The 115343-nt window shown below is 66.5% G+C and carries 108 protein-coding genes and 3 tRNA genes (2 of these 111 running past the window's edge); 47 read left to right on the top strand and 64 right to left on the bottom strand.

Annotated features, from left to right (window positions below):
* The 3 genes from FBY28_RS13450 to fadD5 form a co-directional block, all read right to left on the bottom strand.
* A protein-coding gene (locus FBY28_RS13450) for an ABC transporter permease (protein ID WP_019514186.1) crosses the window boundary here: on the bottom strand, nt 1-93 show its 5' portion. The gene continues 777 nt to the left of window position 1, outside the view; 93 of the gene's 870 nt are visible here — the first part of the coding sequence; it begins with the start codon at nt 91-93; its stop codon lies beyond the left edge, outside the window.
* Nucleotides 94-100: 7 nt separating this feature from the next.
* Nucleotides 101-898: an MlaE family ABC transporter permease gene (locus FBY28_RS13455; RefSeq protein ID WP_030133966.1), complete on the bottom strand. Its 798-nt coding sequence runs from the start codon at nt 896-898 to the stop codon at nt 101-103.
* A 278-nt stretch (nt 899-1176) separates the two neighbouring features.
* On the bottom strand, nt 1177-2751 hold the full coding sequence (gene fadD5, locus FBY28_RS13460; protein ID WP_141867510.1) for a fatty-acid--CoA ligase FadD5: 1575 nt from the start codon (nt 2749-2751) through the stop codon (nt 1177-1179).
* A 214-nt stretch (nt 2752-2965) separates the two neighbouring features.
* Between fadD5 and FBY28_RS13465 the strand changes: the two genes are divergently transcribed.
* A complete protein-coding gene (locus FBY28_RS13465) occupies nt 2966-3646 on the top strand; it encodes a GntR family transcriptional regulator (RefSeq protein ID WP_174241622.1) in 681 nt (226 codons plus the stop codon).
* A 27-nt stretch (nt 3647-3673) separates the two neighbouring features.
* Here the strand turns inward: FBY28_RS13465 and FBY28_RS13470 are convergent, their stop codons facing one another.
* Together FBY28_RS13470 and FBY28_RS13475 are read right to left on the bottom strand one after the other, a co-directional pair.
* Nucleotides 3674-4111, bottom strand: coding sequence for an SRPBCC family protein (locus FBY28_RS13470; RefSeq protein WP_141867514.1), 438 nt, complete (start codon nt 4109-4111; stop codon nt 3674-3676).
* A 74-nt stretch (nt 4112-4185) separates the two neighbouring features.
* Nucleotides 4186-4647, bottom strand: coding sequence for an acyl-CoA thioesterase (locus FBY28_RS13475; RefSeq protein ID WP_141867516.1), 462 nt, complete (start codon nt 4645-4647; stop codon nt 4186-4188).
* A gap of 25 nt (nt 4648-4672) precedes the next feature.
* Here FBY28_RS13475 and FBY28_RS13480 point away from each other — a divergent pair, with 25 nt between their 5' ends.
* Entirely contained in the window at nt 4673-5767 is a 1095-nt protein-coding gene (locus FBY28_RS13480; protein WP_141867517.1) for an alcohol dehydrogenase catalytic domain-containing protein, read from the top strand.
* Between the two features lie 2 nt (nt 5768-5769).
* Here the strand turns inward: FBY28_RS13480 and FBY28_RS13485 are convergent, their stop codons facing one another.
* The 12 genes from FBY28_RS13485 to FBY28_RS13545 form a co-directional block, all read right to left on the bottom strand.
* On the bottom strand, nt 5770-7287 hold the full coding sequence (locus FBY28_RS13485) for a phospholipase D-like domain-containing protein (protein WP_141867519.1): 1518 nt from the start codon (nt 7285-7287) through the stop codon (nt 5770-5772).
* Nucleotides 7288-7374: 87 nt separating this feature from the next.
* Nucleotides 7375-8370: a tripartite tricarboxylate transporter substrate binding protein gene (locus FBY28_RS13490; RefSeq protein ID WP_141867521.1), complete on the bottom strand. Its 996-nt coding sequence runs from the start codon at nt 8368-8370 to the stop codon at nt 7375-7377.
* A gap of 102 nt (nt 8371-8472) precedes the next feature.
* Nucleotides 8473-10185: an acyl-CoA dehydrogenase gene (locus FBY28_RS13495; RefSeq protein ID WP_141867523.1), complete on the bottom strand. Its 1713-nt coding sequence runs from the start codon at nt 10183-10185 to the stop codon at nt 8473-8475.
* 20 nt (nt 10186-10205) lie between these two features.
* Nucleotides 10206-11444, bottom strand: a complete 1239-nt coding sequence (locus tag FBY28_RS13500; protein WP_141867525.1) for a fatty acid desaturase family protein — start codon at nt 11442-11444, stop codon at nt 10206-10208.
* A gap of 10 nt (nt 11445-11454) precedes the next feature.
* On the bottom strand, nt 11455-12600 hold the full coding sequence (locus tag FBY28_RS13505) for a ferredoxin reductase (protein ID WP_174241623.1): 1146 nt from the start codon (nt 12598-12600) through the stop codon (nt 11455-11457).
* 52 nt (nt 12601-12652) lie between these two features.
* A complete protein-coding gene (locus FBY28_RS13510) occupies nt 12653-13429 on the bottom strand; it encodes an SDR family oxidoreductase (RefSeq protein WP_019514173.1) in 777 nt (258 codons plus the stop codon).
* Between the two features lie 15 nt (nt 13430-13444).
* Nucleotides 13445-14083, bottom strand: coding sequence for a TetR/AcrR family transcriptional regulator (locus tag FBY28_RS13515; RefSeq protein WP_141867529.1), 639 nt, complete (start codon nt 14081-14083; stop codon nt 13445-13447).
* 317 nt (nt 14084-14400) lie between these two features.
* Entirely contained in the window at nt 14401-15189 is a 789-nt protein-coding gene (locus FBY28_RS13525) for an ABC transporter ATP-binding protein (protein WP_141867531.1), read from the bottom strand.
* Entirely contained in the window at nt 15170-16216 is a 1047-nt protein-coding gene (locus tag FBY28_RS13530) for a taurine ABC transporter substrate-binding protein (RefSeq protein WP_141867533.1), read from the bottom strand. The genes FBY28_RS13525 and FBY28_RS13530 overlap by 20 nt, the downstream gene beginning before the upstream one ends.
* Nucleotides 16217-16221: 5 nt before the next feature.
* On the bottom strand, nt 16222-17085 hold the full coding sequence (locus tag FBY28_RS13535; protein WP_141867535.1) for an ABC transporter permease: 864 nt from the start codon (nt 17083-17085) through the stop codon (nt 16222-16224).
* A gap of 144 nt (nt 17086-17229) precedes the next feature.
* Nucleotides 17230-17601 (bottom strand): hypothetical protein, encoded by a 372-nt coding sequence (locus tag FBY28_RS13540; RefSeq protein WP_141867537.1) that lies wholly within the window; start codon nt 17599-17601, stop codon nt 17230-17232.
* Between the two features lie 89 nt (nt 17602-17690).
* Nucleotides 17691-18113, bottom strand: coding sequence for a hypothetical protein (locus FBY28_RS13545; protein WP_141867538.1), 423 nt, complete (start codon nt 18111-18113; stop codon nt 17691-17693).
* A 294-nt stretch (nt 18114-18407) separates the two neighbouring features.
* Between FBY28_RS13545 and FBY28_RS13550 the strand changes: the two genes are divergently transcribed.
* From FBY28_RS13550 to pntB, 3 genes are all read left to right on the top strand, one after another.
* On the top strand, nt 18408-19430 hold the full coding sequence (locus FBY28_RS13550; protein ID WP_141867540.1) for a magnesium transporter CorA family protein: 1023 nt from the start codon (nt 18408-18410) through the stop codon (nt 19428-19430).
* 131 nt (nt 19431-19561) lie between these two features.
* Complete coding sequence (locus FBY28_RS13555; protein WP_141867542.1) at nt 19562-21097, top strand: Re/Si-specific NAD(P)(+) transhydrogenase subunit alpha; 1536 nt, start codon at nt 19562-19564, stop codon at nt 21095-21097.
* Between the two features lie 46 nt (nt 21098-21143).
* Entirely contained in the window at nt 21144-22565 is a 1422-nt protein-coding gene (gene pntB / locus FBY28_RS13560; RefSeq protein ID WP_141867544.1) for a Re/Si-specific NAD(P)(+) transhydrogenase subunit beta, read from the top strand.
* Between the two features lie 87 nt (nt 22566-22652).
* On the opposite strand, the gene FBY28_RS13565 is transcribed toward pntB, so the two are convergent.
* Complete coding sequence (locus FBY28_RS13565; protein WP_141867546.1) at nt 22653-23237, bottom strand: TetR/AcrR family transcriptional regulator; 585 nt, start codon at nt 23235-23237, stop codon at nt 22653-22655.
* An 86-nt stretch (nt 23238-23323) separates the two neighbouring features.
* On the opposite strand from FBY28_RS13565, the gene FBY28_RS13570 reads away from it, so the two are divergent.
* Nucleotides 23324-24463 (top strand): acyl-CoA dehydrogenase family protein, encoded by a 1140-nt coding sequence (locus FBY28_RS13570; protein ID WP_141867548.1) that lies wholly within the window; start codon nt 23324-23326, stop codon nt 24461-24463.
* A gap of 78 nt (nt 24464-24541) precedes the next feature.
* Here the strand turns inward: FBY28_RS13570 and FBY28_RS13575 are convergent, their stop codons facing one another.
* Complete coding sequence (locus FBY28_RS13575) at nt 24542-25864, bottom strand: HNH endonuclease signature motif containing protein (RefSeq protein ID WP_141867550.1); 1323 nt, start codon at nt 25862-25864, stop codon at nt 24542-24544.
* A 250-nt stretch (nt 25865-26114) separates the two neighbouring features.
* Here FBY28_RS13575 and FBY28_RS13580 point away from each other — a divergent pair, with 250 nt between their 5' ends.
* From FBY28_RS13580 to FBY28_RS13595, 4 genes are all read left to right on the top strand, one after another.
* Complete coding sequence (locus FBY28_RS13580) at nt 26115-27032, top strand: LysR family transcriptional regulator (protein ID WP_141867552.1); 918 nt, start codon at nt 26115-26117, stop codon at nt 27030-27032.
* A gap of 10 nt (nt 27033-27042) precedes the next feature.
* The gene (locus FBY28_RS13585; RefSeq protein WP_141867554.1) at nt 27043-28293 is read left to right on the top strand and encodes an MFS transporter; all 1251 of its coding nucleotides are present in this window, start codon (nt 27043-27045) and stop codon (nt 28291-28293) included.
* A gap of 97 nt (nt 28294-28390) precedes the next feature.
* Nucleotides 28391-29632 (top strand): acyl-CoA dehydrogenase family protein, encoded by a 1242-nt coding sequence (locus tag FBY28_RS13590; protein WP_141867556.1) that lies wholly within the window; start codon nt 28391-28393, stop codon nt 29630-29632.
* A gap of 13 nt (nt 29633-29645) precedes the next feature.
* A complete protein-coding gene (locus tag FBY28_RS13595) occupies nt 29646-30431 on the top strand; it encodes a tyrosine-protein phosphatase (protein ID WP_141867559.1) in 786 nt (261 codons plus the stop codon).
* On the opposite strand, the gene FBY28_RS13600 is transcribed toward FBY28_RS13595, so the two are convergent.
* The 8 genes from FBY28_RS13600 to FBY28_RS13635 form a co-directional block, all read right to left on the bottom strand.
* Entirely contained in the window at nt 30424-30906 is a 483-nt protein-coding gene (locus FBY28_RS13600) for a DUF456 domain-containing protein (protein ID WP_141867561.1), read from the bottom strand. The genes FBY28_RS13595 and FBY28_RS13600 overlap by 8 nt on opposite strands.
* A 2-nt stretch (nt 30907-30908) precedes the next feature.
* Entirely contained in the window at nt 30909-31607 is a 699-nt protein-coding gene (locus FBY28_RS13605) for a haloacid dehalogenase type II (RefSeq protein ID WP_141867563.1), read from the bottom strand.
* Entirely contained in the window at nt 31607-32572 is a 966-nt protein-coding gene (locus FBY28_RS13610) for an NADPH:quinone oxidoreductase family protein (RefSeq protein WP_141867565.1), read from the bottom strand. The genes FBY28_RS13605 and FBY28_RS13610 overlap by 1 nt, the downstream gene beginning before the upstream one ends.
* Nucleotides 32569-33432, bottom strand: coding sequence for an SDR family oxidoreductase (locus FBY28_RS13615; protein ID WP_036462540.1), 864 nt, complete (start codon nt 33430-33432; stop codon nt 32569-32571). Before FBY28_RS13615 ends, FBY28_RS13610 begins: the two co-directional genes overlap by 4 nt.
* A gap of 99 nt (nt 33433-33531) precedes the next feature.
* Nucleotides 33532-34935 carry an aldehyde dehydrogenase family protein gene (locus FBY28_RS13620; protein WP_141867567.1) on the bottom strand — a complete coding sequence of 468 codons (1404 nt, stop codon included), beginning with the start codon at nt 34933-34935 and terminating at the stop codon, nt 33532-33534.
* A gap of 88 nt (nt 34936-35023) precedes the next feature.
* Nucleotides 35024-35956, bottom strand: coding sequence for a class I SAM-dependent methyltransferase (locus FBY28_RS13625; protein ID WP_141867572.1), 933 nt, complete (start codon nt 35954-35956; stop codon nt 35024-35026).
* Between the two features lie 60 nt (nt 35957-36016).
* Nucleotides 36017-36652 carry a TetR/AcrR family transcriptional regulator gene (locus FBY28_RS13630; protein WP_141867574.1) on the bottom strand — a complete coding sequence of 212 codons (636 nt, stop codon included), beginning with the start codon at nt 36650-36652 and terminating at the stop codon, nt 36017-36019.
* Between the two features lie 82 nt (nt 36653-36734).
* The gene (locus FBY28_RS13635) at nt 36735-37706 is read right to left on the bottom strand and encodes a pirin family protein (protein ID WP_141867576.1); all 972 of its coding nucleotides are present in this window, start codon (nt 37704-37706) and stop codon (nt 36735-36737) included.
* A 113-nt stretch (nt 37707-37819) separates the two neighbouring features.
* On the opposite strand from FBY28_RS13635, the gene FBY28_RS13640 reads away from it, so the two are divergent.
* The gene (locus FBY28_RS13640) at nt 37820-37987 is read left to right on the top strand and encodes a DUF6131 family protein (RefSeq protein ID WP_019510572.1); all 168 of its coding nucleotides are present in this window, start codon (nt 37820-37822) and stop codon (nt 37985-37987) included.
* A gap of 63 nt (nt 37988-38050) precedes the next feature.
* Here the strand turns inward: FBY28_RS13640 and FBY28_RS13645 are convergent, their stop codons facing one another.
* Nucleotides 38051-39733, bottom strand: coding sequence for a phosphoenolpyruvate--protein phosphotransferase (locus FBY28_RS13645; protein ID WP_216847674.1), 1683 nt, complete (start codon nt 39731-39733; stop codon nt 38051-38053).
* A 102-nt stretch (nt 39734-39835) separates the two neighbouring features.
* Here FBY28_RS13645 and FBY28_RS13650 point away from each other — a divergent pair, with 102 nt between their 5' ends.
* The 8 genes from FBY28_RS13650 (at nt 39836) to FBY28_RS13685 (ending at nt 48727) form a co-directional block, all read left to right on the top strand.
* Nucleotides 39836-40615, top strand: a complete 780-nt coding sequence (locus FBY28_RS13650; RefSeq protein WP_141867580.1) for a DeoR/GlpR family DNA-binding transcription regulator — start codon at nt 39836-39838, stop codon at nt 40613-40615.
* The gene (gene pfkB, locus FBY28_RS13655; RefSeq protein ID WP_141867582.1) at nt 40612-41589 is read left to right on the top strand and encodes a 1-phosphofructokinase; all 978 of its coding nucleotides are present in this window, start codon (nt 40612-40614) and stop codon (nt 41587-41589) included. Before FBY28_RS13650 ends, pfkB begins: the two co-directional genes overlap by 4 nt.
* Nucleotides 41590-41609: 20 nt before the next feature.
* Nucleotides 41610-43583: a PTS fructose transporter subunit IIABC gene (locus FBY28_RS13660; protein WP_174241624.1), complete on the top strand. Its 1974-nt coding sequence runs from the start codon at nt 41610-41612 to the stop codon at nt 43581-43583.
* 40 nt (nt 43584-43623) lie between these two features.
* Entirely contained in the window at nt 43624-43881 is a 258-nt protein-coding gene (locus FBY28_RS13665) for an HPr family phosphocarrier protein (RefSeq protein ID WP_141867586.1), read from the top strand.
* Between the two features lie 173 nt (nt 43882-44054).
* Nucleotides 44055-45428: a type VII secretion-associated serine protease mycosin gene (gene mycP, locus FBY28_RS13670; protein ID WP_141867588.1), complete on the top strand. Its 1374-nt coding sequence runs from the start codon at nt 44055-44057 to the stop codon at nt 45426-45428.
* Entirely contained in the window at nt 45425-46825 is a 1401-nt protein-coding gene (gene eccE / locus FBY28_RS13675) for a type VII secretion protein EccE (protein ID WP_141867590.1), read from the top strand. The genes mycP and eccE overlap by 4 nt, the downstream gene beginning before the upstream one ends.
* A 19-nt stretch (nt 46826-46844) precedes the next feature.
* Nucleotides 46845-48407, top strand: coding sequence for a PPE domain-containing protein (locus FBY28_RS13680; RefSeq protein WP_141867592.1), 1563 nt, complete (start codon nt 46845-46847; stop codon nt 48405-48407).
* Entirely contained in the window at nt 48404-48727 is a 324-nt protein-coding gene (locus FBY28_RS13685) for a YbaB/EbfC family nucleoid-associated protein (protein WP_141867594.1), read from the top strand. The genes FBY28_RS13680 and FBY28_RS13685 overlap by 4 nt, the downstream gene beginning before the upstream one ends.
* Here the strand turns inward: FBY28_RS13685 and eccD are convergent.
* The 12 genes from eccD to FBY28_RS13745 all read right to left on the bottom strand — a co-directional run bounded on the left by eccD (nt 48724) and on the right by FBY28_RS13745 (nt 62974).
* Nucleotides 48724-50262 (bottom strand): type VII secretion integral membrane protein EccD, encoded by a 1539-nt coding sequence (eccD, locus tag FBY28_RS13690; protein ID WP_141867596.1) that lies wholly within the window; start codon nt 50260-50262, stop codon nt 48724-48726. The two genes, FBY28_RS13685 and eccD, sit on opposite strands and share 4 nt — an antisense overlap.
* On the bottom strand, nt 50259-51671 hold the full coding sequence (locus FBY28_RS13695) for a MinD/ParA family ATP-binding protein (protein WP_141867598.1): 1413 nt from the start codon (nt 51669-51671) through the stop codon (nt 50259-50261). Before FBY28_RS13695 ends, eccD begins: the two co-directional genes overlap by 4 nt.
* Nucleotides 51672-51784: 113 nt before the next feature.
* Entirely contained in the window at nt 51785-52072 is a 288-nt protein-coding gene (locus FBY28_RS13700) for a WXG100 family type VII secretion target (protein WP_019512278.1), read from the bottom strand.
* Between the two features lie 29 nt (nt 52073-52101).
* Nucleotides 52102-52404, bottom strand: a complete 303-nt coding sequence (locus tag FBY28_RS13705; RefSeq protein ID WP_019512279.1) for a WXG100 family type VII secretion target — start codon at nt 52402-52404, stop codon at nt 52102-52104.
* A 91-nt stretch (nt 52405-52495) separates the two neighbouring features.
* A complete protein-coding gene (locus FBY28_RS13710; protein ID WP_216847676.1) occupies nt 52496-53812 on the bottom strand; it encodes a PPE family protein in 1317 nt (438 codons plus the stop codon).
* Nucleotides 53813-53876: 64 nt separating this feature from the next.
* Complete coding sequence (locus tag FBY28_RS13715) at nt 53877-54173, bottom strand: PE domain-containing protein (RefSeq protein ID WP_141867600.1); 297 nt, start codon at nt 54171-54173, stop codon at nt 53877-53879.
* Nucleotides 54174-54321: 148 nt separating this feature from the next.
* Nucleotides 54322-56103 carry a type VII secretion protein EccCb gene (eccCb, locus tag FBY28_RS13720; protein ID WP_141867602.1) on the bottom strand — a complete coding sequence of 594 codons (1782 nt, stop codon included), beginning with the start codon at nt 56101-56103 and terminating at the stop codon, nt 54322-54324.
* Complete coding sequence (gene eccCa / locus FBY28_RS13725; RefSeq protein ID WP_141867604.1) at nt 56100-58337, bottom strand: type VII secretion protein EccCa; 2238 nt, start codon at nt 58335-58337, stop codon at nt 56100-56102. Before eccCa ends, eccCb begins: the two co-directional genes overlap by 4 nt.
* Nucleotides 58334-59884: a type VII secretion protein EccB gene (gene eccB / locus FBY28_RS13730; RefSeq protein ID WP_141867606.1), complete on the bottom strand. Its 1551-nt coding sequence runs from the start codon at nt 59882-59884 to the stop codon at nt 58334-58336. Before eccB ends, eccCa begins: the two co-directional genes overlap by 4 nt.
* Before the next feature lie 3 nt (nt 59885-59887).
* Nucleotides 59888-61606: a type VII secretion AAA-ATPase EccA gene (gene eccA, locus FBY28_RS13735; RefSeq protein WP_141867608.1), complete on the bottom strand. Its 1719-nt coding sequence runs from the start codon at nt 61604-61606 to the stop codon at nt 59888-59890.
* Nucleotides 61599-62111, bottom strand: a complete 513-nt coding sequence (locus FBY28_RS13740) for a hypothetical protein (RefSeq protein ID WP_141867610.1) — start codon at nt 62109-62111, stop codon at nt 61599-61601. The genes eccA and FBY28_RS13740 overlap by 8 nt, the downstream gene beginning before the upstream one ends.
* An 8-nt stretch (nt 62112-62119) precedes the next feature.
* Nucleotides 62120-62974 (bottom strand): ESX secretion-associated protein EspG, encoded by an 855-nt coding sequence (locus FBY28_RS13745; protein WP_019512287.1) that lies wholly within the window; start codon nt 62972-62974, stop codon nt 62120-62122.
* Between the two features lie 139 nt (nt 62975-63113).
* On the opposite strand from FBY28_RS13745, the gene FBY28_RS13750 reads away from it, so the two are divergent.
* The gene (locus FBY28_RS13750) at nt 63114-64373 is read left to right on the top strand and encodes a MinD/ParA family ATP-binding protein (RefSeq protein WP_141867613.1); all 1260 of its coding nucleotides are present in this window, start codon (nt 63114-63116) and stop codon (nt 64371-64373) included.
* Nucleotides 64374-64386: 13 nt separating this feature from the next.
* Here the strand turns inward: FBY28_RS13750 and FBY28_RS13755 are convergent, their stop codons facing one another.
* Complete coding sequence (locus FBY28_RS13755) at nt 64387-65109, bottom strand: hypothetical protein (protein ID WP_216847677.1); 723 nt, start codon at nt 65107-65109, stop codon at nt 64387-64389.
* Between the two features lie 312 nt (nt 65110-65421).
* Between FBY28_RS13755 and FBY28_RS13760 the strand changes: the two genes are divergently transcribed.
* The 4 genes from FBY28_RS13760 (at nt 65422) to FBY28_RS13775 (ending at nt 67944) form a co-directional block, all read left to right on the top strand.
* Nucleotides 65422-65712 carry a WhiB family transcriptional regulator gene (locus FBY28_RS13760; RefSeq protein ID WP_141867614.1) on the top strand — a complete coding sequence of 97 codons (291 nt, stop codon included), beginning with the start codon at nt 65422-65424 and terminating at the stop codon, nt 65710-65712.
* Nucleotides 65713-65928: 216 nt separating this feature from the next.
* On the top strand, nt 65929-66885 hold the full coding sequence (locus tag FBY28_RS13765) for a pirin family protein (RefSeq protein WP_141867616.1): 957 nt from the start codon (nt 65929-65931) through the stop codon (nt 66883-66885).
* Complete coding sequence (locus tag FBY28_RS13770; protein WP_141867618.1) at nt 66875-67141, top strand: GNAT family N-acetyltransferase; 267 nt, start codon at nt 66875-66877, stop codon at nt 67139-67141. The genes FBY28_RS13765 and FBY28_RS13770 overlap by 11 nt, the downstream gene beginning before the upstream one ends.
* Nucleotides 67142-67146: 5 nt before the next feature.
* Entirely contained in the window at nt 67147-67944 is a 798-nt protein-coding gene (locus FBY28_RS13775) for an acyl-CoA thioesterase domain-containing protein (RefSeq protein ID WP_141867619.1), read from the top strand.
* Here FBY28_RS13775 and FBY28_RS13780 read toward each other — a convergent pair.
* Nucleotides 67941-68441 carry a pyridoxamine 5'-phosphate oxidase family protein gene (locus tag FBY28_RS13780; RefSeq protein WP_141867621.1) on the bottom strand — a complete coding sequence of 167 codons (501 nt, stop codon included), beginning with the start codon at nt 68439-68441 and terminating at the stop codon, nt 67941-67943. The genes FBY28_RS13775 and FBY28_RS13780 overlap by 4 nt on opposite strands.
* 101 nt (nt 68442-68542) lie before the next feature.
* Here FBY28_RS13780 and FBY28_RS13785 point away from each other — a divergent pair, with 101 nt between their 5' ends.
* On the top strand, nt 68543-69487 hold the full coding sequence (locus tag FBY28_RS13785; RefSeq protein ID WP_141867623.1) for a DUF808 domain-containing protein: 945 nt from the start codon (nt 68543-68545) through the stop codon (nt 69485-69487).
* 166 nt (nt 69488-69653) lie between these two features.
* Here FBY28_RS13785 and katG read toward each other — a convergent pair whose 3' ends face one another.
* The 3 genes from katG to FBY28_RS13800 form a co-directional block, all read right to left on the bottom strand.
* Nucleotides 69654-71840, bottom strand: a complete 2187-nt coding sequence (katG, locus tag FBY28_RS13790) for a catalase/peroxidase HPI (protein WP_174241626.1) — start codon at nt 71838-71840, stop codon at nt 69654-69656.
* 42 nt (nt 71841-71882) lie between these two features.
* Nucleotides 71883-72302: a Fur family transcriptional regulator gene (locus FBY28_RS13795; RefSeq protein WP_216848091.1), complete on the bottom strand. Its 420-nt coding sequence runs from the start codon at nt 72300-72302 to the stop codon at nt 71883-71885.
* Between the two features lie 84 nt (nt 72303-72386).
* Nucleotides 72387-73568 carry a transporter substrate-binding domain-containing protein gene (locus tag FBY28_RS13800; protein ID WP_216847678.1) on the bottom strand — a complete coding sequence of 394 codons (1182 nt, stop codon included), beginning with the start codon at nt 73566-73568 and terminating at the stop codon, nt 72387-72389.
* Between the two features lie 165 nt (nt 73569-73733).
* Between FBY28_RS13800 and FBY28_RS13805 the strand changes: the two genes are divergently transcribed.
* Nucleotides 73734-74918, top strand: a complete 1185-nt coding sequence (locus FBY28_RS13805; RefSeq protein WP_141867629.1) for an alpha/beta hydrolase family protein — start codon at nt 73734-73736, stop codon at nt 74916-74918.
* Nucleotides 74919-74924: 6 nt separating this feature from the next.
* Here FBY28_RS13805 and FBY28_RS13810 read toward each other — a convergent pair whose 3' ends face one another.
* Nucleotides 74925-75710, bottom strand: coding sequence for a TetR/AcrR family transcriptional regulator (locus FBY28_RS13810; RefSeq protein WP_141867631.1), 786 nt, complete (start codon nt 75708-75710; stop codon nt 74925-74927).
* 93 nt (nt 75711-75803) lie between these two features.
* Between FBY28_RS13810 and FBY28_RS13815 the strand changes: the two genes are divergently transcribed.
* The 3 genes from FBY28_RS13815 to FBY28_RS25770 all read left to right on the top strand — a co-directional run bounded on the left by FBY28_RS13815 (nt 75804) and on the right by FBY28_RS25770 (nt 77561).
* A complete protein-coding gene (locus FBY28_RS13815; protein ID WP_141867633.1) occupies nt 75804-76223 on the top strand; it encodes a nuclear transport factor 2 family protein in 420 nt (139 codons plus the stop codon).
* Between the two features lie 142 nt (nt 76224-76365).
* The gene (locus FBY28_RS13820; RefSeq protein ID WP_216847680.1) at nt 76366-77319 is read left to right on the top strand and encodes a GGDEF domain-containing protein; all 954 of its coding nucleotides are present in this window, start codon (nt 76366-76368) and stop codon (nt 77317-77319) included.
* Nucleotides 77320-77405: 86 nt separating this feature from the next.
* Nucleotides 77406-77561 (top strand): hypothetical protein, encoded by a 156-nt coding sequence (locus FBY28_RS25770; RefSeq protein ID WP_160145482.1) that lies wholly within the window; start codon nt 77406-77408, stop codon nt 77559-77561.
* Nucleotides 77562-77565: 4 nt separating this feature from the next.
* On the opposite strand, the gene FBY28_RS13825 is transcribed toward FBY28_RS25770, so the two are convergent.
* The 3 genes from FBY28_RS13825 to FBY28_RS13835 form a co-directional block, all read right to left on the bottom strand.
* Complete coding sequence (locus FBY28_RS13825) at nt 77566-78249, bottom strand: GAP family protein (protein WP_141867635.1); 684 nt, start codon at nt 78247-78249, stop codon at nt 77566-77568.
* Between the two features lie 50 nt (nt 78250-78299).
* Complete coding sequence (locus FBY28_RS13830) at nt 78300-78590, bottom strand: type VII secretion target (protein ID WP_160145483.1); 291 nt, start codon at nt 78588-78590, stop codon at nt 78300-78302.
* A gap of 76 nt (nt 78591-78666) precedes the next feature.
* A complete protein-coding gene (locus tag FBY28_RS13835) occupies nt 78667-79209 on the bottom strand; it encodes a GNAT family N-acetyltransferase (RefSeq protein ID WP_141867640.1) in 543 nt (180 codons plus the stop codon).
* A 42-nt stretch (nt 79210-79251) separates the two neighbouring features.
* Between FBY28_RS13835 and FBY28_RS13840 the strand changes: the two genes are divergently transcribed.
* Nucleotides 79252-80115, top strand: coding sequence for a CPBP family intramembrane glutamic endopeptidase (locus tag FBY28_RS13840; protein WP_141867642.1), 864 nt, complete (start codon nt 79252-79254; stop codon nt 80113-80115).
* A 908-nt stretch (nt 80116-81023) separates the two neighbouring features.
* Here the strand turns inward: FBY28_RS13840 and FBY28_RS13845 are convergent.
* Together FBY28_RS13845 and FBY28_RS26040 are read right to left on the bottom strand one after the other, a co-directional pair.
* On the bottom strand, nt 81024-81263 hold the full coding sequence (locus tag FBY28_RS13845; RefSeq protein WP_141867644.1) for a hypothetical protein: 240 nt from the start codon (nt 81261-81263) through the stop codon (nt 81024-81026).
* A gap of 586 nt (nt 81264-81849) precedes the next feature.
* Nucleotides 81850-82011, bottom strand: coding sequence for a hypothetical protein (locus FBY28_RS26040; protein WP_216847681.1), 162 nt, complete (start codon nt 82009-82011; stop codon nt 81850-81852).
* A gap of 595 nt (nt 82012-82606) precedes the next feature.
* On the opposite strand from FBY28_RS26040, the gene FBY28_RS13855 reads away from it, so the two are divergent.
* From FBY28_RS13855 to FBY28_RS13875, 3 genes are all read left to right on the top strand, one after another.
* Nucleotides 82607-84736 carry a helix-turn-helix domain-containing protein gene (locus FBY28_RS13855; RefSeq protein WP_160145484.1) on the top strand — a complete coding sequence of 710 codons (2130 nt, stop codon included), beginning with the start codon at nt 82607-82609 and terminating at the stop codon, nt 84734-84736.
* A gap of 1252 nt (nt 84737-85988) precedes the next feature.
* A complete protein-coding gene (locus tag FBY28_RS13870; protein ID WP_141867655.1) occupies nt 85989-87017 on the top strand; it encodes a hypothetical protein in 1029 nt (342 codons plus the stop codon).
* Nucleotides 87004-88458, top strand: a complete 1455-nt coding sequence (locus tag FBY28_RS13875; protein ID WP_141867657.1) for an ApeA N-terminal domain 1-containing protein — start codon at nt 87004-87006, stop codon at nt 88456-88458. The genes FBY28_RS13870 and FBY28_RS13875 overlap by 14 nt, the downstream gene beginning before the upstream one ends.
* Nucleotides 88459-88573: 115 nt before the next feature.
* Here the strand turns inward: FBY28_RS13875 and FBY28_RS26410 are convergent, their stop codons facing one another.
* Nucleotides 88574-88813, bottom strand: coding sequence for a helix-turn-helix domain-containing protein (locus FBY28_RS26410; RefSeq protein ID WP_141867659.1), 240 nt, complete (start codon nt 88811-88813; stop codon nt 88574-88576).
* Between the two features lie 285 nt (nt 88814-89098).
* Between FBY28_RS26410 and FBY28_RS13885 the strand changes: the two genes are divergently transcribed.
* Genes FBY28_RS13885 through FBY28_RS13895 form a run of 3 tightly spaced genes read left to right on the top strand, consistent with a single transcriptional unit; the run spans nt 89099 to nt 91034 of the window.
* Nucleotides 89099-90190 carry a nucleotidyltransferase domain-containing protein gene (locus tag FBY28_RS13885; protein ID WP_141867661.1) on the top strand — a complete coding sequence of 364 codons (1092 nt, stop codon included), beginning with the start codon at nt 89099-89101 and terminating at the stop codon, nt 90188-90190.
* A gap of 30 nt (nt 90191-90220) precedes the next feature.
* Nucleotides 90221-90466 (top strand): hypothetical protein, encoded by a 246-nt coding sequence (locus FBY28_RS13890; RefSeq protein WP_141867663.1) that lies wholly within the window; start codon nt 90221-90223, stop codon nt 90464-90466.
* 4 nt (nt 90467-90470) lie between these two features.
* Entirely contained in the window at nt 90471-91034 is a 564-nt protein-coding gene (locus FBY28_RS13895; protein ID WP_141867664.1) for a hypothetical protein, read from the top strand.
* An 11-nt stretch (nt 91035-91045) separates the two neighbouring features.
* Here the strand turns inward: FBY28_RS13895 and FBY28_RS13900 are convergent, their stop codons facing one another.
* From FBY28_RS13900 to FBY28_RS13915, 4 genes are all read right to left on the bottom strand, one after another.
* Nucleotides 91046-94459 (bottom strand): DEAD/DEAH box helicase family protein, encoded by a 3414-nt coding sequence (locus FBY28_RS13900; RefSeq protein ID WP_141867666.1) that lies wholly within the window; start codon nt 94457-94459, stop codon nt 91046-91048.
* Between the two features lie 7 nt (nt 94460-94466).
* Nucleotides 94467-95627 (bottom strand): restriction endonuclease subunit S, encoded by a 1161-nt coding sequence (locus tag FBY28_RS13905; RefSeq protein WP_141867668.1) that lies wholly within the window; start codon nt 95625-95627, stop codon nt 94467-94469.
* Nucleotides 95624-97078, bottom strand: coding sequence for a type I restriction-modification system subunit M (locus FBY28_RS13910; RefSeq protein ID WP_141867670.1), 1455 nt, complete (start codon nt 97076-97078; stop codon nt 95624-95626). Before FBY28_RS13910 ends, FBY28_RS13905 begins: the two co-directional genes overlap by 4 nt.
* Nucleotides 97079-97341: 263 nt before the next feature.
* Nucleotides 97342-97424: transfer RNA gene (locus tag FBY28_RS13915), tRNA-Leu, on the bottom strand.
* A gap of 272 nt (nt 97425-97696) precedes the next feature.
* Between FBY28_RS13915 and FBY28_RS13920 the strand changes: the two genes are divergently transcribed.
* From FBY28_RS13920 to pknB, 7 genes are all read left to right on the top strand, one after another.
* Nucleotides 97697-99127: an FhaA domain-containing protein gene (locus FBY28_RS13920; protein WP_141867672.1), complete on the top strand. Its 1431-nt coding sequence runs from the start codon at nt 97697-97699 to the stop codon at nt 99125-99127.
* A gap of 142 nt (nt 99128-99269) precedes the next feature.
* The gene (locus FBY28_RS13925) at nt 99270-99737 is read left to right on the top strand and encodes an FHA domain-containing protein FhaB/FipA (RefSeq protein WP_019512310.1); all 468 of its coding nucleotides are present in this window, start codon (nt 99270-99272) and stop codon (nt 99735-99737) included.
* On the top strand, nt 99734-101338 hold the full coding sequence (locus FBY28_RS13930) for a PP2C family protein-serine/threonine phosphatase (RefSeq protein WP_141867674.1): 1605 nt from the start codon (nt 99734-99736) through the stop codon (nt 101336-101338). Before FBY28_RS13925 ends, FBY28_RS13930 begins: the two co-directional genes overlap by 4 nt.
* Nucleotides 101335-102750: a peptidoglycan glycosyltransferase RodA gene (gene rodA / locus FBY28_RS13935; RefSeq protein ID WP_141867676.1), complete on the top strand. Its 1416-nt coding sequence runs from the start codon at nt 101335-101337 to the stop codon at nt 102748-102750. The genes FBY28_RS13930 and rodA overlap by 4 nt, the downstream gene beginning before the upstream one ends.
* Complete coding sequence (pbpA, locus tag FBY28_RS13940) at nt 102747-104222, top strand: D,D-transpeptidase PbpA (RefSeq protein ID WP_141867678.1); 1476 nt, start codon at nt 102747-102749, stop codon at nt 104220-104222. Before rodA ends, pbpA begins: the two co-directional genes overlap by 4 nt.
* Nucleotides 104219-105412, top strand: coding sequence for a protein kinase domain-containing protein (locus FBY28_RS13945; protein WP_141867680.1), 1194 nt, complete (start codon nt 104219-104221; stop codon nt 105410-105412). Before pbpA ends, FBY28_RS13945 begins: the two co-directional genes overlap by 4 nt.
* Nucleotides 105409-107283, top strand: a complete 1875-nt coding sequence (gene pknB / locus FBY28_RS13950; protein ID WP_141867682.1) for a Stk1 family PASTA domain-containing Ser/Thr kinase — start codon at nt 105409-105411, stop codon at nt 107281-107283. Before FBY28_RS13945 ends, pknB begins: the two co-directional genes overlap by 4 nt.
* Nucleotides 107284-107314: 31 nt before the next feature.
* Here the strand turns inward: pknB and FBY28_RS13955 are convergent, their stop codons facing one another.
* On the bottom strand, nt 107315-107974 hold the full coding sequence (locus FBY28_RS13955; RefSeq protein WP_019512794.1) for an aminodeoxychorismate/anthranilate synthase component II: 660 nt from the start codon (nt 107972-107974) through the stop codon (nt 107315-107317).
* A gap of 31 nt (nt 107975-108005) precedes the next feature.
* Nucleotides 108006-108788, bottom strand: a complete 783-nt coding sequence (locus FBY28_RS13960) for a DUF881 domain-containing protein (RefSeq protein ID WP_141867684.1) — start codon at nt 108786-108788, stop codon at nt 108006-108008.
* Between the two features lie 18 nt (nt 108789-108806).
* Between FBY28_RS13960 and crgA the strand changes: the two genes are divergently transcribed.
* Nucleotides 108807-109088, top strand: a complete 282-nt coding sequence (crgA, locus tag FBY28_RS13965) for a cell division protein CrgA (protein ID WP_019512796.1) — start codon at nt 108807-108809, stop codon at nt 109086-109088.
* Nucleotides 109089-109325: 237 nt separating this feature from the next.
* Complete coding sequence (locus FBY28_RS13970; protein ID WP_216847682.1) at nt 109326-109658, top strand: PH domain-containing protein; 333 nt, start codon at nt 109326-109328, stop codon at nt 109656-109658.
* A gap of 115 nt (nt 109659-109773) precedes the next feature.
* On the opposite strand, the gene FBY28_RS13975 is transcribed toward FBY28_RS13970, so the two are convergent.
* On the bottom strand, nt 109774-110310 hold the full coding sequence (locus FBY28_RS13975; RefSeq protein ID WP_174241837.1) for a peptidylprolyl isomerase: 537 nt from the start codon (nt 110308-110310) through the stop codon (nt 109774-109776).
* Between the two features lie 88 nt (nt 110311-110398).
* Here FBY28_RS13975 and cwsA point away from each other — a divergent pair, with 88 nt between their 5' ends.
* Both cwsA and FBY28_RS13985 read left to right on the top strand, forming a co-directional pair.
* On the top strand, nt 110399-110719 hold the full coding sequence (gene cwsA / locus FBY28_RS13980; RefSeq protein ID WP_141867689.1) for a cell wall synthesis protein CwsA: 321 nt from the start codon (nt 110399-110401) through the stop codon (nt 110717-110719).
* 60 nt (nt 110720-110779) lie between these two features.
* Nucleotides 110780-113110 (top strand): arylsulfatase, encoded by a 2331-nt coding sequence (locus FBY28_RS13985; protein WP_141867691.1) that lies wholly within the window; start codon nt 110780-110782, stop codon nt 113108-113110.
* On the opposite strand, the gene FBY28_RS13990 is transcribed toward FBY28_RS13985, so the two are convergent.
* The 5 genes from FBY28_RS13990 to gyrA form a co-directional block, all read right to left on the bottom strand.
* On the bottom strand, nt 113107-113541 hold the full coding sequence (locus FBY28_RS13990; RefSeq protein ID WP_141867693.1) for a hypothetical protein: 435 nt from the start codon (nt 113539-113541) through the stop codon (nt 113107-113109). The two genes, FBY28_RS13985 and FBY28_RS13990, sit on opposite strands and share 4 nt — an antisense overlap.
* Before the next feature lie 72 nt (nt 113542-113613).
* Nucleotides 113614-113686: transfer RNA gene (locus FBY28_RS13995), tRNA-Ala, on the bottom strand.
* Between the two features lie 129 nt (nt 113687-113815).
* Nucleotides 113816-113889 (bottom strand) — tRNA-Ile (locus FBY28_RS14000).
* Nucleotides 113890-113992: 103 nt separating this feature from the next.
* A complete protein-coding gene (locus tag FBY28_RS14005) occupies nt 113993-114916 on the bottom strand; it encodes a DUF3566 domain-containing protein (protein WP_141867695.1) in 924 nt (307 codons plus the stop codon).
* Between the two features lie 41 nt (nt 114917-114957).
* Nucleotides 114958-115343: the 3' portion of a DNA gyrase subunit A gene (gene gyrA / locus FBY28_RS14010; RefSeq protein WP_019511950.1), read on the bottom strand. 2167 nt of this gene lie beyond the right edge of the window; the window shows 386 of its 2553 coding nt (coding positions 2168-2553); its start codon lies off the right edge, out of view; its stop codon occupies nt 114958-114960.

Below are 115343 nucleotides of genomic sequence, written 5' to 3' on the forward strand. Positions count from 1 at the left end.
GCTGTCGAGGAATCGGCCGGGCGCGCCGGCGTATCCGCGGGTGCGGTCGAACGCCCGGGGGAACCGGGACCGTAGAACTGCGGCTGTACTCATGCGCGGCCTAGCCTCCCGTCCCGAACCGGACACCGATCGTCGTCAGCACGACGTTCACCGCGAACAACGCGACGACGCACAGCACCAGCGTCTCGTTGACCGCGGTGCCGACACCCTTGGAACCGCCCGCCACGGTGAGCCCGCGGTAGCAGCCCACCAGCCCGGCGATCAGACCGAACAGGGTGGCCTTGATGACCGAGATCATGACCTCGGGGAAGCCGGTGAGCAGCGTCAGCGTCGCGACGTAGGCGCCGGCGTTGACGTTCTGGATGTAGACACCGAAGAAGTACCCGCCGACGAGGCCGATGGTGATCACCGCGCCGTTGAGCAGGAAGGCGACGAACGTGGCGGCAACCACGCGGGGGGCCACCAGTCGCTCGATGGGGTCGATCCCCAGCACCTCCATGGCGTCGATCTCTTCGCGGACGGTGCGCGCACCGAGGTCGGCGCAGATGGCGGTGGACCCGGCGCCGGCGACGACGAGCACCGTCACCAGCGGTCCCAGCTGGGTGACAGCGCCGAGGGCGGCGCCGGCACCGGAGACGTCGGCCGCGCCGAATTCGGCGAGCAGGATGTTCAGCGTGAAGATGATGAGCACGGTGAGCGGGATGGAGACCGCCAGCGTGGGCAGGAAGGCGACCCGGATCAGAAACCAGCTCTGAAGGATGAATTCCTTCCACTGGAAGGGCCTCGTGAGGAGCGCTTTGCCGGTCAGGACGCACATCTTGAAGAAGCCGCCGACCATGGTCAGCGGTTTGTCCAACTGGTCCTTGACGTAGTCGACCAGGCCGTTGCCCGCCGTCACAGCGTGACCACCGAGGCGAGTTCCAAGTGCGGCGGAACTAGCTGCACGCCCCCTCCTCTACTCTCGCGGAGCCCCGTCTCCATGACCTGTGACATCGCCCTACCTACCGGTCGGTAGTAACTCGGACCACAGGACTGTACCCGATCGGTGACCAGGCAGGTGACGCATCGGCTCTATTCATATCGCAACTGTTAGCAAATTCGATCTCGGCGGCGAGACACCGGGTTCTGTGGTAAACCCGTTGGCTCGACACGCCTTTCGCCCGCGTCAATCTTCGCTCAGCTGCCGAACATGGTTCGTAGTTCGGTCTTGAGCACTTTGCCCGACGGATTGCGGGGCAACGCCTCGACGATCTCCAGGGCCTTGGGGTGCTTGTATCGAGCCAACCTCTCGGTGAGGAAATCGTCGAGTTCGGCAAGCGTCAGAGCGCTCTCGGGCGGCTCGCCGGACCGCGCCGCCAGAGCAACCACGGCGACCGGAACCTCGCCCCACTTCTCGTGCGGCCGGCCGATCACGGCGACCTCGGCAATGGCCGGATGAGCAGCCAAGACGTTCTCGACCTCGGCGCAGTAGATGTTCTCGCCGCCGGAGATGATCATGTCCTTCTTACGGTCGACCACCCAGATGTAACCCTCGTCGTCCTGGCGCACAAGGTCCCCCGAGTGGAACCAGCCCCCGGCAAACGATTCTGCGGTGGCCTTCGGGTTGTTCCAGTAACCGGCCATCAGGGTGGGTGCCCGGTAGACGATCTCGCCGACCTCGCCGACCGGCACGTCGTTCATATCCTCGTCGACGATGCGCGCCGAGACCGTCGGGATGACCTTGCCCACCGAGCCGAGTTTGCGAATTGCGTCCTCGCCCAACAACATACACGTCACCGGCGACATCTCTGTCTGGCCGAAGGCGGCCAGGATGTTGGCGCCGGGGAAGGTCTGCGCCATATCCTTCAGCAACGTATCGGAGGCCGGCGCCGCGCCCCAGGACAACACCCGCAGCTTGAGGTTCCTCGGCTGCGCGCGTTGGGCGGCGCAGACCGCCTGCCACTGCGCGGGGACCAGGAAGATACCGGTGACCTCTTCGGCCTCCAGCACGTCCAGAAGCGCACCCGGATCGAACGCGCCGAGCGGATAGACCACCGTCGGCCTGCCCAGCAGCAGGCCCGGGATCATGTTCCCGATACCGGCGATATGGAACAGCGGCACACCGATGAAGCCGACATCGTGGTTGAGGTCGGCACCGTTGGTGAACAGGTGGGTCAGTGACTGCCCGCTGATGTTGGTGTGGGTCAGCACCGCACCCTTGGGTCGCCCGGTGGTGCCCGAGGTGTACATGATCAGCGCGGGCGAATCGTTCGGGACATCTACCGGCCCGGGCGGCGGGTTCTGCTCGGCCAGCAGATCGTCGTATCCGAGGACACCGTCCTCGGTGCCCGCCCCGGCGACGATGACGGTGCTCAGGGTCGAGTCCAGGTCGCGAACCGCGGTGGCCACCGGCGCGAGCACCGATTCGGTGACCACCACCCGTGCCGCGCAATCGCTGACCAGGAAGGCGATCTCGGGTGGGGTCATCCGGAAGTTCACCGGCACCGCGATCGCTCCGAGCCGGTTGGCCGCGAGGAAGGACTCGATGAACTCGGGTCGGTTGAGCATCAGGATGAGCACGCGGTCACCGGCGGTGATACCGCGCTCGTGCAATGCGGCGGCCAGCGCATCGACCCGCCGGTCCAGGTCGGCCCAGGTGGTGGTCTGACCGAGGAAACGCAGCGCGGTCTTGTCCGGCTGCATCAGCGCATGGCGGGAGAGCTGATTGGACCAGTTCTGCTGCCTGGCCAGATAGGGCTGTTCGGTAGGCATCACGGACTGAGTGGCGGGCTGAGTTGCGGACTGGACTGTCACTGCAGAGGCTCTTTCGGTCGGCGGCCGCGCAACACGCTTGCGCAATGTTGATATTTGATCAAACATTATGTCGTCGAGATCACACTATGACGCCGACCCGCTTCTGGACAAGCTTTTCACCGCCGCGATGAACCGGCGCCCGAGACCGTCGGAAAGGACCCAGCGCACCCGCATGAACGCACCCGCCAAACTGGGTCCCGCCCGCCGCCGCGAACAGCTCTCCGACGAGGTGGCCGGTTATCTGCGGGTCGCGATCATGTCGGGAACGCTGCGGCCGGGCACCTTCGTGCGGCTCGACGAGACCGCCGCCCAGCTCGGTGTCAGCATCACCCCGGTCCGCGAGGCACTGCGGACCCTGCGCGGCGAGGGCATGGTGCAGCTGGAACCGCACCGGGGGCACATGGTGTCACCGTTCACCCGCGATGACATCGCCGACATCTTCTGGCTGCAGGGCGCCATCGCCGCGGAGTTGGCCGCGACGGCCGCCCGGCGGGCCACCGATGCCGATATCGATGAGCTGGAGCGGCTCACCGAGGACTTGGACGCGGCCGTCCGCGGCGGAGAGGTGGAACCGATAGCCCGCGCGGAGTTCCACTTCCATCGCGCGTTCAACCGGACGACCAATCGGATGAAGCTGGCCTGGTTCCTGCTGCACGCCGCGCGCTACCTGCCACCGCACATCTACGCCTCCGACCCGACGTGGGGGCAGGACGCGGTGGTCAACCACCGACAACTGACCGCGGCCATGCGTCGCCGCGAGGTCGACGAGGTGGTGCGACTGACCCGCAGCCAATTCGACGACGGGGCGCGGCGGCTGACCACCCTGCTCGACAGCCTCGGGCTGTGGACCTGACCCGCGCCTTTCGAGCCGGAGTGAGCGTCAGGCCAGCTGCTCGGCGCGCTTTTTCAGGTTGTTCGCCAGGTGCTCCAGCGCATCGTTGACGACCTTCTTGATCATCATCGCCGGAACGCCCGGCATATCGACCTCGACGTCCATATCGACGGTCAACAGGCTGGCCGGGCCCATGTCGACGACGGCGAAGAGCTGCTCCTGCTTGGAGAACAGATTGCCCTGCTGCATCACGGTCTGGATCTGTCCGTCGGCGGGGTAGTAGACGGCCTGGATGTAGCTGCCCTCCATGCCCTGGATCTTGGTGTCCAGCCGCAGCTGGCTCGGCCGGCCGTCGTCATAGCGGGCCAGGATCCACGCGCCGGTGACCTCTTCGTTCCACTGCGGGTAAGCCTCGAAGTCGGCCACGATCGCCATGATGGTGGCGGCGGGTGCGGCGACCTCGACGGTCTTGCTGACGATCGGCATCGGGCGAGCATAGCGAGTCGGCGAATGGCTCAGCCGTATCAGCCGCCGAATCAGCCGCCCAATCAGCCGCCCTGTCAGTCGGGCGTCGCGTCATGAACAGCCGACTGCAGCAGGGCGCGTACGGCTTCCGGGATGGGTACCGGGCGTCGGGTCAGACGGTCGACGTAGACGTGTACCCAGGAGCCGACCGCGGCGGGCCGCGCATCCAGCACCGCGGCGGGCCGTGCATCCCCTGGCGCCCACAGTCCGGTGCGATAGGTGACGCTGCTGTTGCCCAACCGGGTTACCGCAAGACCGACCACCAGGTCGGCAGGGAACTGCAGTTCGGCGTAGTAGCGACAACTCGATTCGGCGACCACCGCCAGCCACGGTGCGGCCATCGCGTCGACACCGGCGCTGCGTCCGATCCAGGCGTTGATGGCGGTGTCGAAGAGTTGGTAGTACACGGCATTGTTGAGGTGTCCGAACATGTCGTTGTCGGTCCACCTGGTCTGCACCGGCCAGTGAACTCCGAAGTCCGCGCTCGTGTACTCCATGCGGCAAGCATGTCAGGCTGGCACCATGCACATTCGCGGCGCAGTCCTGGAGTCCATCGGCGCGGCCCGACCGTATTCCGCATCCCGCCCGATCGCCGTGACCGAGCTCGAACTCGCCGATCCTGGCGACGGTGAACTGCTGGTACGCATCGAGGCCGCGGGACTGTGCCACTCGGACCTGTCGGTGGTCGACGGCAACCGGATCCGCCCGATCCCCATGCTGCTCGGCCACGAGGCCGCCGGCATCGTCGAGAAGATCGGCGGCACATCGGATCTGGCGCCGGGCCAACGCGTGGTGATGACCTTCCTTCCGCGCTGTGGGCAGTGCCAGGCATGCGCGACCGACGGTCTGGCCCCGTGTATCCCCGGTAGCGCGGCCAACGGCGCGGGCACACTGCTCAGCGGCGCGGTCCGGCTGGCCCGCCCGGATACCGAGCAGGTGCTGCACCATCTCGGCGTATCCGGATTCGCCACCCATGCGGTGGTGGACCGGCGCTCGGTGGTCCCGGTGGACGATGATGTGCCCGCCGTGGTCGCATCACTGCTGGGCTGCGCGGTGCTCACCGGCGGCGGGGCGGTCCTCAACGCCGGGAAGCCCAAGCCTGGCCAGACCGTCGCGATCGTCGGTATGGGTGGTGTCGGGATGGCGGCCATGCTCACCGCGCTGGCGCATGATGACGTGCGGGTCGTCGCGGTGGACCGGCTGGCGGACAAGCTGGCGCTGGCCCGCGAGCTGGGCGCCCATGCGGTGTCCACACCCGAGGAGGCCGATTTCACCGCCGAGGTCGTCATCGAGGCCGTCGGCCATGCGGCCGCGCTGGAGACCGCCATCGGGCTGACCGCCCCCGGCGGGCGGACCATCACCGTCGGGCTGCCCGCGCCGGACGCCCGAATTTCGTTGTCTCCGTTGAGTTTGGTGGCCCAAGGGCGGACGTTGATCGGCAGCTACCTCGGTTCGGCGGTACCGGCCCGCGATATCCCGCGCTTCGTCGAATTGTGGCGGGCCGGAAGGCTTCCGGTGGAGAAACTGGTGTCGGCGACGCTGACCCTCGACGAGATCAACGCCGGAATGGACGCCCTCGCCGACGGCCTTGCGGTGCGCCAGATCATCGAGTTCTAGCCTCAGATCGGCAGGCCGACCCGCTTGCCGACAGAGCGCACCACCGACCACGCGCCCGGGGCGCCCTTGACCAGCGGCCAGGTGACCAGTGCGATGGCCACCGAGGCGACGCTGACTGCCAACGAGGTGGGCACCCGGACGGGATCCATCAGGTCGTTCTCGGCGAACGGGCCGGCATCGGCGGACACCATGTGCGGGGTGAACTTGCGCAGCGAACGTCCGCGCAACGTGTCGACGGCCTTCAGGATCGAACCGCGTGCGCGGATCTCGGCGCGGACGCTGTCCAACGGCAGCCGCAGATGCTCGGCGAGCAAACCGTCGCGCATATCGGCGATATGCGCGCGGATATCGTCGCGGTCCGGCGAATCCTCCAGCGCCAGATCGCATTCGCTGTCGAAGCCCAGCGATCTGTTGTTCAGGTTCGACGATCCGATGCGCAGGAACCGATCATCGATGACCACGACCTTGGAGTGCACGTAGAGCGACTGCCCGCCGGGCACGGCAGGCCAGTAGACCCCGAGCCGGTCGTGTTCGTCGGCCTCCCACAACAATCGGAGCATGCGTTCGCGCGCGCTGTCCATCGATTCGCGTTCCAGCGGGCTCTCCGAGGTACGCGGCAGCACGACGATCACCTCGGGTCCGTTGCGCTCGCGCAGGCGGTCGGCGAGGGCCTCGCAGATGCCGCGGGAGGCCAGGTACTGGTTCTCCAGGTAGATGATGTCGCGCGCCGCCGCGATGGCGGCCAGGTTCAGGGCCTCCACCTCGCGGACCTCCTCGCGCTCGGGCAACGAGGGCAACGTGCGGGCGATGCCCACTTCGACGTGTCGCAACGCCGGTTCGCAGTGCTTGGGCCAGACACTCGCGCCGGGTCCCAGCGGCGGCAGTTCCTCCCCGGTGGCCTGTCGCCAGCGGTCGCGGGCCAGTTCGCCGAACGCCTGGGCCGCTGGTCCGTCGACGACGGCGGCGACCTCGTGCCGCGGACCGTACGATTCACCGGCGCCGCGGCGCCCGGGGTTGTCCGCGTCGTGGTCGCGGGTGTCCCACCGGCCCAGCGTCAGATCGATGCCCCCGCAGAAGGCCACCGCGTCGTCGATCACCACGACCTTCTGATGATGCACCGCGCCGGTGGGGTGCGCGCCGTCCACGGCCAGGTGCATCCGTTCGGAGGTGATCCGGTTGAGCCACTCGACCGGGACGATGCTGTACCAGTAGCGCTCGAAAACCGACAGCAGCCTCAGGTTCGTCTTGAGCACGTACACCTTGAGGTGCGGGCGACGCCACAGCAGCCAGAACAGGAACGGTCCGAGCTGGTTGGGGCCCGGCAGTGTGCCGCGCCCCGGTTCGAATGTCGTCCGGGCATCGAAGTCCCAGCCCACCAGCAGGATCCGGTTCTCCGCACCCAGCATCGCCGACTTCACGTGGGCCAGATAATCCGCGCCGTCGATGATCGGCGCGAAGCGTTCCGCCTCCACCGTGCGCCAGCACGTGTCCCCTTCGACCAGCAGTCGCTGCTCGGCCATAGTCATCTCCTCCGCCTGCACTCACATACTGAGTCGGCGTACGGGCGGCCCTAGGCGCGCGAAAGAGATGCGAAACACATCAGCGGTTTACCCAATATCGTGCAAATCGATACCGTCCGTGACCAGCATCTCGGCGTAGCGGCGGGCATCGTCGGTGAGTCGGGTGAGGACCTGGTCACCGGGTATCTCCATCGGCGTCAGGCTGTTCTGCTCGTTGAAACGCTGGTAGGCCGCACTGGCGAAGGTCGACTTGAGACCGGCGACCAGCGGAGCGGTCACCTCGGCGGGGGTGCCCTTGGGCACGGTCATGAAGCGGTACTGCGAGACCACCACGTCATAGCCCAGCTCACGGGCGGTCGGGACATCGGGCAGCAAATCGATCCGCTCGGGGCTGAAGACGTTGAGCGCGACCAGCTTGCCCGAATCGATGTTCTCGATCGCCTCCCCCACGTGGATGACGGCGATATCGACGTCGTTGGCCAGCAGAGCCGCCAGGTTCGGGGCCCCGCTGTCGAACGGCACCGCCTGGGAGAGCACCCCGGCACCCTTCATCAGCAGCGCCCCCGACAGTTGCGCTCCGGTACCCACCCCGGTGGTGCCGTATCGCAGCGGCCGCTGGGCCGTCTGCAGATCGGTGATGGTGCGCAGGCCCGTCTGCGGGGTGGTCACCAGAACGTAGTTCTCGCTGGAAATGCCGTGTACCACGTCGACGTCATCGATATGGCGGACCTTGTCCGGGGCCACCGCCAGCGGTGTGATGGTGTACAGCGATGCGTTCTGGATGGACAGCATCGTGCCGTCGGCGGGCGCACCGGCGAGATCGGCCGCCGCGGCGGCGCCGTTATCGCCCTGGCGATTGGTGACGCGGAACGGCTGGTCGAGATCGGCGGCGAGTCCCTTGGCGACGGCACGGCTGATCAGATCGCTGGACCCGCCCGCGGCATAGCCGACCAGCATGTCCACCGCACCGGCGGGCCAGATGCCCTCGGCCGCACTCGAGGCATCGGCGGGCGCACCGTCACATGCGGTGACCACCAACGCGGCGGCCGCCGCCAGCGCGGCCAGTGAACGAGTGGCAGACATCCCCATGAGGGCCCTTCCGGAAGATCGTCGATCGCAGGTTTTGACGGTTACGTCAGGAAGCGTACGCGCCGAGTAGCTACCGTCCGACCATTCCGTGTCGAATCAGAACCAACTGCTCTGCATATCCAGCGTCGTACGGTCCATGCTGGCCAGCAAATCCAGTTGCGGATACACCTTGGGCAACTCATAGCGGTAGAAGAACCGTGCGGCCTGCCGCTTGCCTTCGTAGAAATCACCATCTTTGGCAAACGCGACCAGGTTTTGCTCCAGCCAGATCCACGCAATCACGATATGACCGAAGGCCTCGAGATAGACCGCACTGTTTGCCATCGTCACCGCGGGGTCGTCACCGGCGAACATCGCGGCGGTCACCTCGACCAGACGCTGCCACGACGCGGCCAGCTGCGCGGCCATCGGGTCATCGCCGGCCCGGGCCACCGTGTCGGCGATGCGGTCCGCCAGAGCCGTCATGGCCGCCCCGCCGTTCTGGGTGACCTTGCGACCCAACAGGTCCAGGCTCTGGATTCCGTGGGTGCCCTCGTGGATCGGGTTGAGCCGGTTGTCCCGATAGTGCTGCTCGACGTCGTACTCGCGGGTGTAGCCATAGCCGCCCAGCACCTGGATGGCCAGGCTGTTGGCCTCCAGGCACCACTGCGAGGGCCAGCTCTTGGCGATCGGGGTCAGGATGTCGAGCAGCTCGCGTTCACCGAGGTCGGTGAGCTTCGCGCAGTACAGGGCCAGCCCCAAGGCACCCTCGACATAGGACTTCTGCGCGAGCAGCATCCGTTTGACATCGGCATGGGCGATGATCGGGACCTGCGGGGTGGCCGGGTCCTTCACCAGGCGTCCCTGGGGCCGTTCGCGGGCGTAGTCCAGCGACTTGAGGTAGCCGGTGTAACCCAGTGCCACCGCGCCCATCCCGACCCCGAGCCGCGCCTCGTTCATCATGTGGAACATGTAGGCCAGCCCGCGATGCGGTTCACCGACCAGATACCCGACCGCGCCGTCGAAGTTCAGCACGGTGTTGGTGATGCCACGTTGCCCCATCTTGTGGTTGAGCCCGGAGATAGCCACCGCATTGCGCGCACCCACCGTGCCGTCGGCGTCGACGATGTACTTGGGCACGATCAGCAGCGAAATACCCTTGGTTCCCGCGGGGCCGCCGGGGATCTTCGCCAGCACCAGGTTGACGATGTTCTCGCTCATCTCGTGCTCGGCGCCCGAGATCCACATCTTGGTGCCGTACACCCGGTAGGTGCCGTCGTCCTGCGGCTCGGCACGCGTGGTGATATCGGCCAGCGAGGAACCGGCCTGGGTTTCCGAGAGCGCCATGGTGCCGGTGAATCGGCCTGCCAGCATCGGTTTGACGAATCTGTCGACCTGCTCGGGGGTGCCGAATTCCGCGAGCAGGTTGGCGTTGGCGATGGTCAGCATCAGGTAACCCGAGGTGCTGATGTTGGCCGCCGAGATCCAGGCGAACCCGGCCTGGGCGACGGCGGTCGGCAGCTGCGCGCCACCGAGTTCGGCGTCGAAGGACATCCCGACCAGATCGGCCTTGGCGAACGCCTCCAGCGCCACCTTCACCTCGGGGATGACGGTGACGGTGGTGCCGTCGAACGTGGGCTCGTTGGCGTCGCTGAGCTTGTTGTGCGGCGCGAAGTACCGTTCGGCCAGCTGTTCACACAGTTCCAGCACACCGTCGAACGTCTCCCGGGAATGGTCGGCGAAACGCGGCAGCGCGGTCAACTCCTCGACCCGCAGCCATTCGTAGAGCAGAAAATCCAGGTCGCGCCGGGACAGGATGGTGGACTTCATATCGCCAGGCTAACCCCCGCTCAGGCGGCCGCTATCTGCTCCGACCTGAGCTCGCGCAATGCGGTGCGCAGTCCCCGGCGCCGGCCGGTGGCCGGATCGATCCCGAAGGATTCCCGGACGCCGTCGCGGATCCGGAATTTCAGCTCGGAGTTGGTCTCCGGGGCGTCATCCGGGGTGGCCTTGAGGAATCTGTTCGGCAGGGCCAGTTTGGCGATCGTCCACCACGACTGGCTGTACTGACGCGCCAGCGAGCCCGTCGTGTAGGGCAGGTCGTACTTGTCGCACAGCGCCTGCACCTTCACCGCGATCTCGGAGTACCGGTTGCTCGGCAGATCCGGGAAGAGGTGGTGCTCGATCTGGTAGCAGAGGTTGCCACTCATGAAGGCCATCACCGGCCCGGCATGGAAGTTGGCCGATCCCAGCATCTGGCGCAGGTACCACTCACCACGTGTTTCCCGCTCGAACTCCTCGCGGGTGAATTTCTCTGCGCCGTCCGGGAAGTGGCCGCAGAAGATCACCACGTACGCCCAGTAGTTGCGGATCAGGTTGGCGACCGCGTTGGCGCCCAGGGTGTGCTTCCAGTTGGGTCCCGACAGCGCCGGGAAGATCACGTAGTCCTTGCCGACCTGCTTGGCGACCTTCTTGCCGATGATGCGCAGATCCTTGCGGATCTCCGCCATGGTCTTCTCGCCCTTGCGCCACTTCGTGGTTTCCACGCCGTGCAGTGCGACGCCCCATTCGAACAACGTGCCAAGCAGGAAGTTGTAGAGCGAGTTGCCGATCATCCAGCGCTCCCACGGCTCGTCGCGGGTGAGCCGCATGATGCCGTAGCCGATATCGTCGTCGAGGCCGATGACATTGGTGTACTTGTGGTGGATGTAGTTGTGCGACTTCTTCCAATGCACGGCCGGCGAGGTGGTGTCCCACTCCCATTCGGTCGAGTGGATCTCCGGGTCGTTCATCCAATCCCACTGGCCGTGGATGATGTTGTGTCCGAGCTCCATGTTCTCGATGATCTTGGCCGCGCCCAACATCGCGGTGCCCGCCGCCCAGCAGATCTTGTTGCGACTGTTGAACAATGCGATGCGTCCGCCGACGGCAAGCGCGCGTTGCAGCTGAATGGACCTGCGGATGTAGCGGGCGTCGCGCTCGCCGCGGGATTCCTCCACCTCGGCGCGGATCGCGTCGAGCTCACGTTCGAGTTGGTCGACATCGTCGGATGTGAGGTGGGCGTATGCCTTGATATCGGTGATGGCCATGCGATTCCTCCTAGACGTTGATGGTGCAGTCGCCGGACGCGGCCGAGACGCAGGTCTGGATCCGGTCACCCTCGCCGTGCTCGGCACCTGACCGGAAGTCGCGCACATGCCCGGATTCCAGTGGCAGCACGCAGGTTTGGCAGATTCCCATCCGGCACCCGAAGGGCATCTGAATGCCGAGGCGCTCGCCGGCCTCCAGCAGGGACGTGGCGCCGTCGACCTCGATCGTCTTGTCCGAGATCGCGAAGGTCACCGTCCCGCCCTCACCGCCCTTGTCGGTTCGGTCGATGACGAATCGCTCCATGTGCAACTGGTTTTCGGGTAAGCCGGCCGACGTCCAGACCCGCTCGATATCGTCCAGCATGGCCGGTGGCCCGCATGCCCAGGTGGGCCGCTCAGTCCAGTCCGGGACGATATCGGCCAGCCGGTCCAGATCGAGGTGCCCCATCCGGTCGGTCATCTGCAGGTGCAGCCGGTAGTCGGGCCTGCCGTCCTGCATCTCGATCAGCTCATCGTGAAAGATGACATCCTGCGGCGACGGCGCCGAGTGGATGTGAACGATATTGCTGGTCTGACCGCGCTGGGCGATGGACCTCAGCATGGCGATCACCGGGGTGATCCCGCTGCCCGCGGTGACCAGGAGCATCTTCACCGGCGGCGGATCGGGCAGGGCGAACTGCCCCTTGGGTGCCGCCAAGCGAACAATTGTTCCCGGTTTCACACCGTTGACGAGGTGGGTGGACAGGAAGCCCTCCGGGGTGGCCTTGACGGTGATCGAGATCAGCTTGCCGTCGCGTTCGGGCACCGAGGTCAGCGAGTAGGACCGCCAGTGCCACCGGCCACCGACCCGCAGGCCGATCCCGACGTACTGACCGGGCTGATAGTCGGCGGCGAAACCCCACCCCGGTTTGATGACGACCGTGGCCGAATCCTCGGTCTCCCTGCGGACATCGACGATCGCACCGCGCAGTTCGCGGGCGGTCCACAGGGGGTTGAGCATCTTCAGGTAGTCGTCGGGCAGCAGCGGAGTGGTGGCCCTGGCCGCCAGCCCGCGGATCATGTTGATCGTGGAGCCGCCCTCCGGCGACGCCGTCGCGATATCACGCGCGGGCTTCTGACTCCATTTCGTCAGTCCGCGAAGATCAAGTGAACACATGTACACCCAACTACCCAGGTGCGACGCAGTTCACACATCGACTTTCGCGCCGTCAGCGGATGGTGCTGACCCCACCGTCGACCGGGATCACGGTGCCGGTGACATAGCTGCTGGCACGGCTCGCCAGGAAGACCGCGATACCGGCCATATCGTCGGGCTGCCCGACGCGTCCCAGCGGCAGGGCCGCACCGACGGCCTCCTCGCCCGCCGACAACAGCACCTTGGTCATCCGCGACGGGAAGAGCCCCGGCGCGATGGCGTTCACCAGGATCTTGGGCGCCAGTTCGCCGGCCAGGTGCTGGGTGAGCGTGTGGACCGCGGCCTTGCTGGCGGCATACGAGAAGTTGTTGCGACCGCGTTCGGGCACGTGGAAACCGTCGACGCTGCCGGTGTTGATCACCCGGGCCGGGTCGTCGTCGGTGGCGGCGGCGGTCAGCAGCGGCACCAGCGCGCGGGTCAGCAGGAAGACACCCTTGACGTTGACGTCGAAGACCCGGTCGAACCCCGACTCGGGGAATGTCTCGAAGGGCTCGCCCCAGTTGGCGCCCGCGTTGTTGAACAGCGCGTGGACCGCGTCCTCCTTCGCGGCGACGGCATCGGCGAGGGCCTGGATGCCCGCCGCCGTACCGAGGTCGGCGGAGATGCCCTCGACCTCGCCGAGGGCCGACAGTTCGGCCACCGACGCGTCGAGTTCGGCCTGTTTGCGCGCGGCCAGGTACACCTTGGCCGCACCGGCCTGCAACAGACCGCGGGCCATCATCACGCCGATACCGCGGCCACCGCCGGTGACCACGGCGACCTTGCCGTCGAGGCGGAACAAATCGGTCATTGCAGGTCCCCTCATCTACTGGGCCCCGCCGAGCGGCTCGGCCGTGCGCACTGCCTCGTCGCGGATCAGTCCCCGCAACAGTGCGGTGCTGAACTCCACCGCGATCTCCTGGGCGGTGCGGCGGCCATGCGGGCGCAGCCACCGGTAGGCGCCCAGGGTCATGCCGATATAGCCCAGCGCCAAGACATGCGAGTCGGAGTCGAAGAACTCACCGCTGGCGATCCCCCGGTCGATGACATCACGCACGTGTTCGTACACGGTGGCCTCGGCGGTCCGGATGTAGGCGACCTGCTCTTCGGTGAACCACTCCGAGATGTACGGGCCCTCCTGGAAGTAGACGGCGGCCGCCTCCAGGTCGTTGGCGATGCCGGTGAGCAGCCGCCGGGTGAAGTGGTAGATGGTCTCACGCGCGGTGGCCGTCGGATCGTCGTGCAGGGCCCCGACGGTGAAGTCGGCGGTCCGCTTGTAGATGTCCCAGAGGATCAGCGATTTGCTTGCGTAGTAGTGGTACACCGTGGCCTTGTTCAGGCCCACGGCGTCGGCGACATCGTCCATCCGGGTGCCGTGGTAGCCGCGGGCGGCGAAGAGCTTGGCGGCGACCGCCAGCAGTTCGTCGCGCCGTGACGAACCGTTGGATGCGGCTTCGGTGGACATGGCAACTCGCTATCTGCAGACCCGGACGACCCGGGGTTGACCAATCAACTGGTTGGCCAGTGTAGGCAATGGGGCGGTTTGACTGTCCGGGGATCGCCCAGTGGGTTTAGACTTCTGCCAAACAGGGCTTGCTGCGGCGGAGGCGACTATGGATCCTAATCCCGATTACGACATCAGCGACGAGGGCGAGTTCTTCTTCAGCTGGCTGGCCTGGGGCCTGCGCGGGGTGTACCCCCCGCCGGCGTATCCCCCGGTCTAACGAGACGTCAAAAAGCACCCGCACGTGACAGCGTGCGGGTGCTTTTTTGGCTCGACGCTCAGGCCGCGGCCGCCTTCACGGCCTCGCCGACGGCATTCCTGAGCTCGAGGAACTCCGGGGACCGTCGCAGCTCGTCGGCGTCGACGCCGGTGCGGGGCAGCTCCGAGGGCAGGTCCAGGGCGATCTTGCCGGGCCGGCGGGTCAGCACCACGATGCGCGAGCCGAGGAACGCCGCCTCGTCGGCGCTGTGCGTGACGAACACCGTGGTGCGGCGCGACTCGGCACTGACCTGACGCACATCGTCCTGCAGCCGCTCGCGGGTCAGTGCATCGAGCGCGGCGAACGGCTCGTCGAGTAGGAACAGCGGTGTCTCGGCGGCCAGCGCGCGGGCGATCGCGACGCGCTGCTGTTGCCCGCCGCTGATCTCCCAGATCTTTCGGTCGGCGGTACCGTCCAGCCCCACGCGCTCGAGCAACTGCTCGCGGCGCTCGGCGCGCCGTTCGCGCGGCACCTTGGCGTACTTGAGTGCGAGGTCGACGTTCCCGCCGACGGTGCGCCACGGGAATAACCGGGGTTGCTGGAACACCACACCGGAGGTGACCCCGGGTGTCGGCGCCGAGCCGCCGACCTGCACCTCGCCCTCGCTGGGGGATTCGAACCCGGCGATCAGCCGCAACAGGGTGCTCTTCCCGCATCCGGAGGCACCGACAAGGACCAGGAACGCCCCCGGTTCCACGTCAAGGTCCACCGGACCCAGCGCTGTCACCTGGTTGGCACCGCTGCCGTAGCGGTGGGCCACGTTGGCGATGCGTAGCCCGCCCGCCGGCTCAGCCTCCCGTGATGACACCGGGAAGCCCCTTCACATAGATGGCGTCCTGGAAGGTCTTAAGGTCCGCGGCCGACGGAATCTGCTTCTGATCGGCAAGGAACTGCGAGGCGCTCTGCAGGTTGGTCGCGATATTGCCCGGCGCCCCTTCCGATCCCAGCCACTCGGGCGAGGCGACGGCGGCGGGGGTCAGGTACACACCCTGCTTGAGCTGGCCGGTCACCTCGGTGTCGGGCAGACCGATCTCGGCCGCGATCGCCTTGGCCGCCGCGGCCGGATCGCCGGATATGGTGTCCAGCGCGCGGGCCTGCTGCTGACGCCAGGTGTCGACCACTTCGGGATGTTCTCGGGCGAACGCATCGGCGACCACACCGAGATCGAGGGTCGGCTTACCGTCGGCGGCCAGCTGGCGGCTGGTGATCAGGTCCTTGCCGGTCTTGCGCAGCTGGTCCAGGGTCGGCAGCCAGGTGTATGCGGCGTCGATATCCCCGCGCTCCCAAGCCGCCAGGATGGCCTGCGGCTGCAGGTCGATGAGCTGTACATCGTTGGGCGACAGGCCATTCTGCGCCAGCGCTGCCAACAGGCTGTAATGCGCAGTCGAGGCGAACGGCGTGGCGATCCGCTTCCCGCGCAGATCGGGGATGCTGTTGACCCCCGCATCGTTACGCGCGATCAGCGCCTCGTTGTCACCGGCGACATCCAACACGAAGGCCACCTTGTAGGGGATGTTCAGCGGTGCCGACAGTCCCCTTGCCACCGGGCTGGAGCCCAGCGCCCCGAAATCGAGTTCCTTGGCGATGAACGCGGTGTTGACATCGGCACCCGAATCGAACTTGATCCACTTGATGTTGAAGTCGGGCAGCGCCTCTTCCAACCATTTGTTGTTCTTGACGATCAGGTCGCCGCTGGGGAAGGTCTGATAGCCGATGCGCAGCGTGGGCTTGGCCGGGTCGCTTCCGCCGCCGCCGGATCCGGAGTTGTCCACCGCGCAGCCGGCCAGCGCGATCACGCTCGCGGCGGCCACTGCCATCAGGGATGTGAACTTCATAGCTTTCAGACCTTTCCAATCCAGGGGACGGCACGCCGTTCCAGCGCCCGCAGCAATCCGTCGATGACCAGACCCGAGAACCCGATGGCGAAGATCCCGACCAGCACGACAGGGGTGTTGTTGTAATTACTTGCGTCCTTGACCAATCCGCCGATACCGGGGATTCCGTTGAACAGTTCCGCGGCGACCACCGACGAATAGGCCATGCCGACCGCCAGCCGGATACCGGTGAAGGTCTCCGGCAGCGCCGCGGGCACCACGACATCGCGGATCACCTGGGCCCTGGTCGCCCCCAGTGCACGGGCCGCCTCCTGTAACCCGACCGGCGCCGCGGCGACGGCGGCGGTGGTGGCCACCGCGGCAGGTGGCAGGGCCGCCAGGGCAAGCAGCGTGATCTTGGGCGCTTCGTCGATACCCAGCCAGATGACGAGCAGGAAGAAGTAGGCCAACGGCGGAAGCGCCCGCAGGAACGTCAGCCACGGCTCGAGCACACTGCGCAGCCAGCCCACCGATCCCATCGACAGACCCAGCAGCACGCCGATCACCACACCGATGACCACGCCGGCCAGCACCCGGCGCAGCGTCATGTAGAGGTGCTCGTAGAGCAGGTAACCGGCGTAGCCGCGCACGCCGTCATGCGTGGTGGAGACGTCGACGAACGCGCGCCATACCGTGCTCGGGTAGGGCACGAACGTCTGGTTCCAGATGCCGGCGCTCGCGACCACCTGCCAGACGGCGAAGAACACCAGCACCGACAGCAGCGGCAGCCCGGCCTTGGTGAGGACGGCGCGCAGTCGGTGACGGGGCACCGCGGGACGCGGCGAGTCGATGGCCGACGGGTCGGGCACGATATCGACGAAAACGGACACTGGCGGCCGACTTTCTGTTGCTGGAAACGGACTGAACGGACGAGTTCAGCAGCAACAGCAGGGGTCGGCGGACCGCGTCGTGTTCACCCGCGTATTGCTACCCGGGTGGGGACGGTGGAAGAAGGTCTGGAATCGAGCTGAGTTTTATCCGCGCTGGGCACGCGCCAGCGCGCCGGCCAGCCACGGCGGTACATCTCGGCGTCGCCAGGCCGCAGCGGTGGATGCCGCCGCGGCCGCGGACACCGCCGCCGAGCGTGCACGGGTACCCGCGGCGACAGCCCGCAGCCGCTCGCGCAACGGCACCGCCGGCAGCTGGGCGGGTTCGGGCAGCCACGGTTGCACGGCCGGGGCGTTCGACACGGCGGCCAGGCCCAGCTTTTCCCGATAGCGCTCACCGCAGGACTGGCAGTGCACCTCGTAACGCACCAGGCTGCGGTCGTTCTCGATGAATCGGTAATCGGCCACGGACACACAGAAGGGACAGCGGGCCTGCCCGCGTTCGATCACCATTTCCATGCCCAACATGGTGGGACGCGCGCCGGGCCCGCCGACATGGTTCGCCCCATGTCGATACGCGTTCGCCGCCCATCCGAGACCGAAACCGCTCAGCGCAGATTGTCGACCCGCCGCGGACCGTCACCGGCGGTCGTGTCGCCGACATCGGCGCCCTCGTCCCGCTTGCCGGTCTTGACGTCCGGATCCAGCTTGTCGATGCGCTTGCTGCGCTCCTCGAGCTCCTCCTGCTGCTCGGCCACCGTCTGCTGATGCGATGACGCCCGGTCGGCCAGCCTGCGCGCCTCGGCCGCCTTGGCCTCCGCCTCGGCGGCGGCCGCTCGCGCCCGCGCGTCGGTCTCGTCGGCCAGCGCCTGCCGCTTGGCCACCTGTTCGCGCTCGGCCTCGAGTTCGGTGCGCATCTTCTCGGCAGCGACCCGACGGCGCTTCTGCCGGGCGACCAGGGCCAATCCCACCACGATCGCGATGACCACCACCGCGGCAATGACGATCCACAACGTGTTCGTGTCAGACATCTTCGCTCCTTGCTGGGCTACGGGCGCCGCGCTTATCGACGCGTGCGCTAATTCCGGGTGCCCAGCCGACCGCGCGGCGAAACGCCGCGCGCCGAGCTAGCGACGGCCGTTACGGCCCCTGGACGTGCTGACGAGCAGCGTCACGACAACCGTCACGGCGACCAGCGCGGCGATGATGACGATCACTGTTTCGATATCGGACATATGAGTTCCTTCGTCAGGTGATGCCCCGGATTATCTTCCGTAAGCCTGTCCATTACCTGGATGCCCAGGAATCCGGTGAATGATGGCCGGGTGACGACAGTGACCGGTCGGTTGTGGCGGGGCGGGCAATCCCACGACGACGAATTCACCTTCGAGGCGATATCGGACTACCTGGCATCCGAGGACCGCCTGGTGTGGGCCGATATCTACAACCCCGACCACGATGCGCTCGCGGCGCTGGCCGCCGAACTGCACCTGGACATGTGGGCCGTCGAGGATGCCGTGGCGCCCAAGGAGCGGACCAAGGCCAGCGTGTACCGCACGCATACGTTCTTCACCGTCTACGCCGTGGACATCCTCGGCACCGGTGAAGACGAATCCATCACCTCCACGCTCGTCAAACACCGCATCTCGGCGTTCGTGCTGCCCCGTGGACTGATCACGGTGCGCCTGCCCGCGGTCAATCACCCCGAGGTGCCCTTCGACATCCGCGAAGTGTCCGAACGCTTCGACGAACTCGGCGGCCAGCAGTACGGGGTGGGCGCCCTGGTACACGCCCTGCTCGACGTCGTCGTCGACGGGCACTTCGACGCCGTGCAGTCCCTCGACGACGCCATCGAGGGACTGGAGGACGAGCTTTTCGACGAGAGCGGTCCACGGCGCGGATTGCAGCGCCGGACCTTCCGGCTGCGCAAGGAACTCGTCGAGCTGCGTCGTGCGGTGTTGCCGATGCGCGAAGTGGTCGGTGCGATCCAGCACCGGCGCCTCGACGGGGAATCACCGACGAGCGCACCGTCGCTGGACTCGCTCTACGCCGACCTGTACGACCACGTGCTGCGCGCATCGGAATGGACCGAGTCGCTGCGCGACATGGTGACCACCGTGTTCGAGACCAACCTCTCCCTGCAGGACGCCCGGCTCAACACGGTGATGAAGAAGCTGACCAGCTGGGCCGCGATCATCGCGGTGCCGACAGCCATCACCGGTTTCTACGGGCAGAACGTGCTCTACCCGGGCATCGAGACGGCGGCGGGGTTCATCACCAGCTCGGCGCTGATCGTGGTGCTGGTCGCCATTCTGTACGTGATGTTCCGCCGACGGGACTGGTTGTAGCCGACCGCTGTGAGCTGGCGCACGTCCGCGCGCCGTGTTTCGCGTGTTTGCCCACGCTGGGCGACGACAGCTGACCGTTCACCGCATGAGGGGCATACGCGCAATTCGCGGGCAAATGCGAGACTCTTCCGATGATCATCGGCATTCCGCGCGAAACTCACGCGGGCGAGACACGGGTCGCGGCGACGCCTGCGACCGTTGGGCAAATCATCAAACTGGGTTATGACGTCGTCGTAGAGTCCGGCGCGGGCGCGGCCTCGAGCTTCTCCGACGCCGCCTATGTAGAGGCGGGCGCCGACATCGGCACCACCCAGGAAGCACTGTGGGCCGACGTCGTACTGAAGGTCAATGCCCCCGACGACACCGAGATCGCGGCACTGAAGGACGGCGCGACGCTGGTCAGTCTGATCTCCCCGGCGCTGAAGCCCGAACTCGTCGAGAAGTTGTCGACGCGCCCCATCACGGTGCTGGCGATGGACGCGGTGCCCCGCATCTCCCGCGCGCAGTCGCTGGACGTGCTGTCCTCGATGGCCAATATCGCCGGCTACCGGGCCGTCGTCGAGGCCGCGCACAGCTTCGGACGGTTCTTCACCGGCCAGGTCACCGCCGCGGGCAAGGTGCCGCCGGCCAAGGTCCTGGTCGTCGGCGCCGGGGTGGCCGGTCTGGCCGCCATCGGCGCCGCGGGCAGCCTCGGCGCGATCGTGAAGGCCACCGACCCGCGGCCCGAGGTCGCCGACCAGGTGAAGTCCCTCGGCGGCGAGTACGTCTCCGTCGATCCGGCGGCCGCCGAGGTGTCGGCCACCGGTTACGCCAAGGAGATGGGCGAGGATTACAAGGCCCGCGAGGCGCAGCTGTATGCCGAGCTGGCCAGCGAGGTCGACATCATCATCACCACCGCCCTGATCCCGGGTCGGCCTGCGCCGCGGATCATCACCGCCGAGATGGTCGCCTCCATGCGCCCGGGCAGCGTGATCGTGGACATGGCCGCATCCAACGGCGGCAACGTCGAGGGCACCGTCAAGGATCAGGCGATCGTCACCGACAACGGCGTGACGATCATCGGCTACACCGACCTGGCCGGCCGCCTGCCCGCCACCGCGTCGCAGCTATACGGCACCAACCTGGTGAACCTGCTCAAGCTGGTGACCCCCGAGAAGGACGGCCGGCTCACCCTCGACTTCGAGGACGTCGTCCAGCGCTCGGTCACCGTGGTGCGTGACGGCGAGGTCACCTGGCCGCCCCCGCCGGTTCAGGTGTCCGCGGCACCGGCCGCCGCGGCTGCTGCCGCCCCGGTCGAGAAGCCCGCGCCCAAGGCACCGATGTCGGCCCAGCGCAGGCTCGGGCTGACGTTCGCCGGGGCGGCCGCGTTGTTCGCGTTGATCGCCATCTCGCCGGCCGCACTGCAGGTGCACCTGGTGGTGTTCGCGCTGGCGATCGTCATCGGTTACTACGTGATCAGCGGTGTGCACCACGCGCTGCACACCCCGCTGATGTCGGTGACCAATGCGATCTCGGGAATCATCGTCGTCGGCGCGCTGCTGCAGATCGGCACCGGTGATCTGGCGATCACCGTGTTGGCCACCATCGCGATCTTGCTGGCCAGCATCAACGTCTTCGGTGGTTTCGCGGTGACCCGCCGCATGCTCGCGATGTTCTCCCGCAGCTAGGGCTGCCCTCCCACTTCTCACCAGACTCTCTGTGAACGGATTCCCCATGCTCTCTCTGGAAACCGCGGCCACCGCGGCCTATGTGGTCGCGGCGCTGCTGTTCATCCTGGCCCTCGCGGGCCTGTCGAAACACGAAACGTCCAAGGCCGGCAACACCTTCGGCATCGCGGGCATGGCGGTGGCGCTGGTCGCCACGGTCGTGTTGGCCATCGGCCGCGATATCCAACCGCTGGGTCTCGGGCTGCTGGTGGGCGCCATGGCCATCGGCGCGGCGATCGGTCTGTGGCGGGCCAAGATCGTCGAGATGACCGGTATGCCCGAACTCATCGCGCTGCTGCACTCATTCGTCGGCCTGGCCGCCGTGCTGGTCGGCTGGAACGGTTACCTGCACGTGGAGGCCCATCCGGACGGTGCCGAGGCCGCGCATCTTGCCGGCCAGGGCATGCTGGGCATCCATTCTGCCGAGGTGTTCATCGGCGTGTTCATCGGCGCGGTGACGTTCACCGGGTCGATCGTGGCGAACCTCAAGCTGTCGGCCCGGATCAAATCCGCGCCATTGATGTTGCCGGGCAAGAACTTTCTGAACGTCGGCGCGCTGGTGGTGTTCATCGCACTGACGGTCTGGTTCGTCATCGAGCCCCAGCTGTGGCTGCTGGTCGTGGTGACCGTGCTGGCGCTGCTGCTGGGCTGGCATCTGGTCGCCTCCATCGGCGGTGGCGATATGCCGGTCGTCGTCTCGATGCTCAACAGCTACTCCGGCTGGGCCGCCGCGGCATCGGGCTTCCTGCTGGGCAACGACCTGTTGATCATCACCGGCGCGTTGGTCGGCTCCTCGGGTGCGTTCCTGTCCTACATCATGTGCAAGGCGATGAACCGCTCCTTCATCTCGGTCATCGCAGGCGGTTTCGGTATCGAGGCCGGCCCCGCCGAGGACAAGGATTACGGCGAACACCGCGAGATCACCGCCGAGGGCGCGGCCGAACTGCTGTCGAACGCATCCTCGGTGATCATCACACCGGGCTACGGCATGGCCGTCGCCCAAGCCCAGTACGGGGTCGCCGATCTGACCCGCAAGCTGCGCGAGCGCGGGATCGACGTGCGCTTCGGCATCCACCCGGTCGCGGGCCGGCTGCCCGGACACATGAACGTGCTGCTGGCCGAGGCCAAGGTGCCCTACGACATCGTGCTCGAAATGGACGAGATCAACGATGATTTCGACGGCACCTCGGTGGTGCTGGTGATCGGGGCCAATGACACCGTCAACCCGGCCGCCTCCGAGGATCCGGGGTCACCGATTGCCGGTATGCCGGTGCTCACCGTGTGGAATGCCGACAACGTCATCGTGTTCAAGCGCTCCATGGCGTCCGGTTACGCGGGTGTGCAGAATCCGCTGTTCTTCCGGGAGAACACCCAAATGCTCTTCGGTGACGCCAAGGACCGCGTCGACGCGATCAACGCCGCGCTGTAACCACTCGGCCCGGGGCACAGTTCACCGAAAGCCACGACATGGTCGCCAACCTCCGGGGATGGCGACCATGTCGCTCCTGCACCCGGGTCAGGCCCGCAGACCGTCGGTGAGGAGTGTCGCCAACTCGGTGTAGGCCTCAGCATCGCTGAGCCCGGTGGCCGCACCCACCTCGCGCTGCTGGATGCGCACCATCATGGTGGCGATGAGATCTCCGGCGAAGGCGGCGTTGACCGAGCGGAACGCTCCCGCGGCCACCCCCTCCTCGATGAGCCGGCGCACCCGTTCCGCGGCGGCCGCGGTGTTGGCTTCGTAGACCTCGCGCGCCGGAGCGAACGCGTTCATGTCCGCCATGAACGCCTCGGACGCCACGGCCAGCTCGGCGCCGACCGCAGTCAGATACGCCGCCACGCGATCGCGTGGGTTGCCCGTCCGCGCCAGGTTGGTTTCCACCGTGATCGTCGCCCGCTTGAAGAAGTGCACGGTGACCCGGCGCACCAACTCATCCTTGCTCGATGCCAAGGCGTAGAGCGTGGTCTTCGAGCAGCGCAACCGGGCGGCGATCTCGTCGAGCGTCAGGTGGCCGAATCCCTCGGCAAGCATCAACTCCAGCAATTCGTCGAACAGCCGGATCTGTCTGCGGGTGGCGAAACCACTCTCGACCAGCTCGGACATCCTGCGATAGTACTTCAGGAGTTCTTCCAGTACTCTTTTGACGATACTGCGAACCGCGCCACAGTACTGTTTCGAGAGGTGACCCCGTGCCCGTCGACCGCCTGCTCCCCTCCGAGGATGCCGCCGAACTGATCGCCCTCACCCGCGACATCGCGGACAAGGTGCTCGACCCGATCGTGGACGAGCACGAGCGCACCGAGACCTACCCCGACGGGGTCTTCCCACAACTCGGGGCTGCCGGGCTACTCAGCCTTCCTCAGCCCGAGCAATGGGGCGGCGGCGGACAGCCCTACGAGGTGTACCTCCAGGTGCTCGAGGAGATTGCGGCCCGTTGGGCCACGGTGGCGGTGGCCGTCAGCGTGCACAGCCTGTCCACCCATGCGCTGTTGTCCTTCGGCACCGAGGAGCAGAAGGGCCGCTGGTTGCCCGGCATGCTCTCGGGCGACCAGATCGGCGCCTACAGCCTGTCCGAACCGCAGGCCGGTTCCGATGCGGCCGCGCTGCGCTGCGCCGCGGCCAGGGACGGTAACCACTACGTGCTCAACGGATCCAAGGCGTGGATCACCCACGGCGGCAAGGCCGACTTCTACACCCTGTTCGCCAGGACCGGCGACGGTTCCAAGGGCATCTCCTGCTTCCTGGTGCCCGGCGATCTGGAGGGCCTGAGCTTCGGTAAGCCCGAGGAGAAGATGGGCCTCCACGCCGTGCCGACCACTGCGGCGTTCTACGACAACGCCCGACTCGATGCCGACCGGTTGATCGGCGCCGAGGGACAGGGCCTCTCGATCGCCTTCTCCGCACTCGACGCAGGCCGACTCGGCATCGCCGCGGTCGCCGTCGGAATCGCCCAGGCCGCACTCGATGAGGCCACCCGGTACGCCAACGAGCGAACCACGTTCGGCCGCAAGATCATCGACCATCAGGGACTCGGATTCGTACTCGCCGATATGGCCGCTGCGGTGGTGAGCGCGCGCGCCACCTATCTGGACGCCGCGCGGCGACGCGACCTCGGCCTGCCGTACTCGACCCAGGCGTCGGTGGCCAAACTGATCGCGACCGACGCCGCCATGAAGGTGACCACCGATGCCGTACAGGTTCTCGGCGGCGTCGGCTACACCCGCGACTTCCGGCCCGAACGGTACATGCGGGAAGCCAAGATCACCCAGATCTTCGAGGGCACCAACCAGATCCAGCGTCTGGTGATCGCCCGCGGGCTGACGGCCTAGCACTCGACCGCGCCCCGGTCGGACCCGTCTCACTGTGTAGTTGTCAAGGTGCGCTTGTTCTTTGGGGTGTCTTGGGGGTTATGCAGCTGCGGGTAGGTCGGCCATGGTGCGGCGGGTGTGGGAGCGCAGATGCTCCGGCTCGGGCCCGCCGGGTGTGCGGGGTGGGATGAACCAGGGGTGGCGGTCGCGGCCGAGATAGACCTGCCAGCCACCGTGATGGATCAGGCTGTGGTGCAACCGGCACAGCAGCACCCCGTTGCCTAAACTCGTTGCACCCCCGGCGCTCCAGGGTTGGATGTGGTGGGCATCGCACCACGACACCGGCCGCCCACACCCGGGATGGGCACACCCACCATCGCGGACGGCCAGCGCTTTACGGATCGCCGGAGTGAACAGCCTTTCCGCGCGCCCGACATCCAACGGCACCCCCGAGTGGTCGACGATCACCGACGTCAACGTCGCATCACAGCCGATCAACTCGGCGGTCACCCTGCTGACCGGCCCGCCGAACCCCAACCGATCCACCGATTCGTCATCGCTCACACCAGTGGCAACGGGCCGGATCAGGGTGACGTGCGGGAGCACCCCACCGGACATCGGACGCCTCGACTGCGACAAATAGGTGCGCAGCACCTGCCCCAACGCCTCGGCCCGCCGGGCATCAATGGACCGGGGGTCCGGGGACCCGTCGGGTAGCGGGACCGGTCGGCACAACGGATCCAACGCCGCACACAGCTCGTCCCCGGTCCCGACGTCCAGATCCAGGGTGGCCTCGAACCGGCCCTCAGCGTTCTGCACCAACGTCATCCCATTGAGCGCGGTGTCCTCGGCCACCGGCACCACCCGGTCGGCAGGGGCAAGACTCGCGACACGGTCGATGGCGATCGCCCGGGCCTTGGCCGCCACCTCGGCCGGGGAGGTCTGCACCATCAACGCACGCACCACCGCCGCCCGATCGTCCTCGGACAACGGTGCTCGCGACTCCACGTGCGCGACACCTTTGCCGACGGCGTCGGCGAACTCGATACCGATCCCACCCAACCGCTGCGCGATCGTCAGTGCAGGCAGCACAGCTGCCATCCGCCCCACCCGTACCGCCCGGGACGCCGCACCCGGCGACATCCCCAACAACCTCAACAGATCAGCCCCGGTGCGCAGGTGCCGCCGCCCCGGCACACCGGCCCGTTCGACCGCCGCCACCGCCGCGGCGATCACCAAGTCCAACAGATTCCGCGCCGACACCGCCGCAGCCAACACACCCAACAACGCCTCGTCATCGACCACCGGCCGCGGACAACCCACCAACCGCCCCAAAACCGGCCCCACATCACCCTCCGGCGGCACCGGAACAAGCTCATCGATCAGAGCGTCGACAAACGCATCAAGACAGCTGGCGTCCATAACGGATACCGACTTCCCCCACAGCACCCACCAAGGGGCACCACCCCACAAGCACAGCCCGCACGATCCCCCGGACAGGGACCGTCGAACCTCGCGGCGACCGGAGTCGCGGTCTGCGGCTCACCAGATGCGAGGGTCGGGAACCGCGGCGCATTCGAACTTATGTTCGAGTCTATGCCCAATGCCGAAGCTCCGCAAGGGGTCCGCACCACGGCATCGGCCACGGCGCAACCGCCTCTACACTCCAGCCATGGATCTCGACGAACTGCACTGGTTCGTGACGCTCGCCGAGACCGAGCATGTCACCGATGCCGCCGCCGAATTGGGCATCAGCCAACCGACCCTGTCCCGGGCGCTCGCTCGCCTGGAGGCGCGCATCGGAGCACCATTGTTCGACCGTGTGAACCGTCGCCTCCGGCTCAACGCCTACGGCGCCATCCTGCTCGATCACGCGCGCCGCAGCATTGCCGAAATCACCAGCGCCACAGAACGTATTGCCGCCCTGCGGGATCCCGACACCGGTACCGTCCGACTCGCCTTCCTACACTCACAAGCCGGCGGATTCGTCCCGGACCTCCTGCGCCGGTTCCGCGCCGAAGCCCCCAACGTGCAGTTCGAACTGTTCCAGGGTGCCACGCTCGACATCCTCGATCGGCTCGACAAGGGGCACGTCGACCTTGCCATCACCTCACCGCGGCCAGCGGGCTTTCCGTGGCGGGTGCTCTACGGCGAGCGCCTGTGCCTGGCCGTCCCCCGGGATCACCGGTTCGCCGGGCGCAGCCGTCTACGACTTGCCGACGCCGGCGGCGAACCCTTCGTTGCGCTACAGCCGGGATTCGGCCTGCGCCAGTTGACCGATGAGCTCTGCGTCGCAGCCGGGATCGCACCGACGATCGTCTTCGAAGCCATGGAGATCCCCACGGTCGAGGGCCTGGTGGCCGCGGGATTCGGCGTCGCGGTCGTCCCGCTTCCACACCCCGATCGCATGGACAGTGCAGCGGCCTACATCCCGCTGTCCGAACCCACCGCCAAACGTCAGCTGGGTCTGACCTGGCGACCCGATGGCGAACTACCGCCTGCGGCTACCAGGCTGGTCGAGTTCATCATGCACAATCTGCATGATCTGACAGCAGTTCATACATTAGACACATTGAGAAGACCCTCCTAGTCTCGCCTGGGTGACCACGACGCTGAGCCCCACCGACTGGCCGGGTCATCAGCGTGGTTCCAAGGAGTACCGACGACTGTTGGCCGCGTTGTTCTTCGGCGGTGTCGCGACATTCGCGCAGCTGTATTCACCACAGGCCGTGCTGCCCATGATCGCTGCCGACCTGGGCACCGGCGCCGCGCACGCTGCACTGCTCGTCTCGGCGGCCACGGTCGGACTCGCCGTCGGCGTCATCCCGTGGGCGGCGGTCGCCGACCGGTTCGGTCGGGTTCAGGCGATGACCGTTTCGATCACGGCGGCAACGCTTCTCGGTCTGCTCGTCCCGCTCGCTCCCACCTCGGACCTCCTGCTCACCGGCCGCTTCCTTGAGGGCCTCATGCTCGGCGGGGTACCGGCGATCGCCATCGCCTACCTGTCCGAGGAGATCGATCCCGGCCATGCCGCGCGGGCAGCGGGAAGTTACGTGGCCGGCAGCACCATCGGGGGCCTCAGCGGCCGGTTGGTCACCGGTCCCGTCGCCGAGTTCGCCGGCTGGCGCATCGGGGTCGTCACCGTTGCGGTGCTGTGCGCGCTGTCGGCAATGGCGTTCGTCAGGCTCGCCCCGCGGGCGCGCGGTTTCCGGCCGGCCCGCATCAAGGGGCTGGGTCGGCGGCTGGCCGAAAACCTGCGCTCACCGCAGCAACTCGTCCTCTACGGCCAGGGCTTCCTGCTGATGGGTGGATTCGTCGCGCTCTACAACTTCTTGGGCTTCCGGCTGGCAACCGCACCGTTCGACCTGCCCCAGACCGTCGTCAGCCTGGTCTTCCTGGCCTATCTGGCCGGCACCTGGGCGTCGGCGCGCGCGGGTGCCGAGGCAAGCCGGTTCGGGCGCAAACCGGTCCTGCTCGCCTCGATCGCCACCATGATCATCGGCACCGCGCTGACCATCAGCACCGAACTCGTCGTGGTGCTGGCCGGACTACTGATCGCCACGGCGGGCTTCTTCGGCGCGCACGCCATCGCCTCGGGGTGGGTGGGCGCCCGTGCCGGAACGGCCAAGGCGCAGGCATCGGCTCTCTACAACCTGTTCTACTACGCGGGATCCAGTGCGCTGGGCTGGTTGGGCGGTGTGGCATTCGACGCGGCCGGTTGGACCGCCGTGGCCGGATCGGTCATCGGCCTGGCACTGCTTGCCGGGGCACTCGCCCTCACCACGCTGGAAAATCCATGCCGCACTCGACGTCCGGGCGGGGACCGACAAGGCGCCGCTGCGCCGCTGTGATGGCGACGTCGTCGATGGTCGCCTCGCACCGTGACATCTGCCCGTCGATGGGGACCCGCACGTTCACTTATCTAACCAAGTGGCATATCGTAGCGGCATGGACTTCGCGATGTCGGCCAAAGCAGCTGATTACCACAAGCGCCTCTCCGACTTCATGGTCGAGAATGTCTTCCCCGCCGAGGAGTCCTACCACGCCTACCGCGAGGAGAAGGGTCCCAAGGACCACACCGTGCCCCCGGTGGTCGAAGAGCTCAAGACCAAGGCCAAGGCCGCGGGGCTGTGGAACCTGTTCCTGCCCTCGGAGTCCGGGCTGACCAATCTTGAGTACTCGCCGCTCGCCGAGCTCTCCGGCTGGAGCATGGAGATCGCCCCCGAGGTACTCAACTGCGCCGCACCGGACACCGGGAACATGGAGACCCTGCACCTGTTCGCCAACGAGGCGCAGCGCACGCAGTGGCTCGAGCCCCTGCTCAATGGCGAGATCCGGTCCGCGTTCGCGATGACCGAGCCTGCCGTCGCCTCCAGCGACGCCCGCAACATCGAGACCACCATCCTGCGCGACGGCGGCGATTACGTCATCAACGGCCGGAAGTGGTGGATCACCGGGGCGTCGGACCCGCGCTGCAAGCTGCTCATCACCATGGGTCGCACCAATCCCGATGCGGCCGCACACCAGCAGCAGTCGATGATCCTGGTGCCCATCGACACCCCCGGAATCACCATCCTGCGCTCGTTGCCGGTCTTCGGCTGGCAGGACCAGCACGGGCACTGCGAGATCGTGTTCGACAACGTCCGGGTTCCCGCCGAGAACCTGCTGCACGAGGAAGGCAGCGGGTTCGCCATCGCCCAGGCGCGGCTGGGCCCGGGCCGCATCCACCACTGCATGCGCGCCCTCGGCGCGGCCGAACGGGCACTGGCTCTGATGATCGACCGCGTGCAGACGCGGATCGCGTTCGGCAAGCCGCTCGCCGAGCAGGGTGTGGTGCGTGAGTCCATCGCCAAGTCCCGCAACGAGATCGACCAGGCCAGGCTGCTGTGCGAGAAGGCCGCCTGGACGATCGACAAGGAGGGGAACAAGGCCGCCCACGTCCTGGTGTCGCAGATCAAGTCGGTGGCACCGCAGGTCGCCTGCGATGTGCTCGACCGCGCCATCCAGGTGCACGGCGGCGCCGGGGTATCCGATGATTTCCCGCTGGCCCGCCTCTACGGCTGGCACCGCGCGATGCGACTTTTCGACGGCCCCGACGAGGTGCACATGCGCACGATCGCGCGCGCCGAACTCGGCAAGGAGAAGTCGGCGTTCGCGGCGGCGGCCTGCCGCCCCTCGAACTCGCTGTGACACAGTAGAGATCGTGGAACTGACTGGAGCCTGGAACTTTCGCGACGTAGCCGAGTCCGCCGGCATTCGGCCAGGACTGCTGTTCCGGTCCAGTGAGTTGAGCAGACTCACCGACGAGGGCCGATCCACCCTGCTGGCGCTCGGCATCAACGATGTCGCCGATCTGCGGTCACGCCGCGAGCTCGAGCGGCGCGGCGCCGGCCAGGTGCCCGCCGGCGTGGCGCTGCATCACCTGCCGTTCCACTTCGAGGATGACGCCGCCCAGGATGCCCCGCATGAGGCGACCTTCCAGCGGGTGATGTCCGAATCCCCCGAGGGGGAGGACGTCGCCGATGCGGCCAAGCGCTATATGACCGAGGTGTACGAGGAGTTTCCCGCCCTGACCGGTGCGCAGGTGGCGGTCCGGCAGGTCATCTCGATGCTGGCCGACGGTCGCCCCGTCATCGCGCACTGTTTCGCCGGTAAAGACCGCACCGGCTTCACGGTGGCCACGGTGCTGGAGGCAGTCGGGGTGCCGCGCGAGGCGATCATGACCGACTTCCTGCGCAGCAACGACGCGATCGATCCGTTGCGGGACAGCATCATGGAATCGGTGAAGGCCCGCGCCGGCGAGGACCCGGCGGCGCTGACCTTCATCGAGGCGCGGCTCACCGACGCGGTGCTCGGGGTGCGCGAGGAGTACCTCGAGGCCGCGCATCGAGCCCGCGACGAGCGCTACGGATCGGTATCGGGCTTCCTGCAGTCCGCCGGAATCACCGATGACGAGCTGACCCGGTTGCGGTCTCGGCTGACTAACTGACCAGCACTCCGACCACCCAGGCGACCGTCGCGAGCAGTGCTCCGGTGAGCTCCACACCCACCGAGAGCGCGACACCCTTTAGCGCGTGCACCGTCGAAGCCCAGGCACGGGTCGGGTCGCGGCGGGTCGCCAGCTCGGCGAGATACACCCCCAGCACGAATCCGATCAGCAGTCCGATCACCGGGATGACGAAGAAACCCACGATACCGGCGAGCCCTCCGACGACCAGCACCGAGGTACGCACCTGGGCCCGTCGCATGCGCTGCACCGGCCAGGTGTACTTGACGATCTCGGACACCACGAACAGTGTCGCGGCGACGCCGAAGGTCGCCCACGAGGTCGTCGTGCCCTCGACATAGGCCCATACGCCGATCGCACCGATGACCAGCAGCCCTCCCGGCAGGATCGGCACGATGATGCCGACCAGGCCGACGGCGATCACCAACGCGACGGCCACGATGCCGAGCGTGCCCATGTTCAGGCACCCAGCCGGTGGGCGAGGTCGATGAAATCGTGTGCGATGACGTCGAATTCGCCGTCGTCGACCTCGGGCAACGGGCGGCCGGGCCCCTGTTCGAGCGGTCGCCTGACGTAACCGGTGCGCAGGCCACTGTCGCGTGCCGCGCGCAGGTCACTGGGATGACAGGCCACCAGCATCAGCTCGTGCGGCGCCACATCGAGCAGCCGTGCACAGCCGAGATACGCCTCGGGATCGGGCTTGTAGTGGCCGAACAGCTCGGCGGAAATGACGCAATCCCATGGCAACCCGGCGCTCTTGGCCATGTTCGTCAGTAGCGATACGTTGCCATTCGACAGCGTGGTGATCACGAACCGCTGTTTGAGGCGCTGCAATCCCGCCACCGAGTCCGGCCACGGGACCAGCCGATGCCAGGCCCTGTTCAGCTCGTCGACATCGGCCTCGGCCACCGCGGCGTCACCGAGCAGATCGACAAGGATCGTGCGGTGCAGATCGTCGATGCGGGTCCACGGCAACTCGCCGCGACGCACTCGATCCATCGCCGGGGCATAGCCGGCCCGCCACGCATCGGCGAACGACGCCCAATCCCGTTGCAGCCCATTTCGGGCTCCGAAGGATTGCAGCTCGGCGATGATGCTGGAACGCCAGTCCACCACCGTGCCGAAGACGTCGAACGCCAGTGCGCGCAGGCCGTGCACTACGGTTCCAGGACCAGCTTGCCGTGAATCTTGCCGTCCGCCAACGCCTGTAGTGCCGCGGCCCCCTCCGACAGCGGGTACCGCACCGGCGCCGGCGGGCGCAACCCATTCTCGACCAGCTTGGAAAGGCCGGCCGCCATCTCCGCACCCGCCCCGGGTGTCACCCTGGCGAACTCGCCCCAGCCGACTCCGACGACGCTGATATTGCGCAGCAACAACCGGTTGACCTTGACGGTGGGGATGCCGCCCGCGGCGAATCCGATGACCAGCAGCCGGCCTTCGGGCGCCAGCACCCGCACCGCATCATCGAACGCGTCGCCGCCCACCGGGTCGACGACCATGTCGACACCGCGGCCGCCGGTGGCATCGAGCACGGCCTGGCGCCATCCGTCGGCCAGCGGGAGCACGACATCGGCGCCGAGTCCGGCAACGAAATCCATTGCGTCGGGACGGTGCACCATCGCAACAACCTTGGCCCCGAGTGCCTTGGCCAACTGGATGCTGGCCACGCCGATGCCGCCACCGGACCCGAGCACCAGCACCGTCTCCCCGGCCTGCAACGCGCCGCGACGGGTCAATGCGAAGAACATCGTGGTGTAGTTGCCGAGCAGGCAGACCGCGGTGGCATCGTCGATGCCATCGGGTACCGGCTGCAGCGAGTCCGGCGCCACCGCGACCTGTTCGGCGTACCCGCCGATCATGGTGAACCCCGAAACCCGCTGTCCCACGGTGAATCCGGAATCGGCCGGCGCGGACCGCACGGTGCCTGCCACCTCGAGGCCGGGGGTGAACGGCGCCTCCAACCGGAGCTGGTACTCACCGCGGGTCAACAACAGGTCCGGAAAGCACACGCCGGATGCCCCGACATCGACGATGACCACGTCACCGCCCGGCACCGGATCATCGACATCGGTGTAGACCAGCCCGGCCGGCCCTGTGAGCTCCTGTGCTACAAGCGCTTTCATCCGAGCTTGAAACTGGCCTGCTGGGCAGCCGACAGATCGGTGATCTCGCCCCACTTGGCGGCCACATCGTCGACCGAAGGAACCTCACCGAAAGTGATGCCCTCGTTCTGGAACAGTGCGGTGCGCTGCACCTTGCCGCCGCCGACGATGAAGATCGAATCGGTGTCGGGCAGTTCCTCGGTCATCAGGTAGGCCACCACGGGAGCGACGTACTCCGGCGTGAGTTTCTCGAAGACCTCCGGGGGCAGGATGTCTTGCGTCATCCGGGTTGCCGCGATCGGTGCGACGGCGTTGGTCTTGATGTTGTACTTGGCGCCTTCCTGAGCCAGCGTGTTGATCAGGCCGACCAGGCCGAGCTTGGCCGCGCCGTAGTTGGCCTGGCCGAAGTTGCCGAACAGGCCGCTGGTCGAGGTCGCCACCACGACCCGGCCGAAGCTCTGCTCACGGAAGTGCGGCCACGCGGCGCGGATGACGTTGTAGCCACCGTAGAGATGCACCTTGAGCACGGCGTCCCAGGCCTCGAACGTCATCTTGTGGAAGGTGCCGTCACGCAGGATGCCGGCATTGCTGACCACACCGTCGACCTTGCCGAACTCGTCGATGGCGGTCTTGATGATGTTCTCGGCACCCTCGGGCTCGGCGACGCTGTCGTAGTTGGCCACCGCACGGCCGCCGGCCGCCTTGATCTCCTCGACCACCTGGTCGGCCATGTTGTGGCCGGCCCCGGTTCCGTCGCGGGATCCGCCGAGGTCGTTGACCACCACGCTGGCACCCTCGCGGGCCAGCGTCAGGGCGTACTCACGACCGAGACCACCACCGGCTCCGGTGACGACGACAACACGATCCTGCACTCCGGGCATGGGATTCCTCTCTCAACACGCTTGACTGGCTCAGCTGTCCAGACGATCCATCTCTGTATACGGCGCGAGACCGGGCCGTCGGGACCCGGGGTCGCCGGTTCAGAAGAGCTTGCGGGCCAGCTTCCACGCCTTGTCGGTGTACGGCGGGTAGATGAGCTTGCCCAGATCCGGCCGAGTGGGCTTGGTGAGCACCGACTTTCGGTGGCTGAACTCCTCGAAGCCGTAGCGGCCGTGGTAGGCGCCGGTGCCGGACGGACCGACACCGCCGAAAGGCAGCTTGGTGGTGGCGAAGTGGAAGATCAGGTGGTTGACCACCATGCCACCGGAGGACACCTCGCGGATCACCCGCTCACGGACGGCCTTGGCCTTGGTGAACAGATAAGCGGCCAGCGGCTTCGGTCGCGCGTTGACGAATTGGATTGCCTCGTCCAGGTTCTGGACGGTGACGATAGGCAGCACCGGCCCGAAGATCTCGTCGGTCATCAACGGTTCGGTCAGCGACGGGTCGACGACGACGGTCGCATCGAGGGTGAGGGCGTCCGGATTCGAGCCACCGCCGATGACGACCTCGCCCTCGGTTGCGGCCACCGCGGCGGCCAGCCGGTCGAAGTGTCGTCGGTTGACGATGCGCTTCCCACCGGTCGCCTGCGCTTCGAAGGTCTGCACGGCGGCCTTGATCTTGGTAACCAGTTCGTCGCGGATGGAGGCATCGGCGAGCACATAGTCCGGTGCGATGCAGATCTGGCCGGAGTTGATCAGCTTGGTCCATGCGATGCGCTGGGCCGCGACGTCGATATCGGCGTCCGCGGCGACGATCACCGGGCTCTTACCGCCGAGTTCGAGGGTCACCGGGGTGAGGTGGGCCGCGGCCGCCTGGTAGACCTTGCGACCGATCTCGGTGCCCCCGGTGAAGCAGATCTTGTCGAAACCCTGGTCGATCAGCTCCTGACTGACCATGCCGTCACCCTCGATGACCGCCACCGCATCCGGATCGAGGTAGCGCGGCACCAGCTCGGCCATCAACGCCGAGGACGCCGGGGCCAACTCCGAGGGCTTGAGCACGACGGTGTTGCCGGCGGCCAGCGCACCGACGGCCGGGCCCAGGGTGAGCGCGAACGGGAAGTTCCACGCGCCGATGACCAGCACTACGCCGTAGGGCTCGTACTCGACCCATCCCATACCGGGCAGCTGGGACAGTTCCAGCAACCGGTAGCGGCGCTTGGCCCACTTCCCGACGTTCTTGGCCGCATCGGCGGCCTCGGCGGCGGTGCTGGCGACATCGGCCAACCATGCCTCGAAGGGCTGCCTCCCGAGGTCTGTCTTCAGCGCCGCGGCGATGGCCGGTTCGTTGTCGACGACCAGGCGCTCCAGCGCGCGCAGCTGCGTGCGCCGCCACTCCAGGTCGCGGGTGCGGCCGGTGGCATAGGTGGCACGCAGTCGTGCGACGACCGCCGGGATGTCGGTGGCGAGGCCTGTCGTGGGCGCATCGGCATGGGTGGTCATGGGACCGTCCTTCCTGACCGGGAAACTCGATCCTAACCAGTTGGTTGGGCCCTCCGTAAGGGTCGATTCGGTCCCATACCGATCCGCGTCAGCGCCTCGTCGCGGTGACGAACTGCGAAAACGCGTCGTCTTCGGGGATGTCGGGGCCTTGCGGGAGTGCCCACCGATTCAGCCTGCGCATCTCGTCGGCGGACTTCACCGCGGCGCTGTCCCAGCCGTGTCCGGCCAGCCACGGCGCCAGATCGGCCCGATCGGGGTCGTTGTACATCAGCTCGCCCACGTCGACGCTGTCGGAGAGTCCGAACTTCTCCTTGATGCGGTCGAATCGTTCCTTCATCTGGGCCCGACGTTCCTCGGCCTGCATCGGCGCCGTCTCGGCGGCGATCCTGCTGCCGGGCGCGCTGAGCGCGGTGATCTGCTCGAAGAGCCGGTCCTGCGCGTCACCGGGCAGATACATCAGCAGCCCCTCGGCCAGCCACGCCGTCGGCACGGTGTCGTCGAAACCGGCGGAACGCAGTGCGGCCGGCCAGTCCTGGCGCAGATCTATCGCGACCTCGACGCGGGTCGCCGTCGGCTGGACACCATGCTCGGCGAGCACCTGTCGCTTGTACTCGAGAACCTTGGGCTGGTCGATCTCGAAGACCGTGGTGCCCGCGGGCCAAGAGAGCCGGAACGCGCGAGAGTCGAGCCCGGAGGCCAGGATGACCACCTGCCGCAGACCGGCCTCGGCGAAATAATCATCGAAGAACCGGGTGCGCACGGCCTGGTAGTTGCCCATATGCGCGAAGAGGACCGCCGCCTCGGGATCGATCTCCTCGGCGCGGGCGGCGAAATCCTCGTCGAGCATCATGCTCCACGGTCCGCCGCCGGCACCGTCGACGAGGATGCGCGCGTACGGGTCGGAAATCAGCGGGTCGGCTGCCGCCGTCTCGGCGGCCCGGGCAGCCGCCACCATGACGGCCGTGGTGCCGACGCTGGTGTCGATATCCCAGGTGTCGTCATGGGAGCGCAGTGAACTCATCACCCCATGCTAGGCGAAGGTTAGGTTGCCTATTCGACGATGTGTTGCGGGCAAACCCAGTTACCCGACCGGACGGAACAACTTGTTTGCCAGCAGCAGTTCCAACTGGGCGATCACCGCCTCGGACCTGTCATGGGTACCGACATATCCGGAGTAGAAACCCATGCCCCACATCACCGCGACGAGCATCTCGACGACCGTGTCGATATCGACATCGGCGGTTAGCTCACCGCTGTCGACCGCCGCACCGACCGCCCATTTCACGAATTCCCGCGAGCTGGCCAATGGGTCGTGGCCGTCCTGGCTGAGCTCCGGGTGCCGCTGCGCCTCCAGCACCGAGGTCACCAGGAACGCCGCGGCCGAGCGATCCTTGCTGTCGGCCTGCACCGCGATCGCGAAGAACTTCGACAATCGGCCCAGCAGCGTGGTCTCAGAACGGGCCCGTTCGATTCCGGTCTGCACCACGACGGCGTTGGTGTGCTCGACCACCTCGCGGTAGAGCACACGCTTGCTCGGGAAGTAGTGATTGATGGCGGGCCGCGTCAGATCAGACCGGACCGCGATCGCCTGGAATGTCGCTGCGTCGTAACCGAGTTCGCTGAAGACTTCGCGCGCGGCCTGCAGGATTCGCTCGCGGGTCTCGGCGGCTTTGGCCGCCGGCGGACGACCCGGACCCCTGCTGGCTGTATGCGGCACAGTCAAATTCTGCCACAGCCCGCAGGCCCCGCCATGCGGCGTTCGTTGCGCGATGACGCGGTCGTCGACGCACAGCAAACACTCAGCCGACCCGGTGTGGCATCAGCGCATCGGGCGGCAGGGAGCCGAATCGACCTGCGTTGAAATCGTCGAGCGCCTGCAGGACCTCGGCGCGGGTGTTCATCACGAACGGTCCGTACTGGACCACCGGTTCACGGATCGGTTGCCCGCCGAGCACCAGCGCCTCCAGCGCCGGGCGGTGGGCGTCCTGCCCTTCGTCCGCGGCGATGACGACGCGGTCACCGGGACCGAGGACTGCGAGCTGTCCCTGCTGGATGGGGTGACCGACCGGACCGACGGTGCCGCGCCCGGACAGCACGTAGACCAGTGCGTTGTAACCGCGGTTCCAGGGCAGGCTCAGGCGCGCGCCGGGTTCGATGGTGCTGTGCGTCAGCGTGATCGGCGTGTGGGTGCTGCCCGGCCCCTGGTGTCCGTCGACCTCACCGGCGATCACCCGGACCAGTGCGCCGCCGTCCTCGGAGGACAGCAACCCGACCGTGCCACCCTCGATCGACTGATAGCGCGGGGCGGCGAACTTGTCCTTGCGCGGCAGGTTCACCCACAACTGCACACCATGGAACAGCCCACCACTTTCAACCAGCTCGGCGGGCGGTGTCTCGATGTGCAGTATCCCCGAGCCTGCCGTCATCCACTGGGTGGCGCCATCGGTGATGAGACCGCCTCCGCCGTGGGAATCCTGGTGGGCGAAACGGCCGTCCAGCATGTAGGTGACCGTTTCGAAACCACGGTGGGGATGCCAATCGGTACCCCGCGGCTCGCCGGGTTGGTACTCGACCTCACCCATCTGATCCATATGCACGAACGGATCCAGATCGGCGGCGCTGACGCCGGCGAACGCACGGACCACGGGGAGGCCTTCGCCCTCGAAGCCGCGCGGGCCGGTCGTCAGCGACCGGACCGGCCGGTCGGTCTCGACGGGAGTGGGCCCCGCAATGCGGGCAAGGCTCATGGTGTCGGCGCTGATGGCAGGCATGTATCAGATAACCGGACCGCAGTCCGATACATTCCCGGCGGCGCGCTCAAGAACGATCATGGTTTGAGTTTTTACGGATGGGGCAATTCACCGGTCCGACAACACTTCTACGGATGGGAATCATCATGATCATCCTCGGCGTAATTCTGCTGATCATCGGCTATTTCACGAGTCTGTCGATTTTGTACACGATCGGAGCGATCCTCGTGGTCGTCGGCGTCGTGCTGTGGATCCTCGGCGCTGTCGGACGCCCGGTCGGTGGCCGAAAAGCCTGGTTCTAGCGGTACTTTTCACCAGCTCGCCGCGAGCCGCGCACATCGTGCGCGCTCGCGGCGAGCTGCTTCTCAGCCGAGGATCTCGAATGCCGCGGCCCGCGCATCGGCCGCACTCGCCGTGGACAGGACCGCTTCAGCAGCGGCCCGGCACTGCTCCAAGGTGACCCCGGACAGCGCGGCACCGACGCCCGGGACCGCGGTCGCCGCCGCCGACAACGACGTTATTCCCATGCCCACCAACACACAGGCCAGGATCGGGTCGGCCGCCGCCTCCCCGCACACGCCGACCGGCTTACCCGCCGCCGCACCGGCCCTGGCCGTCATGTCCACCAGCGCCAGCACCCCCGGCTGCCACGGGTCGGTCAGCGTGGCCAGTTCAGCCGACATCCGATCCGCGGCCATCGTGTACTGGGCCAGATCGTTGGTACCGATGGACAGGAAATCGACATGCTCGAGGATTCGGCCGGCCAACAGCGCGGCTGCCGGGATCTCGATCATGACACCGGGTATCAATCCCAACGAACGCGCCTGATCGGCAAAGGTTTTCGCCTCATCGGCGGTGGCGATCATGGGGGCCATCACCCAGGGATCGGCACCCGTGGCGGCGGCCGCAGCCGCGATCGATTCGAGCTGACGCGTCATCAAGCCCGGGTTACCGAAGGAGATTCGCACACCGCGCACCCCGAGCGCCGGGTTGGCCTCGTCGGGATGACCGGCGAACTTCAGTGGCTTGTCCGAACCGGCGTCGAGAGTGCGGATGACGACCTTGCGACCCTCGAACGCGCTCAGCACCTCCCCGTATATCCGGGCCTGCTCGTCCACCGAGGGCTCGGTATCGCGGTTGAGAAAGCACAATTCGGTGCGGAACAGCCCGACACCTTCGGCCGGGGTCTGCCGCGCGGCCTGCGCCGCGGCACCGTCCTGGACATTGGCCAGTACCGCGACGGGATGCCCGTCGGCCGTCGCGCCGGGGCCCTTCCACTGGGCAACCCGATCCGCCTCGGCGCGGGAGGTCTCGACGGCCCGCGCGGCCTCGGCGGCGTCCGGCGCCACCGTCACGGTGCCAAGGGCGCCGTCGACCATGACCGGCGCACCGACCGGCACGTCGTCGAGTCCGTCCACGGCAACCACACACGGAATCCCCAACTGCCGCGCGATGATCGCGGTGTGGCTGGTCGGCCCGCCGAGGGTGGTCGCCAACGCCACGACCAGCCGTGGGTCCAACCCGGCGGTGTCGGCGGGGGCGAGATCCTCGGCGCAGAGCACCGACGGGTGGTCCGGGATCGGGACGCCGGGTTCGGGAAGACCGGCGAGCTGGGCCAGCACCCGGTCCCGGATATCGCGCAGGTCGGTGACGCGTTCGGCCATCAGATCGCCCGCCTTTGACAGCGCTTCGGCGATCTTGGCGATGGCCGCACCGACCGCTTGCGGGGCCGGACTGCCCGCGTTGATCCGCTTCTCGGCATCGCCGAGCCAGGCACGGTCCTGGGCCAGCGCGGCGGTGGTCGCCAGCACTTCCGATGCCACACCGGTGGCGTGACCGGCCCGATCACGCAGCCTGGTGGCGACGGTCGCGGCGGCCTCCTTGAGGCGGCCGACCTCCGCGGGCCGATCCGCCTCGGCCAGCTCGGCCGCCGGCTGTTCGGTGACCTGCGGCCGGGCGCCGGGACGGATCACCGGCGCATAGGCGACACCCGCAACCACCGGGACACCGCGAAGGACCTTCGTGTCGGTCACTGTAGGGGAACTCATGTGATTCAGATTACAAGAAAGCATTGACAAGTCAACAGAAGCAAGCGTAAAACCACACATATCAACATTTCAACAGATCGAGCAACCCACGGACGGAGCCCGATGTACGCCGAGGAACGCCAGCAGGCCATCGCCGCCCTGGTGCTCCAGCGCGGCCGCGCCTCGGTCACCGAACTCGCCACCACCTACGACGTCACCACCGAAACCGTGCGTCGCGACCTCGCCGTCCTGCACAAGGCAGGCCTGCTGCGACGTGTGCACGGCGGCGCCGTCCCGGCCCGGGCACTGCACCTCGTCGAGCAGGACGTCGACGAACGCGAGACCACCCGAGCGCCGTACAAGGACGCCATCGCCGCAGCGGCCACCGAGTTCTTCCCCGTCGGCGGCGGCAGCGTGCTGCTGGATGCCGGCACGACCACCAGCCGCATCGCCGCGGCCATCCCGACCGATCGTGACCTGGTGGTGGTGACCAACTCGATTCCGGTCGCCGACCGATTGTCCACCGTGCCATCGGTGTCCCTGCAGGTGCTCGGCGGGCGGGTCCGCGGCCTCACCCAGGCCTGCGTCGGCGAGCAGGCCCTGCAGACGCTTGAACAAATGCGGGTCGACATCGCGTTCATCGGCACCAACGGCATCACCGCGCGGCACGGTCTGTCCACCCCGGACGCCGAGGAGGCCGCCATCAAGCGGGCCATGGTCAATTGCGCGAATTACGTTGTGGTCGCCTCTGATTCGTCCAAGATGGGCCGCGAGGCGCTGCACAGCTTCGCAGAATTGTCCAGCGTCGACGTCATCATCACCGATACCGAGATCAGCCCCGACACCCACGCCGAACTCAGCGGCTGCGGTATCGACATCATCTGCGCAGGAGCCACCGCATGATCGTCACCGTCACCCCGAACCCCAGTATCGACCGCACGGTCACGCTGCCGGGCACCCTCACCCGCGGCGCGGTACACCGCATCAGCTCGGTCACCGACGAGCCCGGCGGCAAGGGTGTCAACGTCGCCCGTGCGCTCGGTCTCGCCGGCCTGGACGCGGTGGCCGTGTTGCCTGCCGCGACAGACGATCCGATCCTGACCGCGCTACGGGCGGCGGCCGTCCCGTTCCGCGCCGTGGCCGTCCCCGCGCCGGTACGCACGAACATCGCCGTCACCGAGAATGACGGCACCACAACCAAACTCAATGCTCCCGGCGCAGCGTTGGATTCCGCGGCGCTCGAGGCGCTCACCCGGACGGTCATCGACGCCGCCCGCTCCGCCAGCTGGGTGGTGCTCTCGGGCTCGCTGCCGCCGGGGGTGCCCACGAGCTGGTACGCCGACGTGGTCGCCGAACTGGCCGGATCGGACTGTCGGGTGGCCGTCGACACCTCCGACGCCCCGCTCACCGCACTTGCCGATGCATTCGGAGTCGCCGCGCCCGACCTGATCAAACCCAACGCCGATGAGCTGGGCGGGCTGACCGGTACCTCCGGCCAGGAGCTCGAAGAGGCTGCGGCGCAGGGTGATCCGGGTCCGGTGGTGGCCGCGGCCCGGCAATTGGTCGACCGTGGCGCCCGCAGCGTGCTGGTGACCCTCGGTGCCGCCGGTGCGGTACTGGTGGATCCGTCGGGCAGCTGGCTGGCCGGCTCGCCGCCGATCACCCCACGCAGCACCGTCGGGGCCGGGGATTCGTCACTGGCCGGTTATGTGCGCGCCGAACAGGCCGGCGCCGACCCCGCCGAGCGGCTGCGGATGGCGGTCGCCTACGGAAGCGCCGCGGCCGCGCTGCCCGGTTCCGCCCTGCCCTCGCCCGACCAGCTCCATCTCGATGCCGTCCCCGTGCGGGCCATCTCCCCCGCACACACCGAATCCTGACTCCCACAGAAAGTTTGGTCATGTCCACTTCCGCTCCGGTCATCACGACCGACCTGGTGCTCCTCGACACCGACGCCGGGACCGACAAGGAGGCCGTCATCGGCCGACTCGCCGGCCTGCTCGCCGGTGCCGGCCGCACGTCCGACACCGACGGCCTGATCGGGGCGGCGCTGGCCCGTGAGGCCCAGTCGGCCACCGGCCTGCCCGGCGGCATCGCCATCCCACACTGCCGGTCCCCGTATGTCGACACCCCCACCATCGGTTTCGCCAGACTGTCACCCGCCGTGGACTTCGGCGCTCCGGACGGTCCCGCCGACCTGGTATTCCTCATCGCCGCACCGGAATCCGGCGGCTCCGATCACCTCAAGCTGCTTTCCAGCCTCGCCCGAGCACTCGTGCGCAAGGACTTCGTCGAACAACTGCGTGCCGCCTCCACCGCCGGTGAGCTCGTCGCACTGGTCGACGGCGTGGTGAACCCGGCGCCGGCCGCGACCGCACCTGCGGCCGCCTCCGCACCACCCGCGGCTCCGGCCGGGAAGAAGAGCATCGTCGCGATCACCGCGTGTCCCACCGGGATCGCGCACACCTACATGGCCGCGGACGCGCTCAAACTGGCCGCCGAACGCGCCGATGTGGACCTGGTCGTGGAGACCCAGGGCTCGTCGGGGAGCACGCCACTGCCGGCGGCGACGATCGCCGCGGCCGATGCGGTCATCTTCGCCACCGATGTCGGCGTGAAGGACCGCGGCCGGTTCGCCGGTAAGCCCGTCATCGCCTCCGGCGTCAAACGCGCCATCAACGAACCCGACGCCATGATCTCCGAAGCCGTTGCCGCATCGGGCAACCCGAAGGCCGCCCGCGTGGAGGGCAGCGGTCCGGCCGACGAGGCCACCGAGGGTTCGTCAAATGTCGGCTGGGGCACCCGGACCCGGCAGATCCTGCTCACCGGCGTCAGCTACATGATCCCGTTCGTGGCTGCCGGCGGTCTGCTGATCGCGCTGGGATTCCTGTTCGGTGGTTACGAGATCGCCGATGTCGCCAATGACATCGCACTGAACAACTCCTTGACCAACCTCCCCGACGGCGGATTGGCGCAGTACTTCGGGGCCATCCTGTTCAGCCTCGGCGGTCTGGCATTCGGCTTCCTGGTGCCCGCCCTGGCCGGCTACATATCGTTCGCCATCGCCGACCGGCCGGGTATCGCTCCCGGCTTCACCGCGGGTGCGCTCGCCGTGTTCGTCGGCGGCGGATTCATCGGCGGCATCGTCGGCGGCGTGATCGCCGGCTTCACCGCGCTGTGGATCAGCCGCATCGACGTCCCGCGCTGGCTGCGCGGCCTGATGCCGGTCGTCATCATCCCGCTGGTCGCCTCGCTGGTCGTCGGTCTGATCATGTTCCTGCTCATCGGCCGCCCGCTGGCGTTGATCAACACCGGGCTTACCGACTGGCTCAACGGATTGACCGGTACCTCGGCCATCCTGCTGGGCGTGATCCTCGGCCTTATGATGTGCTTCGACCTGGGTGGGCCGGTCAACAAGGCCGCCTACGCGTTCGCCACCGCCGGTCTGGCCGCCGCCACCACCGCTTCCTTCGAGGTGATGGCGACCGTGATGGCCGCAGGCATGGTGCCCCCGCTTGCCATGGCGCTGGCCACCACGGTCCGCCCGAGCCTGTTCAGCGAGCCGGAGAAGGAGAACGGTCGGGCCGCCTGGCTGCTGGGCGCCGCCTTCATCTCCGAGGGCGCCATCCCATTCGCCGCCGCCGACCCACTGCGCGTCATCCCCTCGATGATGTTCGGCGGTGCCATCACCGGGGCGCTGTGCATGGCCTTCGACGTCACGCTGCGTGCACCGCACGGCGGCATCTTCGTGTTCTTCGCGATCGGCAACCTGATCTGGTTCCTCGTGTCGCTGGCCGTGGGAACCATCGCGGCCGCCGCCGCGGTCGTCGCCGCCAAACAGTTCGTCAAGCCGCGGCAAGCCGTCGCCGCCTGAGACCGCAACACCCAACATCGGAATACAAGGAGAGAAACACATGCCCGAGAAGACCGTCACCGTCGGATCCGCCATCGGTCTGCACGCCCGGCCGGCCGCCATCATCGCCGAGGCCGTCACCAACTCCGGTGCCGAGGTCACCCTGTCGCTGGACGGCGGGGAGCCGGTCGACGCGGGTTCGGCGCTGATGATCATGACCCTTGGCGCAGGTAACGGAGCCCAGGTGACCGTCAGCTCCGAGGATTCGGCCGCCCTGGCCGCGATCGCCGAGCTGGTGGCCAAAGATCTGGACGCCTGAGCAGCACGCGAGAAAGCGGAACGTACCCCGTCTACACCCCCGTAAACTTGCTCTGGCGAAGGCCGACCTAGGCTGACGTGACACGATGCGTCGCCGAACGGCGGCCTTCGCTTTGCTGCGGGATGTGCCAGCACATCCGGCATCCGGGGACTGCAAAGGGGAGTGAACAGACCGTGCGACGCATCGGTGTGCTGCTGGCCACCCTGGCACTGGTGTTGCTGACAGCGCCGCCGGCTCTGCTCATCGTGACGGCACCGCCCGCCGGTGCCGTCGAGCCGCCGGTGATCGACGCCGGCGCCGTGCCCCCTGACGAGACCGGGCCGGACCAGCCGACCGAACAACGGCGGCAATGCTCGGCGCCGATCGTCTTCCCGAATTCGAACTTCACCGACAAGCCGTGGGCCAGCGACTACCTGCGGCTCGCCGATGCCCAGAAGTTCGCCACCGGGGCCGGGGTGACCGTCGCGGTGATCGACACCGGCGTCAACGGGTCTCCGCGGGTGCCCGCCGAACCCGGCGGCGATTTCGTCGACAAGGCCGGCAACGGGATGTCGGACTGCGATTCCCACGGCACCCTGACCGCGGCCATCATCGCCGGCCGCGGGGCCCCGACGGATGCGTTCATCGGCGTGGCACCCGATGCCCGCATCCTGTCGCTGCGCCAGACCTCGGACAACTTCCAGCCGGTGGGCGCGCGCCAGGATCCGAACAACCCCAACACCACTCAGACCGCCGGTTCGCTGCGCAGCCTCGCCCGCTCGATCGTGCATGCCGCCAACCTGGGCGCACAGGTGATCAACATCAGTGAGGCCGCCTGTTACAAGGCGACCCGACCGATCGACGAGGCCACCGTCGGGGCGGCGATCAATTTCGCGGTGAACATCAAGGGTGCCGTCGTGGTCGTCGCCGCCGGAAACACCGGACAGGACTGCACGCAGAATCCGCCGCCGGAAGCCGACGAACCCGACGACCCGCGCGGGTGGCGCCAGGTTCAGACCATCGTCTCGCCGGCCTGGTACTCGCCGCTGGTGCTGACCGTGGGTGGGATCGGGCAGACCGGCCAGCCGAGCACCTTCTCGATGTCGGGACCATGGGTGGACGCCGCCGCACCCGCCGAGAACATCACCGCCCTGGGCTACGACGGCAATCCCGTCAACGCCCTCGCCGGGGCCGACGGCCCCATCCCGATCGCCGGCACATCGTTCGCCGCGGCCTACGTGTCGGGCTTGGCCGCGTTGCTCAAGCAGCGCTTCCCCGAACTCACCGCAGCGCAGATCATGCACCGGATCACCGCGACCGCGCGCCACCCCGGCGGTGGTGTGGACAACTATGTCGGCGCCGGGGTCATCGACCCGGTCGCCGCGCTGACCTGGGACGTGCCGGAGGGACCGAAGGTCGCCCCATACCGCGTCAAGCAGTTGCCGCCGCCGGTGGTCATCGAGCCGCCGGACCGCGGCCCCATCACGATGGTGGTGCTGACCGGGGTCGGGCTGGCGCTGGTGCTCGGCATCGGTGCCCTGGCGCGGCGGGCGATGAGGCGTCGATGAAAGAGTTCCTCGGCCAGTTCGGGTTTCGGTTCACGACCGGGCATCTGCTGTGGGCTGCCACCCTGATCCCCGCTCTGATCGCGGTGTTCACGACGCTGGACCTGTTGTGGCTGGGGATCACGCTGAGCGTCCTGCTCGCCATCGCGACCACCCTGACCGTGCGAGGTCGGCGATTCACCGGGTGGATCGCCGCGCTGTTCGCCTGGCGGCGCAGGCTTTCCGTCCCGCCCCCGCCGCCATCAGCACCCGCCGTCGGGGCCACCGTGATGCCCGGTGACCACGTCGCCGTGCGTTGGCAGGACGGCTATCTGGTGGCCCTCATCGAGCTGGTGCCCCGCCCGTTCACCCCGACCGTGCTCGTCGACGGTGAGGCCTTCACCGACGATGTGGTGGACACCCGCCTGGTGCAGGACCTGCTGGCCGCGCACTGCCCCGAACTGGAGGCCGATGTGGTGGCGGCCGGCTACCGGGTCGGCAAGACCGCGCCGGCCAATCTGGTCGCGCTCTACGACCAGGTGGTGGGTCCTTACCCGGCGCCGGCCAACAGGCGTACCTGGATCGTGCTGCGCGCGGATCCGGAGACGACCCGGCGCCCCGCTCTGCGCCGCGACACCGGTGTCTCCGGACTGGCCCGCTACCTCGTCTCCTCCGCGACCCGGATCGCAGATCAGCTGGCCGGCAACGGAATCGATGCTCGATGCGCCCGCAGTTTCGATGATTTCGACCGCGCCACCGAGATCAGTTTCGAGCGTGAATCGTGGTCGTCGATCAAGGGCCGCAGCAGTTTCACGGTCGCCTACATGGCTCCCGGCGGGCCCGATGTCTGGTGGTCGGCTCGCGCCGACCACACCATCACCCGCGTCCGCCTGCGACCGGGCCAGGCCCCGACCACGACGGTGCTGCTGACGACGCTCGCCAATCCCACGACGCCCCGCGGTTTTTCCTGTCTGTTCGGCGGTCAGCGCGCCGCGCTGCTCGGTGAGAGCCCGGTGACCGACCGGCATTACGAACTGCCCATCGGCTCGGCCGGAGTGCTCATCGGGGAGACCGCGGACCGCTATCCGGTGTACATGCCGTTCGATGACGTCGACTCCAGCATCAACCTCGGCGATGCCCGGTTGTTCACCCAGTTCGTCATTCGCTCCGCGGCGGCCGGCGGCGTGGTGACCCTGGGACCCCAGTTCGGCGAGTTCGCCGGCTTCGTCAACGGCCGAGTCGGGCAGGTGGCCAAGGTGGCGTGGCCGAACGCGACGACCTATCTGGGCACACACCCCGGGGTTGGCCGGGTTGTGCTGCGCAGCAACTACATCGACACTCCGCGCCACAGTCAGCTGCCGATCCGGCTGATCAACCCGCGCGAGGAGAGTCGCTACCAGATGGCTTTGGAGACCGTGTGATGATCGGGGGGCGATAGTCATGGGTGACGGCGTTCGGGTCATACCCGATTCGTTGGACATGTTGGCCAAACTGCGCGATGAGGCCGAGTGGTCCCCGGTCGAGGCCAATATCGCCCCACCCGACGGCCTGCCGAACTCGGCGACCGCCGTCGAGAACCTCAACAAGAACGCCGCCGCGTTGATCGAGTGCCAGAAGATCGCCGAAGAGCAGAACACCGTCCTCAACCAGATGCTGCGCGACACGGCAACGGCGTACCGGGAGGTGGACCGTGCATACGCCGATGCCATGGACAGTGACGCCCGCGCAGGCGCCGTCGACCGGATCACCGTCAAACAACCCTCGGGCTCCAATCCTCAGCTGCCCGAGCTGGGCGCCTTCGCCTTGGCCTCCCCGGGAGGTTACAAGGACGTCGAGGCTGCCGAGATGGCGCTGCAGCAGGGCGATCACGGCGTCTCGCTCAAAGCCGCCGCTGCGGAGTTCACCGCGGCCGCCAATGCCGCGCGGCGCAATGACACCGGTGGATTCGCGGGCGGGTGGGAAGGTGACGCGGCCGATGCCGCAATAGCCAAGATCAACGAGTATGCGCAATGGGTCACCGATCTCGCCGAGGCGTGGGACAAGTTGGCCAATGAGGCGCAGGTACTTCTTTCCGCTCATTCCGCGACGCGCGCGAACCACACCCCGATCTACACGCAGTACAAAGCGCTCGAGGCACAGCTCGCAAGCCTCGTGGGACAACCAGGCCAAGGCTCGGCCATGACGCAGATCCAGCAGGAGATGGCCGCTCTGCAGGAACGCTCGGACGATCTGCGCCAGGACTACGCCGCCGTCTCCAATCTGCCTCCCGTGCAAACTTCGCCGCCGCCCCGCATCCCCATCGCCGACCCGGGAGCAACCGGACCGCACGTACCCGGGAGCAACGGGACCGGGGGCACCGGTGGCGGTGGAGGAGCGCCCGGAGGCGGCCAGCCCGCGGTATCACCGGCCTCGATGTCGCCGCAGAACGGTCAACCCTCCGGCTCGCCGCAGGCGGGATCACCGTCCTCGGGCCAGGGTTCAGGCTCCGGCGGTGGCGCACCGTCCGGTGGCGGCGCCCCGTCCGGCGGTGGGAAGCCCGGCGGTGGTGGTGCACCGTCCGGCGGTCTTCCCGGTGGAGGTCTTCCCGATGGCGGCCTGCCCGATACGGGCATGCCCGATCTCGACGACCCCGGCGTATCGCCGGCCGGCCTCGGCGGCGGCGGTTCCGGAGGGGGATCCGGCGGTGGCGGTGGCGGTGTCCCGTCGATGCCGTTGCAGCCCAGCGTCGGCGCCGAGACGGTGGCCCCCGGGCCCGCCGCCGGCGGTGCCCGAGCAGGCGGCAGCGGTGGTGCGATACCGGCGTCGGCCATGGGCGGCGGCATGGGTATGGGCGGCGGTATGGGCGGTATGGGCCACGGCGGTGGCGGTCAGCAGGGGCAGCAGAAGCGTCGCGACTCGCGTTTCGCACCCGATGAGGAGCTCTACACCGAGGACCGGCCCTACACCGAACCGGTGATCGGTCAGCGGCGGCGTAAAGACGTGCAGGACAAGGAGTCCAAGTGAGCGAGCAGATGCATCCGGAGGTGGCGGCCGTACTGCGACAGGCCGGCCGGTTGCAGGAGCTGATGGACGCTCAATTGCACAAGATGGACAGCGAATCCTTCACCGCCACGGACGAATCCGAGACCGTGGAGGTCACGCTGAACGGCCACCACCGACTGGTCGACGTGTACCTGGCCGATGGACTGCTGCGGCTGGGTTCACACACGATCGAGGAACGTCTCAACGAGGCGCTACGCAACGCGACCGAGGTGGCCTCCGAGTCGGTCGCCGCCGATCGCGACCGGCTCAACGACGCCGTCGCAGAGATCACCGGGACCTAGAAGCGCAGGTTCCGCAGCAGGTCGTACACCCCGGCGATCCACAGCAGCAGCGGGATCACCGCCGCGATCGAGGCACCGTCGAGCAGTTCCAGGATCCGCTTGGTGACCGGCGAGAGCCGGTTGACGTTGTCGGTGGCGCCCACCATGATCAGCGCGACCATGGCCAGCAGCAGATAGATTCCCAGCACCAGCCAGGACTGGTCGGGGAACCACAGGCAGAGCCGGACCGTGACGCCGGTGGGCACGGCCACGGTGACGGCCATCAGCGCCCACGCGCACCAGCGCTCGGCATAGAGCCGTGACCGGAAGCCGCAGATGACCGTCACCAAGACGGCGACGATCAGACTGTGCAGGAAGAAATGTCCCTGCACGACAACGGCGATGGCGCCGGTGGCCAGCACCGTCGCGCCGGCGGTCAAGAACCCGATGAGCAACTGCTTGGACAGCTCGCTGCGCTCGGTCAGGCGGGCAGCCGAGTCGGGCACCGAGGCGATGATCGCCTGCCAGGTCGGCGTCTCCTCGTCCGCCCCATCGGGTCGCATCACCGGATCGAGCAGCTCGTCATTGGCCACCGCCTCGCCAGGAGCGGGAATGGGCGGCAGTGCGATCCGGGCAACGGCCACCGTCAGTTTGGCGGCATTGGTGACCACGATCAGGCCGAATGCGATGGCACCGGCGGGAACCCATTCCTGCCCGCCGTACCCGAATGCGATGGCGCCCGCGGTGATCGCCACCGAGAGCACCGCGACGAAGGCGGCGACGCTGGCGCGTCTGCGTGGACCGCCACGGGTGGCCAGTGTGTAGAGCAGGGCCACCGCGGCGGCACCGGCGACCTGGGGTGCGCCCAGCCCATCTGCCTCCCGAGGCAGCGGCACCGCCAGCGCCGCCGCTCCGGCGAGCACCGGAAGCGCGGCCACCACCAGGCTTTCGGACAGGTTCACGTTCTCGTATCGCGAGCGGGCGATCATGGCGCCGCCCACCAGCGCGAGGCCCAGCAGCGCCAGCGCGATGGACCACCACCAGTCCATGCCCGATTGCGTCCACGCCACCAGTGCGACCACTGTCGCGATCGTGGACACGACCGGAATGGCCAGTCCGACGAACCGGTTGAGTGCGGTGCGGTCGAACTCAGGGGACTCGTCGAGCACCGCGATGGCGTCGATCACGTCCTCGACCAGCGGGCGGTACCGTTCGGTGCGGCTCACCGACACCAGCGTCAGCAGTGCGCCGTCGACGACACCGGCCTCGTCGAGTGATTCCGAGGCCTTGATCGGCGGCGCACCGGGACGGGCGAACGCCCAGACGCCCTGGGCCTTGAAATCGAAGCCCGCCAGCACATCCGGCGGCGAATCGTCGAGCAGGTCGGCGAGCACCGACACCGTCTCGTCGATGTAGGTCTCGATGGGCGCCGAGGCGGGCAGGACCAGGTCGGTCATCCGCCGGCCGGTGAGGATGGTGACCCGGGTGGTGGCGGGTCTGCCCGGCGTGACCGATGCCGTCCCTGTCGCCCCCGACGGCGCCGCTGTCGCGGTCAACGCCGTTCGAGCCGGTCGAAGTCGTCGGACAGCCCCGCGGCCAACTCCAGGATTCGGCGCTGGAACGTCTTACCGAGCAAGTCCAGCTGGATCTCCGTGCCCGCGGCGATGTGCTTGTCCCACGGCAACACGACCACCCGGCCCGGCGCAACGTGCCGCTCGAACTGCTGAACCAGATCCTCGACGTCGATATTCGTCTTGCCCGGTGTCACGTGGTTGATCACGACGCAGGACCGACCGAGGAGATCCTGGTACCCGTTCTGGCGCAACCAGTCCATGGTCACCGCAGCCTGCCGTGCACCGTCGATCGAGGCACTGGCCACGATGACCATGCCCGAGACGGTGGCCAACACGCCACGCGAGGCCGGTTGGAACAACCCCGCGCCGCAGTCGGCCAACACCAGGTTGTAGTAGCGGGATACGACGCTGACGGCGCCCTTCCAGTCGTCTTCGTTGAACTCGCGCCGGGCCGCGCTGTACTCCTCGGAGGACAGCACCTCCAGATTGGCGCTGTTCATGCTGGTGTATGCCCGGATGTCGTTGTAGCGGGACAATTCCTTGTCCGACAACAGGTCTGCGATGGTTGCCGCGGACTGTCGACCGGCGCGATCGGCCAGGTTGCCGCAATCCGGGTCCGCGTCGATGGCCAGGATCCGGTCGCCGCGAACTCGGCTCAACGCCGAGCCGAGTGCCACGGTGACGGCCGTCTTGCCGACGCCGCCCTTGAGCCCGAACACCCCGATCTGATAGGAGTCCCTGGCATTTCGGCGCACCCGTGCCTGCAGCTCCATCTCGTAGAGCTCGTCAGGAGACGGGCCCATATTGATCCGCGTCAGCAAGTAGAGCCAGTGTCGCCAGCCGCGCTGCGACGGCATCTTGACCGCGGTGCGAACCCCGACGTGTGACAGCGCGTCGATGGCCCGATGATTGCCCATGCTGGCCGCCGATGTCGGGGCGGGCTGCCCGGTGGGCGCCGGTGCGCTGGACGGAGTCCAACCCGTCTCCATCGTGTCGTTGTAGTGCGTGCTCGGCGCGGGCGCCGGCGCTGGCGCCGAGCGCGGCGGTGGCGGCGCGAAGGTCTGCTGTTCGAATCGGGCGCCGGCGGGCTGGGCGGTCTGCGGGGTCCGCATCATGCCGTTCTGGACGTGCTGCGGCCCGGTGACCGGAATCTGACTGGTCACCTCTGAGGCACTGGGCGGCGGGGCCACCGAGGCCGGCGGCGCCGCGGCCGCCTGGGTGGGCGCGATCGGCATCGGCGGTGGAGTGTGCTCGCCGGCGTAACCCGCGCTGCCCGCCGCTGAGGCGTTCACCGGCATCGGGGACGCACCCTCACGGCGTGCCGCGGCATCCTCGTCGGCAGCGTCGGACGCGCCGGAAGAATGGAACAGCCGGTCATAGTCTGCCGACATAAGCACCTCTCAAAGTCGTGCCTCTGAAAACACGTTGGAAAACACGTTGAAAAAAACACACGGAGTGGGCGGATGCCCAAAGGCTAATCCGCCCACCCCTTGGTGCGCTTGGACTAGGCGAACATCCCGGTGACGCCATGCTCGATCTGCTGCATGTGCTGTCCCGACTCGCTGATCGTCTGCGCGAGATTCTGCAGCGCGGCGTTCAGTTCCGCGGAGGTGCTGTCCCACCGCATCTGCACGGCCTGGTAAGCCTCCGAACCCGAGCCACCCCACACCGAGGCGAGCGAGGCGAGCGAGGCCTTGCCCTCGTCGAGCAGACCCTGGGTGACGCCGACGGCGCCGTTGATCTCGCCGGCGGAACCTTCGATACCGCCGAACTGCCAAACCTGTTGCGACATGTGTTATCTCCTTTGGAAGTTGGTAGAGGTCAGAGGTTCATGGCCGACGACAGCGTGCCGGCCTGATCCTCGTCCGCGGTGGTGTACTGCATGCCCGAAGTCTGGATGTTCTGGGAGATGTCGTTCAGCTCCTGAACCTGTCGCGCGGCGGCCTCGTGGAAGCGCAGCAGCGCGGCCTGTGCCGCGGTGCCTGCCTGACCGACCATCTGGGCCGCGAGCGCACCACCGGTGGCCTCGACCTGCGAGATAACACCCTTGAGCTCGCCGGAGATGCTCTCGAAGTGGGCCGCCTCCTTGGCGAGGACAGCGGCATCTGTATTCATCTGTGCCATGCTCGGTACTCTTTCTGTTTTCCAGTGTCCTCACCACTGATGGCGAGTCTTCCAGCCCCCTCGGCCGGGAAGTCTTGTGTCGGTAGACGGTTCACCAGTCGTCGTCCTCGTCCTCGTCCTCACCCAGGTCATGAGCGAGGGCGGACGGCGCCGCCAGGCCTTGCCGATTCGTACCGCGTTTCGCTCCCTGCCCCATGCCCCCCATGGGTCCACCACCGGCGCCGTTGCCGACCGGGGCCAACCCCGAACCGGCGCCACCGGCTGCCGCACCGACCGGGGCCGCCGCCCCTGCCGGCTGTCCGAGCAGCCCGCTCATCAGCGGTGTACTGGCCAGCGTGCCGCCGGCGCCAGGCAACGACGCCGCGCGCACCAGTCCGGCGCCCGCTCCGGCCCCGGTCCCGCCTGCCAACGGATGATTGGAGAACGGGCTGGCACCCATCAGCCCGAACTGCGCACCCTTGTTCAGACCGCCACCGAGCTGGCCGAACATCGAACTGACCTGCTGCATCGGTGCGAGGATCTGCTGCATCGGCTGGGTGACCGTCTGCATCATCTGCTGCGGAGCCTGCGCAAGCATCGAGCCCACCTGCGAGGCGACCTGCATCCCCATCTGCGCACCCTGCTGTGCACCCTGCATCAACTGCTCGGGCTCGCCCTGGGCCTGCTGCGCGGTGTTCTCGCCCTTGCGCGCCTGGGTCTGCGCCGACACCATCGCCGCGTTGCTGTTCGCCGCGGCACGGCCGACATGCAGCGCCGCGGATTCGATACTGGCCTGCGCCGCCACCTGAGCGAACGCCAGCTCGCGCATCGCCGACCCCGGCAGGGTGGCGGCGATCTTTCCCGAGGCGAACCCCAGGGCTGCCTCACCGACACCGGGCATCACGATCGGCTTCAGCGGTGGGATCGGCTCGAACATGATGTTCGCGGCCGTCTCCGCCTGGTAACCATGCATCGCGACGGCCGCCTGCGTCCACATCCGCACGAAGTAGTCGAACTCGTTGACCCCGATCGGCACGGTGTTCACACCGAGGAAGTTGGTGGACTCCAGCACCGCATGCGTCACGTGGTTCGCCTCGATCTCGACCAACGGCGGAGTCACCGCCATGGCCAACAGATACGAGTTCGCCTGGGCGATCGCCTGCATGGCCCGTTTCTGGGCCTGCAGGGCAGCGGTGTGCAACCAGACGATCATGGGCGTGGTCGCCTGGATCGCCTGCTCACTGGCCCCGCCCTGCCAGGAACCCGCCAGCGAGGCGAGGCTGGCCGAGAGCTCCTCGGCCTGCGTCTCCAACGCAATCGCCAAGGCCTCCCAGGCGGCAGCAGCCTGATACATGGGCATCGCACCGGCACCGGCCATCAACCGGCCGGTGTTCACCTCCGGTGGCAGTGCCCCGTACACAAACGGCACAGGCGGAATTGAGGCAACCATTTGCTGGACTCAGTCTCGATAGCGGGTTATTCGCTCGTCCCGGTCAGGACAGCGTCGCGGCGGCCTCGGCGTCGGCGGTCGTATAGATACCGGTGGCCTCGAGGTACGCGGCTCCGGCACGCGCCAGCTCCTGCTGGGCGTACGCATTCAGCGCCGCCATCTGTGCGCCTTCACTGGCGAACGCCAGGACTGCCTGCACAGATACCTCTTCCGCACCGGCCGGCAACAGCGCCGACGCCTCCGCGGTGGCTGCGGTTCCCGTGGCCAAACCCCGGGATCCGTTCGCAATCACCTGGTTCCCGACACCGAGAACAGCGGGATTGTGTGCCATCGGTTGCATTTGCGTGCCTCCTCACATCGTCGGAAAAGCCTGGATGCAAAAACTGAGAAGGGAGACAGAAATAGTGCTCTGTTTCATAAGAATCGTTCCCCCGACCCCGTTTGCTGCCTAGCCACCGTCAATTTCGCTGAGTGGCTACCAATCCATATTAACCACCGTTCGGGGGTGCTCCGAACACTTCTTCTGCGGGGGGATCGATATAGGCGGCCTGAACGACCTCTTTGCCATCGGGAGAGATGAGAAGTGCCTGGCCAGGGGGCCTGCGCTTGAGTTTGAACTCGCTCGAGGGGAACTCGGTCTTCTCGCCGGAAAGAAACAGGGTCGGGGATCCGGCACCGAACGCCGCGCCGACGAACTTGTCCATCGTGGCCCGGTGCGCCTGGCTCATCTGGCAGGTCACCACGATGTGCAGTCCGATATCCGCCGCGGCGGGCAGCAACGGCGCGAGCGGTGTCATCGGCGGCACCATCCCGGACGCCGCCACGATCATGTGCCAGTCGTCGACCAGCAGCACCACGTCCGGGCCGGTCCACCACGACCGGGCCCGCAGCTGGGCGGTGGTCAGGTCCGGCGGCGGCAGCCGCTTCTTGAGGTTGACGGCCAGCGCCTTGATGGATTCCTCCAACGAGGCGCTGTTGCGGTTCACCGCCCCGGCATCGAGCAGATGGCTCTGCGGCACCGCATCCAGCAGGCCCGACCGGTAGTCGGCCAGCATGAACCGGACCTGCTCGGGACTGTTGCGGGAACAGATCGCCTGGGCGACCGCATGCGCGATCGTCGTCTTCCCCGATTTCGGCGCCCCGAAGATCAGCAGATGCGGCGTGATCTGCATGTTGTTGTAGGCCACCGACAGGTCGGACTCCCGGATGCCAACCGGGATGGTCCACCGCGTGCGGTAGTCGGCATCGGGGCCGGGCGGCGTGGGATCGAGTTCGCGCAGATGGATGCGTTCGGGCAGCACCCTGACCCGGGGTGCCTCGTCGGTGTGCAGGGAGGCGATGTGATCCACCGCCGCGGTGATGGCCGGGACGATATCGGCGGCGCTGTGCACGCCGTCCAGACGCGGCACACCGATCATCAGGTGGTGCTTCTCCCCCGAGATGGCCCGGCCCGGACGGTTGGCCGGGATATCGCGGGTCATCCGGTCGACCTGGGTCTCGTTGACATCACCGAGCCGGAACTCGACCTTCGTGCCCAGATAGTCGCGGACCCGCGATTTCAGTTCGGTCCAGCGCGGGGTGGAGATGATGGTGTGTACACCGAATGCCAGTCCCTGCCCGGCCAGGTCCTGCACCACCGGCTCCAGGTCCGGGAACTCGGCGACGAATGCCGGCCAGCCGTCGATCACCAGGAACACGTCACCGAACGGATCGTGGAACGCCGGGTGATTGGGATCCTCGCGCATCTGCCGGTACGACGCGATGGAGCCGACGCGGTACTGCTTGAACATCGCCTCGCGTTGTCGCAGAACGGCTTTCATCTCTGCGACGGCCCGGTTGACCCGGTCGGGCTCCGAGCGGGTGGCGACCCCGCCGACGTGCGGCAGGTCTTCGAGGTACATCAACCCGCCGCCACCGAGGTCGATGCAATAGAACTGCACCTGGCGCGGGGTGTGGGTGGCCGCCGCCGAGAGCACCAACGTCTGCAGAAACGTCGACTTGCCGGTCTGCGGTGCCCCACCGATGGCGATGTTGCCCGCCGCGGCCGACACGTCGATCCCCCACACCTCCTGGCGGTGCCGACGCGGCTCGTCCATGATGCCCAGCCCGAACCGCAACGGCCGGGACTGATCACGCTCGACGAGTTCGTTCACCGGTGTGGGATCGGTCAACGGGGGCAGCCACATCTTGTAGGCCCGCACCTCACCGGTGGTCAACTGTTCGAGCACCACTTCGCGCAAGACGCGCGGCTCGGATTCTGTGGACGTCATCGTTGTGTCACTCCCGAGGCATCCATCATGGGCGCGGCCGTGAAGGGCTGGATCCGTATCTGACTGGGCACCTGGATCCGGGGCGCGGAATCCCCGTTGGTGGTGATCGCCGCGGCCGGAACATAGTTGGTCCCGGTGTAGACGCTGCGGAACTTCACCGGGTCCTCCATACCGACCCGCAGGAAGCCGACGCCGCTTTCCTTGTTGGTGATGTATTGCGCCTCCGGGGTTCCGATCACCGCCTTGGACTCCGCGGAACTGGTGGTGCGCAACGCGATTCGATAGGTGAGGTTGGGTTCCAGCTTGTCGATGCGCACGCCGCCGGTATTGAGCGACTGGGTGGCCAGCAGCAGGTGCACACGCAGCGAGCGGCCGACGCGGCAGATCCGGTCGAACAGCGCGATGAAGTCCGGGTGGTTCTGCAGCAGTTCGGCGAACTCGTCGACGACGACGAACAGCGTCGGCAGCGGGGCCAGGTCGGCACCGCGCTCGCGGTGCTTCTCGTATTCGGCCACGCCGGAGAGCGCGCCGGCCGCGCCCACCTGGATACCGGCCTGGCGCAGGATGGACTGGCGGCGGTCGAGTTCACCGGAGAGCACCTCGCCCATGCGGCTGACCAGCTCCGCCTCTTCCTCCATGTTGGTGACCACCGCCGCGGTGTGCGGAAGCTTCTCCATGCCCAGGAATGTCGAGCCGCCCTTGAAGTCGGTGAGCAGCAGGTTCACCTGATCGGGGTGGTGGGTGGCGGCCAGCGAGAGGATCAGGGTCCGGAGGAACTCCGACTTGCCGGAACCCGTCGTACCGATCAGCATCCCGTGCGGGCCGGCACCGAACTCGGCGCCCTCCTTGATATCCAGGTGCATGATGTCGCCGGTCTTGAGCTCGTGGCCGAACGGGATCCGGAGCCGGTCGCGGTCGGTGTCGGCGAACATCCGCCACCGGGCGGGGGTCACCTCCTCGACCGACTGCGCGCCGACCAGCTGATGCCACTCGGTGGCGACCTTCTTGTGCACCCGGGTGTTCTTGTCGATGATCGTGCCGGTGATCGACCAGCCTGCCAGCTTGCGCGCCACCCGACCCGCCGCGGTGGGCGTCATCTGGTCGGCGGTGTTGGCGACCAGCCGGAAGGTCTGGTTGGGCAACCGGTCGTCGGCGGTGCCGTCGTCGGCCAGCCGGATCCGGTAGGCCGATCCGCGGTGATTGCCGAGCGTGATGACCGTGACGCCGGCCCGGCCGTCCACGGGGAACCCGGCCTTGCCCCCGGTCAGGTCGATCACGACCACGTAGGGCCCACTCGGCGCGGCATCGGCGGTGTGCGGGCCGCGGGCGGTCAGGTCGGCCAGCCCGTCGGGCCGGGTGAACACCAGCCGCGTCGCACCCGCGGAATCGGTGTCGGTCTGATGCTGCACATGCGGCAGCCATTTGAGCCACGCCCAATCCGGATCCTCCGGATTGTCGGTCAGCACCCTGATCTGCAGCAGGTCCGGCGGATGGAACACCGCGAGATGGCAGATCATGGCGCGCAGCAGTGCCGCCGCCCGGGCACCGTCGCCGCCGACGGCGATGGTCGGGAATGTTCTCAGCTGCACCAACTTCGGGCAGTCGTGGATGAGGCCGTGGGTACGCAGGAACTTGATCAGCCACATGTGGCTGACGGGCTCCAGATGCGGTTGCGGCGCGCCGGCCGGACCCGAGAGCTCACCGCCCACAGATGGTTTGAGCAAACGATCGACGGCGGGCTCGGATCCGACACCGATGCGGACAGCGGCATAGAAGTCGGCGTTGGTCTGTCGAGACCACTGCCGGTTGGTACCGATGATCGAGAGCAGATCCTCGGGATGCGGTGCGTGGTAGTTGAAGAAGGTGACCTGCGCGGCAGCCGAGGTGGTGACGCGGGTCCGCAGGCCCGCCAGGTAACGCAGATACTCCTTGCGGTCGGCGTTGATCTCGGGGACGCGCTTGCCACCCGGCCCGCCACCGGCCATGAAGCCGACCGTGGCCATGATCATCATCAGCGGCATCATCAGCATGTAGGGCGAAAGCTGCCGGATGCCGGTGAAGATCATGATCCCGATCATGCCCAGCATGCCGCCGCCCATGACCCACGGCAGCGCCTTCTGGATACCCGAGGGCGGAATGTCGATCCCGAGGTCATCCGGTGGGGTGATGGTGATTTCACCGGGTGTCAGCCGAGGGCCGCGCTTGATGATCGGGGTGAACTTCTTGGTGGTCATCCACCTGCTCCTTCCGGCGGCAGCGGCGATCCGGGAGCCTGGGCGGGTAGGTTGCCGCCCGGCGCGGGCGCGGGCACACCCGCGGCCGGAGCCGCAGCACCGGCCGGCGCGGCGAGTTCGCCGGTGACCTTTCGGGGGTTCGGGCTCGGCGGCAGGGTGTCATGCTCCAGCAGGGCGGCCTGCTTGGACAGCACCGGACCGTCGATGAGCCAGCTGACCACCTGCCACGGCGCCGTGAGCGGTCCGTGGAGCCCCAGCGACGCGGCGGTGTCCTCGTTGGGCAGCCCGTAGCGCACACCCTGCGGGTCGATGTAATACAGGCTTTCACCGTATCGCGGGTCCGGCGACTGCAACCTGATGTACTGGCCGCCGTCGATGTACACGGTGGCATTGCCCGAGATCTGGTCGATCCCACTGTTCATCCGGCTGGGGGGCACGGGCAGGTGTCGGCCGCTGATGACGGTTTGGCGCGGTCCCTGGTCGCCCGGATCGCGCTGCCACGACCAGCACAGCGTCGGCGCATCCGCGCGCAGCCGGATGTCCATCGGCTCGTCGGGCAGCGGGGAGACGAACACCTGCTCGGGGATGCTGGCGACATCGCTGGCCTCCACCGACGGCGGCGTGATCAGCCCGAAGGAGTTCGTCGCGCGCAACGCCGCCGACGTGGTCCCGTTGACCTTGGCGACACCGTCGGCCAGCACGACGTACCGCTGTTCGACATCGTTGTTCAGGGTCCGGAAGACCGACCCGATCACCAGATTGGGCGCCAGCCCGAGAGTGTTCGGCGCGCCCGCACCCGGCACGGCAGGCAGCTTCAACGGCCCGACATTGGGCAGGGCGTTGAACAGTGCCTCCGAGATCGGGGTGGCGCGCGCGGTGACCGGTATGCCGACGGCGGAGGTCACCGCCCGGTCGGCCATGTCGATGGCGTGCCTGCCATCGGCGGTCACCAACCAGGTCAGATTCTGATAGGTGACCAACACACCCTGGTTCGGGCGTAACGGCCCCACCGAGGCGTCGATGGCCAACGGCATCACCAACGCCGACGTCTGCACCTGGGGCGCGACGCTCTCGGGCTTGATCACGTTGTCGCACAACGACCATGTCGAGGTCGGCGCGCCCACCGGGGTGGCGTACGGGGCACCGGGAATGCCGATCGGCTGCCCCTTGGTCATCCGGTTGAGCTCCTCGGACTTGACCGCCGACGGTGTGGCGGCGTTACCGAGGACCAACCGCGCCGAGGTCAGGTTGTAGACCGGCCGGATGCTGTCGGATCCGGGCACCATGACGTAGAGCTGGTTGGTGGTGCGATCGACCAACAAGGTGTCCGAACCGCGTTTGCCCAGCGGTTTGAAGTACGCCAGCAGCGCGGCGCCGATGCAGATGACGACGGCGATGACGACACCGCACATGACCGCGCGGCTGTAGAACTGCAGCGGATCGTCGAACATCCGGGTGTCGCGGCGCACGATGGCGTGCTCGACACGACGCAAGAGAAAGCGCCAGCCGCTGACCTGGACCTTTGTGGTGAGCCGGAATCCTGCCATGGGTTATCCGATGTTCAGCCTGGCGTGCACGGCGTCGATCGCGGCGGCCATGTCCTCACCGCTGATCTCACTGAGCTGTTCCACACCGAGGGTCTCGAAGTCCAGCGACCGGGCCAGCCGCATGTCCCGGCTCTGCTCACCCGCCTCCACCAATTGTCGTGCGTACCGGCCGTTTCCGGCGATGTCGAGTGCGGGTTTTCCGCCCAGCGAACGGTCACCCAGCAGCGTCGCAGCATCCAGCACCCGCTTGGCCGCCTCCTCGCTGAGTCGCGAGTCGTTGGCTTCGGCGATCACCTTGGCGATGTCGACGATCTCGTCGGGTGCGTAGGAGTCGAACTCGATGCGGGTGGAGAACCGGGACCGCAGGCCGTCATTGGTCTCGAGCAACCGATCGATGTCATTGCTGTACCCGGCGATGATCACCACCAGCCGGTCGCGATCGTTCTCCATCCGCGCCAGCAGGGTGTCCAGCGCCTCGGTACCGAACGGGTCGGTGCGGCCGTCGCGTTCCTGGACCAGGGTGTATGCCTCGTCGATGAACAGCACGCCGCCGAGGGCGCGGTCGATGGTGCGCGAGGTCTTCACCGAGGACTGTCCCTCGTACTCGGCCACGAAATCCTTACGCGAGGTCTCCACCAGCTTGGGCTCGGGGATCACGCCGAGGCCGGCGAGGATGTTGGCGACCACCCTGGCGATGGTGGTCTTGCCGGTGCCCGGCGGTCCGGTGAAGATCATGTGCTTGGACTGCTGGGCCACCTTCATCCCGCGGGCCGCGCGGATCTTGGCCATCTGCGTTGCCGCACGGTACTTCTCGATCTGCTCCTTGACCCGGCTCAGCCCGATCTGGCGGTCCAGTTCGGCCTGCGCGTCGGCCAGCAGCTTCTCCCGCCCGGAGGTGTCGGCCACGACGCTGCCCGGATCCCACGGATCGGTGCGCTGGGCGATCTTCTCGGCGGTGGTGGTGACCAGGCGGTAGGACGGATCACGCAGTGCCGCGGTCACCTTCGGCGAGGGATGAGTGGCCTGCAGCCATTCCAGCAGCGCCATGGCGGCATCCTCGTTGCCCTGACTGCGGCGCGCCATCGCCAGGTACCAGGCGATGGCCTGGGCGCAGGCCTCACCCGCCGGGGACGAGTTGGACTCGGTGAGACGCCGTTCGGCCTCGGTGAACAGACCGAGATTGGTGGCCGCCACGCCGTGCGCCACACCGGCCGCGGCGGCCAGGAACTTGTCCGGCCAGCTCCCGGCGGAGCGCACCTCGTCGATGACATCCGTCCAGCGCTCGGCCGCTCCGTAGATGACCGCGCGGATCCATGACACCAGATACTCGCCGCCCATCGCCGGGGCGTCGTCGAGCGCCTCCATGGCGTCGGCGTGGTTGCCCTCGGCCGCCTCCCGCACGGCGAACGCCATCGTGATCGCCAGCGGTGAGTTGACCGGGTAGGTGATGTCGCCGAACATGCCGCCGATGGGGATGCGCGCCCCCACACTGTTCATCGATATCTCGGCAGCACCGGCCAGCTGCCCGAAGTTGTTCCGCGAGAACCAGGCTCGGAACAGCGTCGCCCGGTCGGAGTCACCGCACCGGATCCGGCCCACCCACGCGTCGCACGCCGTCTCGTCCGCCGCGGTGATCTCGGTGAACAGTTCCAGGGAGCGAGCAGGAGCGCTGGGCAGCATGCCGACCGCCGATCCGAACAGGGCTACCAGGTGATCACTCATGGTCACCTGCATACCTGGTCGCAAAGATCTGCGCCCGGGCGGCATCGGCCTGCTCCGGGGAGGGCAGACCGACGCTGCGGGTCAAAAACTCGCGCGTGTCCGCCGCGTCGTGGCCATGGTCCTGCATTCCTTCGAGCACGTAGGAGAACTGCGCGGAGCGGGCCTGCTGGTTGGCAAGGTCGGCGATGACGACGATCTCGGCGGCCAGTTGGGCCTCCGAATCGGCCTCGGTGGTCGCCTCCGGCGACAGTTCGATGCGGTGGATACGACCGTCGAGCAATGCCGAGACGGTGACGGTGCCAGGCGGGTTGGTCACCGTGAACAACGGCTCACCCACCGATTCCTCGGGTGCACCGAAGTCCACTCCGAAGGCGTCGAGTTCGGGGGCCGGGTGCGGTGCGGGGACCTCGAAGATGTCGTCGAACGCGGCGAGGCCGCCACCGATGTCCTCGCCGTCCTCGGTATCGACCTCGTCGTCATCGTCAAAGGGCTGGTTGCCCATCATGAAGCTGCTCAGTCTCCGTCGTCGTAGTAGGTCGGCTCGGCCTTCGCCTCGAACCAGGCCCCGGCGGGCAGAAAGGACATCAGGCCGTCCAGCGCGCGCTGGAGGTTGTCCTGGGTACCGGCCAGGAAGCTCCCGTAGAGCTCGCCGTTGACCTTGCGTGGGATCGACACGATGCGGCCCAGCGGCGAATCCAGCACGCCGGCAGCGACATCGGCCTGGGTGTACGTGCCCCCGGAGTGCCGCTCGGCGGCGGTGATCTCCACCCAGCTGTTCGGGTTGGCCGTCGCGTCGGCGTAGGTGCGCGCCGACGCCGGCGAGATCCCGAACTGGGACAGCTGATTGGGCGTGCGCGATTCGGCCAACCGGGCGGTGACCCCGGTCATCGGCTCGACATCCGCCGGCTCGGCGGGGCCGAGCACCGCGGTGACCATCCCGGCCAGCCCGACCTGCGGGGCCACCCGCTGCAGAACCAGCAAGTCACCGTCGCGCGCGGCGATGACATGACGATCACCCTTGCGGCACACCACGAACCGGACCATCTTGCCGCCGACATCGCGTCGCCACCATCGGCATTCCAGGGTCCGGTCGGGTCGCGACAGGGTGTCGGACATCGCCGCGACCTCGGGATGCGGTGCGCCGAACGCGTCGAGCACGCCCTGCTCGGTGAGATCGCGGGCGACCTGGTCCCACACCTTCTCCCGCAGATCGGGCTGGGGGATGTTGGGCCGGATACCCAATGCAGGCGGGAACTCCTCGAGCTGGAGCCGATCGGCGATGACGAGCATGCCGTCGATCGTGACCTCGACGGCGACCACGTCGTCATAGTGCGTGGGTTCACCGTGTCCGGCGAAAGAACTGGTCATCGGCTACATCCCCCTCCCCCTCGGAGAACCATCGTCGCGTCGTGACGGCCCGCGCGCACCGAATCCGGCGGATTTCGCGTGAAAACCGGCCCGGCGCGTGTTTGCCCACCCGACCCTAGCAGCGCCCGGAGTACCCCAGATGCACGAATTTGGGCAGGCCACACGCGGTGCCACGGGCGGCCGCCGCGGGTCGGATCACCTCGGCGATGCCGGGCAGTGGTCGATACTGGAGGAGACATCGAACGAGGAGATCGCCTTGACCGACCGCGATGACACACCGCGCGGACAGGCCGGTGACAGTGCGGAGACCGGCCCCATCCCCACGCAGCGTCAGGTTCCGCCGCCGTGGCCGCCGCAGGCACGCCCGGCTCCGCCGGCGGGCAATTCCCACCGGCCGCCCTACCCGCCGCAATCGTGGCCCGCGCAGCACGCTCCGCCGCCCGCCCCACCGAGTTCCTACGCCGAACGGATTACGGTGGCGGAACTGGTGCCGACCAGCAAGCCGGCGCCGGGGCGCGGCTGGCGGCGCCTGGTCTTGCGCGCGTCGTTCGGACTGATCAACCTCGGGCCGTCACCGGCGGAGGTCCGCGAGGCCGAACTGGAGGCGAGGATCCGCGGTGTGTTGCGCGGGCACTACAAGATCGGCGTGCTGGGCAAGGGCGGCGTCGGTAAGACGACGGTGTCGGCCAGCGTGGGCTCGGTGTTGGCCGAACTGCGCCAGGACGACCGGGTGGTGGCCATCGACGCGGACACGGCGTTCGGCAAGCTCGGCAGCCGGGTGGATCCCCGGGCCGTCGGGTCCTACTGGGAGCTTGCCGCCGACGAACATCTGGAGACCTTCGCCGATATCCGCGGCCGTGTGGGCCACAATGCCGCCGGTCTCTTCGTCCTGGCCGGCGAGGCGACACCGGCACGGCGACGGGTTCTCGATCCGGCGATCTATCGGGAGGCCACGTCCCGGCTGGACCGGCACTTCTCCATCTCGATCATCGACTGCAGTTCCACCATGGACAGTCCGGTGACCCAGGAGGCGCTGCGCGACCTGGACGCCCTGATCGTGGTGTCCTCACCGTGGGTCGACGGCGCCGCGGCGGCGGGCCAGACGATGGATTGGCTGGCCGCGCGGGGGCTGACCGGACTGTTGCAGCGCACGGTGGTGGTGCTCAACGATTCCGACGGTCATGCCGACAAACGCACGCGCACCATCTTGGCCCAACAGTTCGCCGGGCAGGGCCAGGCGGTGGTGGAGGTCCCCTTCGACCATCAGCTACGTCCCGGGGGCGTCATCGCGGGCACCGCCACGATGTCCGCGCCGACCCGGCGCAAGTTCGTCGAGATCGCCGCCGCACTGGCGGCACACTTTCCCACCAGCGACGATCGCCACCGCGAGCGTTTCTGAAAGCGGGCTCGGCTCAGTCGATCTGGGCCATCAGCGCTTCGATGGCCGCGACCTCGGCCTCGGTCGGCGGCCGTTCCGCCTCGGTCCCCACGATGGCGTCGTCGGAAACACCGGCGGCCATCGCGGTCTCACCGACGGTCAGGTTGGCCCGGCGCCGTGCGGCGTACAGCCGCTGGCCCAGCGTCGCCGACGGGGCCTCGGCGGCCCGCAAGGTCAGTTCGTCGATCCGGCTGCGCACCCCGCTCAACGCCCTGATGAGCTCGGGCGTCAACTGGATGCGCGCCGCCCGCGCCGCGACCGCTTCGAGCTGACGCAGGTCGGCCAGGATCGCGGTGGCCCGTCCGGTGAACCCGGGGTCGGTGACCGGCGGTAGCGCCTCGATGCTGCCGGCGAAGGTGTTCGCGGCCGCGACGACGGCCTGTGCGATCAACGGCAGCTCGTCGGCGGCGGGGGGCTGTGGGCGCGCGGGCGCAGCGGGGCCGGTGGGCTCGCCCCGGCGAATCCGTTCGATGGTGCCCGGCGGCCATTGCAGGACGGACTCCAACTTGGCACGGGTGGCCAGCCGTGGCCAGCTGCGTCCCTTCTCGAACGCGATCAGTGCACCGGCGTTGATCACACCATCGGCCGCGAGACGGCGTTGGCTGACGTTCAGTTCGCGACGACGGGCGGCCGCGGCAGCCCCCGCCCGGGCCATGCCGGGGTCATCGGCAGGCTCGCCGTTCCCGGTCTCGACCACGCCATGTCCCTTCTGGTCCCCGAACTGGGTAGGCAGATCGTAGCCAAAGCCGTAGCACTGCTATGGCTCGGGGTGCATGTATCGGCCCTGCGGCGCCTGCCGTACCGAATCAATGCGACGGTTTGACCATTGCACGGCGTTCTTGGCGATTTTCGCAAATAACTCGTTCAGCTGCCGATTTGCGTGGCTGATGCGGTGCGGCAGCCACGAACCGCTGCACCCTGCATTCGCCTAACTGTTGCATCGCTACGGTTAGTGCTCTACATTCGTCGACATCGCGGCACTCCTGCCGCCGCCGCACGAGGAGACACCATGAACGCACTGGGCCTGGACGGACTGCCGGTGGGCGAATGCACCCGCGATCCGGAACGCTGGACCATCACCGCCGACGAGGACGCCAAGACGGTCTGCCGGATGTGCCCACGCCGGTGGGCGTGTGCACGGGAGGCCTGTGAGCTTCCGCGCGCCGAGGGGTTGTGGGCCGGAATCGTCATCCCCGAAGCAGGCCGCGGCCGCACGTTCGCACTCAAGCAACTGCGCTCACTGGCCGAGCGCAACGGCTACCCGGTGCGGGCGCGTCGACTCTTCCTCGAGTCGGCCTGAGACGGGCCGTTCCCGCTGCCGTCGACGAGGGGCGCAGGCAGCGGGAGCGGCACCCGACCGACGGCCGGTGGAATACCGCGCCGCACCGATCGGTTGATCTGTTCCGACGGTGCCGGACATGCCCCGGGTACCACTGAAATATCGTCGCTTCGAGCGACCACTTGCCGAGAGGCGACATGCCGGCACCGTCCCCCAACCATCGCTAGGCTTGGCCCGATGAGCAATGCCGATCCCGCTCCCGACGAAGTGGCCTGCCGCCCTTCCTCATTCACGGGCATCCTGCAGGCTCGCCAGGTGCCACTCGGCGGGCCGCGGGCCATGACGGTACGCCGCACCCTTCCCGCGCGCGAACGCTCGATGATCGGCGCCTGGTGCTTCGCCGATCACTACGGACCCCAGGACATCCGGACGTCCGCCGGAATGGACGTACCTCCGCATCCGCATACCGGATTGCAGACCGTCAGTTGGCTTTTCGACGGTGAGATCGAGCATCGTGACAGCAATGGTGTGCACGCGGCGGTGCGGCCAGGAGAGCTCAATCTGATGACGGCCGGTGCCGGCATCTGCCACTCCGAGGTGGCCACACCCGAGACCACGACCCTGCACGGCGTCCAGCTGTGGGTCGCCCTGCCCGACAGCGACCGGCACACCGCACGGGACTTCGCCCACCACGTACCCGAACCACGCGCAATCGATGGCGCGACGGTGCGGGTCTTTCTCGGTGAGCTCGCCGGCGACCGCTCGCCGGTGCACACCTTCACCCCGCTCCTGGGTGCGCAGGTGGACATCGCGCCTCGGGCGTCGGTCCTCCTGGCCGTCGATCCGTCCTTCGAACACGGCGTGCTGCTCGACGAGGGTGCCGTCGACATCGATCAGGTCACCCTGCGCCGGGCCGACCTGGCCTATCGGTCCCCCGGGAGCGATCGGCTGCAGATCGTCAATCGCGGCGAGCAGCCGGCCCGGGTGATCCTGCTGGGCGGGCCACCGTTCGGCGAGGCACTGCTGATGTGGTGGAACTTCGTCGGCCGCAGCCACGACGAGATCGTGGCCTACCGGCAGGCGTGGCAGGACCGATCCGATCAGTTCGGGGAGGTCATCGGCTACCGCGGCGCCATCGACCGATTGCCTGCGCCCGGTATGCCCGGCACTAGGCTCAAACCCCGTGAGCGCTGAACAGCAGGCGGCCGTGGTGATCCCCGGTGAGAACCGCTTCACCATCGCACTGGACGGGCGGCAGGTCGGTCTCATCGACTTCCACGATCGCAACGGGGTCCGGGTGTTCACCCACACCGAGATCGATCCCGCGTTCGGCGGCCGAGGCCTGGGCACCCAACTGGTCGGCGAGACCGTCGCGGCCACCCGCGCGGCGGGTTTGCAGATCGAGTCCTACTGCTCGATGGTCACCGCGTATCTGGCCAAGAATCCCTAGCGTCCGTGCCGAACTCCCGGCCCGCCGCCTATTTCATCGCCGAGGGTGACCGCTACACACCCACCAGCATCGCCCGCGGCCCGTGGGGCCAGACCATCGGCGGGAACATCCTGGGCGGCTTGCTCGGTTTCGTCGTCGACCGCGACCACGGTCACCCCGATTTTCAACCCGCCCGGCTGACCGTCGACCTCTTCCGGCCGGCGGCGCTGGCCCCGCTCACCGTCAGCACGACCACCGTGCGGGCGGGGCGGCGGATCATCGTGATCGACGCGACGGCGACCCAGGACGGCCGGCCGGTGGCTCGCGCCAGCGTGCTCTACCTGTGCCGCGGGCCGGCCCCGCGCACCGACATCTGGACCCATCCGGTCGACATCCCGGAGCCACCCGAGCCCGACCACCCGCACACCGGCGCGCCCATGCAGGTGATCGCGTACGGCGCGGGCACCAGTTCCGATCTGAGCGCCTGGGCGCACCGCGGCCCGAAACACGTCTGGTTACGTACCAACACCGCACTGGTCGACGGTCAGCCCATGACACCGTTCGCCCACGCGGCGATCGCCGGCGATGTGGTCAGCTCACTGACGCACTTCGGTCCCGACGGCTTGCTCTACATCAATGCCGACTACACGCTGACACTCAGCCGGTTGCCGGAAGGCCCCGATATCGGGCTGAGCGCGCTGACCCACTACGCCGATGCCGGGGTGGCCACCGGGACGGCAACGCTGTCCGACCGGGCGGGCCCGATCGGCAGCGGGATCGCCACCGCGCTGGTCAGTCCGGGGTTCGCCCCGCCGCCGGCCTAACCCAGGTATTGAGCGGTGCTGCCGCCCAACGGAACTGCGGGCATGCCGAGCTTGCGGTGATCCCAGCTGCGGGTGCGCCCGGGCACCACGCGCACGCAGACCCGGTTGTTCATCATCTGCTCGACGAACGGTTTGACGTCCTCGGAGTACGGCCCCGTGTAGCGCTCCCACACGCTGATCCCCACGCGCATGTTGGTCTCCGGGTCGTCGATGATCTCCGCGGTCCCGTCGATCGACACACCGCGCAGGGTGTCGTAGGTGTGGCCGTCCTCGATCATCACGGTGATGGTGGGGTCGCGCCGCAGGTTGACCGCCTTCTGCGATTTGGCCTTGGTCTCGAACCAGATCTCCCCGTCCAGGACGGCGTACCACATGGCCACCAGGTGCGGACGGCCGTTGGGCAACACCGTGGCCATGGTGGCGGTGCGACTGTGATCGATGAACTCGGCGATCTCCTCATCGGACATCACGATCTTGGAGCGCTGATTGATTCCCATCACCAATCCTTATCAGGTGCTCACGGCGCTGTTCGGCACCGGATCCCCAGTGTTCGCGGTGACGTCGCCACCGACCGTCGTACCCGCTAGCCTTCGGAGGCATGAGCGCAGGCCTTTTCGGACTCCTCGACGACGTCGCCGCCCTGGCCCGCCTTGCCGCCGCGTCGGTCGACGATATCGGTGCCGCCGCCGGGCGGGCCACGGCGAAGGCGGCTGGCGTCGTCATCGACGACACCGCGGTGACACCGCAGTACGTGCAGGGAATCACCGCCGACCGCGAGCTGCCGATGATCAAGCGCATCGCCATCGGGTCGCTGCGCAACAAGCTGGTGTTCATCCTGCCCGCCGCGCTGCTGCTCAGCATCTTCGCGCCGTGGGCACTTCCCTACCTGCTGATGGCCGGGGCGACGTTCCTGTGCTTCGAAGGCGCCGAGAAGGTGTGGGGCGCGATCTCCGGTGGTGACGGGCACGCCGCACCGGCGGCGGTGGCCGGTGAGGACGTCGAGAAGACGATGACGTCCGGGGCCATCCGCACCGACTTCATCCTGTCCGCCGAGATCATGGTCATCGCACTCAACGAGGTGGCCGAGCAGACGTTCTGGCTGCGCCTGGCCAGCCTGGTGATCGTGGCTATCGTGATCACCGCGGCGGTGTACGGCGTCGTCGCGCTCATCGTGAAGATGGACGACGCGGGATTGGCGCTGGCACAACGCAGCTCGGCTTTCGCGCAGAAGATGGGGCGCGGACTGGTCGCCGCGATGCCCAAGGTGCTCTCGACGTTGTCCACCGTCGGGACGGTGGCCATGCTGTGGGTGGGCGGCCACATCCTGCTGGCGCAGAGCTACGAGGCCGGCTTGCGACCGCCGTACGAGTTGGTCCACGACGCCGAACACTGGACCGCGCATGCCATCGGCGTGTTCGAGGGCGGGGTGGCCTGGTTGGTCAACACCGGGATCTCGGCGGTGCTCGGACTGCTCATCGGCGCCGTGGTGGCGCTGATCGTGCACGTGCTGCCGTTGGGCAAGAAGAAGGCCGCCGCGCACTAGCCGGCCTTTCGCGCCGAATCTGCACAAGATTGTGAGAATTCGGGCATTCTTCGGCATCTTCTTCAGGTTCGGCGACACTGAATGCCCGATGCCCGCAAAACCACGACCAGGCCGGTTCCCGAAGGAACCGGCCTGGATCGAGGGCTGCAGATTGGTTCAGGTCCGCCTAGAACAGATCGGAATTGGCCACCTTGGTCCATGCGGCGACGAAGTCCTCGACGAACTTCTGCTTGGCCTCGTCCTCGGCGTACACCTCGGCGAAGGCCCGCAGCTGGGAGTTCGACCCGAACAGCAGATCGACCCGGCTGGCGGTGAACTTCTCGGCCCCGCTGGCACGATCGGTACCGACATAGGTGCCGTCATCGGCAGGCGAGGGCGCCCACTTGGTGCCCATGTCGAGCAGGTTGACGAAGAAGTCGTTCGTCAGCGCGCCCGGGTTCTCGGTGAACACACCGAGCTTGGTGCCACCGAAGTTGGTGTCCAGCACCCGCAGTCCGCCGATCAGGACGGTCATCTCCGGAGCCGACAGACCCAGCAGATTGGCCTTGTCGATCAGCTGGTACTCCGCGGGCAGCGACAGGCCCTTGCCCACATAGTTGCGGAAACCGTCAGCCTTGGGCTCCAGGTAGGCGAACGACTCGACGTCGGTCTGCTCCTGGGTGGCGTCGCCACGACCGGAGGTGAAGGGCACCGCGACATCGAAGCCGGCCGCCTTGATGGCCTTCTCCAACCCCACGACGCCACCGAGGACCACCAGGTCGGCGAAGGAGACGTCGACTCCGGCCGAGCCCTGGATCTCCTCGAGCTTGGCGATCACCGGCGTCAGTTCGTCGGTTTCATTGGATTCCCAGCCGATCTGCGGCTGCAACCGGATGCGGCCACCGTTGGCGCCACCGCGCATATCACTGTTGCGGTAGGACGCCGCAGCCTTCCAGGCCGTCGAGATCAGTTGCGAGACAGTCAGGCCCGAGTCCGCGATCGCCGACTTGAGCGTCGCCACGTCGGCATCCGAGAGCGGGGTGCCTGCCGGGACGACGTCCTGCCACAACCACGTCTGCCGAGGAACCAGCGGGCCCAGGTAACGGCTCACCGGTCCCATATCGCGGTGCAGCAGCTTGAACCAGGCCTTGGCGAATTCCTCGGCCAGCTCCTCGGGGTGATCCAGCCAGCGCCGGGTGATCTTCTCGAAGCCCGGATCCATCCGCATCGTGAGGTCGGTGGTCAGCATGCCCGGGTGGGTGCGGCCGTTGCCCTGGGCCATCGGCACCGAGTTGGCCCAACCGCCGTCCTTGGGCTGCCACTGGAAGGCACCGGCCGGGCTCTTGACGAGCTCCCATTCGTTGCCGTACAGGATCTCCAGGAAGCTGTTGTCCCACTTGGTCGGGGTGTGCGTCCAGGTCACCTCGAGGCCACTGCTGACGGTCTCGTTGCCGACACCGGAGTTGGCCCAGCCGAGGCCCTGACTCTCCAGCGGGGCGGCCTCGGGCTCGGGGCCGTTCTCGACCTCGGTGGCGCCGTGGGTCTTGCCGAAGGTGTGGCCGCCGACGATCAGCGCCGCGGTCTCGACATCGTTCATGGCCATCCGGCCGAACGTCTCGCGGATATCGGTGGCGGCAGCGAGCGGGTCCGGATTGCCTTCCGGCCCTTCAGGGTTGACGTAGATCAGGCCCATATGGCTGGCGCCAAGCGGGTTCTCCAGCTTGGTGCGGTCACCGTTGGCGCCGGCGTAACGCTCCTGGCTGCCCAGCCACTCGTGCTCGGCGCCCCAGTAGACGTCCTCCTCGGGCTCCCAGTAGTCCGGCCGGCCGAACGCGAAGCCCGCGGTGGTGAAGCCCATCTTCTCCAGCGCCCGGTTACCGGCGAACACCAGCAGATCCGACCAGGAAAGCTGCTTGCCATACTTCTTCTTGACCGGCCAGAGCAACCGGCGCGCCTTGTCCAGGCTGACGTTGTCGGGCCAGCTGTTGAGCGGGGCGAAGCGCTGCATACCCTTACCGCCACCGCCGCGGCCGTCGGCGACGCGGTAGGTGCCTGCGGCGTGCCAGGTCATCCGGACGAAGAACGGGCCGTAGTGGCCGAAGTCGGCGGGCCACCAGTCCTGCGAGTCGGTCATCACGGCGTCGACATCGGCGGTGAGCGCTGCGATGTCCAGGTTCTGCACGGCCTCGCGGTAATCGAATCCGGGGTGCGGGTTGATGACCTCGGGATCCTTCTGCAGGATCTTCAGGTTGACCGCGTTGGGCCACCAGTCACGGTTGCTGCCACCCTCGACCGGCGGCTTGATGACCATCGGGCATTTCGCCTCTGTGGGTTCGGTCTGTGCTTCACCGATCGGGGGACTTGTCTCGGGCACGTGGTAGATCCTTTCCGGGGCTGTCGGACTGGTTTCTTACTTCTAGCCGACGTGCGGCTGAAGTTCTTGTGCGGTAATGCAATCGGGGCACAGGCCCCAGTAGATGACCTCGGCCTCGTCAATCGTGAAACCGTGGTCGTCTGCCGCGGTGAGACAGGGAGCCTCCCCCACCGCGCACTCGACGTCGGCGATGACGCCGCATGAGCGGCACACGACGTGGTGGTGGTTGTCGCCGACCCTGGACTCGTAACGAGCCACCGAACCCGTCGGCTGGATGCGGCGCAACAGGCCGGCGGCGGTCAACGCGTTGAGCGAGTCGTAGACGGTCTGATGCGAGACATCGGCGAGTTCGGCGCGCACGGCCCGGATCACCGTATCGGTATCGGCGTGCGGATGCCGATGAACGGCACCGAGCACCGCGATGCGCGGGCGCGTCACTCGAAGCGATGCGCCCCGCAGCATCTGCTGGAAGTCCTGCGCGGTCGCCACACGACGAGTCTGGTCCCTTTTCTGGAATTAGTCAAGATAAGGTTTCGGGGGGCGACCTCAGTTGGGATCGGCCGCGGTGGTCGCGATGTCGTCGCCGAACCACTTCTTCTTGATGAGGTTGTAGGTGCCGTCCTCACGCATCTGGAACAGGATCTGGTTGACCGGCTTGCGTAACGGGCTGTCCAATCCCATCACGAAACCCTGATCCTCGTCGTGGAATACGGGACCTGCCATCACCGCGACACCCTCGCCGCGGTGGGCCACGTAATAGCGCAGTGTCGGCGCGTCGAAGACGACCGCGTCGTAACCCTCCTCGCGCAACAGGTGATACGACTCCTCGATGGTGTCGGTGAGGGTGGCCTCGATACCCAGGTCGCGCAGGTATTCCGCGGCGGTGGTGCCGCCGACGGTGGCAACGGACTTGTCGTACAGATCGGCGGGTCCGGCGATCTTGGCGTCCAGTTTGGCGACGGTGAGGCTGGCACTGAGGTTCGCCGAGTAGAACGAGACGAAGACGATCCCGGCGAAACCCCACAGGATCGCCAGCGCCTGCGTGACGGTGCGCGTCGCCGTGGTCGCGTTCTTGCCGACCAGCGATCCGATACCCCAGCCGAACGCCTGGAAGATGCCCGGCAGGTAGGCGCGCGCGATCACCGGTTCGGGACTGCGACGCTCGATCAGCCAATAGATGTGCGCCGGTACGACGCTGACGACGATGGCGGCACTGAGCCAGATCAGCATGGTCCGCGACAGCAGCAGGTCCAGGTATCCCCCGAGGCCCGGTATCGACGGCCGGGTGTCGTGTACCGGAACGATGATCTGCAGGCCCGCATCCAGCGTGGGATGGGAGAAGTCGAACGAGCGCTCGCGATCGGCGGTCAGCGAGATGCCGCCGACCGCGACATCGGCCTGCCCGGACGCGACCGCCGACAGCTGACCACCGACGCTGCCGACATCCATGTACTCGGTGGACCAGCCGAGACGTTTGGCGATGTCGTTCCACAACTCGATGCTGAATCCGGTCAGGTCCCCGTTGCCGGTGCGCATCACGAACGGCTCGAGCGTGTGCACCGCGACGGTGGTCGATCGCGGCTCGGGTTCCTGATCCGGGATCGGCTCGGCGGCGGTGGGCGCGGCAGCAAACAGCGCCGCGCCGGCCAGCACCAACAGCCATGCGGCCAGACGTGGGATCCGGCTCCGCGCGGGTGGCGATGTCGGTTGGTCTGGTGCGCTCGGCATCGGTGGTCTCGCAGTCCGGGCCGACGGGCCCCTCGTCATCATCTCGTCACGGGCGCCAGCGCAGAATCTGGCAACGGGCTGAACCGGAGCCCAGCGCCGTTCGACCATACCCCGGCCGCCACGGGGTGCCCGTGCGCCGACCAGGGTCCCACTAGGGTGTGCGGCATGGCTCTTCGACATGTCGCGCGGATTCTCGTATTGCTTTTCTCGACAATCGCATTGGCCATACCCGCGGCGGCACAGGCGGTCGCACCGAACTGGTCGGGATTGGATGCCCGCTTCTATGCAGGACCGATCCCCGCCGCAGGCAACCTCATCGAGACCGTCGAGCTGGCCCCCGAGCTGTCGCTGACCGGTGCGGGGGCCGCGTACCGGATTCTGTACTCCACCACCGATCAGCACGGCGCTCCCGCCGTGAGCACCGCTGCGGTATTCGTCCCGCACGCACCCGCACCGGCCGGCGGCTACCCGGTGATCGCGTGGGCGCACGGCACCGTCGGGCTCGGCGACGACTGCACCCCCTCGGCGCTGCCGCGCACCCCGCGCGACAACGAGTACCTGTCGCACTGGCTGGACCAGGGTTATGTCGTGGTGGCCAGCGACTACGCCGGACTCGGGACACCCGGGCTGATGAGCTACCTCAACAGCGTGACCACCGCGCACGGCGTCATCGACTCGGTCATCGCCGCCCACAAGATGCCGCTGTCGCTTTCGCCCAAATGGGCGATCGTCGGACAGTCCCAGGGTGGCGGCGCGGCGGTGGCGAGCGCCCGATGGGCCACCGAGTTCAGTGCCGGCAGCGGGCTGGACTACCGCGGCGTCGTCGCCACCGGGACGCCGGCCAACATCCAGAAGTTCGTGGCCCAGGCCGGCCCGGAACTGCAGCTGCCCGAACTCGGCCCGGTCGCCAACGCGTACACGGCCTACATCCTCGCCGCCCTGCGGGAGGCACGCCCCGACCTGGACGTCAACAGCGTGCTGTCACCGGCCGGTCTCCAGGCGGCCGACCGGGCGGAGACGGTGTGCGTGCACCCGCTGACCGATGAACTGGCCCACCTGAGCCCGGCGGCCATGTTCACCAAGCCGCTGCTGAGCATCCCGGGCATCGAGGACGCGCTCAACGCGTTCATGGGCACCCCGGTCACCGGTTATGACCGGCCGATCTTCCTCGGCGTGGGCCTGCTGGATCGTGATGTGCCGCCTGCCTCGACGCTGGCGTTCTATGACCAGCTGGTGGCCAACAACCAGAACGTCGAGTTGAAGGTGTATCCCGAGGAGGACCACAGCGGAACGGTGCTGGCCTCGCTGGCGGACTCGACGCCCTTCCTGCGCAACGCCTTCGGGCTCTGAGTCCGATCAGGTACCGCGACGCTCGATGAGTACGGCGAATCCGTCCAGAATTCGGGCGAGCCCGAAGTCGTAGGCGTGTGTGGCGTCATAGGCGCTGTGGTGGGTCTGCCCGGCCACCGCGCCGACCCGGACGGCAAGCGGGTAGCGCTCGGCGTCGAGGACGCTCTCCAGCAGCGGGCCGACCCGCTGCCACCACTGATCATCGGATTCACCACTGTCCTCGGCCGCGGCGCGCGACTCGCTCGCGATCCGGGATACCGAGTCGACGAAACCGAGCACGTGGGTCAGGGCCGCGTCCATCTCCAGATCCGTCAGCCCGAGGCCGTCGAAGGCGCTCAATTCGTGTTCGTACTTGGCCATCATCCCCGGGCCGAGCGGCGGCCGGGTGGTGGGCAGACCGACGACCCATCCGTGGCGGGCCAGCATCGCCCGGTTCTCGTCGGCGATGGCTGAAACCTTGTCTCGCCAGGACATTCCCGTGAGCTCGGTGCGCGGCATCTGTCGGTAGACGGCGTCGAGCATCAGGTCCAGCAACTCGGCCTTGCCCGGCACATAGGTATAGATGGCCATCGGCGCCGCGCCCAGCGCGGCGGCCACCGCGCGGATCGTCAACTGGGCCAGACCCTGCTCGTCGGCGATGCCGATGGCGGCCTCCACCACCTGATCGACGGTCATGCGCTGGCGGGGACCACGCATCGGCTTACCGGAGGGCCTGCGCCACAGCAGCTCGAGGGTGCGCACCGGATCTCCCGCGCTGGAGCGCTCCTTGTTGCTGGGCAATTGCCGATCCACCTTTCGCTGCTCGGTCGATCGTAGACGGCGTCGGGAAAACTCCGTACTCTGTACGGCGTACATTGTACGGAGTTAGCAAATCGAGGAGAGCCCATGACCACACCCAGCACCGACCCCGCACCCACCGGATACACCCCGAGCCCCGCCGACGTCGCCGGCGTCCTTGCCTGGTTCGAGCATTTCGATGAGCTTGCGGTCGCCAAAGATGTCGAGGCAATGGCCGACCAGGCGATGTTCCCCCTCAATGAGGTCAGCGACGGGAGGGCCGAATCCTATGACCGCGCCCGCTACATCGCGCAGATGACGTCCGAGCTCGGTGGTTCAGAACAGGTCGACATGGTGTCGGTACGCACGCCGACCTTCCTGAACGAGAATCTGGTCTTCGTCGTCACCGATGCCACCATCACGATGGGTGATAGCAGCCAGCAGGTGCGCTACGGCGACCTGCTGGTGAAATGCGCGGGTACCTGGAAGTTCCAGACGATGGTGCAGGGCGGCTGGTCCGACTTCTGAACTCACGGGCGCCGCGCAACCGCTTGCGTGGCCCCCGGCGGCAATCCGTCCGTTGCCCGGCATTTCCCAACGCGTGCGTCATCCGGTAGGAACGTGCACAATCGGGATGCCGGAATGGGGACTTGGCGGGGGCGAGGTGGTGGTGCCGGTATTGAATACGGTGCTGCGCCGCCGCATCCTGCTCATCTATCTGACGGTCTGCCTGATCTTCTACGCGCTGGCGATCCTGAGCTCGCTCGGGCGTACCGACGCGTGGGGCGAATGGATCGCGACATCGCTGGTTGCCGTCGGACTACTGGCCGCGGCGCCCCGGCCGGCCACCGGGTGGCGCTATCGGGTGGCGTTGTTCTGTGCGTGCGCCGCGCCGCCGATCGCCCTCATCAGTCACAGCGAGTTGGCCGCCCAGGTCTGGGCACTGATCCCGCTGATCCTCATCGCCGTGTTCGTCAGGAGCTGGCACCGCACTCGGACGGCCCGGCTGGTCACGGCCGCGCTCGGTCTCGGCGCGGATGTGGGGCTGCTGATCGCCCCCGCCCCGGTCCCGCCGCTGTGGTTGCTGATGTTCCCCGTCTGCATCATGGGCATCGCCGAGGTGATCGGGCTGCTGCACTCGGCCCTGCTCGATTTCGGACACCGTGATCCGCTGACCACCGTCTGGAACCGGGCAGGCCTGAATCGCGCACTCGACGACCTGCTACCCCGCGCTCGGCGACGCAAGGACACGCTGGCTGTCATCGTGTTGGACATCGACGACTTCAAGTCGGTGAACGACCGCGACGGCCACGCCGCCGGTGACGCAGTACTGACCGAACTCACCGGGCGCTGGACCACCCAGGTGCCCGACGGTGCGCTCGTGACCAGACTCGGCGGCGACGAATTCGTCGTCGTGCTCACCGGTTACGACGAATCCCGGGCGCGGGTGCTCGCCGACACGCTCAGCGGCGACGGGCCGATTCGAGTGAGCAACGGGGTCGCCGTGGGAGCCACCTACGACACCGTCGCGTTCGCCGAACTGCTGGCCGCCGCGGACCGCGACCTGTACTTGGCCAAGGACAACAAACCCCGGCCGCCGGCCGATGAGGCTCCCGCGCTGTGATGACCTTCAGCTGAACACGCAGTGTTCAAGGGGATTTCAACTGTCATCTCTCGCCGGTGACGCTCACCCGACCTATCGTCGGTGGCGTGCCGTCGACGGATGAGCGTTCCGAATCACCGCCCGAGGCCGAACAATCCGCCGAGCGACCACGGCTGCGCACCGGTGACGTGCGGCGCGCCGCTCAGCGGTGCCCGTGCGGGCTGGAGCTGTCCCTGACCGGGGTCTGCGTCAACTGCGACTGAGCGGCTAGGCCAGGGCTCTGCGGTGGATCAGGGCATCGGCAACGAGCGCCACCCCCGCGACGACGAACAGGATGCGCACCCCGATGGGGCCGTACCGGGTCAGTGTTCGTACCAGTGCACGTTGCATGCGGTCGGACCGCCGACTCCTGCTGGTGGACAGCGCCAGAACCAGGATGCACGGCAACAGCGCCAGCGCGCAGTAGGCCAACACCAACACCGGCCAGGCCGGTGGCAACGGTTGGCGAGTGGCGATCATCGCCAGCCCGGCCAGATACGGCACGGCCGTGGGTGCCTGGCCGAGACCCACTGCCACACCGACGAATCCGAGTATCCACGGCCGCTGCTTGAGCGCCGCGAATGCCCAGCCAGGGGCGGTGGACTGGGCCACCAGCGGGAAGAACGCCAGCACTATCAGGCCCAGCCCGATGAGCAACTCACCCCAGTACCGGACGCCGGGTGTGATCTCGAACTCGGTCAGCTCGGTGAGCAGGTCCACGCCCAGCACGAAGAAGATCCCGAAGGTGGAGGTGACCGCGAAGACTCCGGCGATGAAGCTCAAACCGCCGGGCAGGGCGGATTGGCGATTCAACCGGCTGCCGTACACCACCGCAGAGACCACGCCGACGTTCAAGACGCTGAGGGAGTCCAGAAACGCCAGCCCGAGCAGCGCCAGCACGAGACCCGTCACGGAGTCGACCCTACTTGCGCGCGGCGGTACTCAATCGGTGCCGGGTTGGCTCACGGCGTGAGCGCCTGGGCCGCGGCCGCATCCTGGTCGGTGTAGCGGGTGGCGGCCACGGAGAGGTTGTCGCCGTAGGACTGCACGGACTCGGCAAGGGCGGCGGTGTCCGTGGCGACGGCGGTCCCGGCCGCGTGGCAGGCGGCACCCGTCTGCAACTGCGGGACCGCGGATGCGGCGCCGGTGAGCGGTGCATCGGCACCAAGAGCGCCCAGTTGCACACCGCTCTGGCGGAAGACCGTGCCGGCGGTTGTCAGTGACGCGGGGTCGACGACCAGATTCTCTGTCATATCGAAACCCCTTCGGCGGTGTGCATCGTTCTTCATGTTACGGCGGGTGCGCGCACCGTTCCGACGGCAATTTCGGCTACCAGAGATGCCCCGGTCGCCAATCACAGACCAGCGATGCGCGCGGATCCGGTAGCGGGCGATCTCCGATGCCGAAGAGGTAGATCAGGTCGGCGCTGTCGAAGGTGTCGACCACACTTGCCGATCCGATGGCTTGGGTGTGGCCGGTCCAGAGCTGCCAACCGCGGGACGCGTAGAACGGCGCGGCTGTGGCGACCGCGTTGAGCGCGCCGAGCCGGTGATGGACGCGGATGATGTCCTCGACGCGGTCCATGATGATCCGACCCAGCCCGCGGCCCTGCTGATCGCCGCGCACGGCGACGCCCTCGACGTAACCGGTGTCGAACGCCACACCGTCGTGATGCAAGGTCCGCGGCACGACGGCGGCGAAGCCCACCATGGACTGATCGTCGTCGGTGAGGACAACGTGCCGGCCGGGGACGGCGTGCATCCAATCATGTGATCGAAACGACGAGCCGAATGCGCTGCGCACCAACGCTTCGGCCTTGTTGAGCTGAGCACCGCTGAGTTCCCCGGGCTCGGCGATCACGACCTCGACCATGCCGCCAGCCTGGCACACCTGGCGTTGGCTAGCATCGATAGCGTGTCCGGCACCGCAGACGCCCGTCGCGTTTCTGTGCAGTGGATTCCGTCGGCTGTCATTGCCGTCGGTCTGGGTATCTACCTGGCCGCTGCCGTCGCCGTATACCTCGGCGCCGCGGGCCAGATCCGGTTTACGGCAGACAGTTCGGCGACCATCCCGATGTGGCACCCGTGGCTTGCTGCTGCGGTCGGTATCGTACTGACGCTTGTCGCACTACCGCGCCGGACCGCATTTGTGACGCCCACGACCCGTGACCGTGTCGACGCGGTGGTGCTCACACTGCTCGCCGTCATTTTCCCCGCGCTGCTTGTCCTTTCGGGTCCGACCGAGCCGAACTACACCGTGCTCAAGGTGGGTCTGCTGGTGATCTGTCCGCTGTTGCTGTTCGCGGTCGGGCGCCGCCGGGAACCTGCTTCGACTTTCATCGACGAGCCACCCGGCCACCGTTGGCGCCCCTTGGTCCCCGTGCTCGGTTGGGCGGCAACCCATCTGGTGATATCGACGCACGGGCCATCCCAACGCATCGACGTCGACTGGGTGACACTGGTCGTCGGACTGGTGCTCGGCTTTCTCATCAACGCGGTGGTGGAGGAGTTCTTCTACCGCAGGTGGTTGCAGACCCGCTGGGCCCGGTTGCTCGGCGGTACCTGGCCGGCGATCATCGTGTCCTCGTTGCTGTGGGCGTCCTGGCATATCGCGATTCAGGGCAGCGGTGACCTCGGCATGGATCTGGCGAACACGATCGTCAATCAGGGGGTCACCGGGCTGTTCCTCGGCCTGCTGTGGGCGCGCGGGCGGGCGATGTGGCCGCTACTCGTCACGCACGGGTTGATGAACGCCAACCCGGTGGTGCTGTTCGGGTGATCGGAGCGTCGGGCATACCCAGTGCCTCCCTCTCTCACCTCGCGGTTCTGGCACCTAATGTGGTCTCCGGAGCACATCTTCAGTGCGGGTCCTGCTCGTGTACTGACCTTTGCGTCGTGGAGAGGGTGCACCCGAAGCTGCGATGATTCTGGCCGTCCGCTTCGGATGCGCCTCGGTGATCCTCGTGCAGTAGCTCAGCCACAGTTGAACCGTCCTGTGAGACCAGGACGCCGAATGCTGGAGGCATTCTGGATGCGGCGGCACTGTGCTGAATCCCGGAGGTTTACATGACCAGCGAACTCAAGGCGTGCGGCAGCGGTGTTTCGACTCAGATTCTGTCTTGGGGGTTTCGTCCGAGCTGGTCGGTTGCTACCGGCCGTCGTAGGCGGGCGGTCAACCGGTACACATACCAGGAGACCGCACCGATTATCGGCAAGCACCACACGACGGCCCACCACGCGGCATTGCGGCCTGAGCCCACTCGGGCGATACCGGCAGTGGCGCACGCGGCTAAAACAAACCACAACACCACTGCGGGAATGCCAACTAGCCAAAGCGTCAGCCCGTCATTGAAACCTTGGCAAGCCGGCGATGAGGGCAGACCCGCGCATTCACTGACTCCCGACTCAAGCGGAACTGGTGCCCACTGCATGCATCCATCCTGACACTAGGTAGCGGCTGACGACCTGACCCATTCCATCCCCGCCGGGCGGTACCGATGGGAGGGTAGTCCACCGGCGGATACGGGCAGGCAGCCCTTAACAGCCGAAGGACCGTCCAAATCGCGGCTGTCAGGGCAGGGCTCTCCCCTGAATGGTTTGCGAGGTACCAGAGCCGGTGATCAAGAAGTCGCGGGCGTAGCCAGCAGCTTGGCGTATGCCGCGGGAAATGCCGTTACTGCTCCGGCACTACGTCGTCGCTGCACCACCCGACTTCACCACATAGACAACAGGATTCATTTCAGTTCCAATTGGCTCGCTACGATCGGTTCCGCGCTGGCTCAGCGCCAGCTTCAGGAGTTCCCCGCCGGCCTGCGACAACGTGATGTCGGCGGAGTCCGCATACGTGTAGACGGCTTCGGCGAGTGCCGGCGGCAGGCTGAACTCGACTCGCACCCGTGACAGGCGCCCGTTCCGCGGCTTGCCCATCGCAACTCCCATCGAGGGTCCCGGAGATTTGTCGAGAGATTCCCGGACGTAGATTAACCGACCCATCACGCTAAACATGTTGCTGTTGGGTCCTTCTCGCAGTAGTTGGCGTGAAAGTTCACCGTATGTGGTGAACTTCGAAAGCCAGGCGCCGTGGCGACGAAGATGGTCCCTGATCAGGCTATGATTCCATCATATGTACGCGCTCTGTGCGCATACCCGTTGTTGGACAACATATTTCGACCTTCTGAAAGCAAGCAATGCCTCAGGGTTGATCGAACTCGCGACCGCCGCTAGTTCCTGCCTACGGCCTCGACAGTGCAAATCAAAACATCCAGCTACATCTAGGAGAACCCCTCGCAAACAACATTTTACGCGCGTGTCGCCGACGCTGACGCATCGACAGCGGCGAGAGCCAGGACGGGACACACAGGTGCGTTCGTCGCCAGATCTGACGATTCCATTCAATCATCAACCAAGGCAACGAAATCTGGTTCACCGGCGATACGCCTGACGGTAGCCCGCTGCATGTCGGTCAGCATGTCCTCGGTGTAGCCATCGATCGCCAGAGCCCACCACACCGTTCTCACGTTCGGACATCGAGGACAACATCGGGGCCCGACGACACCGAACTGGCCCATACGCGGCGGAAGTCCCACCCGAGATCGAACGCTTCGGCCGGGGTCAGGATCTCCTCCACCCCGCACACTTCGCAGATATGCCGCCACTGTCGTTCGGTGTCCGTCATACGCGCCAGTCTCGCCTGCAGGAGTGACAAGTGTGCGAGACGGACGAGGACCACCTCGGCACCGCACCCCAAGGGGTCGACCAGGCGGCGCCCACCGCCAGACGGCTATCCGCCGTGCTGGTCTCAAGCCGGCCGCGGCGCGCGCCGGGATTAGTGAGAATGCCGCCGCCCGGGGCCACGGTGATTGGCGACCTCGTCCACTACCAACGAGCGCGGCCAGATCACCCCGGTTACGACCGCGAGCTCACCGGAATGGCTGCACCTGTCCGGCGCGCCCGGCGCGACCTACTCACCGATCAAATCAGCGCGCACCTGCCGTCGGACTGGAGTAACCGCCCCTGGGCCAACTAGGGCCCATGGTGGCCGGGTGGTGTATCGGACCTGTAATGAGCGCTCCGATCAGGTCGACCGCACCGCACCGATGGCCCCACCACATCGGTGCGGCCGCTCCGACGGCGCCCACCGCTCAACGCAGGCTATAGAGACGCCCGTGCACCTCACGCTCAGCATATGAAACGTTTCGCAATAAACTCTTGATTAGCGCGAAAGCTTGCTGCATCATTGTTGCAAGCTATCAACTAGATGGGGCGTATTGGTGAGTACTGCAGACGTTGGCGCAAACGCCCTCGGGCGTCGAATTGCTCAGTTGCGTGAGAAGTCAGGCCTGAAGCAGTCCGAGTTGGCACGACGGGTTACTTGGAGTCCGGCCGTGTTGTCGAGAGTCGAGGCGGGGGAACGCGAACTCGCGGATGGCGAACTTGCCGACGTCCTGTCCGCAATCGGGACACCGGAGTCCGCGGCACTGGCTGGAATCGTCACGAGGCAGTGGAAGCACCTCCCGGCCCCGCCGCTTGACCACGCGGACCACCAACTTCTGTGGGATGCCGAACAGGTGATGGAGGAACTCGACGCGCAGGCTTCCGACGAAGAAATCCGGCCGGCCTTCCTAAAGCGGATAAATGAATACCAGGCCGACATCCGACGGACCGCTCAACGAATTCGCCGACGACAGCACAACGTTGCATTTCTCGGTGCGATCGGCATCGGCAAGTCCACCGCCATCTGCAAGGCGACGGGGCTCGAAGTTGACACGGGAGACGGGCAGTCGGCTCCGGTGCTCGAAACGGGCGGCGGCGGCGTCACCGTCTGCGAGGTGAGTCTCAAAGCCGGCCCCGAGTACGGGGTTATCGTCACGCCGCGGACGACAGAGGAAATCCGCGCTGATGTCGCCGACTTTGCCGACCAGTTGCGGCGCGGCATGGATGAGTCAGAGGCCGGTGCTGGCGATGGTGACACTCTGCACTCTGTTCCTCGGGAGATCGAGCGGGCTATCAGGAACATGAGCGGACTAAGGGTTCGCCGACGAAAAGACGATAACGGCAAGCCTATTCGTACGGACCCTGCGAAGGATCTCGCGGCACAGCTGCCTTCGTCGCGTGATTTAGTCGTCGAGATTCTGTCTTTGATGGAGTTGCCGCGTCGTGACCGCCGGGAGATTTGGTTCGAACCCACGTCATCCAAGCGACCGCTGGAGTGGCTGAGAGAAACTTTCGAGCAGATCAACAACGGGCGTCACGCTGAGTTCTCGCTTCCTCGGCGTGTCGACCTCATCGTTCCGGAGCTGATGGATGCCGGCGAGCTCACCATCGATATCGTCGACACCCGGGGAATAGATCAGCTGATTGCACGGGCCGATCTGGAGGAGCACCTGCTCGACAGCCACACGGTGTCAGTTTTGTGCTCAGGCTTCAACGACGCCCCCGAGCAGTCGGTCCAACATCTCCTCGAGCGAGCGCGCGCGATCGGAAATCCGCAAGTCGACTCACATGCGGGAGTTCTCATTCTGGCGCGCCCTAGCGAAGCGCTTGCAGTAAAAGACGAAGCCGGCATTCGCGCCGAATCTGACGAGGAGGGATACGAACTCAAGGGGGAACAGGTGCGAACCGCCCTATCGCCATACGACATGGAAGAACTTCCCATCGAGTTCTTTAACTCCTTTTCGGATGATCCACAGCGGCTGAAGTCGTTCGTCTTTGAGCGGGTGGAGAGCACGCGTGACGGCTTCCGCCGCGACCTTCGGGCCGTCATAGCCAGCGCGAACGAACTACTGGCGAACGTTGATATGCAGCAGGTCATCGAGGTTCAACGTGAGGCAAGCCGACAGGTCGAGACTTGGCTCCGGAACCACGTCGATCCTCCTCCGGTTACCGGTCACGTACATGACTTGCTGATGGCAGAAATTCGCCAGGCGCACGCAAGCACGCTCAACGCAGCTATCAAGCGCGAAGGCGAATGGTACTCGCTGAGCTACTCGCATCAACTCGGCTTCGGCGCTCGGCGTGTGGCAGTTGCCTCGCTCCGCGATTGGAGGACGGAGTTCAAAGGGATCTGCAGCAACTTGCTCAGCACTCATCCCGAGGCATCCGAACTTCTCACCCAAGCGCTTCGCCTTATGGATCAATCCTATGACGAACTCCTCAAGAAGATGCAGGTGGCGGGGGGCGCCCTATACACCGTGGAACTTCAGCGAGCACAGGTGCTTTGGGCGCAACTGAGCGGCGAGTGGGGTCTGGGGGCCGGCTACCGCGACCGAGTCGCACGGCGGCAGAATTCATGGTTCGGCGAGGACAATCAGGCAAAAGTCGAACAAGACATCCTTGGTGTGCTCGATCGCGAATGGCAGACCGTATGCGAACGTGTGTCAGCGATCTTCGATGCCGAGTAGACGCAGCGGCGCAGGGCAGCCATTGCTTGAACCACCATGCGTCGCGGCGCACGCGGGACCCAATCAGACTGTCAATCAGATCGGCGGTGTCGTATCCGTTGTCAGCCTGCGTCTGGTGCTGCGATGACTTGGAAGTGGAGACATTGGGAGGCCTTGCTGTCCAGGAAGCGCCATTGATCCGGACCCACTTCTCGCAGCGCGTTCTCACGCCGTCGAAGGTGACGGCGTGGCTGGACTGCCCGCACTATCTGACCTTGCGCGGCCGGGTGGACGACGGGATCATGGTGCGGCCGGAGTCGGTGTTCGGATCCTTCGCAGACTTGTTGTGTACCAAGGATTTACCAGCCCGAGCGGCAGTGCCTGGACGACTACGCCCTGCAGGGCAAGAAGATCGTGCAGATGCCTGACAAGGCGACCGGCGAGTCCTTCGAGGCATATGTCCGGCGGTCCGGCAACCCGTTCGACGGGGACTGCGACGTCGCTGTCTACCAGATGCCATACCTGCACCACAGTATTCGGGGTGTCGCCGACTTCGTGGTCCAGGTTCCGAAACCCGTCACCGGCGCGACGTCGGCATTGCCGTCACCTACGCCGCTACTCTGGGTATCGGTTGAGGCGGTCACGGGCTAAGTCAGAAGGAGGCGGGGACGTGGCGTCCGAAACGCCTCCGACATCACGCGAGTGGCGGACATGGCCCGACATAGCCGAATTGTTCGATGGGCCCGAGGATTCCTGCTGGAGCGTGGACCAAGACCGAGTCGGGCACGACGTCCGCGATCCATGTAGCGACCATCGAAGCGGCACTTAGCTAATTGTGGTGAGTGACGCGAAGATGGTGTCACGGCCGTTGGTCAGTCCGTTGCGTTGACGTCGGCCATTCCAGCGCACGTGGGCCCAAGACCCCGGGGGAAGCACCGTGAAATGCCCACCGGATCGCGTCGGCCAAACTGTGGACGAACTCCCTGTGCGAGTGCGCTGTCGTGCTGGCGCTTGATCCAGGCGGGATGCTTGGCGAAAAGCAAGTAAGGCGAGCGCGACTGCCGACCGCGCGGCGCACGGAATGGCCACGGAGAGACCCGCGCCGAGGGGTAGAAGAATGACAGAACACGTTTGGCGCCGACACCGAGCGCGATGCGGCTTGCAGGGCTGGAGGCCCGGGTCCGCGATGTGCGCTACCCGAACCGACCTCATGGCATACCCGCTTGCCGCAGTGGGCGAGGCGTGTCACAGCCGGGGAATACCCTCGCTGGCTGTGACGACCGACCCGAGGGAGCGCCTTCTGCGGATGGCGGTCTTGATGTGGAGTAACGCCGACCGAGCCGCTCGGGCGTGGCGGATCGGCGAGTGGGCGCTGCTCCACCAGGTCCGTGCCGATGGCAGCAGCAAGCCCCTGGATTCGTCCCGTTTTGTTCCGGACAGGGGAAGCAGCCTCGACCTCGATGACAGACCCTGCTTACCCGAGCTTGGCGCGAACTTCGTCAGCTCGACGGCGCGGTTTCCTGTGATGAACGCGGCCGAGTGTCTTGTTGGGGCATCGTTGGAGCAGAAGCGCACGAGCACACTGTCGACCGGGATCCTGTGCCGCAGCGCCATCGAGAGCGCCGCCAAGACTATCTGGCTTCTCGCCGACCCCAACCGCGCCGTCCGGCGCGCTCGCTCACTGGGCTACACCGAGCGCGAGATCGGCTACCAGAAGAAGTACATCGCCGTCGAGACGCGCTTTCTCGAGGTGCGCACTGACGAGCGCCGCGACGCCGCGCGCCAGAGTTTCGCCGAGACAGAGCAGCAATTTCGTGAGCGGTTGAACTTCCTGACGTCGCTACCGAAGGCAGCCCGACAGCGGCCGCCCTCAGACTATGAGTTCTTTGTCCGTTGGGCCGGGGAGTGGATCGACCAGAATCCTCCCCCGCACATCACTGATGCCGACGGATTGCCGCACGGGATGTCGATCGGGGCCGAGCGCTTCTACACCGTCGGTTCGAGCTTCGTACACGGATACAAATGGATGACCGCCTATCTTGGCACCGAAGAGAACGTCCTCACCCAACTCGCTGAGAGTCTTGCCGCGGCGGTCATCATGACCGAGTGCGCGGTGGCGCTATACGAGGCCCAGGCGACGCACCCCGCCCGAGCCCGAGTGCGCCGCAAGAACTACCCCGACCATCTGGACCCGACGGTGTCGCTGTGGGCAGACCGATACGGCCTACCTGCACCAGCAATGGGGGAACCCATTCCGATGATCACTCTACAGCAGGCGGAGGCCGGTCATGAGACAGTCTGAGCCGCAACGGATCACGGGTTGGTTCTACCTCCCCGAGGATCCCAGCAACCGTGTGCCGGGAGTGCTGACCTGGGAACCGGACGACGGTGCAACCCTGGAGCTGATCGGCGGTTTCTCTCCGGGACCCAAGATCCGCCGGAATCCGACCGGCGGACGGGTCGCTACTAACTTCGTGGGCGACGTGCGGCCGGGGACCGTCTACGGTGAAACAGTTGCTGGAAAACACATTTCTGTCTGGGACGCTCAGCGGGGCAGTCACACCGCAGGCTTTGACGGCGCAGTGCGTGAAGAGTTCTGGCATTCCTCGTGGATGTGCGTCGGGGCGCACATCATCAGCCCGCAGGAACCGGCATTGGTCAAAGCCACCATCACCATCGATGAGCTTTACTACCTCACCGACGACGGTAGGTTCTGCGCACCGCAGTGGGCCACAATCGAAGGACTGGAACTTGAAAATCCGGGTGAAAAGCAGCCCGACGGCACACTGTTGACCCCGTACATTCTCCCTGTCGTCGGCGGTTACCGAGCTGAGTACGCGCGAGCTGACACCTCAGACGCGTCGTATGCGATCGCAACCACCGCGACGCGACCATGGATAAGTCCAGCGACAGAGGCCATGCCGGGCCTGAAGCTCGACATGATGACGACCAACCTCCGCAGCGGCCCACAGGTTCTTCTACAGGTCAGTGCTCACGCCTGTATTGAGCTGCCGGACAAAGTACCTGGGTCGGTGGCCGACTTCGCGGATCGGAAGCCAGCCGTCGACGACCTCGTTCAACTGGCCACATTCGAGTCCTGCGGTACCTCAAAGATCTCTCTTCAGACCGCCAGCGATGACAGTATCTCCCTGCTGATGCATACCGGCCGAACTGCTCGTCCCGATGATCCGCACAAGCCGACGGCCATCGTGTTCACCCTCGCCGATGTCACACTCGAGGCATACCTTCAGACGCGGCAACGCTTCACCGACAGTCTCCAGTCAAGCTATGCATGGAGCGTCGTCGTGGGCCTCTGCGGACATTCATCACGCATCGTCGAGGAATACGTGAGCCAGGCGTTGGCCGCAGCCGAGGGCTTCCACCGCTGGTGCCTCGGCGGCGGAAGCAACGTCACGTTGAACACCCGACTGCAGGCACTGCACGACAGGCTCGCCCCTGAGGTTCAGGCGGCACTCGGCCTCGACGTCGCTCATTGGGCAAGTTGGGCGGTGTGGGCACGCAACCACGTTGCACATGGCGGAACCCATGCGTGGCGCCCGCACAGTGACAGCTTTCAACTTCATCCGGTCGCCGAGTCGGTTCACCTCGTAACCTATCTGGTTGCCCTGGAGGAACTCGGTGTTCCCGAGGCCAAGGTGCTCGACGCTCTGCTCAACCACCCACGACTGAGCGCACTCGTGGAGCGATGCTCGCAGATCAACGATCTCGGCGACGCCACTTGATCGGCACAAAGGTCGTCGTGATCGACTTCGTCACGACTTATCGATGCTGCAACCGCTGGCACGAGTAGTTCATGACCCGGAACCCCAGCGGTCGGGCCTTCCTCGGGTTCCAAGCTTAACTCTCCGCGTCTTGTTGGCTTCGGCTTACATTGAGCCCTTCTAGTTCACTGACGGACAGGTCCAAGGCTCGCAGAATCGCGAGCACGGTGAAGATCCCTGGTTCCGCCGTTGTCCCGCGTTCTATCTTGCGGAGCGCTGGCAAGGACAAGCTGCTACGCCTGGCTAGTTCCTCCTGCGACAGCCGCCGTTCACTTCGGACGCGCTTTATCAGTTGGCGAAGCGTCTCACTCGCCATAGCCCACTCGTCCGAGCTCAGCTTTTGGCGCGACACGGACCTTATAGTAACGCTCTATTAAGAGCGCTACTATAAGGTCACACCGTAGATTGCTAATGCACAGCTGCTGGCTATCGAGGAGGATGGACTAATGCTCGGCAGAGTGTCACCGGCGAGTTGTACAACTATCGTCATGGAACGACGAACCATGACTTCAGCTGCGTTCTACCCTGAATTCAGGAGTACCAGGCGCATCATCAGTAACATGGGTCACGTGATCAGCACGCCTGTCCGACTGGTTGAGATGTGACAAGCAACGTCCTGTCTGAGCCTTTTGCCACACCCATCGACTCGTCGCGCTATCCAGAGCTAGCTCGACGACGCAAGGTTACGAACGACAAATGGATTGCCCTGGGCGTTGCGGCCGAACTCGTCTGGCCGAAGCTTCAGCACGCGGACCGCGACACACTTCATATCTCGGACCGAGCCTGTATATATGTAACCGGATCTGTGGCCAGAGGCGAAGCCGCTTCGGTCAGTGATCTCGATCTGTTCATAATCGATCACTTGCCTACCTCCGTCGATGGCGACCAAATACACGACGCGCTAAACGCAATTGAAAAGGCTCGTCTCATTTCGGCTCTTGATGAACTGAGAATTAGCTGTAACTTTAGGCCCTTCTCCCGCGGTGGCGAATTTATCCGCGTCCACTCATTTCAACAGATGCTCGAAGAGATCGGCGCACCGAGTGATGACTTCTCTAATTCATTCACAGCTCGCTTACTTCTGTTAATGAATAGCCGCCCCCTGCTAAACGTCGAAGCTTACAATCTCGCGCGTAATGAGGTTCTCACATCGTACTGGGATCGCGCCAACCCAGAAGACCATTTCCTACCCATAATGCTTACTAATGACATCCGACGATGGTGGGGTGTTTTGTGCTTGAATTTCGAACACCTTAATAGGCGGCTTAAGGAGCAAGGATATGCTTCCACTCCGAAGCGACGTCTGGACAACCTGAAGCTCCGATATTCAAAGCTCTTGGGCGTGTACTCAACCCTCCTCGATCTGGTCGATCGCTCTGGAGCCGACGGGCTAAACCGAGCAGATGCGCTGGAAGTGTTCACCTCTTTGCCGATCGACCGCATCTTTAGTGTTTCTAGCCGTCATGCCGACGATCCAGACATTCCAAACTTGGCGCACCAAGTGCTCGAAGGCTACGACCAGTACTTGGCATTCGTCGCTAAACCGGAAGACGAACTTTTGACCTCCTTATCGAACGAAGAGTCTTGGACCGCTCAACAAAATGCGGCCTTCAAGTTTCATGAAACATTCGTACAGCTTTTCGCGGCGACGGGGAGAACCAGTTCACCTCTCTACGAATATTGCATCGTCTAGCGCTTTTACACCACTAGTAAGGAGATTCATATGACCGAAGCAGAAATGGATGCCAACATCCAAGCTCTTAAAGAATTGGCTGGCCGCCTCGCCAAGATGGCGGCGGAAGTGCAGGAGCGTCGAGATACAGTCCAAGCATATGGTGACACCTACTCAGCGGCATATAACATGGTTATCCGCTCCATCAAAGATGCCGAAGTGACCGCCGAAGCGATGGCCGATGTATCTCGTACACGCCGGACTCACTCAGCTGATGGCAGACTAGCCAGCGCATAGCGATGTGAAAGTTACCTTCTTAGGCTCGAAACGCCTTGTGCTGCAGTGCGACGTCATCAGCAAGGAGGTCATTGCCGATGAACTGCGTGATGCCTCGCTATCATTTGAGGATCTCCACCTAACAGTTTTCCATATAGGTAAATCACGCGAGCTATACGCCGAGGTAGCCGCCATTTCAGGGGTTTCCCTTGATGCCTATGAAGCGCGAATGGTCACTTATTTGCGGCAATGCACGCAACGTAGTCGACTGACGTACCAGGGCGAAATAATCTCTGCTGATCTATTGGAGAGCGATGGCCACACATTCTCCGTATTACGGATAGCTCCGGAAGCAACCCTGTTAGAGTTGCGAGATTGGTGTCGTCACTCATTTCTGCATTTATTGAAGCGCAATGGAATACCCGATCCTGAACACTTCATGCAATCTTCCTCAGTAGTGCAACAGCACTCGCCAGCATGGCTGCCGCACGTGACGCTCGCGGCGAAGAGCACAGACCGCACATTGGGGGCGGCGCTTGTTCGGCGACAACTCGTCTTCGGCCCACTGCACGTACGCCGGTCAGGCTGACGGTGGGCCATTCACGCGGCACCGCCCCATGGCGCCGCGTTGTCCCGCACGGCATTTAGAATGGCCACGATGTTGGCGACATCGGCCTCTTCGAACATATCGTCCGGCCCGGTCGGCGCGTGGTCGATGTACGGCGACTCGTAGAGCCGCACGGGTTCCATGAACCCGTTGGCTGTCAGCTCGGTGACAATGAGGTTTACAAAGCGGATCTGGTCCGCATTGAATCGAGCGCCATCTAGGTATGCCCCGAAGGCTTCGGCGGCGGCTTCGCGGTCCAGCCCGACCAGCGACCGTACGAACAATCCCAGGCCGTGCGACTGCTCCTTGGCCAGATCGATGTCGGCTCGCTCGCCGGTGCCGCTCTCGATAAGCATCTGCTCCAGCGAAGCGAGGTCATCGGCGGTCAAGGGCTTGTTGCGTCGTAGCCGTTGCAGCGCAACGTGATCCTGGTGCTGCCTGAGATACGCGCGGGCCTTGGCCTGGAAACGCTCCCAGTTGGTGCCGGGCGTGATCCCTGGGAGATCAACGAGGGTGGCTTCGCTGAGTTCGTCGGCGAAGTCGGTATAGACCTGATTCCGTTTCACCTTCTCCAGGAATCGGAGCAGCCCGCGTAACTTGCGCCGTACGGATTCGAGCATCGGCAGGCTGACGTCGACCCACCACTCATCCCCACCGACCTCTTCGAGAAGCACCTGCTGTGCCTTTACCGACGGGATTGCTGTCTGGCTGAGCAGGCCAGTCGCGATGTTCTGGATCTGCTCGCGTAGCCGTTCGGCCGCGACAGCATCGCCTTCGAGTTGGGCCAATTGCCGGCGCAAGACGAGCATGTCGAAGCGCTTGGCGTCCTCGTCGTCGTCCTTATGGGCTGATGGCAGCCCGGCGAGGTGTTCGGCAACGTCGCCGGCAACCTCGGGCGTCAGCGATATCCAGGCCGGCCATTGCGAGTACTGCTCAACCAGCCTGCGGTGGGGTCGCACCAGGAAGTTGTCCAGGTTCATTCCCGCGACCGCCCGATGGAGCGACCACGCGACATCGACCCGCAATCCTCGTTCGGTCTCGGTGCCCTGCCCCTCTTCGGGTTCCGGCTGCGAGGGCGGCCAGGCGTGGTCGATGGCGGTGATCAGCCCGAGGCGCGTCTCGAACAACCGCTGATTCAATGACTTCTGAAATGAGCCTTCGGATCCGGGCAGGTCCTGGCTGAAGAACTCGAGGTTGCCGCAGAAGTCGAAAACGTAGAAGTTTTGCTTGTCCTTGCCGGGGCCGAAGAGATCGGGGCGTAGGCGGGTACCGCGGCCGATCATCTGCCAGAACTTGGTCTTGGACCGAACGAGCTTGAAGAAGACAAGGTTGACGACTTCGGGAACGTCGATGCCGGTGTCGAGCATGTCGACCGAGATGGCGATGTGTGGCGCCTTGTCGGTGACGGAAAAGTCGTCGATCAGCGACTGCGCATAGGCCGTGCTGTGGGTGATGACGCGGGCAAATGTTCCGGCGTATTGCGGATATTGGATGTCGAAGCGTCGTGCGATGAACTCGGCGTGGGCCTGGTTCTTGGCGAAGATGATGGTCTTGCCGAGCCGGTCACCCTCGGCGACGCGGTGGCCCTTGCTCATCAGTTCGGCGAGCACCTTGTCGACGGTGTCCTCGTTGAACAGGAACCGGTTGATCTCCTCGGAGCTCACCTCGTCGGGTGGATCCTCGTCGCCCCAGTCCAGGGCGTCCCAGTCGTCCTTCTCCTCTTCGGAGAGGTCTGCATAGCGGATACCTTGGCGCAGAAACTTGGTGCCGACGGAGATCCCGACCGCGGGTACCAGGAAGCCTTCTTTGACCGCGTCGTCGAGGCTGTACGCGTCAGTGGGCACACCGTCTTCCAGGTGGAACAGCCGGTAGGTGTTGTGGTCGACTTCGTCCTTGGGCGTGGCGGTCAGGCCGACGAGGAGTGAGTCGAACCAGTCGAAGATGGCCCGGTACTTCTGGTAAACGGAGCGGTGGGCTTCGTCGATGACGACGAGGTCGAAGTAACCGGGTCCGAATCTCCTGATGCCAGAGTCGGTGTCGTTGATGAGATTCATCATCGTCGGGTAGGTGCACACGTACACCCGGCCGTCGGTGATCTTCTCGGTCACCAGATTCACGGTGGTCGCGTCGGGGAGATGCGCCTTGAACGCGTTGGCAGCTTGCGTGACCAGGGCTGTGCGGTCGGCGAGGAACAGGACCCGTTTGACCCAGTTGGCCTCCATCAACTGCTTCACCAGCGCGATGACGGTGCGGGTCTTCCCCGATCCGGTGGCCATCACCAATAGCGCTTCGCGTTCCTTGGCGGTGAACGCGTCGTCGATCGCGCGGATCGCGCGGTGTTGATAGTGCCGCTCTACGATGACCGAGTCGATCGGCATGTCGGACAACGGTTTACAGGTGTCGCGGCGCTGGATTAGAAGCTCCAGCTCGTCCCTGGCGTAGAAACCCTGGATCTCCCGCGGCGGGTAGCCGCCGGCATCGTCCCAGATCCAGTGCTCGAATCCGTTGGTGTAGAAGATGACCGGCCGACGCCCGGTCATCTTCTCCAGGCAGTCCGCGTACAGCTTGGCTTGCTGCTGGCCGACCTGCGGGCTCTTGGTGGTGCGCTTGGCCTCCACGATCGCCAGCGGAAGACCATCGCTGCCCCACAGCACATAGTCGACGAAGCCCTTACCGTCGCCGCTGGGCATACCGACGACGGGGTACTCGCGGTCCTTGGTTTCTGTCAGGGGCCAGCCTGCCTCGGCGAGCATGACGTCGATGAACCGATCGCGGGTGTCGGCTTCGTTGTAGTTGCGGTCGTCGGTCTGGTGGTTGGTGGCCTGCGCCAGTTTGACCGCTTCGCGCAACGCTGCAATCTCGGCATCCTTCTTCGCGGCCAGTTCGTCCTTCTCCGCCAACGCCTTGGCATGGGCCGCATCCTGAGCGGCGAACTTCGCGGCGAGCTGAGCGACTTCCTGCCGCGTCAGCGGCGCGGCTCTGGCCGCAATCTTCGGGTTGAAGGCGGCGTTCATTGGGACTGCCTGCGGCTGAGTCGAGTACCGGAAGGCCGCCCACAGCATCACGTGGTGTAGTTCGTGAAGCGCATCCAATGCAGCCCGCTGCGGAATGGGCTGCGCATCGTGGACAGCGGTGTTGCCGAGCTTGCGGATCAGGTTCAGCTTCGTTGCGATCCCGATGCCGACCTTCGACTTGAACTTCGGGTCGTTGATCTTGGCGGCCAGGTCATTCTTGTACGGAAGCGGTAGCGCAAGAACGTCATACAGGTAGTCGACAAGGTGCTCGACAGTCCGGCGGCTGTAGAAGCATGCCGAGCGCGGGTCACCGGTGGCATAACTCTCCGCCCGTGAGCAGTCGGCGTGCATCTCCGGCCAACCGATGGCCTGCAGGAAGACGAAGTTAGACATTGCTACCTCACAGCTGACCGGAAAACGCACGGGATCGGAGCGAGGCGAAGAGTTCGTCCAGCTTTACGGATGTGGCTCGAATCGACTGAGCCACCTTGGCGACGCTTCGAACGAAATCCGAGTATTGAATTTGAACTTCGATAGGCGGTGACGGAATGAGGAAATTTTGACATGCTGGTAGCGGCAAATGCTTGACTGTCGAACCAGAGCCAAGCCGGTCGAACTGCGCCCTCAAGAGTGGGCTGTCGAAACAAGCGCGCAGAAATTCGGGTGTCAGATGCTTAGGGTCCACTCGATATAGGAAGAGACGCTGGCCGAGAAAAACTCTGTCGTCAGAATTCAGGATGCCCGCTTCACCCACCGGTGCTTCACGCGTCAAAATCACGTCACCCCGCTGGGGAGTTGCGCGCCGATTCCAGCGCTCGAATGTTTCAGCGCTGACGAATTTCACGTCGGTAGTGTTGACGCGGCCGTGGCGCACGTTGGTCGTGCGAAGCATCTTGTACGGAGTCTCCTCGTCTACCGTCGGCGCGGTCCTATTTACGCAGTCCACCAACAGTTCACACAGGTCAGAGATCGGCTTCTGCTCGTACTCGCCGTCAAACATCTCTACGAACTGCGCTTGTATGAGTGCGTCTAATGACGCGAGCATCGTCCTTGGCTTCTGGCACAGTACGGATGCGCGGTCGAGAATCTCAGCGATACGGCGCTGCTCGTCGAGCGGCGGCAGGGGGACCTCGATACGGGCCACCGTCACCTTTGAAACCTCTTTGAATGTGGCGCCGTTCCCCAAAGATTGGAGGTAACCGGTATTAGCTTTCAACCAGTGATATAGGTAGCCAGGCACCGCCACTTCTGCACGTGGAACTAGGCTTTTGAATCCCTGATTGGTCGCCATTGGAACGGTATTTATGGCCACATGTCCGATAGGTGCCCGCGAGCTAAGCAAGACGCTCCGCTCTGGCAGAACCGACGCTGCACAGCTCGCCAGCCCAGCGGTAGTAATCATCCGAGGTGTTGACCCGATGAATGCGCCCTCCAAACTGCTCAGATCGGCGGGAGTCACCCAAGGGATATCGCCGTCCCAGTACTCCGCGACTCCGGTCTTGGGAGTTGCTCCAGAAACGATGTCTGCAACCTCGTGGAGCGGCACCTTTGGCCAGGTCATGACAGCATCGCCTTCAAATCCGCTAGACCCGAAGTGATTTCGTCTTCGATCTTCTCTATCTCGGCGATGATCTCCAGAGGTGCCCTGTGCTCGACGGCGTCGTGAAGAATCTCCTTGAAGCGGTTCAGTGACAGGTCGTATTGTTGCGCAACGATGTCATCCCTCGACACACAGAACGACTGGTCGGTGCGTGCTCGCTCACGTTCAGAGCTCGTTCGTTCGCCCCACCGTTTCAACACATCGGGAAGATCGTTGGCCTCAACAGGATTCCGCTTGTCATCAAGTGAGAATCCGTCTGCGGTAACGTCGTAAAACCACACATTGTCGGTTCCGCCGGAGTTCGTCTTCGTGAACAGCAGAATCGCCGTCGATACACCGGCATAGGGACGAAATACCCCGGACGGCAGTTTCACGATCCCGTCGAGCTTCTGTTCCTCCACCAGTATTCGCCGAAGATCCCTGTGCGCCTTAGACGAACCGAACAACACCCCATCGGGCACGATGACAGCCGCACGCCCGCCAGGCTTCAATAGCTTCAGGAACAGCGCCACGAATAGCAGTTCGGTCTTCCTGGTCTTTACCACCCGCTGCAGGTCTTTAGATGTCGACTCGTAGTCGAGCGATCCAGCGAAGGGCGGGTTGGCGAGGATCAGCGTGTACTTCTCCGAATCCTCGCTTGCGCCCTCGGACAATGAGTCCCGGTAGCGGATGTCCGGCGATTCGATCCCGTGCATCAGCATGTTCATACTGGCGATCCGCAGCATGGTGTTGTCGAAGTCGTAGCCATGAAACATACTGGCGTGGAAGTGGTTACGTTGCGCAGCATCGGTGAGCACGGATGGGTAGTGCTCACGGACGTACTCCGACGCCGCCACGAGAAAGCCCGCAGTGCCGGAAGCGGGGTCGCAGATCTCGTCTGTTGGTTGCGGCGCCATCATGTCGACCATCAGCTTGATGATGTGGCGGGGCGTGCGGAACTGACCGTTAACGCCAGCACTCGCGATCTTCGACAGCAGGTACTCGTAAAGGTCGCCGTTGGTATCGCGGTCGTTCATCGGAATCTCGTCGAGCAGATCAACCACCCTTGAGAGCAGTTGCGGCGTCGGGATGGTGAACCTGGCGTCTTTCATATGCTCGCCGTAGGTTGAACCGTCTCCACCGAGGGTCCTGAGGAACGGGAAGACCTTCTCCCCGACCGTCGCAAACATGACGGCCGCTTCCTCGTTCTTAAAGCGCGACCACCGGAGCTCTTGTTGGTCTGAACCGAAACGGAGCTCACCGGCTGCGCCGAGGCGAGCTTTGCGCTCCTCCAGCGTCTCCAGGTCATCCAGCCGCCTGACGAACAGGAGATACGTGATCTGCTCGATGACCTCCAGCGGGTTGGAGATGCCGCCGGACCAGAAGGCGTCCCAGACTCGGTCGACCTTGCTCTTCAACTCACCGGTGATCACGGCGGCAGCCCCCTCGACTCCTCGTTCTGAACTGAACGGAACTGTATATAGGACCTCGCCGACAAGTCGCGAACAACGCTGAGGATCCACTTTGCAGTTCGAGACGAGTCTCTTCACGCGACGATCCGAGGGGGACTTCGCGCCAGAAATCCCGCGGCCCCATCGCAGGGCAATTCAATCGCGTCCTGGCCACCAAACATAAAGGTCACGACCCATATCTGGTTCGTGACCTTTGTGCCTGGAGTTCGTAGAACTCCGCACTGTGGGCGAAGGGGGACTTGAACCCCCACGTCCCGAAGGACACTGGCACCTGAAGCCAGCGCGTCTGCCATTCCGCCACTCGCCCTGAATGACCGCGCAACAGTATCACCACGGACCCACCAGACCCAAAACAGGCCGTGAGAGTGACGTTCTTGCGCTTTTTTCGGGCTGCAGACCACCAAAACGTCGCTCTCGCGGGCTGGACAGCGGCCCGACCGAAACACCCTGACCTGGCGCTATTGGATTCTCAGAGATCCGTTGGTCACGTATTGCGCACATAGGCCGATAACATGCGTGGGAGCAGTGTGGCCAGAGCGACACGCAACGACGGCATCGGACGACGGACAGGGCGGTGATATGGGGTTGGCAGACCGTATCGAACGACGCCTGGAGTCGACGGTCGGTGATGCCTTCGCCCGGGTCTTCGGCGGTTCGATCGTGCCGCAGGAGGTCGAAGCTCTGCTGCGGCGGGAAGCCGAGGCCCACGCCCGCGATGTCGGCGGTGGCCGCGTCTTGGCTCCGAATGACTACGTCATTACTCTCAGTGAGACTGACTATCAGAAGGTGAGCGCAGACCCGGTCCGCACATCGACCACGTTTGCCCGCCACCTGGCAGGTTTCATTCAGGACCAGGGGTGGCAAACTTATGGCGATGTTGTCGTCAGGTTTGCGCCATCGCCGAGCCTGCACACCGGCCAGTTCCGCACCCGTGGAGCGGTCAACCCCGACTCGACCACCGGCGACCCCGTCGCCCCAGCAGAACGCAAAAGCGCGGCAGGCGCAGAACCAGGAGTACCAGCGATGACCGACAACCCGAGCTACCGCGGCCAGGGACAGGGTCGGCCCGGCGACGAGCAGTACGACGACCGGTACCGCCAGCAGGACGACCAGCGCGGCCCCTACCCGCCAGAGCAGGGCGGCCACCCAGACCAGGGCTACCCGCAGCGCCAAGGCGGCTACTCCCAGGAGCAGGGCGGTTACCCGGACCAGGGTTACCCGCCGCCGTCCTACGAACAGCGCCCGCCTGCCGGCTACGGCCAGCCGCCCGCCGGGTACGGCGAGCAGGGCTACCGCCAGCAGCAGCCGCCGGCCGGATACGGTCAGCCCGCCGGTGCGCCCCCGAGCGCACCGCCGCCCGGATATGGCGACTACGACTACGGCCGCCCCCGCCAGGATGAGGGCTACGGCTCTCACGGCCGCCCGCCGGCCGCGCCGGCCTACCCGGATCAGGGTGGCTACGGCGGTCAGCAGTACGACCGTGCCGACTACTCGGCTCCGCCGGCCGCGCCGGCCGCGCCCGATTACGGCCGCTACGGTCAGCCGCCCGCCCAGGGCGGATACCCCGACCAGGGCGGCTACGGCGAGCCCGCCGGGTACGGACAGCAGGACTACGGCCAGCAGGAGTACGGGCAGCAGGACTATGGCCAGCCCGACTATGGCCAGCAGGGTTACGGCCAGCAGCCCGCCGGCCCCGCGGGATACGCCGGTTCCTACGGCGCTGCCGCGCAGGTGACCCTTCAGCTCGACGACGGCAGCGGTCGCACCTACCAGCTGCGTGAGGGTGCCAACGTCATCGGTCGCGGCCAGGACGCCCAGTTCCGGCTGCCCGACACCGGCGTCTCGCGCCGGCATCTGGAGATCCGCTGGGATGGCCAGGTCGCGCTGCTGTCCGACCTGAACTCCACCAACGGCACCACCGTCAACAATGCCCCGGTGCAGGAGTGGCAGCTCGCCGACGGTGACGTCATCCGGCTGGGTCATTCCGAGATCATCGTCCGGGTCCACTGATCCACCGGGTGCCGAAGACGGGGTCGCGCCGGCGGACGCCATGGCGTAACGGTCCGGCCTCGGGCGGCACGCTTCGTCGACGCATCGTCAGCGGTCCCAGTATCGTGTCCGCGACAGCGCACCGCGATGGAGAGGACGTCAGATGCAGGGGCTAGTTCTGCAGCTGACCCGCGTCGGATTCCTGCTGCTGCTGTGGCTGTTCATCTGGTCGGTGCTGCGCATCCTGCGCACCGATATCTACGCGCCGACCGGCGCGGTGATGGTGCGTCGCGGCCTTGCCCTGCGCGGGCCGTTGCTGCCCCGCGGCGAACGGCGACACATCGCCAAACACATGGTCGTCACCGAGGGCGCCCTTGCCGGCACCCGCATCACGCTGGGCAGCCAGCCGGTGCTGATCGGTCGCGCCGACGATTCCACGCTGGTACTCACCGATGATTACGCCTCGACACGGCACGCCAGGCTGTCGCCTCGGGGCTCGGAATGGTACGTCGAGGACCTAGGATCGACCAACGGTACATACCTTGACAGGGCGAAGGTGACTACGGCGGTAAGGGTTCCGATGGGAACGCCGGTACGGATCGGCAAGACGGTAATCGAGCTGCGCCCGTGACACTCGTATTGCGTTATGCAGCGCGTAGTGATCGCGGGTTGGTGCGCGCCAACAACGAGGACTCGGTATATGCCGGTGCCCGCCTGTTGGCCCTCGCCGACGGGATGGGTGGCCACGCCGCCGGTGAGGTCGCCTCACAGCTGGTGATCGCCGCGCTGGCCCACCTCGATGATGACGAACCCGGTGGCGACCTGCTGAACAAGCTCAATGTCGCCGTCCACGAGGGCAACTCGGCCATCGCCGCGCATGTGGAAGCCGACCCAGAGCTCGAGGGCATGGGCACCACGCTGACGGCCATCCTGTTCGCCGGCGGCCGCCTCGGCCTGGTGCACATCGGCGACTCACGCGGCTACCTCATGCGCGACGGCGAGCTGACCCAGATCACCAAGGACGACACCTTCGTCCAGACCCTGGTCGACGAGGGACGCATCACCGCCGAGGAGGCGCACAGCCATCCCCAGCGCTCGCTGATCATGCGGGCACTCACCGGTCACGAGGTCGAACCGACCCTGATCATGCGGGAAGCCCGCGTCGGTGATCGTTACCTGCTGTGTTCGGACGGCCTGTCCGACCCGGTCAGCCAGGAGACCATCGCCGAGGCGCTGCAGATCCCCGATGTCACCGATGCCGCCGACCGGCTCATCGAACTCGCGCTGCGCGGCGGCGGGCCGGACAACGTGACCGTGGTGGTCGCCGACGTCGTCGACTACGACTACGGCCAGACCCAGCCCATCCTGGCCGGCGCGGTCTCGGGCGAGGACAACGACACCGCACCGCCGAACACCTCGGCGGGCCGGGCGTCGGCATTCAACCCCAAACGCAACCAGCCCAAAAGGGTTGTCACCCAACCCGAAGAGCAACGCCCGCCCCGCTCCAAGCGCCGGATGCTGATCGCCGCCGTGGTGGTCCTCCTGGTAGTGGTGGCGGGGCTGGCCATCGCCCGCGAGATCATTCGCAACAACTATTACGTCAGCGAAGAGGACGGCACCGTCGCGATCATGCGCGGTGTGCAGGGCTCCTTTCTGGGCCTTCCCCTGCAGGAACCGTTCCTGGTCGGGTGTCTGAACTCCCGAAACGAACTGTCCTTGATCAGCTTCGGCCAATCCAAGGACGCCCTCGATTGCCAGTTGCTCGGCGTCGACGACATCCGGGAATCCGAACGCGCCCAGGTGGCCGCGGGACTGCCGTCGGGCACCCTGGATGACGCGATCCGCCAGATCAACGAACTGTCGCGCACCTCGTTGCTGCCCATCTGCACGGTGCCGACCAAGACGGCCACCCCGTCACCGACTCCCACCCCGCGGCCCACCCCGGCGCCCGCCTCCAGGCCGGCTGCCCCGACGGGCACCGCGGCGGCACCCACCTCCGGCGCGCCTCGACCGGCCACCTCGGCCCCCTCGACCACGACCCGCACCGGTCAGCCCGCCCCCGCCGACCAGGACGACGCGGACGCGCCGGATCCGGCGGTGTCACCTCGCGCCGGCGGATCCACCCCGCCCGCGGCGCCCGCGACCACTCCCCCGCCGGCCCCCTCCCCGACCGTCACGGCTCTGCCGCCCTCACCGCCGGAGCCGGGCACCAATTGCCGGACCGCGTCATGAGCACTGAGCCTCAGTCACCGGTCTCGCTCACCCCTCCCCTGCCGAATCGGCGCAACGCCGAACTGGGCCTGCTGATCTTCGCCGCGGTCATCACCACCGTGGCGCTGCTGATCGTGGAGGCCAACCAGGAGCAGGGCGTCAACTGGGATCTGGCCCAGTACACGCTGGCCTATCTGGCCCTGTTCAGCGGAGCCCATCTGGCCATCCGCCGCTATGCCCCCTACGCCGATCCGCTGCTGCTACCCGTCGTCGCGCTGCTCAACGGGCTGGGCCTGGTGATGATCCATCGGCTCGACCTGGCCCAACGCGAACTCGACCAGGACAGCATCGGTGGCAACGCCGCCCAGCAGATGCTGTGGACGCTGGTCGGGGTGGCGGCCTTCGCCGCGGTGCTCGCGGTATTGCGCGATCACCGCATGCTGGCCCGCTACGGATACACCTGCGGCCTGGTCGGCCTTGTGCTGCTGGTGATTCCGGCGCTGCTGCCGGCCCGTTTCTCCGAGCAGAACGGCGCCAAGATCTGGATCCGGTTCGAAGGCTTCTCCATCCAGCCCGCCGAGTTCTCCAAGATCCTCTTGCTGACCTTCTTTGCCGCCGTCCTGGTCTCCAAGCGTGAATTGTTCACCAACGCGGGCAAACACGTCCTGGGTGTCGATCTGCCCCGGCCGCGCGACCTGGCCCCGCTGCTGGTGGCCTGGATTGCCTCGGTCGGTGTCATGGTCTTCGAAAAGGACCTTGGCACTTCGCTTTTGCTCTACGCCTCGTTCTTGGTACTGCTCTACATCGCCACCGACCGACTGGCCTGGGTGATCATCGGTCTCGGCTTGTTCGCCGTCGGCAGCGTGCTGGCCTACCACCTCTTCGGCCACGTCCGGGTGCGGGTGCAGAACTGGCTGGATCCGTTCGCCGACCCGGACGGTGCCGGCTACCAGATGGTGCAGTCGCTGTTCAGCTTCGCCACCGGTGGCATCTTCGGCACCGGGCTCGGCAACGGCCAACCCGGCACCGTCCCTGCCGCCTCCACCGACTTCATCATCGCCGCGGTGGGGGAAGAGCTCGGATTGGTCGGTCTGGCAGGCGTTCTCATGCTCTACACCATCTTGATCACCCGCGGCCTGCGCACCGCGATCGCCGTGCGGGACAGCTTCGGCAAACTGCTGGCCGCGGGGCTGGCCTCGACGCTGGCGATCCAACTGTTCATCGTCGTCGGCGGCGTCACCAAGCTGATCCCGCTGACCGGACTGACCACCCCGTGGATGTCCTACGGCGGTTCGTCATTGCTGGCCAACTATGTGCTGCTGGCCATCCTGGTCCGCATCTCGCACGCCGCGCGCCGACCGATCGGACCCACCACCGGGCCCAACCCGGCCCCCATCGCCGCGGCGTCCACCGAGGTGATCGGGAAAGCATGAACACCTCGCTGCGCCGACTCTCCGTCGTCTTCATGGCACTGGTCGTGCTGTTGCTCGCCAACGCCACCCTGACCCAGGTGTTCACCGCCGACGGTTACCGCGCCGATCCGCGCAACCAGCGGGTGCTGCTCGACGAATACTCCCGCCAGCGCGGCCAGATCACCGCAGGCGGCGAACTGCTGGCGTACTCGGTGTCCACCGACGGCCGGTTCCGCTTCCTGCGGACCTACCCGAAACCGCAGACCTACGCCCCGGTCACCGGCTTCTACTCGCTGGGCTACTCCAGCAGCGGTCTGGAACGCGCCGAGGATCCCATCCTCAACGGCTCCGACGAGCGGCTGTTCGGCAAGCGCCTCGCCGACTTCTTCACCGGGCGGGACCCGCGCGGCGGCAACGTCGACACCACGGTCAAACCCGATGTGCAGGAAGCGGCCTGGGAGGCCATGGAGAACGGCTGCGACGGCCCGTGCAAGGGCGCCGTCGTCGCGCTGGAACCGTCGACGGGCAAGATCCTGGCCATGGTGTCGGCACCGTCCTACGACCCCAACCAGCTGGCCAGCCACGACGGTGCGGTGCAGACCAAGGCCTGGGAACAGCTGCGTGACGACGCCGACGCCCCGCTGCTCAATCGGGCGATCTCGGAGACCTATCCCCCGGGCTCGACGTTCAAGGTGCTCACCACCGCCGCCGCGCTGCAGGCCGGCGCCACACCGGACACCCAGCTCACCGCGGCCCCACGCATCGCGCTGCCCGACACCACCGCCACCCTGGAGAACTACGGCGGCAGCCCGTGCGGCGGCGGCCCCACCGCGCCGCTGCGCGAGGCCTTCGCCCGGTCCTGCAACACCGCCTTCGTCGAGCTGGGCATCGACACCGGTGCCGACAAACTCAAGGCCACCGCCCGGGCGTTCGGTCTGGACAGCGCCCCGGCGGCCATCCCGCTGCAGGTCGCCGAGTCGACCGTCGGCCCGATCAACGATGCCGCCGCGCTGGGGATGTCCAGCATCGGGCAGCGCGATGTCGCGGTCACCCCCCTGCAGAATGCGATGGTGGCCGCGACCATCGCCAACGGCGGCGTCACCATGACTCCGTATCTGGTCGATACCCTCAAGGGACCGGACCTGTCCAACATCGCCACCACCGCTCCGAGTGAACAGCGACGAGCGGTGTCACCGCAGGTCGCAGCTACACTTACCGATTTGATGGTGGGCGCCGAGCAGGTGACGCAGCAGAAGGGAGCCATCGCCGGCGTGCAGATCGCATCCAAGACGGGCACTGCCGAGCATGGCACCGATCCCCGCAACACCCCGCCCCACGCCTGGTACATCGCTTTCGCGCCGGCCCAAGCCCCGAAGGTGGCCGTCGCCGTCCTCGTGGAGAATGGCGGAGACCGATTGTCCGCGACCGGCGGCGCCGTAGCCGCCCCGATCGGGCGCGCCACCATAGCCGCCGCACTCCGGGAGGGATCATGACGGCCCGGGTCGGAGTGACGCTGTCGGGGCGCTACCGGCTGCAGCGCCTGATCGCCACCGGCGGTATGGGCCAGGTGTGGGAGGGACTGGACACCCGCCTCGGCCGCCAGGTCGCGATCAAGGTGCTCAAGGCCGAGTTCTCCGAGGACTCGGAGTTCGTGGAACGCTTCCGCGGCGAGGCCCGCACCGTCGCGATGCTCAACCATCCCGGTATCGCCAGCGTGTACGACTACGGCGAGACCGAGATGGACGCCGGCGAGGGCCGCACCGCCTATCTGGTGATGGAGCTTGTCAACGGTGAACCGCTGAATTCGGTCATCAAGCGCACCGGCCGTCTTTCGCTGCGGCACGCGTTGGACATGCTGGAACAGACCGGCCGCGCCCTGCAGGTCGCGCACACCGCGGGCCTGGTGCACCGCGACGTCAAACCCGGCAACATCCTGATCACCCCCACCGGGCAGGTGAAGCTGACCGACTTCGGCATCGCCAAGGCCGTCGACGCCGCCCCGGTCACCCAGACCGGCATGGTGATGGGCACCGCCCAGTACATCGCCCCCGAACAGGCCCTCGGCCGCGACGCGACCGCCGCATCCGATGTGTACTCCCTCGGTGTCGTCGGCTACGAGTCGTTGTCGGGCAAGCGCCCCTTCACCGGCGACGGCGCGCTGACGGTCGCGATGAAGCACATCAAGGAGGCCCCGCCGCCGCTTCCCGCCGATCTGCCGCCCAACGTGCGCGAGCTCATCGAGATCACGCTGGCCAAGGAGCCCAACCACCGGTACCGCTCGGGTGGGCCGTTCGCCGACGCCGTCGCCGCGGTGCGCGCCGGTCGCCGCCCACCGCGCCCCAACTCGGCGCCGACCATCGGACGTGCCGCACCCGCGGCGATCCCGTCGGGCACCCAGGCCCGCGCCGCCGCGGCCGCCGAGTACCGGCCGCCGGTGACCACATCGCGACCGCGTGCGGGTACCGGCAGTCACCGTCCGCCACCACCGCGACGCACCTTCTCCCCTGGCCAGCGTGCGCTGCTGTGGGCCGCCGGTGTGCTCGGTGCGCTGGCCATCATCATCGCGGTGCTGATCGTGGTGAATGCCCAGGACAAGCGCGACAATCCGGTGCAGCAGGAGACCTCCACCAGCACCACCGTCATCGGGGTTCCGCCGGCATCACCACCTGGTGAGACCCCGTGACCACGCCCCAGCACCTCTCGGACCGCTACGAGCTCGGTGAGATCCTCGGGTTCGGCGGCATGTCCGAGGTTCACATCGCCCGCGACACCCGGTTGCACCGTGACGTGGCGGTGAAGGTGTTACGCGCCGACCTGGCCCGCGACCCGAGTTTCTATCTGCGCTTCCGCCGCGAAGCCCAGAATGCCGCCGCGCTCAACCATCCGGCGATCGTGGCGGTGTACGACACCGGCGAGGCCGAGACCCCCAACGGTCCCCTGCCCTACATCGTCATGGAGTACGTCGACGGGGTGACGCTGCGCGATATCGTGCACACCGAGGGCCCCATGGAGCCCAAGCGCGCCATCGAGATCATTGCCGACGCGTGCCAGGCGCTGAATTTCAGCCACCAGCACGGCATCATCCACCGCGACGTCAAGCCTGCCAACATCATGATCTCCAAGTCCGGCGCCGTGAAGGTGATGGACTTCGGTATCGCCCGCGCGCTCGCCGACGCCAACAACGTCACCCAGACCGCCGCGGTCATCGGCACCGCCCAGTACCTTTCCCCCGAACAGGCGCGCGGTGAGAAGGTCGACGCCCGCTCCGATGTCTACTCACTCGGCTGCGTGCTCTACGAAATCCTCACCGGCGAGCCACCTTTCGTCGGGGATTCACCGGTGGCGGTGGCCTACCAGCATGTCCGCGAGGATCCCGCCGCACCGTCGACGCGGCACGCCGGGGTCACCCCGGAACTCGACGCCGTGGTGCTCAAGGCGTTGTCGAAAAACCCCGAGAACCGCTACCAGAGCGCGGCCGAGATGCGCACCGACCTGATCCGCGTGCACAGCGGCGAGGCGCCCGAGGCCCCGAAGATCTTCACCGACGCCGAGCGCACCAACCTGTTGAGCAATGTCTCGGCCCCGCATGCGCGGGCGCTGCCCACCGAGCACATCCCGACCGCGGGGGGTTATCCCAACCGGCCCAACAACAACTCGGTGGGACGCTGGCTGATCGTCGTCGCGGTCCTGGCGGTGCTGACCGTGGTGGTCACCATCGCCATCAACGCGTTCGGGAGCAGCCCGCGCGATGTGCAGGTCCCCGATGTCACGGGCCAGGTCTCCGCGGATGCCATTGCCGCCCTTCAGAATCGCGGTTTCAAGACCCGTACCCAGCAGCGCCCGGACTCCACGGTGCGCGTCGAGCATGTCATCACCACCGAGCCGTCGCCGGGCACCGAGGTCAGCGCGGGTGAGGACATCACCATCGTGGTGTCGACCGGACCCGAGCAGCGCGCCGTGCCCGAGGTGAAGGGCATGACGCTGGCCCAGGCCACCACCGAACTGCTGGATGCGGGCTTCGGCCGGGTACAGCCCTCCGAATCGGAGTCCACCCCCGAGCTCAAGGGCAAGGTGCTCGGCACCAATCCGCCCGCGAACTCGACCTCGGCCATCACCAACGTCATCACCGTCATCGTCGGGTCCGGTCCGGGCAGCGTCGCGGTGCCAGATTGCGTCGGCCAGAGCGTCGAGGTGTGCCAGCAGATCCTGACCGCATCCGGTTTCACCAACGTCCTTCCGGTCGAGGTGGACAACACCGCACCGGCCGGGCAGGTCGTCGGTACCAACCCCGCCGCCGGGCAGCCCGTCGCCAAGGACTCGGTCATCCAGATGCGGGTGTCGCGCGGCAACCAGTTCGTGATGCCGAATCTGACCGGTCAGTTCTGGGTCGATGCCGAACCGAACCTGCGGGCCCTGGGCTGGCGTGGCGTGCTGATCAAGGGCGCCAACGTCGACAACAGCGGTCAGCGCACCAACGCCGTGGTCAACCAGAATCCGGCGCCCGGTGCCGGGGTGGGCTACGGGGATTCGATCACGCTGAGCTTCGCGTCCTAGCTGCTGCCGACCCGGCCCGACGCCGTCGCGATCAGGCCCGGGCGGTCGCCGCGCGGACGGCGTCGGCGACCTCGTTCTCCAGCGTGCGCACCAAACCCTCGTCCGGGGCGGCCCCGCAGTAACCGAGCCAGTTGGCCAGCATCCGATGGCCACCCTCGGTGAGGATCGATTCGGGGTGGAACTGCACACCGTGGATCGGTAGCTCCCGGTGGCGCACGGCCATGATGACACCGCTGTCGGTCTCGCCGGTGGATTCCAACTCGGCGGGCAGTGTCTCGGGCAGGATCGTTAGCGAGTGATACCGGGTGGCGGTGAACGGATCGGGAAGCCCCTGCAGCACACCGGCATCGCGGTGGTGCACCGTGCTGGTCTTACCGTGCAGCAGCTCGGGAGCGCGGTCCACGGTACCGCCGAAGGCCACCCCGATGGCCTGGTGGCCCAGGCACACGCCCAGCAGCGGGGTCCTGGTCTGCGCGCTGGCGTGGACCAGCGGGATCGAGGCGCCGGCACGCTCGGGGGTACCGGGGCCGGGGGAGAGCAGGATGCCGTCGAAATGCCGGGCCACCTCACCCGGATCTGCCAGCCGCTCGTCGTCGTTGCGCCAGACCTGTGCCGTCACGCCGAGCTGGCCCAGGTACTGGACCAGGTTGAACACGAAGCTGTCGTAATTGTCGACGACCAGAACCTGCATGACGATCAGGCTACTGCGCCGGGCCGCGCCGTCAGTAGCCGAGCGGACCTGCCGGTTTGGCGTACCGCATCCGCACCGGCGCCGTGTAGCCCGCCAACTCGACGTCGTCACGGACCTCCTCGGAGTAGCCGAGCTGGAACCGCAGGACGTACTGCTTGTACAGGGTCACCAGGGGAGCGGCCGACAGCGCTGCCTTCATGGCCGCCGGATCCCCGACCGCGGTGACGACATACGGCGGGCTGTAGGTCCGATCATTGAGCAGCAGGGTGTTGCCCACGCACAGCGGTGCCGAGGTGGCGATGATGCGCTGGTCCTGCATCTGGACACCCTCGGCGCCGGCGCTCCACAGCGCGTTCAGCACCGCCTGGATGTCCTGCTGGTGGACCACCAAGTCATCCGGTGAGGCGTCGATGGGATAGCGGCCGTCGGCATCGCGCTGGGCGTCGTCGAGGGTGATGACCAGCCCGGGCCCGCGCAGGGGGTCCAGGCCGACCTGTTCGGCCAGAACATCGGAGCGGTGGGTGATGGCGGCCAGGGCGGCCTCGGCGCCGGGCGAGCCCCCGTGGTGGCTTTCCATGCCGGCCACCAGGGCGTCACGCTGTGCGGTCAGGCGGTCGACACCCGCGCTGGTCTCGCGGACCAGGTCGACAAGCCGGGGCGCGTCGCTGCGCCGGATCTCTGCGCCGTCGGCGACACCGTGGGTGGTGGACAGCAGCAGACCGGCGAACAGGCACACAATCGGCACCCCGAAGCGCCACAGCGACCGTTTGGGGGTCGGCGCTGCGTTAGGCTCGGAGTCCACTGCCTCGACCATCGTCTCCAAAGGTTAACCATGCCCAAGTCCAAAGTCCGTAAGAAGAACGACTTCACCATCAACCCGGTGAGTCGGACACCGGTCAAGGTCAAAGCCGGACCGTCGAGTGTGTGGTTCGTCGTTCTTTTCGTCGGTTTGATGCTCTTCGGGCTGTTCTGGTTGCTCGTCTTCCAGTTGGGTGCCACCGGATTGAACGCGCCCACGTGGCTGGGGTGGATGGCCGACCTGGGTCCGTGGAACTACGCGATCGCGTTTGCCTTCATGATCTCCGGGCTTTTGCTGACGATGCGGTGGCGCTGACGCCGAAGTCGTCCGGAATGAGCCGATTTGTGCATCACCGTGGTTATCCCGCCGGCAACCTGCTCGTAACCCAATCACACCGTTGTGATTCATCCCCATTGGGGATAGCGCCTGTGGATAACTTCAAAGCTCCCGGTAAGAGGGGGTTTTGAGCGAATGCAGCAAACTTTTTGGGCCCCGAAGAGTGCGGCCATCGCCTGGACCGGAATCGCTGGTCTCGCGATGGCAATTGTGGCTGTGACCGTGGTCACAGACGTGCCGGGACGTGTTCTCGGCATCGTTACCGCGATCGGTTTGCTGTTGTTTGCAACATTTTCGTGGCGCGCACGTCCAAAACTGGCAATCACCGAGACCGGCCTCCAGGTACGCGGCTGGCTGAGCACACGGGTCATCACGCGCGATGAGATCACCCAGATCCGGCTCACCGAGTTCCGTCGGTTGGCCCGCAAACAGCGGCTGTTGGAAATCGACACCACCGACGACCGGCTCCACATCTTCACCCGATGGGATCTGGGAACCAGTCCCGTCGAGGTGCTCGAGGCGCTGCGTTCCGCCGGTTACGCCCGCTGACCGACGCCCGCCTTCCCGGCGAGCGTGCGTGTCTGCGGCCCGACACACCGGCACACACCAAAAGAAAACGCACGCTCACCGAACATCGGCAAGCGTGCGCTTCGGGGACTCCGGGTCAGGAAATGGTGATGCTCTCGATCACGACGGGCTCGGTGGGCCGGTCACTGCGATCGGTCGCGGTCGTGGCGATCGCGTCGACGACCTTCTGCGACTCCGGATCGACGACCTCACCGAAGATGGTGTGCCGGCGGTTCAGGTGCGGGGTCTTGCCGACGGTGATGAAGAACTGCGAGCCGTTGGTGCCCGGTCCGGCGTTGGCCATGGCCAGCAGGTAGGGCTTGTCGAACTGCAGTTCGGGGTGGAACTCGTCGGCGAACTGATAGCCGGGGCCGCCACGACCGGTGCCGGTCGGGTCGCCGCCCTGGATCATGAAGCCGTCGATGACGCGGTGGAACACCGCGCCGTCGTAGAACGGTCCCGACGATCCGCCGGTGGCGTTCTCGGTGCTGTAATCCTTGGTGCCCTGCGCCAGACCGGTGAAGTTGGCGACGGTCTTGGGGGCGTGGTTGCCGAACAGGGCGATCTTGATGTCACCACGGTTGGTGTGCAGCGTCGCGGTCGCTGTCTGAATGGGGCTCGTCACGGATTTCAGTCTGCCACTCGGTCCCGTACCGCTGTCCACGGCCCCGCAGTTAGTGGCACGCTGTGGGGGACTTCCGGACAGCCCAGAGAGGTGGCCCATGAGCACCAACACCGACACACCGTTGACCCCGGCGCAACGCCTCGGCCGTGGTTTGAGGTACACCGTGGTGGGTCCCGTCGACATCACCCGCGGCACGGTCGGGCTCGGCGCGTCCTCGGCCGCCTCCGGCGTGTCCTGGCTCAACGCCCGGCTTCATCCTGCCCCACCCGCACCGCCGAAACGCCGGCCGCTGCTGTATCTGGTGATCGGCGCCGGTGTACTCGCCGTCGGTGCGGTGACGTTCTCGATCGTGCGCCGCTCGATGCGTCCGGAACCGTCGACGCTGCCGCCCAGCGTGGAGATCACCCCCAAACCCTGAGCCGCTCCGGAAAAGTCGGTGTATCACTTGTCGGATACACCGTGCGCGGAGAGGACCAGCATGAACACCGACATCGTGGCCCCGAAGATCCCCGATGGCGGGTCTCTGCCGTTCCCCCCGGTTCCGTCGGCCAGCGTGGCCGGCCGCACACTCGGCGAGTCCAGCTACGCGGCTCGCCCGGTGCCGCGCCGACTGCCTGCCGACGCGCCGAACATCGTCATCGTGCTGATCGACGACGCCGGGCCGGGGTTGCCCACCGCCTTCGGTGGTGAGGTGAACACCGCAACGCTCGACCGGATGTGCGCAGAAGGTGTGTCCTACAATCGTTTTCACACCACTGCGATGTGTTCGCCGACGCGCGCCTCGCTGCTGACCGGGCGCAACCACCACGAGATCGGCAACGGCCAGATCGCCGAGCTGGCCAATGACTGGGACGGCTACTCGGGCAAGATCCCCCGCTCGGCGGCGACGGTGGCCGAGGTACTCAAACAATACGGATACGCCACCTCCGCGTTCGGCAAGTGGCACAACACTCCGGCCGAGGAGACCACCGCGGCCGGACCATTCGAGAATTGGCCCACCGGTTTGGGTTTCGAGTATTTCTACGGCTTCCTGGCCGGTGAGGCATCGCAGTACGAACCGCACCTGGTGCGCAACACCACCGTCGTCGCACCGACCAAGACCGCCGAAGAGGGCTACCACCTGTCCGAGGATCTGGCCGATGATGCGATCGGCTGGCTACGGCGGCACAGGGCTTTCAATGCCGACAAGCCGTTCTTCATGTACTGGGCCAGCGGGTGCCTGCACGGTCCGCATCACATCATGAAGGAGTGGGCCGACAAGTATGCGGGCAAGTTCGACGACGGGTGGGATGCCTACCGCGAGCGGGTGTTCGAGCGGGCCAAGACCAAGGGCTGGATCCCGCAGGACTGCACGCTCACCGAGCGCGACGAGACACTGTCGGCCTGGGATGACATTCCCGAGGACGAGAAGCCCTTCCAGCGCCGCCTGATGGAGGTCGCGGCCGGGTATGCCGAGCATGTCGATGTCCAGGTCGGCCGGATCAGTGATGAGCTGGACGCCCTCGGCTACGGCGAGAACACGCTGTTTCTCTACATCTGGGGTGATAACGGGTCATCGGGGGAGGGCCAGAACGGGACCATCGCCGAACTCCTTGCCCAGAACGGCATTCCGACGACGGTGCGCCAACATATCGACGCTCTGGACGCCCTCGGTGGCCTCGATGTGCTGGGATCACCGTTGGTGGACAACCAGTATCACGCCGGGTGGGCGTGGGCGGGCAGCACACCGTACAAGGGGATGAAGTTGTTGGCCTCCCACCTCGGGGGCACGCGCAATCCGCTTGTCGCGCGGTGGCCCGCCCGGGTCACGGCCGATCCGGCGCCGCGCGATGTGTTCCTGCACTGCAACGACATCGTGCCGACAATCTACGAGCTGGTCGGTATCGAGCCGCCACGCACCGTGGCCGGCGAGCCCCAGATGCCCCTGGCCGGAGCGAGTTTCGCCCGGACGCTGGTCGACCGCGCCGCCGGGGGTGGGAAGCGAACCCAGTACTTCGAGATCATGGGCAGCCGCGCGATCTACGACGACGGCTGGTTGGCGTGTGCCAGGGGCCCGCGGCTGCCGTGGGTGCCCGGCGCGCCGCCGGGGATCGCGACGTGGACACCCGACCAGGACCGCTGGGAGCTCTACAACCTCGACGAGGACTGGTCCCAAGCCCACGATCTGGCCGACGCCGAGCCGCAGAAGCTGGCGCAGCTGCGCGAACTGTTCGCCATCGAGGCCGCGCGCAACGCGGTGCTGCCGATCGGCGGCGGGTTGTGGGTTCCGGTGTACCACCCGGAGCTGCGGATCACCCCGCCATATCGGGAGTGGACGTTCGCCGGGGACATGGTCCGGATGCCCGAGTTCTGCGCCCCCGCGCTGGGCAACAAGAACAACGTCGTGACCATCGATGTCGAGGTGCCGGCCGGCGGTAACGGAGTGCTCTACGCGTTGGGTGCCGCAGCGGGCGGGTTGACCTGTTACCTGGACGCCGGCCATCTCTGCTACGAGTACAACCTGTTCATCCTGATGCGGACCAAGGTGCGCTCGGCGCAGCCGATCTCAGCAGGCAGGCACACCATCGTCGTCACGACGAGCTACGCCGAGGAGCGTCCTGGCGGCCCACTGGACGTCACGTTGTCGGTCGACAGTGATGTGGTGGCCGCGGGCCGGGTTCCGGTGTCTGCGCCGCTGCTGTTCACCGCCAACGACTGTCTCGACATCGGGACCTGCCTGGGTTCACCGGTATCGCTGGATTACCGTGAGCGTGCCCCGTTCCCGTTCGAAGGGCATATTCGCCAGGTGCACGTGGCCTACTCGACCTAGTAGTAGGCGAAGCTGCATGTCGGCCGTGGTTCGGTGACGAACGAGACCAGGTTGTCGTCCATGATGATGGTGCAGATGAGTTCGGTGTCACCGCCGTCGGCGCGCACCGAGGACTGCACCTTGTCATAGACCGGGTACTGCTTCTCCCACGGCAGGGCCACGTTGGTCTCGGTCTGCTCGGGCTCGCCGTTGATCTGATAGGTGATCGTCACCGGTGCCGTGCCGCCGCGCACCTGCATGGTCGCGGTGCCGATAGGCGAACCCTCGGGCGTGGGGGAGGGGCGGGCCGTGGTCGTCTCGACGGTCGAGGTGGTCTGCGCCGACGTGCTGGACTCGGCAGCCGGGGCCGCCGTGGGGCGCCCGTCGGTGGAACCACAGCCCGCGAGGGCGGCGGTGACGAGCAATGCCCCGAACACACCGGTGATTCTCATGGACATGAGCGTAAGGCCGCGGGATGGGATGACGACTCACCAAAAGCGGAGCCCGTGGGCAGAAGAGAATTGTGGAGCCTAGGAGATTCGAACTCCTGACATCTGCCTTGCAAAGGCAGCGCTCTACCAACTGAGCTAAGGCCCCTTACGGGGTTATGCGGGCCGATCCTCGATGGTGTGCCAGACCTCGACACCGTGGCGGGACCGGTAGACGATCACCGCGACGGCTGTGACAACTGCCACCAACACCAACTTCATGGTGCATACCCTTCCGTGGGCCTAGGAGGACTCGAACCTCCGACCTCTTCGTTATCAGCGAAGCGCTCTAACCGCCTGAGCTATAGGCCCGTACAACCACCCGAAACGCACTGGCTGGCCGAGCGACGAGATTACCGTAAGCACTGCCCATCGCCCAAACCGCGAGGATCTGACGCCCGCGGCGGGCGTGCGATCAGTCCCTGTCGGCGAGGGTGACCTCGACGCCGCCGACCAGATCGGTGATCAGGTTGTAGATGAATGCACCGGCGGTCGCCATGGCAGTCAGCAGCACGATGTTGACCAGACCGATCAGCGTCGCACCACCGAAAATCGTTCCGCTGGAGATCAGTTCACCGCCACCTCCGCTGTCACTGGTGAGCAGGTCGCCGACATTGCTGTTCAGCTTGGTCCAGACACCCATCCCGCCGAGCACCAGGTACAGGAACGCCACGGCGATCATCCAGACGAAGAACATCACACCGGAGAGCACCAGCGAGACCTTCAGCGTGCTCCACGGGTCGATGCGGCGAATCTGCATGCTCGCGCGCACCGGACCCTGGTGCTTGCGCGCGCCGACCTGAACTCGTCCCGCCGGGGCCGCCGGACGGGAGTCACCGGAAGCCGGCGCCGGCGGGCGACCCTGACGGGCCGGTTGCCCGGACAGATCGGGTAACTCGCTGGCGTACTTCTCCGGCCGCTGTGCCTCGGTGCGCTGGCCTTCCTGACGGCTTTCCGGACGTTCCGGTGCCCTGGTCGCCACCACCTCGGTGTCCCGTGTGTCGCGGTTCTCCCGGGGTGGGTTCACCGCGGTGCCGGACAGGAACTGTCCGACCCGGGCGTCCGTGCCGGGGGAGCGCGTCGGCGGTCGCTGCGGCTCACCGGTGCGGTTGGACTCGGCGGGCCGGGCCTGCTCCGCGGGCCGTACCGGCTCGGTGGGGCGGGCGGGCTCGCCGGGTCGTTGCGGGTTGGCGGCCCGGGCGGCCGGACCGCGCTGCCAGGGCGGGACCTCGTTGGAGTCGGCGGCCTGTGACCGTCGGGCGGGGGTGGCGCCCTCGGGTTGTGACGCACCCGGGGTCCCGGACGGTGCCGGGTGTCCGGGCTCGTTCGGTGAGGTCACCTAGTGGCTCCTTGTCTCACGCCCGTGGCGGGCTGGCGGCGTCACGTTGCGTCGGTCTGGTCACCGTCGGAGGCCGACTCGACCGTCTCATCGGCGTCCACTTCGGACTCCGACTCCTCGCCCGCTTCGGCGTTCCGCGCAATCGCAATCAGTGTGTCGCCCTCACCGAGGTTCATCAAGCGGACCCCCTTGGTCTGCCGGCCCGCCTTGCGCACCTGTTGTGCGGCGGTCCGGATGACACCTCCGCCCGAGGTGATGGCATACAGCTCCGTCTCGTCGTCGACGATCAGCGCTCCCACCAGACTGCCACGCTTGGGGTCGTACTGGATCGTGAGGATGCCCTTGCCGCCGCGGCCCTGCGCGGTGTATTCGTCGATCGCCGTGCGCTTGGCATATCCGCCCGCGGTGGCCACCAACAGGTACTTGT

This window comes from Arthrobacter sp. SLBN-53, assembly GCF_006715585.1.
GTDB classification, from domain to species: Bacteria; Actinomycetota; Actinomycetes; order Mycobacteriales; family Mycobacteriaceae; genus Mycobacterium; species Mycobacterium neoaurum_A.

Excerpts from the sequence above, each read along its gene's own strand:
- fadD5 (WP_141867510.1), bottom strand. The coding sequence starts at position 2,751 with ATGCCTACCGAACAGCCCTATCTGGCCAGGCAGCAGAACTGGTCCAAT.
- FBY28_RS13465 (WP_174241622.1), top strand. The coding sequence starts at position 2,966 with ATGAACGCACCCGCCAAACTGGGTCCCGCCCGCCGCCGCGAACAGCTC.
- FBY28_RS13470 (WP_141867514.1), bottom strand. The coding sequence starts at position 4,111 with ATGCCGATCGTCAGCAAGACCGTCGAGGTCGCCGCACCCGCCGCCACC.
- FBY28_RS13475 (WP_141867516.1), bottom strand. The coding sequence starts at position 4,647 with ATGGAGTACACGAGCGCGGACTTCGGAGTTCACTGGCCGGTGCAGACC.
- FBY28_RS13480 (WP_141867517.1), top strand. The coding sequence starts at position 4,673 with ATGCACATTCGCGGCGCAGTCCTGGAGTCCATCGGCGCGGCCCGACCG.
- FBY28_RS13485 (WP_141867519.1), bottom strand. The coding sequence starts at position 7,287 with ATGGCCGAGCAGCGACTGCTGGTCGAAGGGGACACGTGCTGGCGCACG.
- FBY28_RS13490 (WP_141867521.1), bottom strand. The coding sequence starts at position 8,370 with ATGTCTGCCACTCGTTCACTGGCCGCGCTGGCGGCGGCCGCCGCGTTG.
- FBY28_RS13495 (WP_141867523.1), bottom strand. The coding sequence starts at position 10,185 with ATGAAGTCCACCATCCTGTCCCGGCGCGACCTGGATTTTCTGCTCTAC.
- FBY28_RS13500 (WP_141867525.1), bottom strand. The coding sequence starts at position 11,444 with ATGGCCATCACCGATATCAAGGCATACGCCCACCTCACATCCGACGAT.
- FBY28_RS13505 (WP_174241623.1), bottom strand. The coding sequence starts at position 12,600 with ATGTGTTCACTTGATCTTCGCGGACTGACGAAATGGAGTCAGAAGCCC.
- FBY28_RS13510 (WP_019514173.1), bottom strand. The coding sequence starts at position 13,429 with ATGACCGATTTGTTCCGCCTCGACGGCAAGGTCGCCGTGGTCACCGGC.
- FBY28_RS13515 (WP_141867529.1), bottom strand. The coding sequence starts at position 14,083 with ATGTCCACCGAAGCCGCATCCAACGGTTCGTCACGGCGCGACGAACTG.
- FBY28_RS13530 (WP_141867533.1), bottom strand. The coding sequence starts at position 16,216 with ATGAAGTTCACATCCCTGATGGCAGTGGCCGCCGCGAGCGTGATCGCG.
- FBY28_RS13540 (WP_141867537.1), bottom strand. The coding sequence starts at position 17,601 with ATGGAAATGGTGATCGAACGCGGGCAGGCCCGCTGTCCCTTCTGTGTG.
- FBY28_RS13545 (WP_141867538.1), bottom strand. The coding sequence starts at position 18,113 with ATGTCTGACACGAACACGTTGTGGATCGTCATTGCCGCGGTGGTGGTC.
- FBY28_RS13555 (WP_141867542.1), top strand. The coding sequence starts at position 19,562 with ATGATCATCGGCATTCCGCGCGAAACTCACGCGGGCGAGACACGGGTC.
- pntB (WP_141867544.1), top strand. The coding sequence starts at position 21,144 with ATGCTCTCTCTGGAAACCGCGGCCACCGCGGCCTATGTGGTCGCGGCG.
- FBY28_RS13565 (WP_141867546.1), bottom strand. The coding sequence starts at position 23,237 with ATGTCCGAGCTGGTCGAGAGTGGTTTCGCCACCCGCAGACAGATCCGG.
- FBY28_RS13575 (WP_141867550.1), bottom strand. The coding sequence starts at position 25,864 with ATGGACGCCAGCTGTCTTGATGCGTTTGTCGACGCTCTGATCGATGAG.
- FBY28_RS13580 (WP_141867552.1), top strand. The coding sequence starts at position 26,115 with ATGGATCTCGACGAACTGCACTGGTTCGTGACGCTCGCCGAGACCGAG.
- FBY28_RS13590 (WP_141867556.1), top strand. The coding sequence starts at position 28,391 with ATGGACTTCGCGATGTCGGCCAAAGCAGCTGATTACCACAAGCGCCTC.
- FBY28_RS13600 (WP_141867561.1), bottom strand. The coding sequence starts at position 30,906 with ATGGGCACGCTCGGCATCGTGGCCGTCGCGTTGGTGATCGCCGTCGGC.
- FBY28_RS13610 (WP_141867565.1), bottom strand. The coding sequence starts at position 32,572 with ATGAAAGCGCTTGTAGCACAGGAGCTCACAGGGCCGGCCGGGCTGGTC.
- FBY28_RS13615 (WP_036462540.1), bottom strand. The coding sequence starts at position 33,432 with ATGCCCGGAGTGCAGGATCGTGTTGTCGTCGTCACCGGAGCCGGTGGT.
- FBY28_RS13620 (WP_141867567.1), bottom strand. The coding sequence starts at position 34,935 with ATGACCACCCATGCCGATGCGCCCACGACAGGCCTCGCCACCGACATC.
- FBY28_RS13625 (WP_141867572.1), bottom strand. The coding sequence starts at position 35,956 with ATGAGTTCACTGCGCTCCCATGACGACACCTGGGATATCGACACCAGC.
- FBY28_RS13635 (WP_141867576.1), bottom strand. The coding sequence starts at position 37,706 with ATGCCTGCCATCAGCGCCGACACCATGAGCCTTGCCCGCATTGCGGGG.
- FBY28_RS13640 (WP_019510572.1), top strand. The coding sequence starts at position 37,820 with ATGGGAATCATCATGATCATCCTCGGCGTAATTCTGCTGATCATCGGC.
- FBY28_RS13645 (WP_216847674.1), bottom strand. The coding sequence starts at position 39,733 with ATGAGTTCCCCTACAGTGACCGACACGAAGGTCCTTCGCGGTGTCCCG.
- FBY28_RS13650 (WP_141867580.1), top strand. The coding sequence starts at position 39,836 with ATGTACGCCGAGGAACGCCAGCAGGCCATCGCCGCCCTGGTGCTCCAG.
- pfkB (WP_141867582.1), top strand. The coding sequence starts at position 40,612 with ATGATCGTCACCGTCACCCCGAACCCCAGTATCGACCGCACGGTCACG.
- FBY28_RS13660 (WP_174241624.1), top strand. The coding sequence starts at position 41,610 with ATGTCCACTTCCGCTCCGGTCATCACGACCGACCTGGTGCTCCTCGAC.
- FBY28_RS13665 (WP_141867586.1), top strand. The coding sequence starts at position 43,624 with ATGCCCGAGAAGACCGTCACCGTCGGATCCGCCATCGGTCTGCACGCC.
- eccE (WP_141867590.1), top strand. The coding sequence starts at position 45,425 with ATGAAAGAGTTCCTCGGCCAGTTCGGGTTTCGGTTCACGACCGGGCAT.
- FBY28_RS13680 (WP_141867592.1), top strand. The coding sequence starts at position 46,845 with ATGGGTGACGGCGTTCGGGTCATACCCGATTCGTTGGACATGTTGGCC.
- FBY28_RS13695 (WP_141867598.1), bottom strand. The coding sequence starts at position 51,671 with ATGTCGGCAGACTATGACCGGCTGTTCCATTCTTCCGGCGCGTCCGAC.
- FBY28_RS13700 (WP_019512278.1), bottom strand. The coding sequence starts at position 52,072 with ATGTCGCAACAGGTTTGGCAGTTCGGCGGTATCGAAGGTTCCGCCGGC.
- FBY28_RS13705 (WP_019512279.1), bottom strand. The coding sequence starts at position 52,404 with ATGGCACAGATGAATACAGATGCCGCTGTCCTCGCCAAGGAGGCGGCC.
- FBY28_RS13715 (WP_141867600.1), bottom strand. The coding sequence starts at position 54,173 with ATGCAACCGATGGCACACAATCCCGCTGTTCTCGGTGTCGGGAACCAG.
- eccCb (WP_141867602.1), bottom strand. The coding sequence starts at position 56,103 with ATGACGTCCACAGAATCCGAGCCGCGCGTCTTGCGCGAAGTGGTGCTC.
- eccCa (WP_141867604.1), bottom strand. The coding sequence starts at position 58,337 with ATGACCACCAAGAAGTTCACCCCGATCATCAAGCGCGGCCCTCGGCTG.
- eccB (WP_141867606.1), bottom strand. The coding sequence starts at position 59,884 with ATGGCAGGATTCCGGCTCACCACAAAGGTCCAGGTCAGCGGCTGGCGC.
- eccA (WP_141867608.1), bottom strand. The coding sequence starts at position 61,606 with ATGAGTGATCACCTGGTAGCCCTGTTCGGATCGGCGGTCGGCATGCTG.
- FBY28_RS13740 (WP_141867610.1), bottom strand. The coding sequence starts at position 62,111 with ATGATGGGCAACCAGCCCTTTGACGATGACGACGAGGTCGATACCGAG.
- FBY28_RS13745 (WP_019512287.1), bottom strand. The coding sequence starts at position 62,974 with ATGACCAGTTCTTTCGCCGGACACGGTGAACCCACGCACTATGACGAC.
- FBY28_RS13750 (WP_141867613.1), top strand. The coding sequence starts at position 63,114 with ATGCACGAATTTGGGCAGGCCACACGCGGTGCCACGGGCGGCCGCCGC.
- FBY28_RS13760 (WP_141867614.1), top strand. The coding sequence starts at position 65,422 with ATGAACGCACTGGGCCTGGACGGACTGCCGGTGGGCGAATGCACCCGC.
- FBY28_RS13765 (WP_141867616.1), top strand. The coding sequence starts at position 65,929 with ATGAGCAATGCCGATCCCGCTCCCGACGAAGTGGCCTGCCGCCCTTCC.
- FBY28_RS13780 (WP_141867621.1), bottom strand. The coding sequence starts at position 68,441 with ATGGGAATCAATCAGCGCTCCAAGATCGTGATGTCCGATGAGGAGATC.
- FBY28_RS13785 (WP_141867623.1), top strand. The coding sequence starts at position 68,543 with ATGAGCGCAGGCCTTTTCGGACTCCTCGACGACGTCGCCGCCCTGGCC.
- FBY28_RS13795 (WP_216848091.1), bottom strand. The coding sequence starts at position 72,302 with ATGCTGCGGGGCGCATCGCTTCGAGTGACGCGCCCGCGCATCGCGGTG.
- FBY28_RS13800 (WP_216847678.1), bottom strand. The coding sequence starts at position 73,568 with ATGCCGAGCGCACCAGACCAACCGACATCGCCACCCGCGCGGAGCCGG.
- FBY28_RS13805 (WP_141867629.1), top strand. The coding sequence starts at position 73,734 with ATGGCTCTTCGACATGTCGCGCGGATTCTCGTATTGCTTTTCTCGACA.
- FBY28_RS13815 (WP_141867633.1), top strand. The coding sequence starts at position 75,804 with ATGACCACACCCAGCACCGACCCCGCACCCACCGGATACACCCCGAGC.
- FBY28_RS13830 (WP_160145483.1), bottom strand. The coding sequence starts at position 78,590 with ATGACAGAGAATCTGGTCGTCGACCCCGCGTCACTGACAACCGCCGGC.
- FBY28_RS13835 (WP_141867640.1), bottom strand. The coding sequence starts at position 79,209 with ATGGTCGAGGTCGTGATCGCCGAGCCCGGGGAACTCAGCGGTGCTCAG.
- FBY28_RS13845 (WP_141867644.1), bottom strand. The coding sequence starts at position 81,263 with ATGGGCAAGCCGCGGAACGGGCGCCTGTCACGGGTGCGAGTCGAGTTC.
- FBY28_RS26040 (WP_216847681.1), bottom strand. The coding sequence starts at position 82,011 with ATGACGGACACCGAACGACAGTGGCGGCATATCTGCGAAGTGTGCGGG.
- FBY28_RS13875 (WP_141867657.1), top strand. The coding sequence starts at position 87,004 with ATGAGACAGTCTGAGCCGCAACGGATCACGGGTTGGTTCTACCTCCCC.
- FBY28_RS26410 (WP_141867659.1), bottom strand. The coding sequence starts at position 88,813 with ATGGCGAGTGAGACGCTTCGCCAACTGATAAAGCGCGTCCGAAGTGAA.
- FBY28_RS13890 (WP_141867663.1), top strand. The coding sequence starts at position 90,221 with ATGACCGAAGCAGAAATGGATGCCAACATCCAAGCTCTTAAAGAATTG.
- FBY28_RS13900 (WP_141867666.1), bottom strand. The coding sequence starts at position 94,459 with ATGTCTAACTTCGTCTTCCTGCAGGCCATCGGTTGGCCGGAGATGCAC.
- FBY28_RS13905 (WP_141867668.1), bottom strand. The coding sequence starts at position 95,627 with ATGACCTGGCCAAAGGTGCCGCTCCACGAGGTTGCAGACATCGTTTCT.
- FBY28_RS13920 (WP_141867672.1), top strand. The coding sequence starts at position 97,697 with ATGGGGTTGGCAGACCGTATCGAACGACGCCTGGAGTCGACGGTCGGT.
- FBY28_RS13925 (WP_019512310.1), top strand. The coding sequence starts at position 99,270 with ATGCAGGGGCTAGTTCTGCAGCTGACCCGCGTCGGATTCCTGCTGCTG.
- rodA (WP_141867676.1), top strand. The coding sequence starts at position 101,335 with ATGAGCACTGAGCCTCAGTCACCGGTCTCGCTCACCCCTCCCCTGCCG.
- pbpA (WP_141867678.1), top strand. The coding sequence starts at position 102,747 with ATGAACACCTCGCTGCGCCGACTCTCCGTCGTCTTCATGGCACTGGTC.
- FBY28_RS13945 (WP_141867680.1), top strand. The coding sequence starts at position 104,219 with ATGACGGCCCGGGTCGGAGTGACGCTGTCGGGGCGCTACCGGCTGCAG.
- FBY28_RS13955 (WP_019512794.1), bottom strand. The coding sequence starts at position 107,974 with ATGCAGGTTCTGGTCGTCGACAATTACGACAGCTTCGTGTTCAACCTG.
- FBY28_RS13960 (WP_141867684.1), bottom strand. The coding sequence starts at position 108,788 with ATGGTCGAGGCAGTGGACTCCGAGCCTAACGCAGCGCCGACCCCCAAA.
- crgA (WP_019512796.1), top strand. The coding sequence starts at position 108,807 with ATGCCCAAGTCCAAAGTCCGTAAGAAGAACGACTTCACCATCAACCCG.
- cwsA (WP_141867689.1), top strand. The coding sequence starts at position 110,399 with ATGAGCACCAACACCGACACACCGTTGACCCCGGCGCAACGCCTCGGC.
- FBY28_RS13985 (WP_141867691.1), top strand. The coding sequence starts at position 110,780 with ATGAACACCGACATCGTGGCCCCGAAGATCCCCGATGGCGGGTCTCTG.
- FBY28_RS13990 (WP_141867693.1), bottom strand. The coding sequence starts at position 113,541 with ATGAGAATCACCGGTGTGTTCGGGGCATTGCTCGTCACCGCCGCCCTC.